The following is a 111,931-nucleotide window of genomic DNA, read 5'->3' as shown; positions in this document are numbered from 1 at the left end:
GGCGCAGGGCCGAGTGCCGGGACACGGTCAGGCAGGACTACCGGGCGGGCGGCGAGGAGAATCCGGACCTGGACTGCCGTGAGTACTCCGGGGTCTCCGTGTGCGGCAGGTTGCGGCTGAGCCCCGCCGAGCGGGCGTGCGTGCGGGACTCGGTCGCCAAGGGGTTGACCTACCGCCGCGCCGAGGTCGAGTGCTACGCGTTCACCTGACGGGCGGCCGGGCCCCGGTCAGGGCTTCCACTCCTCCTTCCAGCCGGGACGCAGGCGGTAGCCGTACGCCGTCTCGGTGAGCGCCTCGGTGAGCACCTCGTCGCGGATGGCGGCGACGGCCAGGGCGTGCGCCTCACCCGCGGTGAGGCTCTCGCCCTCGCGGATGCGGCCTTCGAGCCCGTCGAGGACGGCCCGGTTCCTGGTGAACATCTCGACGATCCTGATCTTCGCCTCGCTGTTCGAGCGGATGTGGTCGATGAACCCTCGGCCGCTTCCCGGGCCGAGGGTCCTCTCCCCGAGGGTGGCGACGAGGTCGGTCTCCGCGGCGAGGGCTTCGGCTCCGGCGACCTCGCGCCTGATGGTGTGGAACAGCCAGCCCGCGATCTCGGCGGTCACGTCATCTCCTTGGACATGCGCTGCCCCGGCGGCAGTCGCGATTATTTACGATCATTAATCGCAATTCCGGTCCTGTCGACAGGGGGCGGGTCGCCCACCGTCACGGCAGGACGGGCCCGGCGGGACGGGCCGATGGCCGGTCTTCGCCACCCGCCCGTCCGGACTCGCTCACGAGGCGGTAGCGTAACGACCAGATGTAGTGATTTTTCGGTGATTCGCCTGATGGTTGGGCATTTTGGGCTCGGGGGGAACTCCTCTGTCGTCCCACGCGTCATTCCGGTGTGAATCCCCCGACACCGAGAGGCATCGCCTGTGCGTAGCTCGTTCTTCGGAAACCTCGACCAGGGGCAGGTTCCCGGTCACTTCGCCCTGCAGAACGCCAAGATGCTGCGGGTGCACCTGAACGGGGAGGTTCTGGCCCGGCAGGGGTCGATGGTCGCCTTCCAGGGGCAGATGGACTTCGACTACGAGGGCGGCGGCGTGGGCCGCCTGCTGAAGAAGATGGTCACCGGGGAGGGCGCGCCCCTGATGCGCGTGCGGGGCCAGGGCCTGCTCTTCCTGGCCGACAACGCCGACGACGTCCACCTGTTCTACCTGGAGAACGAGGCGATCACCGTCAACGGCAGGAACCTGCTGGCCTTCGATCCGCAGCTCACCTGGGACATCCAGCGGGTGCAGGGCGCGGGCATCGCCACCGGCGGTCTGTTCAACACCACCGTACAGGGCACCGGGTGGGTGGCCGTGACCGCGCACGGGGCTCCGGTCCTGCTCGACGCCTCCCGTATGCCCACCTACGCCGACAGCCAGTCCGCGGTGTGCTGGAGCACGGGTCTGCGCGTCGGCGTCAACCGCACCTTCAAGGCCTCGGCGCTCATCGGGCGCGGCAGCGGCGAGGCGGTCCAGCTCGCCTTCCAGGGGCAGGGGTTCGTCCTGGTCCAGGCGAGCGAGGGCCCGATCGTCCCGCAGAACGGCGGCTGACACCCCGGCGGGCGATCCCGGCCGGGGTCACCGGGGCGGCGCGGGACGGGCGGCGCGCCGGAAGAAGGCCGCGATCGCGTAGGGGTCGACCGGGTCGGTGAGCAGGGCGAGCATCTCCTCCCGGCGTGCCGGGTCCACCTTGAAGGGATGGCCGAACACGTGCGGCCCGGTCCCGTCGTCCAGCAGCCTGGTCAGCATCAGGTCGCCCGGACGCGCCTGGGAGGGCAGCAGCTCGTCGGCCAGCGTGACCGGCCGCCCGGCCTCGTCCGCCGCGTCGCGCAGGGTGATCCGGTCGTCGTGGACGCCCAGCACCTCCCACAGGCGCAGCGGCGTCCCGCGCCACGAATCGAGCAGCCGGACCTCGTCCTCGCGCAGCCACTCGCCCCGCGCGTCGAGGAACTCGCCGACGACGTCGTTCTCGAACAGCGCCAGGTCGGCCAGGGCGGGCTCGGCGACCCGGACGCTCAACCCGACCAGGTCGTCGATCAGGCGGCGCCTGGCCGGGCGGTCTCCGTAGGCCAGCAGGCCGCGGAACAGGTGCGCGGCCCGCGCGGGAAGCGGATCGCCCGGGTCGGTACGGCACGCGGCGTACTCGGCCGCGTCCCGCTCGGCGGGAGCCAGCCCCGGCGACAGCGCCAGCACCTCGGCGATGATCCCGGACGCCTCGAACGAGCGGCCCTCACCCTCGGCCGACCTGGCGGCCAGCAGCAGCGCCGCGGGGTCGGTGCGCGGCAGGGCCTCGACGAGCCGCGCCGGCAGCGGCTCCCGTTCGACCTCGTCGGCGATCCTGGTGAGCACCGCCGCCGAGCGGCCCAGGTAGGTCAGCGCCCGCGACAGGTCGGCGCCCTCCCCGTAGGTGCGCAGCGCGCTGCGCACCAGGGCCAGCCTGACGACGTCGAGCGGGGCGAGGTCGGCGACGGAGTCAGGCTCCCACGGCGCGCCCACGATGCCGACCCGGCCGCCCCGGACCTCCAGCGAGGCGCCGTTCAGCAGCGGGGCGAGCGGCGGCAGCGGATCGGCGAACGTCTCGGGGTCCTTGGCCAGCAGACCGAGGACCGCGACGTCGATCGAGACCCCGGGGCTCGGCTCAAGTCCCTCGGCGAAGGCGCGCAGCGCCTCGAAGGCCCGCTGGGCGAACTCCTCGGTGACCCGGACCGCCCGCTCGGCGGAGAACCCGGCCAGCGTCGTGGTGGACAGCTCGAACCCGCCCCCGCGCAGGCGCAGCGCGACCACCTCCTCCGGCCGCACCGCCGAGAGCCAGCCCTCAGGCCCGGTGAGGTACGGCTCGCCGGCCTCGACCACGGTGCGCACCGTGCCGCCCCCCGCGAGCGGCAGCCCGTCGCCGTCGGCGAGACGGGCCCACAGCCGCAGGTCGTCCACGGCCCGCAGCGTGCCGTCCGTCAGCTCGGCCCTGGTGGCCAGGTGCGTCAGCACCGCGCCCTCGCTCAGCGTAAGAAGCTCACTCACCCGTCCATTGTTCTCGACGTTCCCGCTCCGCCGCACCGGGCCCCGGCCGGGGCCGGAACGTCAGGACGCCGCCGTCCCTTCGGAAAGGGGCGGCGGCGTTCGGGGACGGGGGGTCGGGACCCGGCCGTTCTGGCCGGGCGGGTGGTGAACGCGGGGGGTACGGGTTCTCCGCGGGCTCCGCGCCGGATGTCTCATCGTCGCGTCACGGAGAGGTGCCGAAACGCGGGTTGTCGGCGAGCCACGCGGCGTAGCGGACGCTCTGCCGTACCGCGTCGGCGTGGGCCGCCTTGGCGTGCTCGACGATCGAGGCGGCGGCTCGCGCACCCGGGCCTTCCGGATGCCAGCCGAGCAGTTGCCGCCACCGCAGCGGCGCGTCCACGAGCGGTACCAGCGCCACTCCCGGTGTCGGCTGGAAGGTCGCCTGGCACAGCACGACCGCGCGGCCGACCTTGGCCAGGTGCATGCATGTCGCCACGTCCGTCTCGTAGATGGTCTGCGGCGTGAAGCCCGCGCGGGCGCACGCCGTGGCGAAGCAGTCCCCGAAGCAACTGTCACCCGGGGTGACCGCCCAGCTCTCGCCTGCCAGTTCGGCCAGTGTCACCTCCTTCCGATCCACGAGGGGATGGTCCTCGTTGAGCAGGACGAAGACCGGGTCCATGCCCACGGTCAGCCACACCACCGGTCCCTCGACCGGCGGGGCGCTCTCCCCGCAGGCGCCGATGAGCGCGAAGTCGATCCGGCCGAGCATCACCATCGTGGTCAGCTCCCTGGCCGACCACGACGTGTACGTGCTGACCGGTGTCGACGGCCACGCCCTGGCGAGCCGGTCGACCAGCCCGCCGAGAATGGGACCGTTGGTGGCTCCCAGCCGGTAACGGGGGATGTCACCGGTGGCGTTGGCGAAGCGGACCGCCTCCTCCTGGAGTTCCCTGGCGGCTGGCAACAAGACCATCGCCCTGGACAACACCAGTTCCCCGAGAGGTGTGGGCCGCGCACCGTTGTGGTCGCGTTCGAAAAGAGCTCCCCCGAGCACTCGCTCAATCCGTTTGAGCTGCGCGGTCAGCGCGGGCTGTGCCAGCCCGAGATGGCTGGCAGCTTTGGTGACGCTCCCGGCCTCTGCGACCGCGCGCACGATCCTGAGGTGTCGGAGCTCGAGATCCATACCGGGAAGGTAAGGCTAAGACGTTATGGCCGCAATGCAAACCGTGTCACGAAATCTGACTCAATTTCGTGAAAGCGCTCCAATGGGAAGGGAACAAGGAATGCCGAGAGGTGCGGCGCAGGCGGGACGGGGCAGGTGGAGGCCCGTGACAACGGGAGTCGATCCACGCGGTCCCACCGGGGAAGACCTGCTCCGAGGGCCCTGTCATCCGCACGTTACTCGCAATGGGACGTTTATGCACGCATCGGGCGAAGTGTCGATAGATCACACCAGAGAAACACGAACATGAATATCTCCGTCGTCATACGGACCGGGGCGTAGGCCGTACACGACGCCGCGGGTCCCGGCCAGGGCGCCTGGAAGGCCCGCAGGGGGCCCACAGGGGGCCACAGGGGGCCGTGGAAAGGCTTTCGGGGATCACCCGGAGTAACCCGCCCGAAAGGGGTGAGACAAGGTCCTGGGGCCGTAAGCCGATCCGGGAAGGAGAGCGGAGCATGAGCGAGGAACGACAGGCGGACGTCCAGGCGCTGTCCACGACCGACACCCGCGTCTACGAGGCGGTGGCCGTGCTCGCGGTCGACACCAGGACCGCGAGCGTCGAGGAGATCGTCCACGCCACCGGCCTGCCGGAGCAGGCCGTACGGCACAGCGTCGAGACCCTCACCAAGGCGGGCTGGCTGACGGCCGACGGCGGGTCCTACGCCATCGGCCGTCACGACTGGAGCGTCGAGCGCTGACCTCCCCGACGGGTCCGTGCCCGCCGGGCCGTACGGTCAGGACCGCCAGACCTTGGCCACGACCTCGGCGACGTCGGGGGCCTGGGCGAGGCCCGCGGCGAAGGCCGGCCGCCACAGGGTGGGGTTGAGGATGTCGATCCCGAAGACGGAGATCGCCGCCTGGTCGGGCGCCACGTGGGCGACCGCCGCGTCCCCGAGCGTGGTGACCTCCGCCTCGAAGCGCTCCCTGGTCTCCAGATGCGCCAGCGGCTCGACGACGACCACCGCGGAGCTGCCCGCGGCCAGGTCGGCGTTGGTCACCGAGCGGACTCCGCCGTCCATGTAGTGGCGCCCGCCGATCTCCACGGGCGGGAACACGCACGGCACGGCGCAGCTCGACGCGACGGCCGAGGACAGCGGGACACCCGAGTGACGGTCCCAGACCACGAACCCGCCGGTCGCGGTGTCGACCGCGGTGACCAGCAGCCGGCGCTCCGGCCACTCCTGCACGGGCAGCCGCCTGCCGATCTCCTCGGTCCTGGCCCCGGTGTCCCCGGTGCCGAGGGCGAGCGCGCCGACCCGCCGCCTGGCCTCCTCCGGGTCGAGGGAGGAATCGTGGAGCAGGCCGAAGACGGTCATCACCGCCTCGGGGTCGACCTGCGGGGACGCGGCGGGCTCGGCCTCCGCCTGCGCGACGACCGCCTCCTCCAGGTCGACCCCGGTGGTCATGAGGGTCCCCACGACCGACCCGGCGGACGTGCCGATCACGAGATCGGCCTCACCCAGGTCAAGGCCCGCCCGCCGCAGGCCGGTCAGGATGCCCGCCTCCCACGCGATTCCCGCGATTCCTCCGCCGCCAAGCACCAGTGCTCTCGTCATGTCCCCATTGTCGCGGTCGCGGGGAGTGTCCGCCCGAGTCGCGCATCCCCGACCGGTTCGAGCCCCCGGGAGGACGATCCACGCCGGATGGGGAAAGGTCGTGATTCCAGCGCGCAACCTCAATCAAGGTGAAGGTCGCGTTAGAGTGGAATGTGTCCGCGAACATGGAGCTCACCGTCGGCCAGCTCGCCTCGCGCAGCGGGGTCGCCGTCTCCGCCCTTCACTTCTACGAGGCCAGAGGCCTGATCAGCAGCCGCCGTACGGCCGGCAACCAGCGCCGTTTCAGCCGTGACACGCTGCGCAGGATCGCTTTCATCCGGGTCTCGCAGCGGGTCGGCATCCCGCTGAGGACGATCCAGGACGCGTTGTCGGCCCTGCCGGACGAGCGCACCCCGACCCGCGACGACTGGGCCAGGCTCTCGGCGGCCTGGCAGAGCGAGCTGGACGACCGCATCAGGCAGCTGCAGTTGCTCAGGGACGGCCTGACCGACTGCATCGGCTGCGGCTGCCTGTCCCTCGACCGCTGCGCGCTGATCAACCCCGACGACAAGGCGGCGGCCGGCGGCCCCGGCTCACGGCTGATGCTGCGCCCACGGGAGTGCCCGGTGGACTGCGACCCGCCGAAGGCCGGGGCCGCCTGAGGGCCGTCCTCAGAGGCCGTGCGCGCTCAGCCAGAGCCGGTTGGCGCGCTGGTCGGCCATGGCGCGTCCGACGTCCTGGCCGGGGCCGGGCGCGTCCTGCTCGACGACCAGCCAGCCCTCGTAGTCGCGCAGCTCGCGCAGGACACCCGCGAGGTCGACCTCGCCCGCCCCGAGCGGGGGGAAGGCGTCGCCCGCGATGACCGCGGCCAGGTCGCCGCCTGCGGCCCGCGCCCGGTCGCGGGCCCGCCTGCTGGCGTCCTTCAGGTGGACCTGCCTGATCCGGTCGCCCCACAGCCGCAGCGCGGTCACGGGGTCACCTCCGGCGAGCCAGAAGTGGCCGGTGTCCAGGCAGATCGAGACGTCGGTGAGATCGAGCAGCCTCTCGACCTCCTCGGGGGTCTCCACGAGAGTGCCCAGGTGGTGGTGGAAGACGGGTTCGAGACCGCGGTCCCGGCAGCGGTCGGCGGCCTCCTGCACCCGTGAGGCGAAGTCGGCCCACGCCTCGCCGGGCAGGCCGGGGGCGACACCCTGGGCGAACCGCCTGCGGTGCGGCGGACAGGCCAGGGTCAGGCGGGGGGCGAAGCGCGGGTCGGCCACCGGAACGCTCGCGAAGATCGCCAGCGCCGTGTACAGCCCGGCCAGTCCGGCGGCGAAGGCGTCCTCGTCGTCGTAACGCAGGTCCACCTGGCCGCCCGCCAGGCCCATCCCGGTCCTGGCCAGCCGGTCGAGCAGTCCGCCGCCGGTGCCCAGGTAGCCGATCGGCCCCGAGTCGATTCCCTCGTAACCGGCCTCAGCCAGCCCGTCGAGCAGGAGGTCGGGGCTCGGTGTACCGCCCCCTGCCCGGTTGATCCCGAAGTTGACGGGCGCGTTCGCGACCTTGATCGACATGGCCTATGTCGTGCAGGTCAGCCAGCGGAGGGGGTTGTCATGGGTGATCATGCGGATGGCGCCCTCACCGATGCCCGCCTCGCGGAGCCTGGGCAGGAGGGTGCGGAACAGGTGGCTGTAGCCGGCGCCGCCGTACCGCTCGATCTCGGAGACCCTGGACAGGCCGCTGCTGAGCAGCAGCCTGGAGGCGTAGCCGTCCTCGATGAGGTCGAGGGCGTCCCGCAGCCGGTCGCCGCCCATGGAGGTGAGACAGACGTAACCGCCCGACTCGACGACCTTGTGCGCGGTCATGGGGTCGGTGCCCGCGTCGGCGACGCTGATCCGGTGTGCGGGGACCCCCTCGGACAGGAGGATCTCCAGCAGGGGCAGGCCACCGCGTTCGGAGACGGCGAGGGGCAGGCCGGAGACCAGGGAGGCCCTGGCGGCGGCGACCGCGAACCGCTCCTCGGCGGGGGTCGGCTCCTCGTCCCAGGAGCCGATCTCGCCGATCACCCCGGGACGGGAACTGGTCCCGTCGAGGCCGTTGTCGATCTCGTCCATCAGGTGGGCGGTGAGCGTGTCCACGTCGGCGGTCAACGCCCACGGCGGGCTGAACGGCCCGGCGAAGAAGCCGGTTCCGGCGATCACGGACACCCGGCTGCACGCCGAGATCCTGGACAGGGTCGCGGCGTCGCGACCGGTTCCGATGGAACTGAGCTCGACCACCAGGCCGAGCCCGTCGGACCTGCGCAGTTCGCGCAGCTCCACGGAGGCCGCGTCCTCCTCGTCCAGCCAGCGGTGCGGGTCGGACGGGACACCCGCCGCCCAACGCAGGTCGGCACGAAGGCGCTCGCGGGGCAGGACCGAACCGGTGATGGCGGACACGGCGCAGGGGCCGCTCACGGTCCTCACACTGACGGTCTTGACAAGGGGAGCCTCAGACATGGACGGACATTAACCCACTTTTGGGGCTAAAATCACCCAATTCACCAGGGTTTTTACCTTTGACTTGTCGGGGCTGTTTGGAGGTCTCGTCATCCCCAAGGGCGCGTAACGCCCGGTCGCGGCCGGAAAACGTCGGTCACCCCGGCTAGGGTCCCTCCCATGATCGCGACCTCACCGGAAACCCCGCTCTCCGCCGTCGGCCGGATGGTCCTGCCCGTCGGCGACCTCGACGTGGCGCTCTCCTTCTACCGCGACGTCCTCGGCTTCGCCGTGCTCCACGACCGGACCGACGACGGCTACCGCTACCTGCACGTCGGGCTGCCGGGGCAGGAGCCGGTCGGGGTGTGGCTCATGCCCGCCGCCGGCCGGGAGCGGGCACCCGGCGGCAGGCCGTCGCTCGTGCTCTACACCACCGACCTCGGCCGCCTCACCCGGCGCCTGGGTGAGTACGGCGTGCGGGTGTGGAACGAGCGGGAGGACGCCGAGAGTCGTTCGCTGCACCTGGCCGATCCTGACGGCAACACGCTGATCGTCGCCGAGCTCAAGGGCTGAGGATTGACCGCGATCCACTCGAAGGCGCCTATTCTTTGACGAAACCAACGTCCAGGGGATCGAGTGGCCACTTCCAACGGGATGCATGACGAACGTGACGCCTCCGGGCGTCCGTCCGAGACCGGAGACGCCGACGTCCTGAAGGACGAGGCGGCCCGGCGTTCGGGCATTCACGGCTGGCTCGACGGTGTCAGGTCCACCAGAACCGGCCGCCTCACCCTCAAGATCGTCATCGGGGTCATCGGATCGGTGCTGGTCGTCGCCGGCCTCATCATGGTGCCCTTCCCCGGGCCCGGCTGGCTGGTCGTCTTCGCGGGCCTGGCCGTGCTGGCGACGGAGTTCCACTGGGCGCACCGCCTGCTGCAGTTCGGCAGGCGGACGCTGGCCGCCTGGACCGCCTGGCTCGGGCGCCAGGGCTGGACGGTCAAGATCCTGGTGGTCCTGGCCGCCGCCGCGACCGCGACGGTGATCGTCTACTACGGTCTGAGGCTCAGCCTCCACATCGACCTGATCGCCGAGGCGCGCGCCTTCCTGAGCCGCTGACCTCCGGTCGCGCTCGCGGTACACGCCCGGCCGGACGGGGATGGCGACGATCAGCCCCGCCCGGCCCGCGTGTCTCCGATTTCTCCCGTTCCCCATTGGAATCACCCCCAACCATCCCCTTCTCGGTCCTCTTTGGGCGAATCCCAGCAGTCCGTTCCCGAAGGCCGCCCTTGTCAGGGAAACCGATTCGGTATAGATCACAAACTATGAGTAGCTCCCGCCCTAGGCTGCGCCCGTGCCTGTGACTCCTGGAATCAACAAAACGCTCGGTGGCGCTGTCATCGCGGCCTGCCTGACCGTGCTCGCCCCGTCCGCGGCCCACGCCGCCCTGCCGGCGGACGTCACCCTGCCCGACACCGGGGTGACCGTCAGGGAGAGCTCCGCGGACCCGCTAACGGTTTCCTCCTACACCCTCGGCAATCTCGCCTACCTGCGCAGAGGTGAGGCGTTCGCCAAGCAGAAGGGGTACCAGGAGATCACGGTGGCGCCGGGCGGGACCAAGGCGCTCGCGGTGCCCAGCTCCTACAGCTCGGGGCACGACTCGGTGCTGCTGGCCGACCTGGTCTCGGAGAAGGCCGTCAAGATCCAGACGGTGCAGAAGCCGTTCGTCGCCCACTTCGCCCACTGGTCCCGCGACGGCCGCAAGGTGGTCCTGACCGTCCAGCGCAAGGCGGCCGGAGGCTGGACGACGACCGGGTTCGTGATCGTCGACGTGGCCGCGAAGACCGCCCGCACCGTGACCGTCTCCGGGGTCGACCCCGCCGCCACGTTCCGCTGGACCCCGGACAACGCCCAGCTGGTCGCCGCCCACCAGGGTGGCGTCCGCTTCTACGGCCAGGACGGCACGGCCAGGCGCACCCTGGCCAAGACCGGCGCCCCGGGCGGAGGAGAGGACGTCTTCTCCCCCTCAGGCAAGGGGCTGATGACCTGGTGCCCGGCGAGCTACGCCGAGGACGTCTGCGTCTGGGACCGCAGCTCGGGCAAGATCGCGGTCAAGGTGAAGGGCGTCAAGCCGAAGGCCCTGCTCGGCTGGTGGGACGAGCGCAGCTTCGTGGCCGTCCTGCCCGGCTCCGGCGTCTACAAGGTCGTGGTCGTGGACGTCAAGGGCAAGGGCCTGCGGGTCCTGGCCGACGTCTCGGCGCGCGACTGGAACAGGAAGATCTATCTGAGCTACACCCGTAGCTGACCGCTCCGCCGGGCGCCGCCTCGCGGTGCCCGGCCGTACGGGACCGTCCCGGGACGCATGGGCGCCGTCCGGCGAGTCCTGGAGGCGCGGCGCGCCTGATGGCTCAGAGGTACAGGCCGGTGCCGTTGTCGGTCTGCGGAGTGGCGATGGCGTGCAGGTCACGCTCGCGCATGACGAGATAGAGCTGCCCGTGCACCTCGACCTCGTACTGCTCCTCGGGGTTGAACAGGACCTTGTCGCCGACCTTGACGGAACGGGCGTTCGCCCCCGCGCCGCAGACCTCACCCCAGACCAGCCGGTTGGCCATCTTCACCGTCGCGGGAATGACGATGCCCGCGGTGCTGCGGCGCTCCTCTGACTCCTGCTCGATCTTGACCATGACACGGTCGTGGAGCATCTGAATCTCGAATTTCGGGTCACCCACAGTAGAAGCTTATGGGAACGGCGCCCCCGGGCCACCGGTGATCCGGCGGACCCGTCAGGCGCAGGGCCCAGGCGAGCCTTGAAGTTCCCCGAGGGGCCGAAAGTAGGATTTTCCGCTATGACGTCCTCTGAGCTCGTGAACGACTTCGTCGCCTGGCACCTGGAGAGCAACCCCGTCCAGGCCACCCTGCTGGGGGCCGAGGGCTACGACCGGACCCTCGGCGACCTCTCCGAGGCGGGCTTCCTGGCCAGGGAGGGCGAGTCCCGGCGCTGGCTCGAACGCCTCGCCGGCGCCCCCCAGGGGGAGGGGTTCGAGGAGGAGATCGACCGCGAACTCGTCGTCTCGACGCTGCGGGGCGCCCTGGCGTACGAGGACTGGCCGACCTGGCGGCGTGACCCCGCGGTCTACGTGGGCACGGTCTTCGGCTCGATGTTCAGCCCGTTCCTGCAGCGCCTGGCGCCCGAGGCCGAGCTGGTCGAGGCGGCGGTGGCCCGGCTGGCCGAGGTCCCCGGCGTCCTGGCCGCCTGCCGGGCCAACCTCGACCCGGCGCTGGCCTCCGAGCTGCTGGTCAGGCGGGGGCTCGGTCAGGCGCGCACCGCGCGTAACTTCCTCACCGTGACGGTCCCCGGCCTGGTCGTGGACGAACGGCTGCGCGCCCGCCTGGCCGAGGCGGCGGAGCCCGCCGCCGCGGCCTTCGACGACCTGGTCGTCTTCCTTGAGGACTTCCGGGCGGGCGGCACCTGGCGGATGGGGGAGGAGCTGTACTCCAGGCTGCTGCACGAGCGGGAGACACTGGGGTACGGCGCGGCCGAACTGCTCAAGCGCGGCCAGGAGGCCTACGAGGAACTGGACGCGCAGATGCGGGAGGTCGCGCTTCGGCTGCCCGGCGGCACCGAAGACTGGCACGCGGCCGTCACCGCGCTCCAGGACGACCACGCGCCGACCCTTGAGGACATGCGGGCCGAGTACGAGGCCGAGACCGAGCGGGCCAGGCGGTTCGTGCGCGAACGCGGCCTGGTGACGTTCGCGGAGGGGGAGGAGTGCCGCGTCGTGCCCTCTCCGGAGTTCCAGCGGCCCATCCTCGCCGTCGCCTCCTATCTGCAGCCCCCGCCGCTGTCCACCTCCCGGATCGGGCACTTCTTCGTGCCCTTCACCCCCGACTCCTTCACCGGGGAGCAGGTCCGCCAGCGGCTGCGCACGAACGCCAGGGCGCAGATGCCCTCCATCGCCGTCCACGAGGCCTACCCCGGTCACCACTGGCACCTGTCCTGGGTGGCGGGCAGCCCCCGCCGGGTCCGCAAGCTGTTCCGCACGCCGTACTTCGTCGAGGGCTGGGGCCTGTACGTGGAGAAGGTCATGCGGGAGCAGGGCTACTTCACCACGGCGGCCCAGGAGCTCGCCCATCTGGACTTCCGGCTCTTCAGGGCGGCCCGCATCATCGTGGACACCTCGCTGCACTGCGGTGACATGACCGTCGAGGAGGCCGAGGAGTTCATGACGACGAGGTCCACGCTCACCCCGGGGACCGCCAAGGGCGAGGTGGACCGCTACTGCGCCTGGCCCACCCAGGCGCCGTCCTACCTGACGGGCGCCCTGGAGATCGACCGCATCCGGGACGACTACCTGGCCGCGGGACGGGGTGACCTGCGCGCCTTCCACGACAGGCTGGCGGGTTCCGGCGGCCTCCCCCTCGGCCTGGCCCGCAGGGTCGCCCTGGAGGGGTAGGACGTCGGCCGGGTCCTCGGCGAGGCAGGGGATCCGGCCGACGTGGGTGTCAGGCGGGCAGGCCGGACTCGATGGGCAGGCCCGCCTCGGCCCAGTCCTGGATGCCCTCGCGGTACTTGCGGACGTGGGTGTAGCCGAGCGCGGTCAGTCGCCTGGCCACCGCCTCGCTGTTGCCGCAGGAGGGGTTGGAGCAGTAGGTGACGATGGCGGCGTCCTTGTCGGGGAGCAGCCCGGCGGCGCGCTCGGCGACCTCGCTCTCGACCAGGGCGATCGCCCCCGGCAGGTGCTGCTGCGCGTAGTACTCGCCGCCGAGGGTGTCCAGGACGATTACGGAGCCCGCCTCGATCGCGGTCCTCAGCTCGTCGCGGGTGATCAACTGGGTCATGACCGGCCTCCCGAAGGATAAATGGACTATAGTCCGTTTGTGTGAACGGGAGAGAACTTAACGGACCGCAGTCCGCTTCGTCAACCGAGCCGCTGCGCGTGCTGATGGGCGAGCCGCCAAGGGAACGCGCCGACGCCGCGCGCAACCGTACGAAGGTGCTGGCCGCCGCGGCGCGGCTGTTCCGCGAACGAGGTGTGGACGGCGTCTCGATGGACGCGGTCGCGGCCGAGGCGGGCGTGGGCAAGGGGACGCTGTTCCGCAGGTTCGGCGACAGGTCGGGCCTGGCCGTCGCGCTCCTCGACGAACGGGAACGCGAACTGCAGGAGGCGATCCTGGCCGGTCCCGCACCCCTCGGGCCCGGCGCGCAGGCCGCCGAACGGCTGGCCGCGTTCGTCGAGGCCTACCTCGACTATCTGCTGGCCCACCTCGACCTGGTCAGGATGTCGGAGACCGCGAGTCCCGGCGCCCGCTACCGCATCGGCGCCTACCGGTTCTGGCACCGGCACGTGGCGATCCTGCTCGCCGAGGCCCGTCCCGGCTGCGACGCCGACCCCCTGGCCCACGCCCTGCTCGCGCCGCTGGCCGCCGAGCACATGACGGCCCTGGTCGCCGAGTACGGCCCGGCGCGCGCCAGAAAGGCCGTGCGCGCGCTCGTCACGGGGTGAGAATCGTGCAGCCGAACGTGCAGGCGAACGTGCAGATGCCCGATTCGCCCTGGACTGTCAGAGAAGCGGTGTCAGACGTAGGTGCCGCGGACCTCGACGATGTCGGCGAGCGGGAACTCCAGATAGTCGCCGGCCTCCTCGCACCAGGCGTCCAGTGTCCCGCCGCGCAGCTCACCGTGGCTGATGGTCGCGGTCAGTCCGTCGGCCAGCGTGATCGCGGCCCGCACGCCCCGGTCGACCACGAAACCGAGCAGCGACTGCTGGGCGGTGGGCAGGCGGGAGGCCATGCGGCCGATCACCGCCCACGTCCTGCCGTTGCCCCGGGCGCCGTCCCCGGTGGCCAGCAGCCGTCTGGCGTGCTCACCCGGGTCCGGCGGGGTGTCGAGGACCGGGTAGGGCGGTTGCTCGAACTCGGCCACCCGCCCCCCGGGCAGCAGGATCAGCCGCCCACCCTGGGGCTCCTCGATCCGGGCACGGCGGACGGTGATCTCCCCGGTGTCCTCGACCGGGACCGGGGCGTAACCGTTCTCCCGCAGCGCGGCCAGGGTCTTGGCCGCGGGCACGGAGCTGGCGAGCACGGTCGGCGCGAGCAGCCTGAGCCCCAGCCTGCCCAGCCGCCGGTGACCGGCGATCTCGGCCAGCAGCACCGGGTCGGAGGCCTGGACGATGCAGGCGACCGTGGTCACGGTGACCTCGCCGTGCCGCCTGGCGATGTCGCGCACGAGATAGTCGAGCGGCTGCGGCACCGTGCCGACCTCGGCGAGATCGGCCAGCAGGTCGTCGGCGGAACATCCGGCGTCCATCGCCCGCCGTATGCTCGCCGGGCTGAAGCGCCACACGGAGGCGGCGCCCCTGGACTCGCGGTCGGCGGTCCGGTCGAGCAGTTCGGCCAGTTCGGCGGAGGGGGGACCCGTCACCACGGCGGTCAGGTCGGCGCCGAACAGCGCGCTGCGCCGTACGCTGGCCAGGGCCCTGATCGAGCACTCGACCAGGAGCGGGTCGTTCTCGACGAGCGGCACCGAGTCGTCGTTCTCGTCACCGGCCGTCTGCAACGCGGCCAGCGCGCGCCCCAGGTCGGTGATCGTGTCGTAGGCGACCAGGCCGAGCATCCTGGCCTCCTCAAGCGCGGCGGGGGCGCACTCGCCCAGCAGCGGGCGTTCCAGCAGCGGGGCGTGCCAGTGGGCCGCCTCGACGAGCCCGGCCTGGTCGGCGCACGCCGTACTGGCGGGCAGGCGGGCCAGCACGCCCAGCACCGCCCGTCTGGCGCGGGCGACCATGATCCCCGCGGGGTCGTCGCCGAGCACCGTGCCGTATCTGCCGTCGATCCGGCGCAGCGACGAGCGTTCCATGCGCCACCAGGCGGCGAGCAGTACCCGGAGCCTGGCCGCCGCGTCGTCCAGCCGCCAGCGGTCGAACTTCTCAGTCGGCACCAGGCCGCCCGCCGTGTCGTCCCAGGCCAGCAGCCGGGCGACCGCGCAGATCTCCAGCAGCAGCCGGGTCTCGTCCTCGTCGCAGCCGATGTCCTTGGCCAGCCTGCGCACCTCGCGCACGCCGACCCCGCCCGCCTTCAGCAGCGGCAACGGGATCTTCGCGGTGTTCTCCAGCATCGCGGCGCAGCGTTCGACCACGTGGGGCGCCGCCAGGGTCATCAGGTGGTCGACGGCCTCGGGGTCGACGGGGACGGTCGCCAGGTCGGGCGGGACGGGGGTGAACGGGGGGTGGTAGTCGGCCCCGCGCAGCGCGAGCGCCACCTCTCTGGGCATCTCGGCGGTGTTCCAGCTCGGCCGGAAGAGCAGGCCGTGGTCGCCCGCCCACTTCTCCGGGGAGCCGGGGACCACGAACCGGCCGCCGTCGACGCCACGGGACGGGCCGTCCCAGGCGAACTCGTCGAGCAGTCTCCTGGCTCCCTCGGGAGCCCGTTCCAGCAGGGCGGCGAGGCGGCCCGGGTCGGAGAGCACCTCGATGATCTTGATGACCGTCTGGCGCTTCTGGCCGTTGGGCAGGCCGAGGGCCCTGGCCAGCGCGCGCAGGGCGTCGGCGCTGACGGTCCACGAGTTCAGGTAGTGGGCCAGCGATTCGCCGAGGCCGCACGGGGCCGTCCAGCAGCGGGCCAGGCCCCCGGCGAGCCGGATGCGTCCCTCGTCGTCGGGCCAGGCCAGGGCGTGGTCGGACAGCAGGTCGATCCAGGGGGCGGTCTCGGCCTCCGAGACGCCCATGAACCCGGCCAGTGTCTCAAGGTCGACGCGGTCGCCCAGGGCCAGGGCCGCCTGCGCGACCTCGAAGGAGGGCAGTGGAAGAGCGCGCATGACCGCGGAGATCGCGGATCCGTTGCCCAGCCGCTGCGCCAGGGTGTCAAGGCGCCGCGGCCACGGTGCGGCGATGGCGTCCGGCCGGTTGGCCAGGATTCGGGTGAGCCGTTCTTCGTCGAGGGTCTTCAACCAGCCGAGCAGGTGATCGTCCATCTCGCAGCTCTCTGCAGGAATCTCACACGGGGACTCTCCGTGAGCCATGAACATCCACGGTAATGCAGAGGGCGTCGCCAGGGGACGCACCGCGCAGAATGCGACAGGTTCACAGGATGTTCACCGTGTCACCGCCAGGTCAGCACATGGTCACCGCCAGGTCACCGTCGGGCCGGCGGTGGATCGGCGGTGGATCGGCGACGGGCGGGAGGCCGGGATCGGCACGGGTTTGGCCGGTCCCGGGGCCGCTCGCGGGGGTGCGTCACGGGCCCGGGACCGGCCGGCGCCAATGAGGGAAGAGGCGGCGCCGTCCGGGATGGTCTTGGCGGGGGTACGACGGGGGCGTCAGCCGAGGACGGCCCAGACGATCTTGCCGTAGGGGGCCAGGGGAGCCCAGCCCCAGCGCACGCTCAGCGACTCGACGATGTGCAGTCCGAGCCCGCCGATGTCCAGGGGTGACGGATCGCGCAGCGCGGGAAAACCCGATCCCGGGTCGTTGAGCGCGCAGGTGACCAGACCTCCCCGGCGTAGCAACGAGAGCCTGATGGGTTCCTTGGCGCGTGACTCGGCCAGGCGCAGGCCGTGTCTGAAGGCGTTGGTGGCCAGCTCGGAGACGATGAGCTCCATGTTCTCGACCAGGTCGGTGAGCTTCCAGCCGGTGAGTGTCCCCGTGGCGAAGCTGCGGGCGGAGTGCACCGACTCCGCCTGCGGGGGAAGCACGAAGGTGGCGCTCGCCATGGCCGCTGATCCGGAGAGGAGATCGCGTGCCGTATCGGGCCACCAGCCGACGGGGGGCCACCAGTCGAGCGCCGTCCAGGAGGTCCGGGAGAGCGCGGTGTGGGCGGACTGCACAGCGATCATCATGGTGCAAACTCCCGTGCAGGTGCAAGAGCGAATGCACGTGCATAAGGTGCGTGCAACCGCTACGGTTACCCATGAAATCGGCAATCGGACAGAAAGGGGATCTTGTCCGCGGCTGGGAAATCTTGGGCCGCGAAGTGACAGACTGTCGATCAGGAAAGCGAGCGAGGAGCAACCACGTGTCCATGGACCCGCCCGGTACCGGTTCCACCGTTCGGCGCATCATGCTCGGCGCAAGCCTGCGTCGCCTGCGTGAGGAGAAGGGGCTTCCCCGTGAGGTGGCCGGATTCCACATCCGGGCCTCGGAGTCCAAGATCAGCCGGATGGAACTGGGTCGCGTCGGTTTCAAGACACGAGACGTGGAAGACCTGCTCACCCTGTACGGCGTGCTCGACGACGCAGAACGGCGCGGCCTGCTGGAGATGGTCCGCGAGGCGAACACCCCCGGCTGGTGGCACAAGTACGGCGATCTCCTGCCGAACTGGTTCACCACCTACGTGGGGCTGGAGGAGGCGGCGAACGTGATCCGCACCTACGAGGTGCAGTTCGTTCCCGGCCTGCTGCAGACGGCGGCCTACGCGCGCACCGTGATCCGGTTGGGCTACCCGGACGTGCCGGAGGCGGAGATCGAGCGTCGTGTGCATATGCGCATGCAGCGTCAGGAGCGCCTGACGAAGAAGGACGGCCCCCGCCTGTGGGCCGTCATCGACGAGGCGGCCCTGAAGCGCCCTATCGGAGGACGGGAGATCATGCGCGAACAGCTCCAGCACCTGCTGGAGGTGGCCGCGCTGACCAACATCACCATCCAGGTGATGCCCTTCCGCTTCGGCATGCACGCGGCCGAGGGTGGTGCGTTCAGCATCTTGCGGTTTCCCGAGTCCGACCTGTCGGACGTCGTTTATGTCGAGCAGCTCTGGGGTGCCCTCTACCTGGACAAACGTGAGGACATTGATCCATACCTCACGGCCATGGAGCAGCTGTGCGTGGAAAGCACCACGCCTGGGGGCACCGCCGAGATCCTCGGCGACCTTCTCAGAGAGATCTAAATGAACCACACCTACAACGGCATGCCCGCCACGGACCTGGCCGGGGCGAGTTGGCGTAAGAGTCGTCACAGCAACTCGACGGGCAACTGCGTCGAGCTGGCGGAACTGCCCGACGGCAGTATCGCGGTCCGGAACTCCCGCTTTCCCGGGGGTCCGGCACTGATTTACACCCGCGACGAGATCCGTGCGCTGGTGCTCGGGGTGAAAGACGGGGAGTTCGACAGCCTTACGGTGTAACGCCGTTTTCACATCGGGGCGAGTGGTTAACCTCGCCGTGTCGATGACGTAACCCGGGGAGCGGGTCGGCGGGGAAGAGTGTGAGCCAACAGCGAATGGGGGCTCAAGCCATGCTCGACCGGATGACCCTGTATCCCGTGGCCGACGACGTGCTGTTCGCACCAGGCGGTCGCGTCGTGATCCGCACATATGGTGTCGCCTCGCAGGCCACAGGCGACGGTGCGACCACTCCGGTGTCCTACCGCACATGGGTCACCGGAGTACGCGACCAGCCCTGCCACTGGAGATGGAGGCACTGCGAGGAGGCCCGCGCGGGCCACCAGGAAGTGCTGATGTGGTTGACGGGCCGCGGACCGCGGCCCGGCTCTCAGACGGGGGCGTTCCAGGTGAGCGCCACCGGTTCGCCGTGTTCGAAGCCCAGCCGGGAGTAGGTCCCGGTGTCCAGGCGGAACAGGCGGCCGTCCCGCGCGGGAAGTCCCAGCCAGCGGGCGCACAGCACCCGCAGCAGGTGACCGTGCGCCACCACGGCGACCGTGCCGTCCGCGGCGCGGGCCCGGGAGATCACCCGGTCGGCGCGCTCCGCGACCTCCTGTGCGCTCTCACCGGGATGCTCGGCGTCCCCGGGGACGACCCCGTCGCGCCACAGGTACCAGCCGGGGCGCGTGCGCCGGATGTCCACGGTCGTGATGCCCTCGTAGCCGCCGTAGTCCCACTCCCACAGGTCCGGGTCGACCTCGTAATCCGTCAGTCCGGCCAGCTCCGCCGTACGGCGGGCCCGCGACGCGGGGCTGACCAGGGTCAGCCCGAAGGACCCGCCCCCGACCAGCGGCGCGAGCGCCCGCGCCTGCTCCTCACCTCTGGGGGTCAGCGGCAGGTCGGTACGTCCCGTGTGACGCCCGTCCCTGCTCCACTCGGTCTCACCGTGCCGCAGCAGAATCATCTCGTCCATATGTGATCCATCATGCCGGTACGGCCTCCTGGTTCTGGTGGGGTGGGTCCCTGATGAGCGCGCGACCGGCGGAAGGGGTCGTGAGAAGCTGGGGCCGTGACGATATCTGTGGGTTTGGTGGGCGCGGGGCCGTGGGCGGAGATGGTGCACGCACCGGTTCTCGCGGCCGGACCGGACACGCGCCTGGTCGGTGTGTGGGCGCGGCGCCCCGAGGCCGCGGCCCGGTTCGGGGTCCCGGTCTACGAGCGGATCGAGGAACTGTTCGACAACTGCGAGGCGGTCGCCTTCTCCGTGCCGCCCGCCGTACAGGCCGAGCTGGGGGTGCTCGCCGCGCGGGCGGGCAAGGCGCTGCTGCTGGAGAAGCCACTCGCCGCCGACCTCGACGGGGCCAGACGGCTCGCCGAGGCGGTCGCCGAGGCAGGCGTGCCCTCCCAGATGGTCCTGACCTGGCGTTACTCCGCGGCGACCAGGGCCTTCCTGGCCAGGGTCTCGGCCATCGAGCCCTTCGGCGGCAACGCGGTCAGTGTCTCCGGCTCCATGCTGGGCGGCGACTTCGCCACCCCCTGGCGACTCGAACGAGGCGCGATCCTCGACATCGGCCCGCACATGATCGACATGTTGGACGCCGCGCTCGGCCGGATCACCGGCGTGCGCGCCCACGGCAACCCGCGCGGCTGGGTCGGCCTGCTGCTCGAACACGAGACGGGCGCGGTCAGCGAGGCGTCGCTGTGCATGAGCGTCCCCGGCGAGACGCCGCCCTCCAGGGTCGACGTGTACGGCAGGCTCGGCAGCGAGCACCTCGACGGGAACCGCCTCGGCTCCGACTCGTTCGCCGTCATGCTCTCCGAGTTCGCCGAGACCGTCGCCCGCGGCGGCGGCCATCCCCTTGACGCGGCACACGGCCTACGCCTCCAGGAGGTGATCGCCGAGGCCGAACGGGAGCTGGAGGACCAGGCTTGACTGTGTCTCTTTGCTCCGCCTGGCGGCGTCGCGGGCTTGGGCGCTTCGGGTCGGTGTCTTCCCTCGTCACTGCGTCGCTTCGCTCCTGCGTTCCTCAGTCCAGACACCGACGCGCCCAAGCCGGCACTCCTCACACACGGCACCGGGTTCGCGGAAGTTGGGAGGGCGGGCTTGACGGAGGAGAGGATCGGGGGGATTGATAGCGTTGGTTTGTTGCACAGCGTGTAGCGAAGTCCGGTGTGAGCCCGGCGCTGTCCCGCAACTGTCATGGTCAGGGGAGCGTTCTCCCTGATCGAGCCAGGTCGCCTTCCGCTGTGCCGACGCTGTCTGCCCTCGTGGAAAGGGTGACCCCGTCCCTTCACGGGTCTCTCCTGTTCCGATGACCGAAAGGATCCCCCCGAGTGAGGCCCGTACGTATCGCCCTCGTCGGCGCGCTGTCCGGTGTGCTTGCCCTGTCCGGATGCGCCGGGAACACCGAAGGCGCCGGAAACACCGGGAGCACGGCCGACCCGTCCGCGACGACGGCGCAGTCCCCGCAGGGGGCGGCCTTCCCCGTCACCGTCCAGGCGGGCAACGGCCCGGTCGTCGTCCAGAAGCGTCCGGAGCGCATCGTCTCGCTGTCGCCGACCGCGACCGAGAACCTCTTCGCCGTCGGCGCCGGCCCCCAGGTCGTCGCGGTGGACGACCAGTCGAACCACCCCGCGCAGGCGCCGAAGACCACCCTGTCCGGGTTCAAGCCGAACGTCGAGGCGATCGTCGCCAAGAAGCCCGACCTGGTCGTGCTCGCCAACGACATCGACGGCGTCGTCGGCAAGCTGGGCGCGCTCGGCGTCCCCGTGCTGGTCGAGCCCGCGGCGGCCAAACTCGACGACGCCTACGACCAGATCACCGACCTGGGCCTGGCCACCGGCAACGTGGACCGGGCCGAGGAGGTCGCCGACGGCATGAGGAAGCAGATCGAGGCCCTCGCCGCCGAAGCTCCCAAGGACAAGAAACTGACCTACTACCACGAACTGGACAGCACGCCGTACTCGGCGACCTCGACCACCTTCATCGGCCAGATCTACGGGCTGTTCGGGCTGACCAACATCGCGGACAAGGCCCCCGACGCGGCGGGCGGCTACCCCAAGCTCTCCGCCGAGTTCGTCGTCAAGGCCGACCCGGACATCGTCTTCCTCGCCGACACCAAGTGCTGTGGCCAGTCGCGGGAGACCCTCGCCAAGCGTCCCGGCTGGTCCGGGCTCTCGGCGATCAAGAAGGACCGGGTCGTCGCCCTCGACGACGACCTCGCCTCCCGCTGGGGTCCCCGCGTCGTCGACCTCGTCAAGCAGGTCGGCGAGGCCGTCCGGAAGACCGCGACCAGTTAGGTGACCGATCTCTCCCGTCCCTCAACGGGCTCGTCCTCGCCCGAGGTGGCCCCCGGCCTTCTCCGGACGGCGGGCAGGCGGCTTCCCCGCCGGACCGCGGGACCGCGCCCGTTCGTCACACTGGCGGCCTGCCTGCTGCTGCTGGCGAGCATGCTCGCCGCCCTGCTGGTCGGCGCGGCGGACATCGCGCCGCGCGGCGCCGCGCTGCAGTTGCTCGACTGGCTGCCGTTCGTCTCCGCCGACTCCGGGCTCGCGCCGGTCGAGCGGGCGTTGCTGCTGGAACTCAGGCTGCCCAGGGTCCTGCTCGCCGCGATCGTCGGCGGACTGCTGGCCTGTGCGGGCGCCGGGTACCAGGGCGTGTTCCGCAATCCGCTGGCCGACCCCTACCTGCTGGGGGCCGCCGCCGGGGCGGGCCTGACGACGACGGCGGTGATCGTGTTCACGACCGGCGAGGGGGACACGCTCCTGGTGCCCGGCGCGGCGTTCGCCGGGGCGATCGGCGGTGTCCTGCTCGCCTACGCGCTGGGCAACGTCGCGGGGAGGGGCGGCGGCACCGCGACGCTGGTCCTGGCCGGGGTCGCCGTGACCTCCTTCCTCACCGCGGTCCAGACGTTCCTCCAGCAGCTCGACGTGGAGGAGCTCCAGCGCGTCTACGGCTGGATCCTCGGCAACGTCGGCGGCGGCTGGGAGCAGGTCAGGCTGATCCTGCCGTACGCGGCGGTCTCCGTCGTGGTCATGCTGCTGTACGGCAGGCTGCTCGACGTACTGTCGGTCGGCGACGACGAGGCGGCCAGCCTCGGCGTGAACGTCGCCAGGGTCAGGCTCGTGGTGCTGCTGGCCGCCTCGCTGGCCACCGCCTCCGCCGTGGCGGTCAGCGGGCTCATCGGCTTCGTCGGCATCGTCGTCCCACATGTGGTCCGTCGCCTGGCCGGGGGGTCCTACCGGGTGGTGCTGCCGTTGTCCCTGGTCGGCGGGGCCGTCTTCCTGGTCCTGGCCGACCTGGCCGCCAGGACCGTGATCGCCCCGGCCGAGCTGCCCATCGGGGTGGTCACCGCCTTCGCGGGGGCGCCGTTCTTCGTGGCCGTGCTCCGCCTCACCCGGCGGGTGGAGACATGAGCCGCGTCGAGGCCAGGGGGCTCGGCGTCGTCCTCGGCGGGCGGGCCGTGCTGTCCGGTGTGGACCTGCGGGCGGGCGCGGGGGAGTGGCTCGCCGTCATCGGGGCCAACGGCGCGGGCAAGTCCACCCTGCTCAGGGCGTTGGCCGGGCTGCTTCCCCACTCGGGTGAGGTGCTCGTGGACGGCGCGCCGGTGCGCGGGCTCAAGCCGAGGGAACGGGCGCGACTGCTGGCCTACGCCCCGCAGACCCCGGCGCTCCCCGGGGACATGACGGTCTTCGACTACGCGATGCTCGGCCGCACGCCGTACATCCCGCACCTGGGCAGGGAGAGCCGGGAGGACCGGGAGGTGACCGCCTCGGTGCTCGACCGGCTCGACCTGTCCCCGCTGGCCGCCCGCGCGCTCGGCCACCTGTCGGGCGGGGAGCGCCAGCGGGTCGTGCTCGCCAGGGCGCTGACCCAGCGGGCGTCGGTGCTGCTGCTCGACGAGCCGACCACGGCCCTGGACCTGGGACACCAGCAGCAGGTCCTCGAACTCCTCGACCGGCTCAGGCTGGCCGACGGCCTGACCGTGGTCACGACGCTGCACGACCTGAGCGTCGCCGGGCAGTACGCCGACACGATGACGCTGGTCGCCGGCGGTGGGGCCGCAGCGGCGGGCACTCCCGCGCACGTCCTCACCGAGGAGCTGATCGGTGAGCACTTCGACGCCCGGGTCCGTGTGGTGGCCGACGCGGGCGGCAGACCACAGGTCCACCTGGAGCGCCCGTGAGACTCGGACTGAGCCGTCGTGAGGAGGACGGGGCCAGGCTGGCCTCGCTGCTGTGGGAGTGCGGCCCCGGCTGGCGGGCGATCTCCTCGGCGATGCTGGGCGGCGGCATCGGGCCGGTCGGGTGGGTGCTCAACGCCCAGGTGGCCGGGGGCTACTCGCGGATGGACCCGGTGGCGCACCTGCTGGAGATGGCCCCGCCGGGGCCCGGGGTCGGCATGCTGACCGCGGCGGCCGTGGACCGGTTCACCACGGCCGCAGACGGGGGAGTCGAGGTCGCGGCGACCGTCGGCCTGCGCGTGCCGACCTGGGCGGCGGCCCCCGAGGGAACCCCCGACCCCGAGCTGGCGCCGATGTACCTGCCGGGGACGATCAACATCGTCGTCGCCGTCCCGGTGGCGATGACCGACGCCGCCCTGGTCAACACCGTCATGACGGTCACCGAGGCCAAGTCCCAGGCGCTGGCCGAGGAGGGCTTCCCGGGTACGGGCACCGCCTCGGACGCGGTCTGCGTCGCCGTACGGGAAGAGGGGCGGGCCGAGCTGTTCGGCGGCCCGCGCTCGACCTGGGGCGCCCGCGTCGCCCGCGCGGTGCACGCCGCCGTACGGCAGGGCGCCCGTGACTGGATGGGCAGGAACGGCCAGGCGGCTCGGGAACCATCTTCAGGACTGTCCGAAATGTAGGGATTGGTAGTTGATCTAGGCGTTGTTTTCGGGGGTCTGGCGGGATGTGTCCTGGTCGAACGGTGATTGTTTGTCTACTGAATACTTATCCGGGTGATGTTCTATTGACTTCTGCACTACGGTTGCCACGCTTGTCCTAATCCCCCCTATGGAGTGGCTATGCGGCGATTCGTCTTGGCTCTCGCGCTCCTCGGCGTCGTCGTCCCCGTGGCCGCCGCGACGGTCCCCGCGTTCGCGCACGAACATCCGAGTGGCATCACCGACCTGGTGACCCCGGCGGTCGTCAGGGTCGAGGCCAAGGCGCGTGTCGACATCACCCTGCTCGACCACATCGGCGAACTGGTCCACGTCGAACGCTCCTACGACGTGCCGATCGGTGAGGGCACCGGCACCGTGGTCAACCCCGAGGGCGCCGTCGTCACCCTCACCAGGGTGGTCAGGACGGACAAGGACGTGGCGGTCCACGCCGCCAACAAGATCTTCGCCGAGCACCACAAGGTCAAGATCCCTGACGACTTCAAGCGGCACACCCTGAAGGACAAACTGCTCAACCACCACCTGCAGGAGTGCTACCCGCCGAAGCTGCCGACGGCCACCTGCATCGTCGACGTCACCACCGAGATCCGTGTCTTCCCCAACATCTCCCGGCCGGACGACGAGGGCTTCAAGGCCGAGATCACCCGTGTGGGGGACAAGCCGGACAGTCCCGCCGTGCTCGTGCCGGTCGGACGCGCGGACGCCAGCGCGGGCCTGCCGACGGCGCCGTTGGCGGCCCAGGTGCCGGACAAGGACTCCTGGCCGGTCGCGGTCGCCGGATTCACCGGACGGCCCGCGGCGGGCCTGCCGGAGACCGTGGACATCGCCCACCTGAGCGCCGGAGGCGCGGGCGAGGGCGGCAGAGGGTTCCGGGACCCGGAGAACAAGGTGGACGAGCCACGCAAACTGGGGGCGCTCGTCGACCGGGGCCTGCGCGGCGGCCCGGTGATCGAGGACAAGAAGGGGGAGGTCGTCGGCCTGCTCGTCGGAGGAGGCGAGGACGGCCGCATGATCGGGGTCCGGGAGGTCACCAAGGCCCTGGCCGAGGCCAGGGTCATTCCCAGGAGAGGGCCGATCGACGCGGCCTTCGAGCAGGCGCTGACCCGCTTCCACACCCACTACTACGGTGACGCGGTCCCCGCCTTCCAGCGTGTCCTCGACCTCTACCCGGGGCACGTCCTGGCGGCGGCGCACCTGAAGACGTCCCAGCAGAAACGCGGGACCGCCGAGGACGAGGGGGCCAGACGGGCCGCGGCCGCCGCCGGTGACAGCGCCGCCGGACCTCCCCTGTGGCCCTTCCTCGTCGCGGGAGGCGTGCTGGTGCTGGCCGTGCTGGCCGGGGCCTTCCTGCTGTGGCGCCGGAGGGGGAACGAAGAGGAGGAGGCCGAGGAGGACCCGGTACGGAACACGCCACCGTCTCCCGGACCTCGGCCGGTACCCCGCCCTGAGCCTCGCCCCGGGGCACAGGCGGACAGGCGCGGGGCGCCGGACGAGACGGCCGACGCCACCGTCGTGGTCGGCCGTTCCTTCCCCGCGCTGCCCAGGACGACCACCGCGCCGGGCACTCCCGTGCTGGTCGCGCGGGACCCGGGCGGCGGGCCCGGCACCAGGGAGACCGAGACCAGGCCGGACGCCGTCACCGTCAAACAGAAGTACTGCACCGCCTGCGGGATGCGGCTGGGGCCCGCGCACCGCTTCTGTGGCTACTGCGGCCACCCCACGGAGGCGTGATGGCCCAGAACGACAGAGCCCTGATCGGCCAGGAGGTGGCCGGATACCGTGTCGAGGACCTGATCGGCAAGGGCGGCATGGCGGTGGTCTACCTCGCCATCGACTCCCGGCTGAACCGCAAGGTGGCGCTGAAGGTCCTCAACCCGCTGCTGGGCGAGGACGAGCGCTTCCGCCAGCGCTTCGTGCTGGAGTCGCGGACGGTCGCGAGCATCGACCACCCCAACATCATCCCGGTCTACGAGGCCGACGCGGCCGAGGACGGCACGCTCTACATCGCGATGCGCTACGTGGACGGCCCCGACCTGCGGCGCCTGTTCTACGACCGGGGGCTGATGCCGGTCGGCCAGGCCAACAGGATCTTCGCCCAGGTGGCGGCGGCGCTGGACACCGCGCACGCGCACGACCTCATCCACCGCGACGTCAAACCGGCCAACATCCTGATCGCGGGCCACACCGAGGGCGACCACGCCTACCTCACCGACTTCGGCATCACCAAGCACCTCACCTCGCTCTCCGGGCTGACCCAGACCGACCAGTTCATCGGCACGCCCCGCTACATGTCCCCCGAGCAGATCAACAAGGAGCGCGTCGACGGACGCTGCGACCAGTACGGCCTGGCGTGCGTGGTCTACGAGGCGCTGGCCGGGCGGCTGCCGTTCCGGCGGGACAACGAGATCGCGCTGCTGTGGGCGCACCTGGCCGAGACGCCGACCCCGCTCAGCTCGCTGCGGCCCGAGCTGCCGATGGAGGTGGACGGCGTCATGGCGCGGGCGCTGGCCAAGTCACCCGAGCAGCGCTACGACACCTGCACGCAGTTCGTCACCGAGCTGCGGGACGCGATCAGCGGCCAGTCCTACCGGCTCGCGGAGGCGGCCCCCCAGGACCTTCAGGCCTCCCGGACCTCCCAGGCCGAGCCGGAGGCACCCACGAGGAGGCCCGCGCCGGAAGCCTCGCGGAAGGCCTCCCCGCGCAAACGCGGGAAGGGGCGGGGGATCGTCGTCGGCGCGGGCGTCGCCGTGGCGGCCGTCGTCGCGCTGGTCGCGGTGCTCGCCACGGTCCTGAGGGGCGGTGGCGAGTGGACGCCGTACGCGGGATCGTCCGCGGTGCCGGTCGCCTTCGAGCATCCGCCGAGCTGGTCCCCCCGCGAGCACGCCGACGTGTTCGTGGTCGCCTCCCCGAAGGCCGGGGAGTTCGACGCGCTGTTCGGCACGCCGGTCACCGCCGACTGGGCGGCGGTCAACGAGATCATCAAGGCCTCCCCGGCGGAGGCGACCGGGATCTACGCGCAGACCCTCGACACCCTCGACCCGCGGAGCAGGGCCCAGCAGCTCCAGGAGACCCTGCAGTCCTCGCTGCCGGGCACGGTCAACGTCTCCTCCGAGGTCGTCCAGGTGCTGGTGGGCGGCAAGCCGGCCGTACGGCTCGAAGGCTCGATCACCGACCCGCAGCGCGGTGGCAGACTGGACTTCACCGGATGGGCCGTGGAACGACCGGGCAAACCCGCCCTCATGATTTACTTCTGCGCGCCGGGCACCTGTGACAGCTCGCTGGCCAATCGGTTCGTGCGGAGCGTGTCCTTCGGGACCTCCTGACTTGTGGCCCACTTGTAAGCCACTTGCCTGGGCGTTTTGTCCTGTATGCACGGAGGGCGGAAGGGATTAGTCTCCCCGCATGGCGGTTCCCTCTCCCCTCCTGCGACGCTCCGGCGCCGCTTTCCTCGCCCGGCACCTCCGCACGGTGCCCAGGGCTGATCTGCTGATCGGCCTGGCCGTCATCGCACTCGGCACGCTGGAGGCCTTCACCGTCGCCGCCGACCACGGCGCGGCGGAGACCCCCGAACTGTGGTGGATCGGTCAGGCGCTCGTCACCGGGGTACTGGTGTGGTTCCGGCGCAAGGCGCCGGTCGCGGTCTTCATCCTGATGATCCTCGCCCAGTACGCCTGGCACCGGCAGGGCTACGAAGGCTGCCAGACCTGGCAGCTGGCCTCCCTGCTGATCGTCTTCCACACGGTCGCCGCCGAGCTGCCCGTCAAGCCGGGCCTGGCCTGGGCCGTGACCGGCATCCTGGTCTTCGACTCCGGTGCCGTCGACCACCGCCTGCTGCCCTTCGACGAGGTCATCTTCCTCACCGTCATCTTCGGCGCCGCCTACCTCACCGGCCTGGCCGTGCGCGCCTACGCCACCAGGGCGCACCGCCTGGCCGCCCACGCCGTACAACTGGAACGTGACAGGGAACGCCAGGCCGCCGAGGCCGTCGCCCAGGAACGCACCCGCATCGCCCGCGAGCTGCACGACGTGGTCGCCCACAGCGTCAGCATGATGGTCATGCAGGCCGGGGTGATGCGCCGGATGGGAAGCCCGCACGAGGACATGCTGCTCGGTATCGAGCGGATGGGCCGGGAGGCGGTGGACGAACTGCGCGTCATGCTCGGCGCGCTGCGCATGCCGCTCGACGAGGCCATCCCGCAGCCGGGACTCGACCTGCTGGCCGGCACGGTCACCTCGCTGGCCTCCTCCGGGCTGCGGATCAGCCTCGACGTGGTCGGCGATCCGGTACGGCTGCCCCCCGGCCTCGACCTGTCGGCCTACCGCATCGCGCAGGAGGCCCTGACCAACGCGGTCAAGCACGGCGGCGAGTCCGAGATCACGATCACCATCACCTACCACGGTGACCACATCGAACTTGAGGTCCTGGACGGCGGCGGCGGAGCCCCGTCCGAGCTGTCGACGGGCAACGGCCTCGTCGGCATGCGCGAGCGCGCCGCGCTCTTCGGCGGCCGCTTCGAAGCGGGCCCCCGCCCGGAGGGCGGTTTCCGTGTCCACGCATCCCTGCCTATCTCCCACCAGGAGGTGTTCGCCGATGAACGGATCAACTGAGACGAGCATTCGTGTCGTGATCGCCGACGACCAGGCCATGGTCCGCGCCGGGCTGAAGCTCGTCGTGGAGAGCGAGGCGGGCATGGAGGTCGTCGGGGAGGCGGCGGACGGGCTCGAAGCCGTCTCCGTCGCCCGCCGTACCCGGCCTGACATCGTGCTGATGGACATCTCCATGCCGCGCATGGACGGCCTCACCGCGGCCAGGCAGCTCCTCGGCCAGCCCGCCCCGCCGAAGGTGGTGATGCTGACCACCTTCGACACCGACGAGAACCTCTACGCCGCGCTGCGCGCCGGGACCAGCGGGTTCCTGCTGAAGGTCTCGCCCCCCGAGCAGCTCGTCGAGGCCATCCGGGTCGTCGTCGGCGGTGACGCGCTGCTCGATCCGGCGGTCACCACCCGGGTCATCGCCTCCTTCGCGGGCCGCCACGACCCGGCGCCCCCGCCGCAGCTGGCCGAGCTGACCCCGCGCGAACTTGAGGTGCTGCGCTTCCTGGCCAGAGGCATGACCAACGCCGAGATCGCCGGGGAGCTCTTCGTCGGTGAGGCCACGGTCAAGACGCACGTCGCGCGGGTGCTCATGAAGCTTCATCTGCGGGATCGGGCTCAGGCCGTGGTGTTCGCGTACGAGTCGGGCGTGGTACGGCCGGGCGCGTCCGTGGGGTAGTGGGAGACCCACTCCGTGCGGCTCATCCTGAGCATCTTGACGCCGAGCGAGCCGATCGCGACCGCGCTGGCGCCCCACAGCGCGACCGAGGCGGGGCCGTACGGAACGACCAGGGAGGTGCCGTAACCGATCGCGACGACGAGCGGCACCCACCAGTGTGCGAACCCGGCCCGCCACACGCCGGCGAGCAGGACCGGCATGCCGAAGATGGCGAAGAAGAGCCAGGGCATCTGGAAGCCGAAGACGACGCCGGGCAGGTTCAGCATCTCGTCGAGGATCTTGGCGGCCTGCTCGGGGGTGTTGCGCTGCCCCAGCCACCACTCCACCGGATCGATCATGAGCATGCCCGACAGGTTGATGTAGCCGAGCGCGGTGAGTGGGCCCACGATGTGGCCGAAGACCACGGCCCTGCGGCGCATCACATGCAGCAGGGCGATGGCGGCCAGGGCCATGAGCAGGTAGGACCAGTGGTACAGAGCCGACTGGGCCTGGGCCAGGGCCGGGTTGTCGCCGTAGCTGACGGCCTCCCGGTCGTCGCCCCAGGTGCCGGGGTCGATGATGACGGCGATCGTCTGCAGGAGGGGTGCGACGATCAGCAGTGTGCCGGACGCGATACGCCTGAAGTCGGCTGAGTCCTTGAACATCGGGAATTCCTTGCTGTGCCTTGCTGTGCGGAACCAATGCAAGGAAGGTAGGCCCGTCCCCGGCGCCGGGTCGTCCGCCGGGGGAGGGACCCACTCTCCACCCGGCGGCGTATCATCCCGCGACGCCGTTCCTCAGAAACAGGTCGGAGCGCTGCCCGGCAGACAGGGGCCCTGGTCCCGCCTCCGTCGCTCACCTGTCCGGAACGTGCCCGGATGACATATCCCGCGTTGCCCGAGCCGGTGTTGCCGGCCGGAGGGAGCGGAGGAAGGGCCGGGGCGCCGCTCCTGGCCTCGTTCACGACGTGCATGCCACCCCGGAGGGGGCGAGGCCGTTCATCAGGGTGGCTATCAGGGCGTCGGCCGTGGCGGGGGGAACGTCGGCGGGGACGGGGGCACCGCGCAGGAGGCGGGGAAGGACCAGTTCGTGGCAGACGCCGACGAGTAGCGTGGCGGCGGCCTCGGGGTCGGCCGAGGGGGTCAGGCGGCCGAGGTCGCGTTCCGCGCGCAGATAGCCGGCGAGCATCGCCTGCAGCCCCCTGCCCTCGCCGAGGGGGTTGGGCAGCGCGTCGAAGCGGGCGAGCACCTCGGGCTGGGGGAGCAGGCCCGCGAAGGCGGGCAGGAAGGCCCTGTGCAGGGCGAGACCGTAGGTGAGGCAGGCGCGCAGGTTGCCGGCGACGGTGCCCTCACCCGGCCTGGCGGGCAGCGGGCCGAGGTCGCGCTCGACCGAGCGGACGTGGGCGTGCAGCGCCAGCGCCAGCAACTCCTCCTTGCCCTCGAAGTGGTTGTAGAGCACGCCGTCCGCGACCCGTGCCGCACGGGCGATGTCGCGGACGGTGAGTCCGGTGGTGCCGCGTTCGGCGATGAGCCGTCCAGCGGTGGCGACGAGGTGTTCGCGCAGGCTCAGGCCGTCGGTGCCGTCACGCAGGGCGGCCGCTTTTCTTGGTGACATCACCCCGCATCCTAGTGAGCCGGGTGGGTCACGGCCGGGTGGCGGTGATCAGCCAGGCGGCGCCGCGCAGTCGTACGGCACCGGCCCGTTCGAAGGGGCGCATCGCCTCGGTGAGGGCGTCGAGGGCGTGGGAGGCCGACTCCTGATCGACCTGGCCGAGCATGAAACGGACGGGACCCCAGGCTCCCAGGAAGGTCGCCGCGTCCTCGGTGTCCGCCCCCCATGTCTGGGGAGCGTCCACGGGGGTCGCGGCCACGTTCTCGAAGCCCGCGGCGGTGAGCACCTCGTGGACGCGGACGGGGTCGGCCAGTGACTCGGGGCCGGGCCCGCCGGGTTCTGTCGTGGCGGGGCGACGCGGCAGGTGCGGGGTCATCGCGGCGAGGACGCGGCCCAGGTCCTGGTCGTCCAGGTTCCGCAGCGACAGCATGGCCAGGCGCCCGCCGGGGCGCAGCGCGCGGCCGATGTTGGCGAACGCGGCGACAGGGTCGGCGAAGAACATGATCCCGAACCGGCTCGTCGCCACGTCGAACCGGCCGGAGGGCAGCGGGTGGACCTGGGCGTCGCCCCGCTCGAAGGTCACGTTGGCGACGCCCTCGGCGTCCGCGCTCGCGCGGGCTCGCGCGAGCATGGGGGCCGACAGGTCGAGGCCGGTCGCGTGGCCGTGCCGGGCCAGCCGGGCGGCCAGCCTGGTCACCCGCCCGTTGCCGCAGCCGACGTCCAGCACCGTGTCCCGCTCCCCGACGGCCGCCGCCGCGAGCAGAGGTTCGTTGAAGGCGTCGTTCACGGCGTCGTAGCGGTCCTGGTGGTCGGCCCAGTGGTTGCCCTCGTAGCCGTTCCAGGCCTCGGACTGGCGGACGTTGACGACGGAGCCCATGCTTCCTCCCGAACTGATATGAACGAATGTTCATGAACGTGTGTTCATGATGGGGCGCGGAGCGGGAGGGTGTCAACCGCACGTGCCCCGGGCTCTTCGCCGATTAGGTCTTACTGGAAAGCTTCTTTGCTTTTACTCTCGATGCGTGGATCTCCAGGTTCGTCATCTGAGGGTGCTGTGTGCGATCGCGGACAGCGGGAGCATCTCCAGGGCGGCCGTGACCCTGAAGATGTCCCAGCCCGCGCTCACCGCTCAGCTGCGCCGTATCGAGCAGATGTTCGGCGACCCCCTGTTCGACAGGGGCCCCGAGGGCGCCCGCCCGACCATGCTCGGCGAGTGGCTGCTCGTCCGCTCCCGCTCCCTGGTCTCGGCCGTCGACGAGTTGGAGCGGACGGCCAGGCGTTACGCGCCCCCGCAGGTGGAGACGGCGCCGATCCGGGTCGGCTGCGCCCCGACCCGGCTGCGGATCTACCTGGCCAAGACCCTCCGCAGGCTGCTGCCCGGCGCGGAGATCAGGCTGCTCACCGAGCAGACGATCGACACGTTGCCCGGCCTGCTCGAATCGGAGCGGATCGAGCTGGCGACCCTCGACGACTATCCGGACCACCGGCTCTGCGCGCCGCCCGGCGCGGTGTACACCGCCATCGCGGTGGAGCCGCTCTTCGTCGGCCTGCCCGCGGGCCACCCGCTGGCCGGGCACGAGGAGGTCGAGCTGCGCGACCTCGCCGAGGAGGACTGGGCGCTGCCGACCCCGCTTGAGTCGGGGCCCAGGGAGTACTTCTGGAACACCTGCGCCGCGCACGGCTTCGCCCCGCGCGTGGCCTACGGCGTCAACCTGGAGGTCGGGGTCGACCTGGTCGCGGAGGGGCGCTGCGTCAGCCTGTTCCAGGCGACCGTCCCGGCCAGGGAGGGCATCGCGATCCGCCCGCTGGCCGGCTCGCCCCTGCGCTTCCGGCACCTCATCGGATGGACCGCTCCCGGGCCGATCACCGCGCACGCCGACGCTCTGGTGCGGGCGCTGACCACCACCTACTGGACGGAGTCGCAACGGGCTCCCGCCTACCGGAACTGGCTGGAAAGGCACGGGCCGCTGAAGCGGTTGTGAGCCGTAATCTCGCGGCGTGATGACCAGGAACTCGCACTGCTCCTTCTGCGGCAGTGCATACGCCCTCGACCAGGCGTGGCCGCGCACCTGCTCCTTCTGCGGCAACACCGCCTACCTCAACCCGCTGCCGGTCGCCGTGATGCTGCTGCCCGTCGACGACGGTGTGCTGGTGATCCGCCGCGGCGTCGAACCGCACCGGGGCGGCCTCGCCCTGCCGGGCGGCTTCGTCGACGTGGGGGAGTCCTGGCAGCAGGCGGCGGTCAGGGAGCTCCGCGAGGAGACGGGGGTCGTCGTCGGCGCGGACGACGTCCGGCTCCTCGACGTGCTCAGCGCCCCCGACGGCACCGTGCTGATCTTCGCCATGGGGCCGGAGACCTCCTCCGCCGCGCTCCCGCCGGTCGTGCCGACCGATGAGACGACGGAGTGGCTGACGATCGACGGGCCACGCGAGCTGGCCTTCCCGCTGCACACCAGAGTCGTGGCGGACTACTTCGCCGTTAGGTGACCTCCCGGGGCGGGCCCGCCCCGGCGGGCCCGCCCCCCATCCCGTACGGCCACGCGTATTGGTCCGTCCGAAACCTCCTCCCCGGGGGTCTCGCCGTGCCCTTGCCCGGGTGATCCACACCGCTCCTGCCGTAAGAGGTGTGTCAATATTCGGGCATCTTGTGTATATTTTCCGTCGTTGGCTCACATCTGAGGGAGGATTTATCGTGCGAGCGTTCCCACGGGTGCTCTTCGACGAGGCACACAACGAGTCATGGACCATCCGCAGGGACGTGGCCGAAACGATGAATCCGGGGCATCCCGACGACAACAGCTACGCCCGCGCCGCCGAGACGCTGCGCCGCCTCGGGCACACCGTGGCCGCGCACACCGGCGGACCGATCACCCCGGCCCTCCTCGCCGGGCAGGACGTCCTCGTGATCGCCCACCCCTCCGCCGACCGCTGGGAGCGCACCACGGGCCTGGGCAGCCCCGTCCTGCCGGTCGAGGAACTCGACGCGATCGAGGACCACGTCACGGCCGGAGGCGGCCTGGTCGTGCTCGCCGAGTGCGAGCAGGAGAAGTACGGCAGCAACCTCGCCGAACTGCTCGGCCGCTTCGGCGTCACCGTCGAGCACACCACCGTCCAGGACCCCGGGAACTCCCACAACGGCGTGGCCTCCTGGGTCCTCGGTGTCCCCGGCGACCCCTCGCAGCGGGAGGACCCGCTGGCCGGGGCGCGCAGGGCGTGCTTCTACCGGGCGGGTGTCCTGACCGGCCCCGAGCACGCGAACGTGCTGTTCCGGACCTCGCGGACCGCCGACCCCGCCGACGCGCCCCTGGCGCTGGCCGTACGGCACGGCGAGGGCAGGGTCGTGGTCGTCGCCGACTCCGACCTGTTCGGTGACGACTCGATCGGCGACTACGACCACGCCGTGCTCTGGGGCAACCTCGTCACCTGGGCCGCCCGGGTGCCCGTCCCCGCCGGGCGCCGGGAGATCCAGGAGGTCCAGGAAGTCTCCGTGGTCCGCGAGTCCTTCCAGGGACTCAAGGCGGCCGTCGAGGCGCTCCAGCCGCTGCAGGCCAAGGACGGCTCCGTCGAGGGCGACCGGGACAGGGCGGTCGAGCTGATCGCCGAGATCGTCGAACACGTCGCACGGCTCGCCCCGTGCTTCCCCCACGACGAGGCCTACCTCACCGCGGTGGTCGCCGACCTGCGCAAGTGGGTCGAGCAGGGCCTGGGCGTCCCCGACTTCCTGGACTCCCTCGACGCCTTCCACCCCGACACCCAGCGGATCGACGGCCTCGAACACCTGGTCGTCTTCCCGATGTACACCCAGAACGGAAGCGTCCGCCGCCACCTGGAGGCCGTGCTGATCCGCACGGTCTGGCCCGAGTGGCTGGCGAACCTGGAGAACGAGCGCTACGACAACCCGCTCTTCGTGCCGATCGCCTTCGAGGACTTCACCTCCGGCTACGACACCAACTCCGCCGTCCTGTTCCCCGAGACCGTCGCGGTGCGCCAGACCCCGGCCCGTTTCACCTGGGGCGGCATCTTCTGCGACCGGGAGGCCGCCCGCTTCCGCGCGGTCAGCGGGGCCGCCGCCGAGACGCTCAAACTCGCGCTGCCGCCGGACGCGGCGCGGCTGGTCGCCTCGCAGGAACTGGCCCAGGACACCTTCGTGCTCTGGGACCTGATCCACGACCGCACGCACAGCCACGGCGACCTGCCGTTCGACCCGTTCATGATCAAGCAGCGCATGCCGTACTGGCTCTACTCCCTTGAGGAGCTGCGCTGCGACCTGACCGCGTTCGGCGAGGCCGTGAAGCTGGAGCGGGAGGGCGTCCCGCACGCCCGCTACGTCCAGATCGCCATCCTGTTCGACCGGCTGTTCCGCTTCCCGATCACCGGTGACCGGGTCCGCAACTACGACGGTCTCGGCGGGCAGCTGCTCTTCGCCTACCTGCACCGCAACGACATCGTCAGGTGGACGGACAACCGGCTCAGCGTCGCCTGGGACCGGGTCGCCGACGGCGTCGCCGACCTGCGGGGCGAGGTGGAGAAGCTCTACCGGGACGGAATCGACCGTTCCAAGCTCGCCCACTGGCTGGCCGCCCACCAGCTCGTCGCCGCCTACGTGGAGCCGCACCCGGCCTCCGTCTGGCACCGGGGGGTGGACGCGCTGCCGGTCGAGGGCTTCCCCAAGGCCGTGGTGGACGCGGTGCTGCCCGACGAGTTCCCCCTGAGCATGTTCTACGAGGCCCTGCGCCGTAAGCTCGGCGATGTCGTCGAGTCCACGAGGGGAATCCGGGCATGATCATTCTGGTGACGGGCGCGGCCGGGCCCGCGGGCAGGGCGGTCGTACGCCGCTTCACGGACAAGGGACACACCGTCATCGGTGTCGACAGGTCAGGCGCGGAGGGCACCCTCCCGGTCGACCTGCTCGACGCCGAGGCGGTCAGGCGGCTGGCCGCCGACGTCCAGGCCGAGCACGGCCGGCTGGACGGCGTCGTGCACCTGGTCGGCGGCTGGCGCGGCTCGAAGACCTTCGCCGAGACCAGGCTTGAGGACTGGGACCTGCTGCACGACCTGCTGGTCCGCACCCTGCAGCACGTCACCCTCGCCTTCGAGCCGCTGCTGAGGGCGAGCGGACGGGGCAGGTTCGCCATCGTCTCCGCGCTGGCCGCCGAACGGCCGACCCAGGGCAACGCCGCCTACGGCGCCGCCAAGGCCGCGGCCGAGGCCTGGACCCTGGCCTTCGCCGACGCCCTTGAGGGCTCGGGCTCGACGGCGAACGTCCTGGTCGTCAAGGCCCTGGTGAATCAGGCCATGCGGGAGGCCGCCCCCGAGCGGACCTTCCCCGGGTTCACCGACGTCGACGACCTCGCCGAGGCGATCGACGGCCTGTGGGACACCGACAGGAACGGCGAAAGGATCGTCCTGGCCCCGTGAGGCGGGACGGCGAGAACGACGCGGGCGGCCGGACACCGAAAGGCGGCCGCCCGACCAAGGGGAAGAAGTGACAGACGCCATCCGCAGACACGACCCGCTGGTCAAGGGATTCGCCAGCGACAACTACGCCGGAGTGCACCCGGAGATCCTCCAGGCCCTCGCCCTGGCCAATGAGGGGCACCAGATCTCCTACGGCGAGGACGTCTACACCGAGGCCCTCCAGGAGGTCTTCCGCGGCCACTTCGGCCCCCTGGCGCAGGCGTGGCCGGTCTTCAACGGCACCGGGGCCAACGTGGTCGCGCTGCGCGCGATGACCGCCCCCTGGGAGGCGGTCGTCTGCGCGGAGTCCGCGCACATCCACACCGACGAGGGCGGCGCCCCGGAACGGTCGGCCGGCCTCAAGCTGCTCACCGTCGCCACCCCGGACGGCAAGCTCACCCCCGAGCTGGTCGACACCCAGGCCTGGGGTTTCGGCGACGAGCACCGCGCCCAGCCCAGGGTCGTCTCGATCACCCAGGCGACGGAGCTGGGCACCCTCTACACCCCCGACGAGGTCAGGGCGATCTGCGAGCACGCCCACCAGCTCGGCATGCTCGTCCACCTCGACGGCGCCCGCGCGGCCAACGCGGCCGCCGCGCTCGGGGTGCCGCTGCGCGCCTTCACCACGGACGCCGGGGTGGACGTGCTGTCCTTCGGCGGCACCAAGGCCGGACTGATGTTCGGCGAGGCGATCGTGGTCCTCAACCCCGACGCCGTCAGGGGGCTGCGCTACCTGCGCAAGAGCGCGATGCAGCTCGCCTCCAAGATGAGATTCGTCTCGGTGCAGTTCGAGGCGCTGCTCGCCGGTGACCTGTGGCTGCGCAACGCGCGCAACGCCAACGCCATGGCCCGCAGACTGGCCGACGCCGTACGGGAGATCCCCGGGGTCGAGGTGCCCAGGCCCGTGCAGGCCAACGCCGTCTTCGCGGTCCTGCCCGCTGAGGTGACGCAGCGGCTGCAGAAGCGCTTCCGCTTCTACACCTGGAACGAGGCCGCCGGGGAGGTCCGCTGGATGACCGCCTTCGACACCACGGAGGCGGATGTGGACGCCTTCGCCGCCGCCGTGGCCGAGGAGATGCGCGCGCAGGTGTGAGGACACGCGGCCCGGTCCCGTACGGCTGACGCCGGGGGGAGAGCCGCGCGGGGACGGGTCAGGACTTCCTGCCCGTCTCCTTCTCGTATGCGGTCAGCTGCTGTTCCAGAGCCTTCATGAGTTCGAACACCTGGCTCGGGGGGATGCGGATCCGGCTGACGATCCTGGTCGGCACACTGACGAAGTGCTGGCCCGACGAGGGGTCGTTGGCGAGCTGGGGCGGCCTGGTGATCACCGCGAAGTCCAGGACGAAGCCATCCTCGGTGTGCCACACCGATGCGAAGTTGGCGTACTGCCCGGCCTCGACCTCGGCGGAGATGCTCACCTCCAGGCGGTTCTCCGGTTCGTCGTTCACCATTTCTGTTCTATCTCCTCCGGCCAGGTTGCTCAATGCTGCCCTGGCCGGGGGAACGGGCGGCGCAGGGGCGCGCCGACCTCGTCGAGGCGGACGCCGTACAGGGGGTGGGCCCGGGAACGACCGGGGAGAGCTAGAGGATCGAGGGCAGTGGCCTGGCCCCGCGCTGGGCCAGCATGTCGGTCATCAGCTTGATCTCTCCCGTCTGGCCCGCGACGATGTGCCGCGCCAGGGTGGCCACCTCGTCGCGGTCCGACAGTTTCAGCAGCCCCTCGCTCATCTGCACGCCGCCCTCGTGGTGGCGGATCATGAGCTGAAGGAAGAGGATCTCCTGCTCCTTGCCCGTGGCCTCGCGGAGCCTCTTGAGCTCCTCCTGGCTGGCCATACCGGGCATCGCACCCGGGGCCGCCGCCGTTACGCCGTGGCCGTGACCGGACATCCAGGCCATCGGCGGGCGCTCGGTCGACTGGTTGAGCCCCCACTGCTGGAGCCAGCCGCCGAACATCCCGCGCTGGGCGGTCTGCGTGACGATGATGTCGTAGGTGAGCACCCGCAGGGGATCGTTCGTCGTGTCGTCCCGCATGATGAAGGCCATCTCGACGGCCTGCGAGTGGTGCGTGGCCATGTCACGGGCATAGCCGGCTTCGGCAGAGGAGTCGGTGGGGGACTGCCTACCCCCCAGGAACAGCACGGAGCCGACGAGCGCGAAAACGATGACTATCGCAAGGATCGTCCACGGTCGACGTGATCTGGGGCGTTCTACGGGGGTCTCCATCGCCTAGTCAGCCTACCGGTTACCAGCTGTGGGGAGGGAGTGCGGTACTTATTCCCGCTATACGTAGGTAGCGCATAAGGTGACTCGGACATGGTTTGCCCCCTGGAGGATTGATGATCAAGGAAGAGGCACGGTCGAGACGTGAGCGTCTCAACCAGATGCGTGAACAGCAGAAGCGCCGTGAGCGCCGTGCCGGGATCATCATGTGGGGGGCCGGAGGCCTGGTCGTCCTGCTGCTCGTCGGAGTGGTCGGCTTCTACCTCGTCAACGAGCGGGCGCAGACCTCACTGGATTCGGTGACAAGCGCCAAATACGCGGGCGGATCGCACAAGGAAACCAAGATCAAATATGCGGAGAACCCCCCGATGGGCGGGGAGCACAACTCCGTATGGCAGCGCTGTGGCATCTACGACGAGCCCGTGAACAACGAGAACGCCGTGCACTCCCTGGAGCACGGCGCCGTGTGGATCACCTATCGGCCCGACCTTCCCAAGGACCAGGTCGAGACGTTGAAGAAGGCCGCATCGAGCGACTACATGCTTCTCAGCCCCTACCCGGGTCTCCCCAAGCCCGTCGTGCTGAGCTCCTGGAACAAGCAGCTGCAGCTCGACAGCGCGGACGATCCGCGACTGGCCAAGTTCGTCGCGAAGTACAAGAACAGTCCTGAGACCCCCGAGCTCGGCGCCTCCTGCGAGGGTCCGAACAGCGTCGACAAGCCCGCGTCGCAGAACCCCATTCCCGACGCCACGCCCGCTCCCTCCTCAAGCGCCTCCTGACGACAGGGAGGGCGGCGACCTCGCCGCCCTCCCGCCACGCGGGCGCCGGGGGTCACGAGCGGTCTCTCAGGGGGCGCAGGACCACTCCCACCACGGCGTCGGCGGGTACGTAACCGTACTGTCGCGAGTCTCCGCTGCCGTCGGGATTGTCTCCCAGGAGCACCAGACTGGCCGGGGGGACCACCGCCCCGGCCCCTTCGAAGGGAAAGGGCACCGGATCTCCGGGGATCGCCGCGACCCGTTTGATGACCCGCCGGGCGCGCAGTGCCTCCCGGGGACCCAGCTCTCCGGGAACGGGCCGTATCCACTCAGGCAGGTCGACGACGGCCACCTCACCCGCCCGGATCCGGCCTCCCCGGCGGCGCCGTACCAGTAGCCGGTCGCCGTGACGGTAGGTGGGCGTCATGCTGGGGCCCCGCACCGTGACCACCAGGTATCCCCGGCGCAGCCGGTTCAGCCAGCCCGCGAGGCAGGCCAGCGCGACAAGGGCCAGCGCGGTCTGGATCATGTGAGCGTCGTCTCGTAGCCGCGGGCCTGCAGGGAGAAGAGCCGGGAGTAGACGCCGCCCTCGGCGACGAGCCGGGCGTGGTCGCCGCACTCGATGATCTCCCCGTCGGAGAGGACCGCGATCTGGTCCGCGTCGCGGACCGTGTTGAGGCGATGGGAGATCAGCAGGCTGGTACGGCCGCCGCGGTGCTCGCGGAGCCGGGCGTGAACCTCGGCCTCGGCCTCCGCGTCGAGACCGGAGCTGGGCTCGTCGAGGACGAGCATGTCCCGGTCGTCCCGAAGCAGCGCCCTCGCCAGCGCCAGCCGCTGCCCCTGCCCGCCGGACAGCAGCATGCCCATCTCGGGGTGCTCCTCGTCGATCCCTGCCAGGAACATCCGGGTCAGCATGGTGTCGTAGCCGTTCGGCAGCGCGGCCAGCACCTCGTGCACCCCGGCGCGCCGCGCGGCGGCCTCGATCCGATCTCGGTCCTCCAGCCGGGCGAGGTCACCGAGGCCGATGTTCTCCGCCGCGGAGAGCTCGTACTCCACGTAGTCCTGGAACACCGTGCCGATCCGTTCCCGCAGCTGGGCGGGGTCGGTGTCCCGCAGGTCGACTCCGTCCCAGCGGACCTGGCCGCGGGTGGGGTCGTAGAGCCTGCAGAGCAGCTTCACCAGTGTGCTCTTGCCCGCGCCGTTCAGCCCGACCAGCGCGGTGGCCCGGCCCGCGGGAATGGTGAGGTTCACACCACGCAGCACCCACGGCTGGTCGGGACCGTAGCGGAACCAGACGTCCCGGAACTCGACCCCTCCCGTCAGCGCCGGTACCGGGCGGGGAGAGGCCGGGACCGGCAGGTCGGGTTCGACCGTGGTCGCCACGTGGTAGTGGTCCAGCATGAGCAGCGCCTGGTAGGAGGCTCCCAGCTGACTGATGATCGCGGACAGGGAGCTCTGGACCCCGGCGACCGCGGCCACGAGCACCGTCACGTCACCCACGGTGAGTCGTCCGGCCCGGGAGGCCAGGACGGCCCAGATCAGCCCGCCGCCCGCGACTCCGGCCCCCAGGAGGGCCAGGAGGATCTGCACTCCCAGCTCGCGCCGGTCCAGGGCGCGGTTGACGGCGTTGGTCGAGCGCAGCTCGGAGAGCATCCGGTTCCTGAAGAAGTCCCCCAGCCCGAAGAGACGGACCTCCTTGGCCTCCCGCGGGGAGCTGAGCAGGTTCGCGTAGAAGTACTGCCGCCGCTCGGCGTAGCCGGTCCGCCACATCGCCCCCACCCGGCGCCGGCCCAGCAGGACCTCCGCCCGCGTGGTGGGGATCGCGGTGACCGAGACGGCCAGCACCAGCCAGGGGTTGATCAACAGCAGGGTGACCAGGAAACCGGTCAGGGTCAGCAGACTCCTTCCGATGCCGGTGGCGCTGTTCAGCAGGTGCACGGGGCCGGTGCTGCCCGCCTGCTGCGCCAGGCTGATCCGATTGTGGAAGTCCGGGTTCTCCAGGGTCGCCAGCCCCCGCAACCGGTCGTTCATCGCGGTGTAGAGCCGGTCGACCGCGACCGTCCGCACCCGCCTCCCCACCTCGGCCTCGGTGTACTGGGACAGCCGTGGCACGACCACGGCGCAGACCCCCGCGAGAGCGAGCGCCACGGAGGCCCAGACCAGGGCCGTTCCGGAGACGCCGCCGACCAGGCCGTCCAACGTCAGCCGGGTGAGCCAGGCGACCACCACCGGCGCGAGCCCCGCGGCGGCCGAGAGCAGCACCAGCACGCCCAGCACCCCCGGAGCGGCCGCCAGCGTCAGCCGCGCCGCCATGAGGGTGTGGCCGAACGCCGCTCTGGGGGTGAGCCCGGCCGTCGCTCCGGCCTGCCTCACATCTCCGCCGGTACGGCCACGGCACCTCGCCCGGTGTGGGTCACCGCGCCGTCCGCGCCGAGACGGCACATGGCGGGGTAGGCGGAGGTCTTGAAGGCGGCGGCCAGCGGCCCGCGATCCCGTTCGATGACGACCATGACGTTCTCCCGGAGCTGCGACACCATGTCGGCGGCGACCTCGTCCGTCGGCGTCACGATCACGGCCAGCGCCTGCCGACGGCCCTCGGGCAGCGCCCGCGCCGCCGCGGCGAACCTGGGAAGCCACTCGTGGCACGCGTCGCAGGTCGGGGAGAAGAACCCCACCAGCCCACCGGCCAGCTGTGCCCCGGTGACCGCCTCGGCGTCCACGGTGCGGGCGGTGAAGGGACCGGGGCGGGTCCCGGGACCGGTGATCGGCTCGATCATGGACTTCGGGTGGGTCAGGCCGTCGAGACGTTCTGTGTGGTCCCGTAGCCGGCGGATCACGCCCAGCGTGAGGACCAGATTCAAGACGGTGACGACGACACAGAGAATCACGGCTGCGGCAACAAACATGTCCACTGCTTTCTTCACTTCGATTTGTTCGGGTGGTACGGAGACGGGGCGAACAGGGCGACCAGATCGTCCAGGCGGATCACCAGGGACGCGACGGTGAGGGCGGCGATCACCGTGACCACGGCGAGGGCCGGCTCCGTCGGCCCGGCGGGGGAGAGCAGGGCCGTCAGCAGGCCGGCCACCGCCACCACGATCAGGACGAGGTTGCGCGCCAGGTGCACCGGTCCCAGCGGTGTGCCTCCGGCCCCGAAACAGCGGCACGGGGCGCGTTCACCCCGGCGCAGTGCCGCGGCGATCGCGATCGTGAACCCGGTGGTCGTCACGGTGGCGAGGGCGAATCCCGCCGCGGCGGTTGCGGGAAGGAGGGTCAGGACGACGACGGCCAGTTCGGCGGCGAACACTCCGAGGGCGACCGGCCGCCGCCACCTGCCCACGCGGGGAGGCAACAGCAGGCCGGTCGATCTCGTGAATTCGGCAAACGCCTTACCGGGCCGTTTGCTGATCGCCGCTACGGCGAAAGTGCTCGCCACGAGCACCTGGCAGCCCAGGGTGACGAGTGCCATTGGTCGTTTAGGCGGGGACTAGGAGCAGACGCTGCACGTGATACGGCGGGCGCTGTCCTCGCAGAGGCACAGCTTGGTCAGGCCACCTCCGCAGGGAATCTCGTAGAGACACGGCCCCGTGTAGGGGTAGGAACCACAGGGGCAGCTCGCGGCCGCGCTCGACGCGGGCACGAACCGGCTCAGCAGCCGGTCCCCCAGAATTCCCAATTTGTTAAGCATGTCGCAGACCCTTCCTCCGGCCGCCGGTTCCGCGCGTGAGAGATTAATATGCGGCCGGAGTGGTCTCCGGGGCGGCACGTTGTTCACGCTAACCGCCGCTTATCGGCAAAACAATAGATTCTTGCCGAAGAATGGCAATTGCAATTCCGGGAGGCCGGTTATTCATTGATTTGGAAGGATTTGGTTTCGAATTCCCGACTCTCGTGTCGGGTAACCTGGGCGGACGTGAGCCCCGGGGCCGCCGGGGGCCCGCAGGAGGCCTTCGTCCGGCCTGGCGGGGGGTCGTGAGCTGCGAACATTCGCTCGCCTCCCGGGGTGTCCCGCGTGGCGACCGTGGCCTTTCCGTGGCCTTTCCGTGTCATGACGGGCTCCCGCCCTCCCCGGGGTGCGACCCGCCCGTCCGAACCGGTCGCGTTTTTCCAGCTTTTCGGCCCGCCGGTTCGGGCTGTTCCGCCCTTTTGGGGCATCACTTCATGCTGTTTTCTCTGCCCGTTTGACGGATGGGCGGAGTGTCACCGGCCGTGCCATTTCTGTGACGTTTCTGTGAATAGCTTGGAAAGCATTTCCGTATGGAAATCATTACTTTATGTGAGCGCATTGTCCGATGAATGGGCGGGTCGGTCAAGCATTTGTGCAATGTGAAATGGTTCACAGATTGACCGCTTTGGGAGGGGGTAACGCGGTGCCGGTTTCCGGGACGGCGGGGCTGACAGGGCGCCGAACAGCCCCGCACGGCGTGCCGGGGGTGGTCCTGAACCGCCGGACTATCGGAGTACCCGCTCCAGCGGAACCGCCTCCAGGCCGTGGGCCTCGGCCACCGGCTGGTTGGTCAGGTGCCCCTCGTGTGTGTTGAGGCCGGGAGCCAGCACGGGGTCCTCGCGCAGCGCCTGGCGCCAGCCGAGGTCGGCGATGGCCAGGACGTAGGGCAGGGTCACGTTGGTCAGCGCGTAGGTCGAGGTGTGCGGGACGGCGCCCGGCATGTTGGCCACGCAGTAGAAGATCGAGTCGTGCACCCGGTAGGTCGGGTCGGCGTGGGTCGTCGGCCGGGAGTCCTCGAAGCAGCCGCCCTGGTCGATGGCGATGTCCACCAGGACCGAGCCCGGCCTCATCCGTGAGACCAGTTCGTTGCTGACCAGTTTCGGGGCCTTGGCGCCCGGCACCAGCACCGCGCCGATGACCAGGTCGGCGTTGAGGACCGCGCGCTCGACCTCGAAGCTGTTGGAGGCGACCGTCTGGCAGTGGCCCTGGTAGATGACGTCGGCCTGGCGGAGCCTGTCGATGTTCTTGTCCAGCAGGACCACCTCGGCCTGCATGCCGAGCGCGATCACCGCGGCGTTCATGCCGGAGACCCCGGCACCGATCACGACCACGCTCGCGGCGTGCACACCGGAGACGCCGCCCATCAGCACCCCGCGGCCGCCCTCGGGCCGCATCAGGTGGTAGGCCCCGACCTGGGGGGCGAGGCGCCCGGCGACCTCGGACATCGGGGCGAGCAGCGGCAGGGAGCCGTTGGCGTTCTGCACGGTCTCGTAGGCGATGCCGGTGACCCCGGACTCCAGCATGGCCCGGGTGCAGGCCTCGGAGGCGGCCAGGTGCAGGTAGGTGAAGAGCACCTGCCCCTTGCTCATCCGGTGGTACTCCTCGGCGACGGGCTCCTTGACCTTCAGGACGAGGTCCCCCTCGGCCCACACGTCGTCGGCCGAGTCGATGATGACGGCGCCGACGCTCTGGAAGTCGGAGTCGGGAATCGACGACCCCGCTCCGGCGTCCTTCTCGATGAACACCTGATGACCATGCCGGACCAGCTCCTGGGCGCCGGCTGGGGTCAGGGCCACACGGTACTCGTGGTTCTTGACCTCGCGGGGAACAGCGATCTTCACGGCTCCTCCAGATTCGTGCACCTATGTCACCTTCACTCTGCGTTCCCGAGAAAGAGGGCACTACGCGCAAGGTGCAATGAATCGCTCATCGTTGATAACACGCTGTCAAACTGCGGAAGTCGTCATCTTTCTGGATGCCCGATTGACCGTCCGATTACCGGGGATTTTGAGTGATCGGTAGGCTCGTTCGCGAGGGACGCGACGATACGGGGACGAAGACGATGGAGATGCGCACCGGTCCTGGCGGCACGGACGACCCGCCGGTGCCGCAGGGGCCTCCACCCGCCCGTCACGGCCATCATCAGGGCCGTCACCAGGGCGTCCGGCCTGACCCGACGGGACCGGGGCGCGGGAGCGGGGACAGGTCCGGCCCGCCGGGCGGCCGAGGCCGTCCCACGCCCCCCGGAGGGCCCCGCGACCCACGGGACCCCCGCGACCCCCGAGCGGCCGGATACGCCCCGCAGCCGCCCCGCGCCACCAGGATCACCACGATCGCCCTGGTCGTCGCCCTGGTCATCGTCGTGCTGACCGCGGGCGTGCTCGGTACCCTCGCGGTGCTGATGACCCGCAACCCCGACCTGCCGCTGGGCGCGACGCCGCCCCGGCGGCTGGCCGTACCCATCCACTTCGCGCCGGTGACGGGCGCCCAGCAGGGGCCGTGCACCGACCCCGACGCCAGGCCCGACGACCTCGGGCAGGTCTGCTACACACTGGCCGCCGGGGTCAGCGTGGACGCGGTGCGCAGGATCGAGGCGGTCCAGGACCGGGGCGGCTCCTACTCGGTGAAGATCGTGTTCGCGCCCACCTTCCGCGACCAGATCAACGACCTGACCCAGGAGACGGTCACGCAGCAGATGGCGATCGTCGTCGGGGAACGGGTGGTCGCGGCCCCCAGGGTCGCCCAGGTGATCACCGAGGACAGTCTGAGCATCGCGGGCTCCTTCACCAAGGAGCAGGCCGACGCCATGGTCGCCCGGCTGCTCGGTGCCGCGAACGCGCAGCCCTCGGCGTCCCCGGGAACCACGACGCCTCCCACGACGGCGCCCATCACCCCACCGGCCACGAACGCGCCCACCGGTCAGGCACCACAGACCCCGGCCGCCACCACGGGAACCACCACCGGGCCCACCACGGGAACCACCACCGGGCCCACCACGGGAACCACCACCGGGCCCACGACGGGAGCCGCCGCGCCCGCCGCCGGGGCGCGGGGGACCGATCCTCGCTATCCGGACTGCGCGAGCGTGGCCAGGGCGGGACGCGGCCCCTACTTCAAGGAGACCCACAAGGAGTACCACTGGTACCCCGACAAGGACGGCGACGGCGTGGCCTGTGAGGAGGGATACCTCCAGGCCCGCTAGAGCAATCCCTGGACGGCCTCTATCGCGAAGTAGAGGGCGAAGACCAGGGTGACCGCCCACAGCAGCCACGGAATCCGCCCGGCCCGCCCGACGGCCGCCTGGACGACCGTGTAGGAGATCACCCCGGCGCCCACGCCGTTGGTGATGCTGTAGGTGAAGGGCATCAGCGCGATCGTCAGGAACGCCGGTACGGCCAGCGTCAGGTCCTCCCAGGGGATGTTCCTGGCCTGGGTCATCATCAGCGCGCCGACGAGCACCAGCGCCGGGGCCGCCGCCGCGGCGGGCACGACGGAGGCGATCGGGGTGAAGAACAGGCTCAGCGTGAACAGGGCGCCGGTCACCAGCGCCGCCAGGCCGGTCTTCGCGCCCTCGCCGACCCCGGCCGCCGACTCGACGAACACCGTGTTGGCCGAGGCGCTGGACAGGCCGCCGACGGCCCCGGCCACGCCGTCCACGGTCAGGATCGCGCCGAGGCGGGGCACCCGGCCCTGCTCGTCGACCAGTCCCGCCTCGTCGCTCACCCCGATGATCGTGCCCATCGCGTCGAAGAACCCGGACAGGACCAGCGTGAACAGCACGACCGTCGCGGTCACCGGCCCCGCCTGGGAGAAGCCACCGAAGAGGTCGAACTGCCCGACCAGTCCGAAGTCCGGCGCCGCGACCACGCCCTCGGGCACCCGGGGCACCACGACGCCCCAGCTCGCCGGGTCGATCCTGGCGACGGAGTTGACGACGATCGCCAGCACGGCGGTGATCGCGATGCCGATCAGGATGGCGCCCCTGGTCCTGCGCACGTAGAGCACGATCATCAGCAGCAGGCCGAAGCAGAAGACCGTGACCGGCCAGCCCGTCAGGTGTCCCGTCCTGCCCAGCTGCACCGGCGTTCCCGTGCCGCGTGCCACGAACCCGGCGTCGACCAGCCCGATCAGCGCGATGAACATTCCGATGCCCACGCTGATCGCGTGCTTCAGGGCCAGCGGGATGGAGTTCATGATGAGCCTGCGCAACCCGGAGACCGCGAGGAGCACGATGACCAGGCCCTCCAGCACGACCAGACCCATCGCCTGGGCCCAGGTCATGTGCGGGGCGGCCTGGTAGGCGACGACGGCGTTCAGCCCGAGCCCGGCCGCCAGGCCGAAGGGGGCGTTGCCGACCACTCCCATCAGCAGCGTGCTCACCGCCGCCGCGAGGACCGTCGAGGTGGTCAGCTGCGTGATCGTCAGCTTCGCGCCGGTGACGTCCGTCGCCCCGCCCAGGATGATCGGGTTGAGCAGGATGATGTAGGCCATGGCCATGAAGGTGGTGATCCCACCCCTGACCTCGCGGCCGACCGTCGAACCACGCGCCGACAGTTCGAAGAACCGGTCCATGAGCCTCCCATCGCCCTGAAGGACGATCGGGTTCCTACCCCCGTGGTTCCGGCGCGATGTCAGGGGCCACGGCCTGGACCGTTCCATTCCATCGCGGAGCGGTACGGTCCGGGCGGGAAGCGGGGATGGACGGAAGGTGACGTGCGGAGATGATTCGCCCTGTGCAGGGGGGTTCGGGTGGGTTAGGATCGGCGCACCGATTCCAGGCGCTGGAGCGTTCCTTCGCCGTGCGACATCCGACGGGGCCTCGGCCGGGCGTTCCTCTTCCGGGAACCGGAACGGCCCGCCGCCGTATCCGCCGGATCGCGATGCTCACCGGTCGGGATCTCTCCACGGTGACGGGCCGTGCCGGTCTGGTACCGGCTTTACAGGCGGGCTGACCCGCTGCTAGTCGGGATAGCTCCAGCTCGTCTTGTTCTCCTGGTTGAGCTGCAAAGAATACTGACTGGTGCTCTGCGAGGGGGAAGACGAATCAGCACTTGCAGTCGTAGCATTGCTCATGGCTGCAAATGTGGCCGTAAATAGGACGGCGAGGGCAGACAAAGCGAGGCGTCGGCGCACGGGGGAGGCTCCTGTCGTGGGTTCTGCTGCTCGAACGATATCTTTCAAGGGGTAACGTGGCTGGTCAAGACTTGGTGGGGCAACGCATCAAGACCGTCCGACGTCAACGTGGTCTTTCCCAGGCGCAACTCGCCCATCCGGAACTATCCGACAGTTATGTGTCGCTGATCGAGAGCGGCAAGCGTACGCCCACTCCGGCGGTCCTTGAGCTGCTGGCCGAGAAGCTCGACTGCTCCCTCACCTACCTGATCAACGGCGTGACCGCCGAGCAGATGCAGGAGATCGAGCTGGGACTCGGCTACGCCCGGCTGGCCATGGAGAACGGCGAGGTCGGCGAGGCGCGCACGCGTTACGCCGAGCTCCTCGCCGACAGCGGCCTGGCGGGCCTGCCCCAGCACAGACAGGACGCCGAGTACGGCCTGGCCCTGGCCACGGAGGCCTGCGGCGACCTCGACGGCGCGATCGCCCTGCTCAACGGCCTGCGCGAGAACGACCCCGCCACGATGAGCCCCGAACGCCACATCGCCGTGGCCGTCGCCCTGTCGCGCTGCTACCGCGAGCAGGGAGACCTGGCCCAGGCGGTGAACGTCGTCGAGGAGATCCTCGGCGGCGCGGTCAGGCCCGCCTGGACCGACGGCCTGATGAGACTGGGCGGCCAGCTGCTGGCCGCCTACGTCGAGCGGGGCGACCTGCTGCGGGCCAGGCAGTTCTCCGCCGAGGTGCTCGCCGCGGCCGAGGTCCTCGGCACCCCGCAGGCGCTCACCCTGGCGCACTGGGGCGCGGCCATCGTCGCGGTCGAGAGCGGGCGCGGCGACGAGGCCGTCACCCACGTCGAGCGCGCCCTGGCCATCCAGTCCGAGTACGGCGACCCCCGCAGACTGGCCCGTCTCCGCAACGACTACGCCCAGGTCATGCTGACCGTACGGCCCATGCAGGCGGGCGCCTGGCGTGAGCTGCTGGCCAAGGTCGAGAAGGAGCTCTCGGAGAGCTCGGCCAACCCCATGGACAAGATGCGCTGCGCGATGAACCTCGCCCGCGCCGAGCTGCTGCTCGCCAACCCCCAGCGGGCCGGAGAGCACATCAAGGCCGTCTGCGACATGCTCGACGGGATGCCCAGGCCGCTGCAGATGGAGGCACGCCTGCTGCACGGCCAGACCTCCGCCGAGCTGGACGGTCAGCAGCGGGCCCTGCACGAGCTGCAGGCCGCGGCCGAGGCGCTCGACAAGCTGCCCGCGACCCGCTACACCGCCCACGCCTGGCTGACGGCGGCGCGGGTCCTGGAGCGCATCGACGAGCCCGTCCGCAGCGTGGACGCCTACAAGAGGGCGCTGGCCTGCGTGGGGCTGTAGGAACCGCTCCGTTCCGCCGGGCTCACGGGTTCGGCGGAGCGGAATGGAAAAGGTGACATCCGAAAGGCCATGCCCGGGGATTGCCGGGCATGGCCTCGGACGTTTTACGGACGGCCGCAGAGGCGGGTCGCCGGCGCGTGCAGACACGGAGGTAGGGACCGCATGAGGGCGTCGGTAGCCTTGGGGGTGCCATGAAGACTTCCCCTGCCGCGGCAGCCCTCACGCTCCTGGCCGCTCTCCTCCTCGGTACGGCTCTCGCCTCACCCGCCCTGGCGCACGACTCGCTGAAGAGCAGCGACCCCGCCAAGGGCGCCACGGTGGACGGCCTGGACCGGGTGGAGCTGACCTTCACCTCCAAGGTCAACTTCCCGATCGTCGTGGTGCACGCCAAGGAAGGCGCCGCCTACCAGGAGGGCAAGCCCGTCATCGACGGGCCGGTCGTCACCCAGCGGCTCAAGCCGGGCCTGCCGCCCGGGGAGTACGTCATCGCCTACCAGGTGGTCTCCTCGGACGGGCACCCGATCGACGGGGAGATCCCCTTCACGCTGAGCGGCTCCGGTGATCCGTCGCCCTCGCGGAGCGCCCCGGCCGCCGACCCCGGCACCGAGCCGAGTGCCGCGCCGGCCGCCGAGGCCGCTCCTTCGTCACAGGAGGCCGCCCCCGTCGCCCAGGCGGCGCAGGAGCCTTCGAGGGGCATCCCCGGCTGGGTGTGGATCGTCGTCGGCGGTCTCGTCGGAATCGGCATCGGGCTGATGTTCAGCCTGCGCGGGAAGAGGCGGTCATGAGCAGGCGGGAGCGGGCCGTGCCCGCCGTGGAGGAGACGGCGGACAACGGGAAGGTCGTCAGGATCGCCCTCGCGAGCGCGGCTGTCGCCGTCGTCGCACTGGTGATCGCCATGATCGCCGGAGGCGCCGCGACCCCGCGCGTCATCCCCGGTCTGCCGGACGAGGGCGCGTTCACCCGCTGGGGCCTGCCGCTGTCGAAGATGCTGATGGACGTGTCGGGGGTGCTCACCGTCGGCGTGCTGCTGGCCGCGACGGTCTTCCTGCCCAGCGACAAGGGACTGCTCGGCAAGCCGGCCCTCGCCTACGTCAAGGGCGCCTCGTGGCTCGCGCTCGCCTGGGCGGCCTCGGCCGCCGCGACGATGATCTTCAGCCTGTCCGAGGCGCTCAGGGTCCCCGTCGCCGACGTGCTCGGCGGCGACGAGCTGACCAGCTACGCCAGCCAGATCTCCCAGGGCATCGCGCTCACCCTCGTGGTGCTGTTCTCGATAGCGATCGCGTTGTTCGCCCGGGGGACGATCACCGTGGGGGCCTGCGGAGGGCTGCTGGTGCTGGCCATGGCCACGCTGCTGCCCCCGGCGCTGACCGGGCACTCCTCCTCGGCCCCCAACCACGACCTCGCGACCACCGGGGTGGCCGCGCACCTGCTCGCCCTGGCCCTGTGGGTCGGCGGCCTGGCGGTGCTGTGCTTGCACGCGCTGCGGCGGCAGCCGCTCCTGGAGACCGCGGCCACGCGCTTCTCCACGCTGGCACTGTGGTGCTTCGTCGCCGTCGGCCTGTCCGGCCTGTTCAGCACAGTGGCCAGGCTCACCTCGGTCGAGGAGCTGTTCACCTCCGCCTACGGCCTGATGCTGCTGGCCAAGACCGCGGCGTTCGCGGTGCTCGGCGTGTTCGGCTGGTGGCACAGGAAGCACACGCTGCCGCAGCTCTCCGCGGGGACGCCCAGGGTGTTCGCCCGGTTCGCCTCCGTCGAACTGCTCATCATGTTCGCGACCGTCGGCGTGGCCGTCGTGCTCGCCCGCACCGCCCCGCCCGAGGAGGTCCTGCGGACCGACCCGGTCGTCGACCTGCTCGGCTACCCCCTGCCGCCGGAGATCTCGGTGGCGAACCTGGCGTCGCTGTGGTGGTTCGACCTGTTCACCGGCACCATGATCGCCCTGCTCGGCGGCTTCTACCTGGCCGGGGTCGTACGGCTGTCCAGGCGCGGCGACCACTGGCCCGCGGGCCGTACGGCCGCCTGGTTCGTCGGCCTGCTGATCCTGGTCCTGGCCACCCAGACCGGGGTCGCCCGCTACGCCAAGGTGCTGTTCAGCGCGCACATGGCCGAGCACATGACGCTGGCCATGCTGGTGCCGATCTTCCTCGTCCTCGGGGCTCCCGTCACGCTGGCGCTGCGTGCCCTCAAGCCCGCCGCCCGCAGGGGCGACCGGGGTCCCCGCGAGTGGCTGACCACGATCCTGCACAGTAGGTTCGTCCGGTTCGTCACCCATCCGGCGATCGCCACCGCGATCTTCGTGGTCTCGACCTACGCGCTGTACTTCACCCCGCTGTTCACCGCCGCGATGGAGGAGCACCTCGGCCACATGGCCATGACGGCGCACTTCCTGCTGAGCGGCTGCCTGTTCTTCTGGGTGATCATCGGGGTCGATCCCTCACCCCACACGCTGCCCCACGTGGCCCGGCTGATCGTCCTGTTCGTCACGATGCCGTTCCACGCGTTCTTCGGTATCGCGCTGATGAGCATGGGGACGGTCATCGCCGCCGAGTGGTACGACCAGCTCGGCCGTACGTGGGGCGCCTCCTCGGTGGCCGACCAGCAGACCGGCGGCGCCATCGCCTGGGGCTTCGGGGAGATCCCGACGCTGATCGTGCTGATCGCGCTGGCCTTCCAGTGGTGGCGCGACGACGACCGCAAGGCCCGCAGAGCCGACCGCAGGGCCGACGCGGCCGCGGCCCGCACCGGGGGCACCGGCGACGCGCAGCTCGACGCCTACAACGACTATCTGGCCAAGCTCAACCAGCGCGACAGCTCCCAGTGAACCGCGGCCGTCTCCACGGCCCGCTCCGCGATATGCCTCACGGCGGCCGAGTCCGGTCGCCCGGACGTCAGGTGATCCTGTCCACCAAGGCCATTGGCGGCTCCGGCAAGTAACCTGGAGAAAACGGGGATCAGCACCACCGCGACGGCACACCGATCGCCACGCGCCGTACCCGGACACATACGGGGGTCCACGTGTCCGACAGGGAGGCCGGTGACCGCCGTACGCGGCGGAAGGGGTGAGCAGTGGCCAAGGAACTGAGCATGCACGCGGACCGAACCCTTGCCCGGGCCCTTGAGGAACACCTGACCGGGTGGGCGCGCGACAACGACGTCACCGTCGAGATCTGGGCGCTGCCCGCCCGCGACGTGCCGGCCGAGGTCACCGGCGCCCTCCTGGCCACCCTTGAGGAGGCGTTGTCCAACGTCCTGCGGCACAGCGGGGCCGATGTCGTCTCCGTCGCGGTGACCCTGGGACAGTCGGGCCTGCGCATGACGGTCAGCGACAACGGGGCCGGAGTGTACGGCTCCGCCGTCGGCAGGGGGGTCGCCGCCATGCGCGGGCACTTCGCCGGCGTCGGCGGGACGCTCAGCGTCAAGGGCGTCCCGGGCGGGGGAACCACCGTCACCGGGACCGTTCCCATCGGACGCCTGGGACGCTGAGCGGGCCGCCCGGGAGACGCCGGGCGCGGCCGTCAGGGAAGCGTGAGGATCTCGTGGCCGCTCTCGGTGACCAGGATGGTGTGCTCGAACTGGGCGGTCCGCTTACGGTCCCGGGTCACCGCGGTCCACCCGTCGGGCCAGATCTCGTAGTCGATCGTGCCGAGCGTCAGCATGGGCTCGATGGTGAACGTCATGCCGGGTTCGAGGGTGACCGCCAGCGACGGGTCGTCGTAGTGCGGGACGATCAGCCCGGAGTGGAAGGTCGTGCCGATGCCGTGCCCGGTGAAGTCGCGCACCACGCCGTAGCCGAACCGCTTGGCGTAGGCCTCGATCACACGGCCCGCCACGTTGAGCTGGCGTCCGGGGGCGACGGCCTTGATGGCCCGGTTGGTCGCCTCGCGGGTGCGCTCGACCAGCAGCCGGGACTCCTCGTCGACCTCGCCGACCAGGAAGGTCGCGTCGGTGTCGCCGTGCACGCCGCCGATGAACGCGGTGATGTCGACGTTGACGATGTCGCCGTCGCGCAGCACGGTGTCGTCGGGGATGCCGTGGCAGATCACCTCGTTGATCGAGGTGCACAGCGACTTGGGGTAGCCGCGGTAGCCGAGAGTGCTGGGGTAGGCGCCGTGGTCGCAGAGGAACTCGTGGCCGATCCGGTCGAGCTCGTCGGTCGTGACGCCGGGCGCCACATGCCTGCCGACCTCTTCGAGCGCCTGGGCGGCCAGCTTGCCCGCGACCCGCATCCGCTCGATGATCTCGGGGGTCTTGACGTCGGGCTCCCCGGTCTTGGGGGATTTCTTCCCTACGTACTCCGGCCGTTCGATGTGGGCGGGAACCTTTCGGGTGGGCGAGATCCGCCCGGGCTGGAGCAGTGTCGTCATGGTCCCCCAGTCTAGTTGCGGTTCTCACTGGGCAGGATTGATCGTATGAGCGATCGATGGTGGTTCTGTCTCACGCACATGGCGGTCGAGCCCGACGAGGGTTGCCCGAACAAGGACCGCATGGGTCCCTACGAGACCCGGGAGGCCGCGGCCAACGCCCTGAAGACCGCGGCCGAGCGCAACGAGTCCTGGCGCGCGCAGGACAAGGCCTGGGACGACGACTGAGCGGACGCTACCGCTCCTCGACGACGGCGTAGGCGCGGACCGGGAAGGTGCCCAGGCCCACGACCATCGGGGGAGCGGCGTGGAGGCGGAACCCGGTGTCGGGAAGCGCGGACAGGCCGGTCATGTGCTCGACGATCGGGATGCCCGCGCCGAGCAGAAGCGTGTGAGCCGGGCGCTCGCCCCTCGGCGGGGTGTCGTCGATGTTCAGCGAGTCGATCCCGACGAGGGCCGCCCCCTGCTCCTGCAGCCACCGCGCCGCCTCCGGTTCGAGGTAGGGGTGGCCGTGGAAGTAGGCCTCGGTGCCGAAGTGCCGGTCCCAGCCGGTGTGGACGAGCACGGCCCTGCCGCGCACCTCAAGACCGGTGAACCGGTCGGCTCCGACGGACCGTTCCCCCTCGGCCCTGACGACCAGTCCGGGAAGGTCGGCGACCGCCTCCAGCGGCACCCCCGACAGGTCGGGGCCGTCCGGGTAACGGTGGTGGGGGGTGTCGAGGTAGGTGCCGGTGTTGGCGGCCAGCTCGACGGTGCCGATGTGGAACTCGGTGCCCGGGGCGTAGACCTCGCGTGAGGCCTCCCTGCTCAGGTGCACACCGAGCCGGGGTCCGGGGACGCCCGGGTAGGTGAGCATGCCGTCGGTGATGCGGTGGCTCAGCTCGATCAGCCGTGTCATGGGAGACCCATCGTCTTTCTGTCGTTCCGGGCGTTTCTGAGCACGGCGGTCAGCCCGATCGCGGCCCAGACGACGTTGAGGATCGCCGAGGGCCACGCGGAGTGCCAGGCCGCGTTGACCATCAGGGCGGCCGATCCGGCGAGGTTGATCACCTGGTACGGCAGGCCGTCCCCGGCCATCCGGGACGAGGACACCATGGCGTAGCCGTACAGCATGACGGCGGCGCCGGACCAGCCGAGGACGTCGACGAGGAGGGGCACCGGATCACGCCCCGGTGGGGAGGGTGCTCATGCCTCCATGGTCCCGGCCTCCCTTGTTGAAGCGCAAATAAAGTCTTCTAAACAGGAGCGTAAGCTGAGCTGCATGGAAATCGATCCGCGGCGGCTGCTGGTGCTCCACGAGGTGGCGGTCCGCGGCGGCGTCATGCGGGCGGCCGAGGCACTGCACCTGACCGCCTCCGCGGTCTCCCAGCAACTCGCCCAGCTCGAACGGGAGGTCGGTCTCGCGCTCATCGACCGTTCGCAGCGCCGGGTCGCCCTCACCCCGGCGGGCCGGGTGCTGGCCGGATACGCCGGGCGGATCGAGGAGGAGCTCAGCGAGGCCAGGCGGGAGCTGACCCGCTTCACCGAACTGCTGGCCGGTCCCGTCTCGATCGCCGCCTTCCCCACGGTCATCCGGCACCTGGTGCTGCCCGCCCTGGTCACCCTCGCCGAGCGCCACCCCCAGGTCGCCCCCCGCGTCCACGAGCTGTACGGCGCGCCCGCCCTGCGGGAGCTCAGGCTCGGCGGGATCGACCTGGCCATCACCGAGCAGGACGCCGACGAGCCCGTCCCCACGCACTCCGCGCTCGTCTCGCACCCGCTCTACGTGGACGAGTACCGCATCGTGGCGCCTCCCGGCTGGGCGGAGATCCCCCGTGCCGTCACGGACCTGGGCGGGATGCCGTGGATCGCCGGACCGGCCGACCAGGCCTGCGGGCAGGCGCTCGAACGGCTGGCGGCCCTGCACGGGTTCACCCCGCGCAGGGCACACGTCATCGAGGAGTTCCCGCCCACCCTCTCCATGGTCGCGGCGGGGCACGGGGTGGCGATCGTCCCCTCGCTGGCCCTGCTGGAGGTCCCCGCGGGGGAGGTCGTGGTGACCGGCATCTCCAACGTGGGAGCCCGCAGTCTCAGCGTCGTGACCCGGATCAGCCGCGCCCGCTCGGGAGAGCCGGGACCGGTGCAGGCGGTGGTCATCGCCGCGCTCAGGGAGGCGGCGCAGGCTCTCGGCGCCCGGGTCGGCAAGCGCTACGGGACGCCGCGACGACGGCGCTTCACCTGGGGCACGGACGGTGGACAGGCAGAGGCGGTCAGTAGGAGGGGACCCGGGGGCCGCTGACCCGTTCGAGCAACCTGGCCAGCCTGTCGCGCAGGCCGGGCCGTCTCCCGGTCTCACCCGCGGCGAGGCTGATGAGGTGCTGGGCGCCGTCGAAGGAGAGCGGTGCCCGCTCGGTGACGGCCAGCGCGTCGTGGGCGAGGCCCTCAAGCTCGGGGTCGCCGCCGTCGAGCGCCAGGACGGTCGCCCCGACACGCCGGGCGTCGCTGACCCGTTCGAGCAGGGGCACCGGGGCCCGCTCCTCGGCCACGACGAACAGCGTCTCGCCCCGCCTCGCCCGCTCGATCCGGTCGAGCCCCACACGCAGGTGCTCGGGGGCGTCGGGGGCGGGGGCCCAGCGCACCAGGGTCGGAGCGAGCTGGGGAAGCCCGGCGAGCCTGGCCTCGTCACCCAGGTGCGCGGCCAGGTGCCAGGGCTCCTCGCCGGGCGTGCCGACGACCAGCAGTCCGCCGGGTGAGCGCGTCGCGCGCAGCGTGAGACCGAACTCGCGGGTGCGCTCGACCCAGCCGGAGGAGGAAAGGATCTCACGTAGGATTTCCGCTGACCGAGAGTCCATCCCTCCATGGTGCCCCCCGTCGCCCCGGTACGGCCCGAGGAACACGACCCTGGCATGATCTGGACAGACAACGCCGGGCAGGGCTGCCGTGAGGGCAGACAGTGAGCGGGGAGCGACCAGTGAGCACCGATCTTCCAGACGTGAGCGGCATCTCCATCGGAATCCTTGGCGGCACCGGTGACCAGGGCAAGGGACTGGCCAGGCGGTTCGCCCTGGCGGGCAATCCGGTGCTGATCGGCTCGCGCAGCGCCGACCGCGCCCAGGAGGCCGCGGCGGGTCTCGGCGGCCAGGTGAGCGGCGCGGACAACGCGACCGTGGCGGCCCAGGCCGACGTGGTGATCGTGGCCATCCCCTGGGACGGCCACCGTTCCACCCTTGAGTCCCTGCGCGCCGAGCTGGCGGGGAAGATCGTCGTCGACTGCGTCAACCCGCTCGGCTTCGACAAGCAGGGGGCCTACGCGCTGCCCGTGGAGGAGGGCAGCGCCGCCCAGCAGGCCGCCGCCGTGCTCCCCGACAGCCGGGTCGTCGCCGCCTTCCACCACGTCTCCGCCGTCCTGCTGCTCGACCCGGAGGTCGAGGAGATCGACCTGGACGTGCTCGTCCTGGGTGACGACCGCGAGGCGACCGACACCGTGCAGGCGTTGGCCTCCCGGATCAACGGTGTGCGCGGCGTGTACGGCGGCCGCCTGCGCAACGCGCACCAGATCGAGGCGCTGACCGCCAACCTCATCTCGATCAACCGCCGCTACAAGGCCCACGCCGGGTTGCGCGTCACCGACGTCTGAGTCTCGTCACCGGCCGGGTCCTGTCGCGCGGGGCGCCCCCGGGCGACCGCGGAGATCCACACGAACAGGCTTCAGATCCAGCCGACGTCCTGGGCGATCCTGATGGCCTCGACCTTGTTCCTGGCGCCGGTCTTGGCGATCGCCCCGGTCAGATAGTTGCGGACCGTCCCCGCCGACAGGTGCAGCCTCGCGGCGATCTCCTCGGCGGGGGCGCCGAGCGCGGCCTCCCTCAGCACGGTCGTCTCCCGCGGGGTCAGCGGGCTGGCGCCGTAGGCGAGGGCGGTGGCGACCAGTTCGGGGTCGAGTACCCGCAGGCCCTGGGCGGTCCGGCGGATCGCGTCCGCCAGCCGGTCGCCGGGGGCGTCCTTGACCAGGAACGCCTCGATGCCCTCGGCCAGCGCCCTGCGCACCTGCCCCGGCTGACCCATCGCGGTGAGCACGAGCACCCGGCAGCCGGGCAGCCGTTCCCGCAACTCGACGGAGGCGGTGATGCCGTCGACGACGGGAAGCTCGATGTCCAGCACCGCGACGTCAGGACGGGTCCGCAGCGCGGCGGGCATGATCTCGTCGCCCCCGGTGACCTCGGCGACCACCTCGATGTCCGGTTCGAGCCGCAGCAGCGCGACCAGCGCCGCCCTGATCATGTGCATGTCCTCGGCCAGCAGCACCCTGATCACGCGGGCACCTCCATCGCGAGCCGGAACCCGCCGCCCTCGGTCCGGCCTGCGCTGACCGAGCCGCCGAGTCCCTCCGCCCGCTCCCGCAGGCCGGTCAGCCCGTTGCCGCGCCCGGCCCCTCTGCGGGCGCGGTCGTTGACCAGTTCAAGGCGCACCGCGCCCTCGTCCGCCGAGGTGCTGATCGAGCAGGTCGTGGCCTGGCTGTGCCGTACGACGTTGGTGACCCCCTCGCGCACGGCCCAGGCGAGGGCCTCGTCCACCGGGCGGGGGACCGCCAGTTCGGCCAGGTCGGTCCGGCAGCTCACGCCGGAGGCCTCAAGCAGCGCGACCGCCCGGTGGACCTCCTGCGCCAGTGACATCTCCCGGTATCCCCTGGCCACCTGCCGCACCTCCTGCGCGGCGTCCCTGGCCACGGCCGCCAGCTCGGCCAGCTCCGTCTTGGCCGCCCCGGGGTCGGCGTCCACGAGCCGGTGGGCGAGGTCGCCCTTGAGGGCGATGGCGGTCAGGCTGCTGCCCAGGCCGTCGTGCAGGTCACGGGAGATCCGCAGCCGTTCCCGCAGCACCGCGGCCTCGGCCAGCTCCGTCCTGGCCTTGGCGAGCTGCTCGCTGACGACGGCCAGCCGCACCGCCCCGTAGGTCACCCCGCTCGTCACGACGACGGTGACCAGGTTGTACAGGGCGAGCGGCACGCTGCCGCCGGAGACGACGAACCCCATCCCCAGGTCGATCACCCCGATCACGGCCATCACGGGGATCGCCGCTCCGAGCCGCAGTCTGAGGAGCACCGCGGAGGCCAGGATCGTCTGCATGCTCGACGCCCAGTTGTAGCCGAGGAAGGGCGAGAGCGAGAACAGCACCGGGATCGTCCCGTAGGTGACGGCGATCTCGACGATCAGGGCGACCGGCACGCCGCGCGGCTCCCGCCCCCGCAGTGCCCGCCGTACCACCAGGTGATGCGGAACCAGGAAGGCGAGGGCGGCCACCGTCAGGATCACGGCCTCCAGGGGGGTCGTGACCAGAGAGAAGATGACCAGGGTGAAGCCGACGGCGATGACGTAGACGGTGCCCACGGCCACGTGCTGAGGGGTGATCCGCATGTCAGGAACCTACCAACCTACGATTTCCTGCTCTCCCAGCGGAACCTGCGGACGATGACGAGCGCCCCGATCGCCGCCCAGACCGCCAGCTTCAGCGTCGGTACGGCGGCCGCCCGCAGGTCGCCGCCCAGGCTGCCGTGCGCCGCGTAGGCGGTGCGGGCCATGTCCACGATGGCGTCGGTCGGCAACAGGCCGAGGACCGTGCCCACCCAGCCGGGCAGCACCTGCATGATGGGGCCGAAGCCGCCCGCGCCGAGTCCCGCCAGCAGGAAGAACGGCATCGCCATCGGGGCGGCCAGCTCGCTGCGCGGCACGGCCACGGTGAAGGCCGCGCCCAGCAGGCACAGCACGAGGGCGCCCGCGACCACGGCGAACAGGTACAGCAGCGGATCACGCGGCACCGGCAGGCTCGTCAGCCCGTACAGCGCGACCGAGACCAGCACGGTCAGCGCCGTGCTCTGCAGGACGAGGTTGGCGATCTCCCCGCCGAGGATGTCCCGGTCGCTGAGGCCGGTGGCCCGCAGGCGCTTGAGCAGGAGCTGGTCGCGCCGGACGCACAGGGTGACCGTGGTCTGCTGGAACGTCGAGATGACGAGGACCGTGGTCAGCATCCCCAGGTGCATGTTGACCAGGAGCTCCTGGCTGCCGGCCCCCAGCCGGTCCATCAGCAGCGGCATCCCGGTGCCGAGCAGGAGGAACAACGCCACGGACGTGCTCAGCGCCGTACGGTCCCGCCAGAACAGGCGGCCGTTGAAGCGGGTGACGACCGCCAGGTCGCGTGCGGACACGGTCACACCACCTCCTTCTTCTTCGTCTCGTCGGTCTTCTCGCCGGTCGCGAGGTCGAGGAACAGGTCTTCGAGCGTCGCCGTACGGACCTCAAAGCCGCGCAGGCGCAGGCCGTGACCGGCCGCCCAGTTCAGCAGGGTGTGGGCGGTGAGGTCGGGGTCGGGGACGCGGTAGACGGCGAGGTCGCCCTCCGCCGTCGCGCCGGGGACGGGCAGGTCCTCCAGGCGGGTCGAGGGGGGCAGCTCGAAGGCGACCCGGCCCGTCTGGGCGGCCAGGGTCTCGGCCATCCCGCCGCCCGCGACGACCGTCCCACGGTCCATGATCACCATGCTGGAGGCCAGGCGCTGCGCCTCCTCCAGGTAGTGCGTGGTGAGCAGGATGGTCGTGCCCTGCCCGGCCAGCTCCAGGATGATCTCCCAGGTGTCGCGGCGGGCCCTCGGGTCCATCCCGGTGGTCGGCTCGTCGAGGAAGAGCACGTCCGGCCTGCTCAGAATGGCCAGAGCGAGGTCGAGACGGCGCTTCTCCCCGCCGGAGAGCTGGCGCACCCTGGTGCCCGCCTTCGCGTCGAGCCCCGCCAGCCCGAGCGCCTCGTCCCTGGGCCTCGGGGCGGCCACGAAGTCCCGCCAGGCGTCCACCGTCTGCGCCACGGTCAGGTCGGGGAAGAACCCCGCCTCCTGGAGCATGATGCCGCTGCTGCGGCGCATCTTGACCCGGTCCTTGACCGGGTCGAGGCCGAGCACCCGGACCGTGCCCTCGTCGGCCTCCTGGAACCCGGCCAGCACCTCGACCGTGGTGGTCTTCCCGGCGCCGTTGCGCCCGAGCAGGGCGAAGATCTCTCCCTGCGCCACCTCGAACGAGACGTCCCTGACGGCCGTGAAGTCCCCGTAGCTCTTCCTGAGCCCGTCCACCTGAATCGCTGTCACAGCTCAAAGCATGCGGTTCCGGCTGCCGCCGCGGCAGTGAGGAATTCACATGTCTGGCGCATCAGGGCAAAGTCCTCGGACCCTCCTCGACTAGGTCCACGGCGTGGTGGACATCCTTGACACATGACTGAACTTCGCCCGGAGACGCGCACCGTCCACCTGCCCAGGCCGTCGCTGAACGGCAGCCGCCCCATCGCCGTGCCGATCTACCAGACCTCGGGCTTCTCCTTCGAGGACCCGGCCGTGTTCTCCGACGGGATGAACCGTCCCGACGGGGCCTTCGTGTACGGCAGGCTGTCCAACCCGACCGTCCGCTCCCTTGAGGAGGCCGTCGCCGGGCTGGAAGGCGGCGTCGGGGCGGTCGCGACCGCCTCGGGCATGGGGGCGATCAACTCGGTGCTGCTCGGGCTGCTCAAGCCCGGCGACCACCTGATCGCGCAGAAGCCCCTGTACGGCGGCACCGCGGCGATGCTCAACGACCTGGCCTCGCGCTTCGGCATCGAGGTCTCCTACGTCTCGGAGGACGACCCACAGGCGTTGCGCGCCGCCGTACGGCCGGAGAGCAGGCTGGTCTATCTGGAGACCATCGCCAACCCGGTGACCCAGGTGGCCGACCTGCCGGGGATGTGCGCCGCCGCCCGTGAGGCGGGGCTGGTCTCCGTGGTGGACAACACCTTCGCCTCACCGGTGCTGTGCCGTCCGATCGAGCACGGGGCCGACATCGTGGTCCACTCGACGACCAAGTACCTGAGCGGGCACACCGACGTGCTCGGCGGCGTCGCGGTCTTCGCCTCGGAGGAGCTGTACCGCAGGGTGTGGCACTTCGCGGTCGAACTGGGCGCAACCGCCGACCCGTTCGCCGCCTGGCTCACCCTGCGCGGCATGCAGACGCTGCCGCTGCGCATGGAACGCCACTGCGCCAACACCCGGGAGCTGGCCCTGCGCCTGGACAACCACCCCGCGGTCGTCGCGGTGCACTGGCCCGGCCTGCCCTCCCACCCCTCGCACGCCCTGGCCAGGAAGCTGCTGCCCGACTTCGGCGGGGTCTTCTCCTTCGACCTCGTCGGCGGGCGGGCGGCGGGTGAGAAGTTCATGAGCTCGGTACGGCTGGCGCTGCTGGCCCCGTCACTCGGCGGCGTCGAGACTCTCGTCCTGCACCCGGCGACCACCTCGCACCGGTCGCTGACGCCGGAGGAACTGGCCCGGCACGGGATCGGCGAGGGCACGGTCCGGGTCGCGGTCGGCATCGAGCACATCGAAGACCTGTGGGACGACTTCTCCCAGGCGCTCTCATGACAATCCGCTGAGGGGTGTACGGCCCGGCGAACACCGGGCCGTACACAGTGGTTCAGCGGTGGGTCAGCGGTAGCTGTGCTCGACGGTGGGGAAGGCGCCGCCGGTCACCTCGTCGGCGAAGGCGCGTACCGCCCGGTCCATCTCGCCCGCGAGGTCGGCGTACCGCTTGACGAACTTCGGCGGGTTGGGGGTCAGCCCCATCAGGTCCTGCCAGACGAGGACCTGGGCGTCGGTCGCGGGACCGGCGCCGATGCCGACCGTCGGGATCGACAGGGAGGCGGTGACCCGCTCGGCGAGGTCGCCGGGGACGCACTCCAGGACCACGGCGAAGGCCCCGGCGTACTCCAGGTCCTTGGCGTCGGCCATCAGCTCGTCACCCGACTGGCCGCGCCCCTGCACCCGGTAGCCGCCGAAGGCGTTGACCGACTGCGGGGTCAGGCCCAGGTGGGCCATCACCGGGATGCCCGCCGAGACCAGGGTCTCGACCTGGGGGAGGACCCGGCGCCCGCCTTCGAGCTTGATCGCGTGGGCGCCGGCCTCCTTCATGAAGCGGGCGGCCGTCTCCAGCGCCTGCTGGGGAGAGGCCTGGTAGGAGCCGAACGGCAGGTCGGCGACCACCATCGCGCGGGAGGAGCCGCGCACCACGGCCGAGGTGAGCGGGAGGAGCTCGTCGACCGAGACCGGCAACGTGGAGTCGTGGCCGTAGACGACCATGGCGGCCGAGTCGCCGACGAGCAGCACCGGGATGCCTGCCTCGTCGAAGACCCTCGCCGTCATGGCGTCGTAGGCGGTGACCATCGGCCACCTCTCGCCCCGTTCCTTGGCCGCGGCGATGTCGCGGACGGTGACCCTTCGCCCGGCCTTGCCGCCGTAGAGGGCGGTCGGCTGGCCGGCCGTGGAGGGCGCGGAGGAGGGCATGGACGAAGACACAGAAGAGGGCATGGAAAGCCTCCAGTGAAGTCTCGAGGCGTCCCTGTGACGTCCCCGGACTGCTTCCGATGATTGCACGCGGACGTCTTGATAAACACCCCCGGCCCCGACCGTAATCCGGTGCGGAGCGTGTCAGTGCCATACGACACAATACGTGGGGAGGTAAGCAATCAAATGGCATTGGAGCCTTACCGTCGTCTGCTGTCCGTTCCCGGTGTGCGGTCGTTGTTGCTGGTGGGGATGGTCGCCCGGATTCCGGCGACCGCGACCGGGATCACCCTGACCCTGCACGTGCTCAACGAACTCGGCCTCGATTTCATCCAGGCGGGGCTGACCGCGACGGCGAGTGCGATCGGCACGGCCGTCGGCTCGCCGCTCGCGGGGCGGTTCGTCGACCGCAGGGGGCTGCGGCCCGTGGTCCTGGTGACCTCGCTGGCGCAGCTGGCGTTCTGGGCGACGGCCTGGGCGCTGCCGTTCCCCGCGCTGCTGGCCGCGACGGCGCTGGCCGGGCTGCTCAGCCTGCCGCTGTTCAGCGTGATCAGGCAGTGCATCGCGGCGATGGTCCCGCTTGAGCAGCGCAGGCTCGGCTTCTCCCTCGACTCGATGATCATCGAGGTTTCCTACATGACGGGCCCCGCGCTCGGCGTCCTCGGCGTCACTCTGGTCGGCGGCACGTGGACGATGTGCGTGGTCGGGGTCGGCCTTGTCGGGGCAGGCGCGACGCTGTTCGTGCTGAACCCGCCCGTCCGCTCGGCGGAGGAGGCGCGGGAGATCGCGAAGACCGGGGAGCGGGTGTCCAAGCGCGTCTGGCTGACCCCGGCCTTCATGGGCCTGCTCGGCACCGTGTGCGCCGCGACCTTCGTGCTCACCACGACCGAGCTCTCGCTGGTCGCGGTCATGGAACGGTCGGGCGACATCGCCTGGGCGGGCCTGGCGATCGGTGTCTGGTGCGCTTACTCGTTGCTCGGTGGCTTCGTGTACGGTGGCCTGCCGCGGGGTTTCTCCCCGCTGCTGCTGATCGGCGCCATGGGCGCGCTCACCATCCCCGTCGGGCTGGTCGGCGACGACTGGCGCTGGCTGATGGTGGCGCTCGTCCCGGCCGGGGTGCTGTGCGCGCCGGGATTGTCGGCCACGGTCGATACCTTGAGCCGCTGGGTTCCCGCGGGGGCGCGCGGTGAGGCGATGGGCCTGCACGGTACGGCACTGCTGATCGGCGGCGCCGTGTCGGCGCCGATGGGCGGGGCGCTCATCGACTCCTGGGGGCCGGGCTGGGCCTTCGCCGTGGCAGGCCTCGTGGGGGTGGCGATGGTGCTGCTCGCCCTGCCGTTCTGGCGACGAACCGGTGTCCAGGTTGAGGAATCTGTGCCGGTTTCCGCGTGAATCTGCCGGAAATATCCGGCAAATACGAAACGCAACGGTTGCGTATCGTATGATCTACCGATACGGTACTGTTTCGAAACTTTTGTGTATCGAAACGGGGCATCCATGGAACACCAAACCGGCCACCCGAGACGGTGGCAGATCCTGGGGGTGCTGGTCTTCAGCCTCCTGGCGGTCGTGCTGGACAACACGATCCTCAACGTCGCGCTGAAGACGATCGCCGACCCTCAGGAGGGTCTGGGGGCCACGCAGAGCCAGCTTGAGTGGGCGATCAACTCCTACACGCTCGTCTTCGCCGGTCTGCTGTTCACCTTCGGTGTGATCGGCGACCGTACCGGCCGTAAGCGCATGCTGTTCATCGGCATGGTGCTCTTCGGCCTGGCGTCGCTGGCCAGCGCCTACGCCCAGGACCCGACCCAGCTGATCGTCGCGCGCGCCTTCATGGGCGTCGGGGGCGCCGCGATCATGCCGGCCACTCTCGCGATCATCTCCAACGTCTTCCCCCCGCAGGAACGCGGCAAGGCGATCGGCGTCTGGGCGGGAGGCGTCGGCATCGCCGTGGCGATCGGCCCGATCACCGGCGGTCTGCTCATCGAGCACTTCTGGTGGGGTTCGGTCTTCCTGGTCAACCTGCCGATCGTGCTGGTCAGCATGGTGCTCATCGCCCTCGTCGTGCCCGAGTCGCGTGACCCCAAGCCCTCCAGGCTCGACCCGGTCGGCGTGCTGCTGTCCATCATCGGCCTCGTGGCGATCACCTACGGCATCATCAGGGGTGGTGAGCTGGCCACGGTCGCCAGCGCCGAGGTGCTGGTCCCGACGATCCTCGGTGTGGCCGTGCTCGCGGCCTTCGTCTGGTACGAGCGCCGCATCGACCACCCGGCCTTCGACGTCCGCTATTTCTCCAACGTCCGTTTCTCCACCGCGGTCGGCATGATCGGCATCGTGTTCTTCGCGATGATGGGCGCGATGTTCTTCCTGATCTTCTACCTGCAGATCGTCCTCGGCTTCACCCCGATGGAGTCGGGCGCGCTGATGATCCCGTTCGCCGCGGCGCAGATCATCTTCGCCCCGCTCAGCCAGCAGATGGTCAGGCGCTTCGGCAGCAAGGTGAGCGCGACCGTGAGCATGGTCGTGGTGGCCGCGGCCCTCGGTTCGTACGCGCTGATGGACCAGAACACCCCCGTCCTGCTGATCGAGATCGTCTTCTTCGTCCAGGGCGCGGCGATGGCCAACATCATGCCGCCCGCGACCACCACGATCATGGAGGCGCTGCCCAGGGAGAAGGCGGGCGTCGGCTCGGCCATGAGCAACACCATCCGCCAGGTCGCGGGCGCGCTCGGCGTCGCCCTGCTCGGCTCGCTGCTCTCGGCGACCTACCGCGACGAGATCGCCCCCAGCCTGACCGGTCTGCCCGCCGAGCTCCAGCACGTGGCGGGTGAGTCCCTGACGGCCACGATCGGCGCGGCCAAGGCCCTCGGTGAGCGCGGTGCCGCGCTGATAGAGCCCGCCAAGCACGCCTTCCTCGACGGCATGCACGTCACCTCGCTGGTCTCCGCCGCCATCGCGCTCCTCGGCGCTCTGGTGGTGCTCAGGTGGCTGCCGGGAAAGAACGCCCCGGTGACGGTCGCGGAACAGCACGATCTCGATAAGGAACCGGCCGGCGTGTAGGTAATGTGGACATACGATGACCACGACGGATGAGACTCAGGCGGCCCGTCCCGCGGGCCGCCCCCGCAGCGCCAGGGCAGAGAAGGCGATCATTGAGGCGACCCTCGATCTGATCAGCGAGAGCAGCGGCCTCGGTGAGCTGTCGATCGAGGCGATCGCCGCCCGCGCGGGCGTCGGCAAGACGACGATCTACCGCCGATGGTCCAACAAGGAAGATCTGCTCGTCGACGCCCTCGCCGCCCTCAAGGCGCCACTGCCCGCGCTGGCGGGCAGGTCGCTGCGCGAGGACCTGGTCGCCTGCGCCGAGGTCTTCCTGCAGGAGGCGCGCAACGCGCGGTCGCGGTGCGTGATGAACATCGCGATGAACGAGACCGAACGGCATCCCCGCCTCGTGCAGCGCATCCACCAGGCGACCATCGCGCCGCGCAGGGCCGTGCTGACCGCGCTGCTGCAGCGTGGCATCGCGACCGGCGAGCTGAGGGCCGACCTCGACGTGCCGGTCTCCATCGCCTCGCTGATCGGGACCGTGGTCTGGTACGTCAGGGGCTTCGGCCCCGATCAGGAGGATCTTCCCGAGGGGACCGCCGAGCGGGTCATCGACCATCTGCTCGTCGGCATGTCCCCTCGCTGATCCCCGCCTCACCCCCAGGCCTCACCCGGCGGGCAGGGCGCCGATCCGTGCCCGCAGCCACGGGCGCACCAGGGGCAGGACCGTGGAAGGCTGCATGGCCCCCATGTGGTCGAGCCCGTCCAGGACCGTCACATCCCAGCCGAGGGCCTCGATCTCGGCCCGCCGCCCGGCGACCGCGCTCGCGATGCCCACACGCACCCCGCCCCAGCGCTCGCCGTACTCGATGTCGTCGGCCGATCCGACGAAACAGAGCCTGGGGCAGGTGATCCGGGGCTGGGCGGCCAGGTCGTCGAACCCCCGCAGTTCCTCGTACAGCGTGACGAACTGCCTGGTCTGGTCCGGCGACAACGTCACCTCGACCGACGACCAGTCGTCCTTCTCCGGCGGCCCGGAGGGCTTCTCGGCGGCCTCTCCGGTGGCTTTTTCCACGGCTTTTTTCGAGGCTCCGGCGAGCGCCATCTCGTGGGTCGCCGTGGTCACCCGCAGCATCTCCGCGTACGGCCCGCCGAGTGGCGGGAAACCACCCATGACCAGGGCGGACAGCCGGTCGGTCCTGAGCGCGAGCTGGAGTCCGCTCAACGCGAGCCAGGAGTAGCCGTAGTAGGCGAAGCGGTCGGCCCCCGCGGCGTCGGCGACGGCGAGCAGGTCGCGGGCGATGTTGGCGGGGGTCAGGGTGCCGGGCTTGGGGTTGGCCAGGACATGGTTCTCGTAGTCGAAGGCGACCACCGTGAAGGCGTCGCGCAGGCCCTCGATGAGGGAGCGGCCGAGTGCGGGGTCCGTGCCCCAGGCGCGCATCGCCTCGGCCTGGGGCCCCTCGGCGGGGAGGGGGTTGACGGGCAGCAGCAGGACGGGTCCCTCGCCGTGGACCTCCACCTCGATGGGACTCGCGTCGTGCAGGGTCACCGTGGGCATGGGCGTCTCTCCGGTTCTTGCAGCGGCGGCGGGAATTCCGTACGCCGTAAGGAGTTGATGGGCGCAAGAATAGCTTATGCCGTAAAGAGTTGCTGCCCGGGATGCGGAAACGAGTTCGCCGCCGCCCCGGGCCGGGACGACGGCGAACGACCCGCCTCACGTCACGAGGTGGTCAGCGGGGTCTCCTTCCGGTCCTCGGAGACCACGTGGGCGTCCGGGCCGGGGAACACCATGGTCTCGTGCTCGTCGTGCTCCCAGTGCACCATGTAGGGCGGGGAGCCGTCCTCGTGGACAAGCCCCACGACCACACCGATCCGCCGGGTCTCCCCGTGCCGGGTGCCCTCGACGACGAGCCTGTCACCTACCTTTGCCTTCATCTGATCTCCCCCTGTCTCCTGGATTCCGGCGGGCCGCCGAGCGCGGGCGGACGGGTGGAGGGGAGTCGACGGCGCCCGCTCGCCGCCCGCCGGACCACCGCGGCCGATCTCAGCCCCCTCCCCGGCCGCCGGTGACCCTCCCTGCGGTGATACCCACCCCGCAAAGCTCATGCACGGCCCACCGGAGTCGTTCAGGCAGGTCAGAGGGGAGTCTCGCGCCAGCGGTTGGTGATCGGCAGACGACGGTCGCGGCCGAAGTTCTTGGCCGTGATCTTGGGGCCCGGGGGATACTGGCGGCGCTTGTACTCGGCCAGGTCGACCAGGCGGATGATCCTGGCGACCAGAGCGGGGTCGTGACCGGCGGCGACCAGCTCGGCCGATCCCATGTCCTCCTCGACGTAGTCGTGCAGGAGGGGGTCGAGCACGTCGTACTCGGGCAGGGAGTCGGTGTCACGCTGGCCGGGGCGCAGCTCCGCGCTCGGCTCCTTCTCGATGGAGTTCTCCGGGATGGGCGGGCGCGCGAAGCCGTACAGGAACTCGCCCGACCTGCCCGCCTGGGCGTTCCGCCAGCGCGACAGCTCCCAGACCAGGGTCTTGAGCACGTCCTTGATGGGCGCGAAGCCACCGGCGGAGTCGCCGTAGAGGGTGGAGTATCCGACCGCGAGCTCGCTCTTGTTGCCGGTCGTCAGCACCAGGTGACCGTGCTGGTTGGACAGGCCCATCAGGATCATGCCGCGCACCCTGGCCTGGAGGTTTTCCGCGGCCAGCCCGGACAGCTCGATCTCCTTCTCGAAGGCGTCGACCACACCGGAGATCGGGACGACCCTGGAGTTGATGCCCTGCCGTTCGACCAGCTCCCTGGCGTCGCTCAGGGAGTGGTCCGAGGAGTAGCGGGAGGGCATCAGCACCGCGTGCACCCGCTCGGGGCCGATCGCGTCCGAGGCGATCGTCGCGGTCAGCGCCGAGTCGATCCCCCCGGACAGGCCGAGGATGACCGACTGGAAGCCGTTCTTGCGCACGTAGTCGCGCACCGCGAGAACCAGTGCCGAGTAGACCTCCGCGGTGTCCTCCATGGGCTCGGCGACCGAGGGCGCCAGCGGCTCGTACGGTTCGAGCGAGCGGGCGGACAGCTCGATCCGCTCGACCGTGATGACCGTCCCGTCGCCCGCCTCGGTCTCGAAGGTCCCCAGGCCGCCGAACCGCGCCTCGGGCAGGTCGAGATCGACGACCAGCAGCTCCTCGGCGAACTTCGCGCCCCGCGCGACCAGCTCACCCGAGGCCGAGACGACCAGCGAGTCACCGTCGAAGACCAGCTCGTCCTGGCCGCCGACCTGGTTGACGTAGAGGAGGGCGCAGCCCGCCTCCCTGGCCCGCCGCGCGACGAGCTCAAGCCGCACGTCGTCCTTCTCCCGCTCGTACGGCGAGGCGTTCGGCGTGATCAGCAGCCCGGCGCCCGCCTCGGCGACCACGGCGACCGGCCCGCCCTCCTGCCACAGGTCCTCACAGACGGCGATGGCCACGTCCACCCCGTGCAGCCGGAAGATCGGCAGCCGGTCACCGCGCACGAAGTAGCGGTACTCGTCGAAGACCCCGTAGTTGGGCAGGTGGTGCTTGGCGGTCCTGACCACGACCCGGCCCCGGTGGATGAGGGCCGCGGCGTCCAGCGGGGCCCCCTTCGGCAGGCCGAGCCTCGGGGAGAGGTTCGCCCGGTCCACGTAGCCGACCACGACCGGCATCTCGCCGAGCCCCTCCTCGGCCAGCCGCGTCGCGAGGGCCTCGACGGCGGCGAGCGAGGCGTCGACGAAGGACGCCCGCAGCACCAGGTCCTCGACCGGGTATCCGACCAGGGACATCTCGGTGAAGACCGTCAGATGCGCGCCACGCTCGGTGGCGCGCCTGGTCCACTCGACGATCCTGTCGGCGTTGGCCGCCAGGTCGCCGACCTCGGGGTTGGTCTGGGCAAGGGCGATGCGCAGTTGAGCCACGTGTCCCACCCTATTGGGGCCCCGCCCTCCGGCGCGGCGGGGGCCGTACGGGTGGGTCAGCCGATGACGCTGAGCAGGCCGAGGTTCTTGGCCTGCGGGATCTCTCCCACGCGCTGGCTCACCTTGTAGGTGTCGGGGTCGAGCACGACCCAGGTGTTGGCGCCCTTGCCCTTGACCCGGACCACGAGGGTGCCGTCGGTCAGGAACCTGGCGCCGATCAGCGTGCCCCGCACCGGGATGGGGATCTTCCTGCCGGTCCTGGTGTCGTAGAGCGACGGGGTGTAGGACAGCGGCCAGGAGCCGTCCCCGCCGGGGGCGTTCTTGCCGATCGTGTTCACCACGACCCGGTCGCCGTTGGGGGACAGACCGTCGACGTGGTTGGCGAGCCGGATCCCGGGGACCCTGGTCGAGACGTGCGAGACGGTGTTCAGCAGGTAGACGCCGTCGGTGTTCCCGGCGTATCCGGCGAGCGTCCTGCCGTCGGCCGACCAGGCCAGGTGGCACACGCCCGCGGTCTTGCCCGCGATCACCGGCCTGCCGCCGCCGGCGCCGACCAGCGCGACGGTCGCCTTGTCCGAACCGCCCTTGGTCACGTAGGCGATCCGCTTGCCGTCCGCGCTCCAGGCGGGGGTCAGGCACGGCCCCACGTAGGCGGCGTTCGTGGCGACCACCTTGTCGCCGGCCGCGCTCTTGACGTGCAGGCGCCCCTTGCCGTCGATCCAGGCGACCTTCCCGCCGCCGGGCGCCGCGGCGAACTGCCCGGCGAAGGAGGAGCCGCCGACGGCCAGCTTGCTCAGGCCCCCCTGCTGGGTGACCACCTCGACCCCCGCGCCCTTGTAGCCGAAGAAGACGGCCCCCGGAGTGGTGGCGGCCCGGGCGGGGGCGGGGACGGCGGCGACGGACACGACGGTGGACGCGGCGAGTACGGCGCCGACGGCCAGGGCCAGGTGCTTCACGCGAAACTCCTCGGATAATTTCAGCAACGCCATGTCAGACACGCGGGAGCACCGGAAAGTTCACACTCAGGCGGCGGAGATCGGCAGCACGGCCTCGACGACCGTACCGCCTCCCGGCGCGGCGCCGATCACGCACGTCCCGCCCAGCTCCGCGGCGCGCTCACGCATCGACAGCAGGCCGACGCCCGCACGGCGCCCCTCGGGCAGCCCGCCTCCGTCGTCCTGGACGCGGACGACCAGCGACTCGCCCCGGCGCAGCGAGACCACGGCGGAGCTGGCGCCCGCGTGCTTGCGGACGTTGGTGAGCCCCTCCTGCGCGATCCGGTAGGCGGCGACCTCGGTGGCCGCGGGCAGGTCGGACAGGTCGCCCTCGGTCTCCACGGCCACCTCGGGCCCGCCGTCGGCGGCCAGCGCCCGTACGGCCCCGGCCAGGCCGAGCTCGTCGAGGGTCGGCGGGCGCAGGCCGTAGACCAGCTCCCTGATCTCCTGACCGACCGTGTCCATGCCCTCGCGCAACTCGGCCAGGAGCCGGTCGGCCGAGGCCGGGGCGGAGCGCAGGCTGATCCTGGCCATGTTGATCGACATCGCCATGTCGGTCAGCGCGTGGCCGAGCCCGTCGTGCAGGTCCCGCCGCAGGCGCCTGCGCTCCTCCTCACGGGCGGTGAGGATGCGCTCGCGGGAGCGCCGCAGGTCGGCGGTCATCGTCACGGCGTGCACCACGTCCGCCACGTACGGCGTGACCACGGCGATCAGCCGGTCGTTGTGGGCCGCGGCGAACCTGCGGGGGCCGGGCGCGCCCAGCAGCAGCCGTCCGACGGGCTCGCCGTGCCAGACCAGCGGTACCACGCGGGGGGCGGGTCCCAGCAGGCCGATCTCGACCCTCCTGCTTCCCGGGGCCCGCGCCTCGACCGCCACACCGGTGACGCTCAGGCCGTCCTTGACGGCCGCGGCCACGGCGGCCAGCGCGTTGGCGGGCTCGGCCTGGCCGACCTCCCTGGTCAGCCGGGCGGCCAGGGCCGCCGGATCTCCGTGCGTGCCGTACATGAGACGGTCGGCCCAGCGCCTGAGCATCCCGCGCAGCGGGTGGAAGAACACCCCGGCGAGCAGGGCGGCGGCCAGGCCGCCGATCCGGTCGTAGCCGGACAGGGCGAACCCGGCGATGGCCCCGGCCCCGAAGTAGACCACGCTGACCGCGGCGATCAGCCCGGCGGCCACGAAGGCACGGCTGATCACGGTGTCGATGCCGTACAGGCGGTGGCGCAGCACGGAGAAGGTGATGGCGATCGGGATCAGCCCGGTCCACACGGTGGCCGTCAGGACCCAGTCCTTCCCGGCGAGCATGCAGACGATGTAGACGGCGAACGCGCCCAGCGGCCAGGCGATCTGGCGGCGCATCACCGGGTCGGCCCGGCGCAGGCGCAGCACCAGGGAGAGCATCGCCAGCACCGCCATGCCCATGATCATCCCCAGCATGACGTTCTGCAGCGCCGCGTTGTACGGCCTCAGCGCCTCGATCGCCAGCGGGTTGGGCAGCCGGGCGGGCAGCGGGTAGCCGTCCAGGGGCGGTGTGGGCCGTACGACCAGGCGGAACGCCTCGACGGCCATCACCACGCCCGTCAGGACCACGACAGGACGCCAGCGCCGGGAGGGCAGCCTGCCGTCGGGGGAGTAGAGCGGCAGCAGGACCGCCAGCGTCAGCCCGCCGACGGCCCAGCCGATCCCGGCGGCGTAGCGGTATGTCCCGGCCGCCATCAGGTCGCCCTGGGCCCCCGAGCGCAGCATCAGGGCGGTGCCCAGGACGTTGACGGCGCAGGCGATCCCGCCTACGCACATCAGCCACGCCGCGGGCGGGCGGGACCGGTGGGCCAGCAGGAAGGCGCCGACCAGCGGGAAGGTCAGGGCACACGACAGGTCGGGGGAGACGAGCAGCCCGACGCCCCACTCGGACGGCAGGTCCCAGGTGACCACCAGCGCGGCCACCGTCAGTGCGGACGCGGCGGCCGAGAGCGCGATGACCACCAGGCGCGGCCGGGAGATCGCCCGCCGCCCCCGCGCCGCCCGTCCGGGCACGTCCACGGCGGGGGCCGCTCCTGGGACGTCGGGGGGGCGGCCGGGAGGTGTCTCGACCGGCATCGTCACCTGCCCACGTCACCCGGGTTGACCAGGCCCGACTCGTATGCGGCGACGACGAGCTGGGCGCGGTCGAACAGTCCCAGGTGGTCGAGGAGCCTGGCCACCGACTGGGCGACCGACCGTTCCTGGACGGCCAGGGTCGCCGCGATCTGCCGGTTGGTGAGCCCCCTGGCGATCAGTTTCATCAGGTCGAGGTCGGCGTCACCGAGACCGGCGAGGCCGGGGGGAGCCGAGGGGTTGGCCCGCCCGGCGAAGCCCGCGATCAGGCGGGTCGTGACGGCGGGGTCGATCAGCGCGTCACCGGCCTGCGCGGCACGCATCGCGCTGATGAGCTGCTCCGGCGCGGAGGTCTTGAGCACGAACCCGCTCACCCCGGCCCGTAGCGCCGCGTAGAGGTTGTCGTCCGTGCCGAACGTGGTCATCATGATCACCTTCGGCGGGGCCTCGTCGGACAGGATGCGCCGCGCGGCGGTCAGGCCGTCGAGACGGGGCATCTGGATGTCCATCAGCACCAGGTCCGGGTGGGTCTCACGGACGACCGTGATGGCCTGTTCGCCGTTCTCCGCCTCACCGACGAGGTGGAAACCGGGCTCGCTGTCGAGCACGACGCGCAGACCCGTGCGGACCAGGGCCTGGTCGTCGGCCACGACCACGCGCAGCGTGGGGGCGGCGGGAAGGACGGGGGCGGCGGGCCGTACGGTGACGGTCTCCCTGACGGACGGCGCGTCCCCGTGCGGATCCAGGTGGGCGGCCTGCGAGAGCATGTCCGATTCGAGCCGTTGCAGGGTCGCGCCGAGATCGAGGCCGAGCTCCTCGCGGAGCGTCGTCCTGGCGCGCCGGAGCGCTCCCAGGGCGTCGCCCTGCCTGCCGCCCCGGTAGAGCGCGAGCGCCAGCAGCCGCCAGGCCTCCTCCCGCAGCGGGTGCGCCGAGACGTGCGCCTCCAGGTCGGCGACCAGCGCGCCGGAGCGGCCGAGCGCCAGCCCCGCGTCCGCGCGGCGTTCGAACGCGATCAGCCGCAGTTCCTCAAGGCGGCCCGCCTCGGTCATCGCCCAGGGCAGGTCGGAGAACTCGGCCAGCGCCGGTCCCCGCCACAGCGACAGGGCCTCTCCCAGCCGTTTCCACACCGTCGCGGGGTCGCCCTCGGTCTTGACGGCGTCCTCGAACATCCAGGCGTCCACCTGCTGGGCGTCGGCGCGCAGCGCGTACCCCGGCGGCGCCGAGACCAGCACCTCCGCCTCCTCCCTGGGGGCGCGGCCCGGTTCGAGGGCGCGCCGCAGCCGCGAGACGTATCCCTGTACGGTTGACAGGGCCTGAGTGGGGGGTTCGCCCGGCCAGAGCTCGTCGATGAGCATGCTTACGGGCACGGCGCGACCGCCCGCGACGAGGAGGCGGGCCAGTACGGCCATCTGGCGTTGGCCGCCTAGATCGATCACCGTGTCGCCGTGGCGAGCCTGGAACGGTCCGAGAGCACGAAATATCAGCATCGCAGGGTAAGCGTAGGGCTAGCAGGGCTAACGTCATACGGTAATACCCACCATCGTTCACATCCTGTGAGAAATCACCAAAGATCAGGTCTCCGCGTTCGCGTTCAACGGGAGCACCGCCTCGACCACCGTCCCGCCCTCCGGCGGTGAGGTGATCACGCAGGTGCCGCCGAGTTCGGCGGCCCTCTCCCGCATCGACGAGAGCCCGACCCCGGAGCGCCTGCTCGCGGGCAGGCCGATGCCGTCGTCGCTCACCCTGACGTTCAGGTGCTCTTGCCCGTCCCGGTCCGGTGCGACCCGTTCGAGGACGACCCGCACCACCTGGGCCCCGGCGTGCCTGGTGACGTTGGTGAGCGCCTCCTGGACGATCCGGTAGGCGGCGACCTCGACCGCGGCGGGCAGCCCGGCCGGTTCCCCGCTCACCTCGACCCCGGGGCCCGCCATCTGCCTGACGGCCCCGGCGAGCCCGAGGTCGTCCAGGGCGGGCGGGCGCAGGCCGTAGACCAGGTGCCTGATGTCGCTGGTCACCGCGTCCATGCCGGAGCGAAGGTCGCTGAGCACGCGTTCGGCGGCCTCGGGGGAGGTGCGCAGCGAATGCCTGGCCATGGTGATGGACATGGCCATCCCGCTGAGCGACTGGCCGAGCCCGTCGTGCAGGTCCCGCCGCAGGCGGCGGCGCTCCTCCTCCCGGGTGGCGACGATCCGCTCGCGGGAGCGCCGCAGCGCGCCGACCAGCCTGACCGCGTGGGCGGCGTCGGCCACGTACGGCGTGAGCGCGGCGATCACCCGTCCGTTGTGCGCGGCGGGCAGCCGCCTGGCCCCGGGCGGTCCGATCAGCAGGTCGCCGACGTGCCCGCCGTGCCAGACCAGCTCGACGTCGCGCACCACCTCCCGCAGCTCGCCGACCGTCACCTCCGCGGGCCCGCCGCCCGGGAAGCGCACCGCGACCCCGGTCACCGCCAGGCCCTCCCGGAGCACCTCCAGCGCGGCGACCAGCCCGCCGGCGGGATCGACACGCTGCAGGCGCCGCCGTAGCCCCTCGGCCAGCGCCACCGGGTCGCCCCTGCTGCCGTAGAGCAGGTTGTCCGCGCCGCGTTGCAGCAGACGGCGCAGCGGATGGAAGAACGCCCCGGCGCAGAGCGCGGCGAGCAGCCCGCCGACCGGGTAGACGTCTGACAGGAACAGGCTGGAGGCCGCGCCCGCCGCCATGTAGACGCCGCCGATCACACCGACCAGCCCCGCGCCGACCAGCGTCCGGGTGACCAGTGTGTCGATGCCGTAGAGCCGGTGGCGCAGCACGGAGAAGGTGATCGCGGCGGGGATGAGCAGGACCGTGAACGAGGTCAGCCACCACAGGGGGTTGCCGACCACCCAGGGGATGATCACGGTGGCCATCGCCAGCAGCGGCCACAGGATCTGCCTGCGCTCCTCCAGCCCCGCCCGCCGGAACCGTACGGCCAGCGAGACGAAGGCCAGGACCATCGCCACGTTGCCGAGGTACTCCATCAGCAGATGGGCCTGCCAGGGGAAGGTGGAACGGTCCCGTGTCTGAGGGATCAGGAACTCGGCGCGCAGCGTGTCGACGGTCAGCACGACGACGGTGAACCAGATCAGCGGCCGCCAGCGGCGGGAGGGCAGACGCCCGTCCGGGTACAGCAGCGGCAGCAGCACGCCCAGCTGCAGGATCGTGAGCTTCCCGCTCACACCGGCGACCGTCCAGATCTGCTCGGGAAGGCCGAGGTGCCCGACCGCGTTCAGCAGCGCGAGGTTCGTCGTCAGGCTGTTCAGCGCCGAGCACAGCCCGCCCAGGCACAGCAGCCAGCCGATCATCAGCCGGGGCCGCTGGAACACCAGCAGCGCCCCGAAGATCGGGAAGGCACTGCCCGTGACGTCCTCGGGCGCGAACGGCAGTGGCGTGTAGGAGGGCTGCGGCAGTTGCGCCGTCACCCAGATGTTGCCCCATTCCATGGCCACGGAGACGGCGGCGATCAGTACCGCCGAGATCCGCGCCCTGACGGGCGTCACCGTCGGGAAAACCCGGCTCAGCCCACGCATCGCCTCGGCCCTTCCATGTCGTGCTCAAAAGGACCTTAACCGGCACGAACCACAAAAGAATCAACCAATGATCAACGTGAGAACCTCCCCTTCACGCCCCGGCGCGCCGGGTGAGGGGAAGGCCGCCTTTCGCCACGCGGGTGCGGACGCGGGCGAGGGCGGCGCGAACCTCACGCCGTGACGTCGTATCTCTCTGACTCAAGGAGCCATTCGAGCTGGGCCCTGGGCGCGGTGAGGAAGGCGCAGGCGACCTTGCTGGCGTTCCTCGCCTCGACGGGTGTGAGCCCGAACTCGTCGAACAGTCCGGGCAGCCGGCGCGCGGCGGCCCGCAGGTCCTCGGAGCGCTCGGCGATCCGGTCGTTCACCCAGGCCACGGCCTCGGCGTCGGACAGGCCGAAGGCGTGCGCGGCGACCATCACGTAGTTGTGCACGTCACCGTTGGCCCGCTCCTTGTGGTGCGAGGCGACGTCGTTGCACCAGGCGGTGACGTCGTTGCAGGCGTCGACCAGCGTCCGCCAGGTCCGGCACTCCCGCAGCTCGGCCGGGACCTCGACCCCCAGGCACGGTTCGACCAGGTCGAACAGGTAGGGGCCGACCGTTCCCCTGCGCAGCACGGGGTACTCCGTGATCGAGGGCACCCGCCCCGCGCACCGGTTCTCCGCCTCGGTACGGCACGCCACTCCCTGGGCCGCCAGCCCGTGGGCGAAACGTTCCCGCCAGCGGCGGCTCATCCTGGGGGCGGTCGCCCCCCACAGGTCGCGGAAGGCCGCCTCGACCGGGGAGACCCCCTCGGGCCTCGGCGTCCTGACCGGGAGCGGGGACGGGATCCGCGTCATGACCGGTGCCGAAGGCCTCGGCCGTGCGGCGGTGAGCGACGCCGTCATGGCCGTTCTGGCCGCCTGCGTCTCACCGTGAACGGCCTCCGCGGTGTGGCGGACCAGACGGGAGAAGGTGGCCTCCACGATCCCAGCCGCCCGCCCGGCGGGTTTCTCGTCCCACTCGTCGTCGAAGTGGAACAGCCAGGTCAGCCATTTGGCGAACAGGAGTGTCGACTCGGTGCCGAACCCGGCGAAGGCGCGGCCCGCCATCCGGTCGAAGCGCGCGAGCACGGGAGTCTCAAGCCCGATCTCGCGGGTCCAGTCCGCCAGTGAGGCCGTGATCCGGTCGATCGAGGCGTGCATGCGGCACGGGGCGGCCATGACCGGAACCCGGTCGACGAGGGGCAGCAGCAGAGCCGCGGCGACCGAGGAGGCCCGTCCACCGGTCCTGGTCGCCGTGTCGATGACGGACACTACAGCGAACCGCCGGGCCGGGAGGGGAGCGTGTAGTAGGCCCTGGTCGCCTCGACCAGCTCGCCGACCGAGACCCCGCGCTCGTGCTCCAGCCGCTCGAAGGCGGTTTCCGCCTCACCGCACGGGGCGCCGAACGCGCTCAGCAGAAGCCGGAGCTCGGCTGCCTCGACGACACCGTCGCCGTCGGTGTCGCACATCTCCGCGACCGCCTCCGCGGCGGGGCGGAGCACCGCGTCGAATCGCGCGTCCTCGGAGAGGACCGAGGACATGCCGGTTCTGAACTCCTCCGGGGAGATGGCGCCGTCGCCGACCTCACCGGAGAGGGCTCGCCAGACCGACTCGAACCCGTCGACCAGTTTGCTGCCCGCGGCCGAGGTCGGCGACTCGCCGAAACCGACCAGGATCAGGGCACCCAGGCCGAGTAGGTCGTCACGCTCGACCCGCCCGTTGCCATCGGCGTCCAGTTGCCCGAAGGCATGATCCAACCTGCTCTTGAGAAGCTCTGTGCTCATCCTACACCTCCACGTTACTTGTGGGACACAGGCGGTTACTCTAGGTGACGATAGCGACGGGATTCCAGAAGTCCCTCCAGGTAAGCCCTTGGAATCGTCAAGAAGGCACAGGCCACCTGGATCACCTCACGGGAGGCGTCCAGGCCGAGGCCGTGGCGTCCGACGAGCGGGGGCAGGACGCGGGCGGCGGCCCACAACTCCTCCATGCGCTCGACCACGCGGTCGACCGCCCGGGCCTGGGCGCCCTGCGGGAAGGCCTCCGCCCGCGCGGCGGGAACCGGAGGAACGGGCGGGCAGGACGGGGCGGCCACGACCGGCAGGCGACCAGTCAGCAGGGCGTCACACCAGGTCACCACGTCACCGCCCGCCTCGGTCGCCGCGCGCCATCGGCGGCTCTCCTGGAGCGTGGCGGGCACCTCGACCCCGAGACACGGTTCGGCCAGGTCCAGCAGCTGCCGCCCGAACCCCGCCCCGGCCGGTACGGCGAGCCCCGAGACGAACCGCTCGCGCCACCTCCGGCTCATCCCGGGAGCGCAGGACCCCCACAGGTCGGCGAAGGCCCGTTCGACCGGAGCGTGCCCCGGCTCGCCGCCCCCGGCGACCGCGAGCACCCCGGGAAGAGCCGCGGGTTGGCGGCGCAGCCGGGTCAGCAGGGTCAGCCAGCGGGCGAACAGCGTGGCCGTGCCGGTGTCGTGCCGGGCGAACGCCCGCCCGGCCAGCCGGTGGACCTCCTCCGCGGGGTCGGCGTCCAGGCCGGTCCTGCGCGCCCAGTCGATGACCGCCGCCTCGATCCGGTGCGCGGACGGGTGCATGGGGCAGGGCGCGGACAGCGCCGCCAGCCGTTCTCTGAGCGGGACTCCGGGCGGGACCGCCCCCCGTGGCGCGTTGAGCCGGGTACGCATCGTTCTCCCCCAGAAGGACGTCGGCGGGACGTGGTGTGCGAGGGCAGGGCCGCCGGAGGGCGGAGCCGGGAGCCCGTCACGGCCCGGGGTGTCCCACCTCGCCGTGGCGCGGCCGCCGCGGGCCATCGGGACGACCGTTCGGATGATCGGCCGTACGGTGTCCCCGATCCCGGCCCGCCGGTGCGCGCGGGCCGGTGGCCCGCATTGTTTCGCCTGGTCACCACAGGTTCCAGCACCTCTCGCGCCGGGCGTGTCCCGCTCTCGCGGCGACCTTTCGCCGCCTCTGCGGGGCCGTACGGCGGGGGCGGGGACACGAAGGGACACAACGGGTGACACAGGAAGGGCGGGAAAGGGGCGAAACGGCGTCTCGCCGCCTTCTCCGTAACGTGTCCGAAACACTGAGCGGGCAGACTGGTAGAAGGCCAGGCGTGTGCCCGCAGACGTGCACCGTGTCGGCCTCGGCAGTGGAGGAGAGAGGCTTTGGACCGCCAGCAGGAGTTCGTTCTCCGTACCCTTGAGGAGCGCGACATCCGGTTCATCCGGTTGTGGTTCACCGACGTGCTCGGGTTCCTGAAGTCGGTCGCCATCGCCCCCGCCGAGCTTGAGGGGGCCTTCGCGGAGGGCATCGGCTTCGACGGCTCGGCGATCGAGGGCTTCGCCCGCGTCTACGAGTCGGACATGCTCGCCAAGCCCGACCCCTCGACCTTCCAGATCCTGCCCTGGCGCAGCGAGACACCCGGTGTGGCCAGGATGTTCTGCGACATCCTCATGCCGGACGGCTCACCGTCGCACGCCGACCCGCGCTGGGTGCTCAAGCGGACCCTGGCCAAGGCCTCCGACATGGGCTTCAGCTTCTACACCCACCCCGAGGTCGAGTTCTTCCTGCTGAAGGACAGGCCGGAGGCGGGCAGGCGGCCCGAGCCGATCGACGACGGCGGCTACTTCGACCACACCCCGCACAGCTCGGGACACGACTTCCGGCGCAGCGCGATCATGATGCTGGAGTCGATGGGCATCTCGGTCGAGTACAGCCACCACGAGGGCGCCCCCGGTCAGCAGGAGATCGACCTGCGCTACGCCGACGCGCTCACCACGGCCGACAACATCATGACCTTCCGGCTGGTCATGAAGGAGGTCGCGCTGGAGCAGGGCATCTGGGCGAGCTTCATGCCCAAGCCGTTCACCGAGCACCCCGGCTCCGGCATGCACACCCACATGTCGCTGTTCGAGGGAGACCGCAACGCCTTCTACGAGCCGGGGGCCGACTACCAGCTCTCCAAGGTCGGCCGGTCCTTCATCGGCGGGCTGCTCGCGCACGCCGCCGAGATCACCGCCGTCTGCAACCAGTGGGTCAACTCCTACAAGCGGCTGTGGGGCGGCGCCGAGGCCATCGCCGGGGCGGGCGGCGAGGCGCCGAGCTACATCTCCTGGGGGCACAACAACCGCTCCGCCCTGGTCAGGGTGCCGATGTACAAGCCCCACAAGAGCGGCTCGACCCGCATCGAGTTCCGCTCGCTCGACTCGGCCTGCAACCCCTACCTCGCCTTCGCGGTGATCCTCGCGGCGGGCCTGAAGGGCATCGAGCAGGGATACGAGATGCCTCCCGGCGCCGAGGACGACGTCTGGGCGCTGACCTCGGCCGAGCGCCGGGCGCTGGGCATCCAGCCGCTGCCGCAGTCGCTCGACGAGGCCATCGCCGTGATGGAGCGCAGCGAACTGGTCGCCGAGACCCTGGGCGAGCACGTCTTCGACTACTTCCTGCGCAACAAGCGCGCCGAGTGGAGCGAGTACCGCCGCCAGGTCACCGAGTTCGAACTCGGCCGCTACCTTCCGGTGCTGTGACGGTCTCCGGGGTGCGGCAGGGGGCCGTACCCCACCTGCCTCACGCGGGGGCGTCCCGAGCGCGGTAGGGTTCAAGCGCGCGGGCGGTTCCGGCGCCCGTACCCTGTGACCCCCGATCATGCGGGCTGCTTCGGCGTGCCCGCGACCGGCCGGTCCGCGGGGCGCGGGCCGGGCGAGGTTTCGCGGCGACGACCGGCGGGCCGTCCCCGGAAGACTCGTCGGCAAGGACGCGCCCCCCGCGGTTCCCCTCAGGACGGCGGGTGGCAAGGCGCCGTTGATCCGCTCGTCACCGTCACCTGGTTCGCCGGTCCCGTGGCGGCTCCGGTAAAATCAGTCGGTCCATTTATAGGGATTTTTCGAGGACAAATCGCCGTAAAGGGCGATTAGGAGGTGCCGTATGACAACGGCTGCCGAGCTGCAGACCGTGGTGACCGTCCCGGCGCGTTTCCGTGGGCCCGAGGGCTCAGCGAACGGCGGATGGATCGCGGGTACGGTCTCCCAGGCGTCGCACGGCGCCCGGCATGACTCGGCCGTCGAGGTCACACTGCATGCCCCCACACCGCTGGAGACCGAGCTCTCCCTGCGGCACCTGGCCAACAGCGCGACCCTCACCGACGGGGAGACCCTGCTCGTCGAGGCCATCCCGGTCGCCGAGCGGCTCAACGCCCCCGACTTCGTGCCCTTCAACGAGGCCGCCCGCGCTGAGAGCGGTTTCGCCGGGATCACCGGCCACCCCTTCCCCGGCTGCTTCGTCTGCGGCCTGCGCGACCCGGGGGACGGCCTGCGGATCTTCCCCGGCGCCGTGTCCGGCGGCGAGCTGGTCGCCGCGGGCTGGCGGGTGCCGATGACCGTCACCGACGAGGACGGCGTCGTCCCCGACGCGCTCGTCTGGGCCGCCCTCGACTGCGCTACCGGCTGGGCCCACTTCGGACCCGGTGAGTCGGCCCTGCTCGGCAGGCTGACCGCCAAGGTCGAGCGGCGCGTCTACCCCGGCGGCACCTACTCCGTCGTCGCCCGCGCCACGGGCCGCGAAGGCCGCAAGCTCTTCGGCGAGAGCGCCGTCTACGAGGTCGACGGCACCCTGGTCGCCGCCGCCAAGGCCGTCTGGATCACCTCCGCCTGAGGTCGTACGGGACCGGGGGCCGCACCCCCCGTATCCCATTGAAGACCGATATGGGGTCTGGTACGGCTTTCGCCGATAATTGCGGCATGAGAATCACCGTCGTCGAGAACGAAGCCGGAGCGGGCCTGGGCGCCTTCGCCGGATGGCTGGCCGACAGCGGCGCCGAGTGCGAGGTCGTCCGCCCCCACCTTGGAGAGCCGATCCCGCGGCGGGCGCGGGACGGCCTGATCGTGCTCGGCGGGACGGCGGCGGCCTGGGAGGACGAGCGCTTCCCCTGGCTGCCCGAGACCCGCGCCCTGATCAGGTCCTCCGTCGAGAACGGCGTGCCGACCCTGGGAGTCTGCCTGGGCGCCCAGCTGATGGCGCTCGCCTGCGGCGGCTCCGTCGAACGCGGTGAGCACGGCCTTGAGGTTGGCGTCACCGAGGTCGTCCCTCTCCCCGCCGCCGCCGACGATCCCCTGTTCACCGGGTTCGGCCCGGTGCCCGCCGTGCAGTACCACGGTGACGCGGTGACCCGGCTGCCCGAGGGAGCCGTGCCGCTCGCCGTCGGCGACCCCTACCCCAACCAGGCCTACCGCCTGGGCGAGAGGGCCTGGGGGGTGCAGTTCCACCCGGAGGCGGACGTCGAGGTCTTCACCGACTGGACCGGCCACTCCGCCGACCACCTGACCGGGCTCGGCCACTCGGTCGAGGAGCTCAACGCGGGGGTCAAGGCGGCCGAGGAGGACCTGACCCGGACCTGGCGGACCTTCGCCCGGCGTTTCGCGGCCGTCGTGGAGTCCGCCGGGGAAGGCACGGACGCCGCCGGCTGATCGGCGCGGCCGTACCGGGCGGGGATGACGGGGCGGTGATCGGGGAAGGCCACACCCGTGCCCGGTGACCGTGGACGAGGGAGGGTGAGCGCCGTGCCCCGGATGGAGACGACCGCGGGACGGATGGCCAGGCTCGGTTTCGCCGACGCGGCCAGGGCGGACCGGCTGTTCGGCGAACTGGGCACGCGGGCGGCGCGCGAGGCGGGCCTGCTCGACCCGCTGCTCGACTCCCTCGTGGCGACCGCCGACCCCGACCTGGCGCTGACCTCGCTCAACCGGCTGGCCGAACGGGACGAGGAGGCCGTCGAGGCGCTCACCGCCGATCCCGTCCTGCGGGCGCGCCTGCTGGGCGTCTTCGGGGTCAGCGCCGCGCTCGGCGACCACGTGGTCAGGCACCCGGAACACCGGCACCTGCTGGACGGCGCGCGGGACCTGAGGCGTCCCGCCGCCTCCGAACTCCGCGCCGGCCTGCTGCGGGCGGTCGGCGCCGACCCGGCGGACCCCGAACCCAGGGCGGCGGTCACCGGCACCGAGACCCTGGTCGCGCTGCGGGTCGCCTACCGGGCCCGCCTGCTGTGCCTGGCCGCCCGTGACGTCCTGGGCCAGGCCTCGCTCGCGGAGGTCGCCGCCGAGCTGTCCGACCTCGCGGGAGCCGCGCTTGAGGCGGCGCTGGCCGTGGCCCGGGCCGAACACGCCGACCCGGGAACCGTACGGCTCGCCGTCATCGGCATGGGCAAGTGCGGGGCGCGGGAGCTCAACTACATCAGCGACGTGGACGTCGTCTTCGTGGCCGAACCCCGCCAGGGCGCGGAGGAGACCGAGGCCATCCGGCTGGCCACCCGCCTGGCCCAGGGCATGATGCACGTCTGCTCGGCGGGCACCCCCGAGGGGGCGCTGTGGGAGGTGGACGCCGCGCTGCGTCCGGAGGGCAGGTCCGGGCCGCTGGTGCGCACCCTCGCCAGCCACCGCGCCTACTACCGCCGTTGGGCCAAGACGTGGGAGTTCCAGGCGCTGCTGAAGGCCCGCCCCGTCGCGGGAGACCTCGAACTGGGCGAGCAGTACGTCTCGATGACGAACGAGATGGTCTGGCAGGCGGCCACCAGGGACCGGTTCGTCGAGGACGTGCAGGCGATGCGCCGCAGGGTCGAGGCCCACGTGCGCGGTGACGAGGCGGATCGTCAGATCAAGCTCGGGCCCGGCGGGCTGCGCGACATCGAGTTCGCGGTGCAGCTGCTGCAGCTCGTCCACGGCCGCCTCGACCCGCTGCTGCGCCGCCGCGCCACGCTCCCCGCGCTGGCCGCGCTGTCCAGGGGAGGCTACGTCGGCAGGGACGACGCCAGGGCGCTGGCCGAGGCCTACACCTTCCTGCGCCGGGTCGAGCACCTGATCCAGCTCTACCGGCTGCGCCGTACCCACGTGGTGCCGGAGGGGGAGGGCGACCTGCGGCGGCTCGGGCGCGGGCTGGGCATGACCGTCGATCCGGTCGGGGAGTTCACCGTCCGGTGGCGGCGGCACGCGATGGAGGTCAGGCGCCTGCACGAGAAGCTGTTCTACCGGCCGTTGCTGCAGGCCGTGGCCCGGCTGCCAGAGTCGGAGGACCGGCTCTCGACCTCCGCGGCGCAGGCCCGTCTTGAGGCGCTCGGCTACGCGGACCCGGCCGGGGCGCTGCGCCACATCAGCGCGCTGACCAGCGGGGTCTCCCGGCGGGCCGCGATCCAGCGGACCCTGCTGCCGGTCATGCTCGGCTGGTTCGCCGACGCCCCCGACCCGGACGCGGGCCTGCTCGGCTTCCGCCAGGTCTCCGACAGGCTCGGCGCGACCCCGTGGTACCTGCGGCTGCTGCGCGACGAGACCGCCGTCGCCTCACGCCTGGCCAGGCTGCTGGGCACCAGCCGCTACGTGACGGGCCTGCTGTTGCACGCCCCGGAGGCGGTCGCGATGTTCGGCTCGGACGCCGACCTGGCCCCCCGGCCCCCGGAGGCGCTGCTGGCCGAGGCGCGGGCCACCGTCGGGCGCTACCCGGGTGAGGCGGAGAGCGCGGTCGCCGCCGCCCGCGGGCTGCGGCGCAGGGAACTCGTCCGTACGGCCGCCGCCGACCTGTCGGGGCTCCTCGACGTGGAGCGGGTGGGGCAGGCGTTGTCGGCGCTGAACGACGTGACCGTCCAGGCCGCGCTCGACGCCGCGATCGGCAAGGTCGAGATGGAGCGGCGAACCCCGCTCCCCACCAGGTTCGCGGTGATCGCGATGGGCCGTCTCGGCGGCCTCGAATGTTCCTACGGCAGCGACGCCGACGTGATGTTCGTGCACTCGCCCCTGGAGGGGGCGGCGGAGCGGGAGGCGACGGAGGCGGCCTTCGCGGTCGCCAACGAGCTGCGCCGCCTGTTGGCGCTGCCCGCCCCCGACCCGCCGCTGCTCATCGACCCCGACCTGCGTCCCGAGGGCCGTCAGGGGCCGCTGGTGCGCACACTGGCCTCCTACGCCGCCTACTACGGGCGCTGGTCGTCCCCCTGGGAGTCCCAGGCGCTGCTGCGCGCCCGCCTCTCCGCCGGGGACGCCGCGCTCGGCGCGGAGTTCCTCGCCCTGGCCGACCCGGTGCGCTATCCGGCCGGGGGCATCCCCGACGCGGCGGTGCTGCAGATCCGCAAACTGAAGGCCAGGATGGAGGCGGAACGGCTGCCCCGGGGAGCCGATCCCGCCCTGCACACCAAACTGGGCAGGGGAGGCCTGTCGGACGTCGAGTGGGTCGCGCAGCTGCTGCAGCTGCGCCACGCGGGGCCGCTGCCGTCGCTGCGGACCACCCGGACCCTGGAGACGCTGCGCGCCGCGCTCGCCGAAGGGCTGCTCTCCGAGGCGGACGAGGCCGCGCTCGCCGGGGCCTGGCGGCTCGCCTCCCGCGTCCGGGACGCGATCATGCTGGTCAGGGGCAGGGCCGCGGACTCCATCCCGGTCGACGTCCGTGAACGCGCCCTCATCTCCCGCACCCTCGGCTATCCGCCCGACGACAGCGGGGACCTCGTCGAGGACTACCGCCGGGTCACCCGCCGCGCCCGTCTGGTCATGGAACGCGTGTTCTACGGCGAGTGAGCGTTTTACCGGTTTCCGGTGATGTTGTTGCGCCTCCAGGGACGGACGTGTATCAACGGTGCGGGTGATCTACTGTGATATCGGTATACGTTGACCTGGCCATCGGCCTGGTGCTGGCCTTCCTGCTGCTGTCGCTCCTGGTGAGCGGTGTCAACGAGGCCATCGTGAGACTGCTCGGCATCCGCAGCAAGTTCCTGTGGGCCTATCTTCGTGACACGCTCGACGGCGGGCGGGGCAAGGGCGTCTCGTGGATTCCGTCGAAGGTCCTCGACGTCTTCGCGCGGCTCCCCTTCTCCAGGCACGATCCGAGGCCCGTGCACGATCCCGAGCCCGCGCCGCCGGTGGTGGAGCCCGTGCCGGTCGATCCCGAGGTGGTGCTCGCCACGGAGGCGCCCGCGCCCGCGGTCGACATGACCAAGCGGCTCTACGAACGCCTGCAGGAGATCGACCGTCCCGAGGGCGCCAGGACCAGCATCGCCGACATCCCGCCAGAGCGGTTCGCCTGGGCGCTGCTCGAACTGGTCGCCGCGGAGAAGGAGGGCGTCGAGGGGCTGATCGCCAAGCTGGAGGCCGTACGCAGCCCGCTCGCCGGACACCTGAGGGGTGTCTGGGAGGGTGCCCAGCGCGACATGGGCAGGTTCCGCAAGGGCGTGGAGGACTGGTTCGACGGGGAGATGCAGCGGCTGTCGCGGCTCTACCGTCGTTACGTCAAGTGGGTGGTCTTCACCCTGGCCGTGGCGCTGACCCTGCTGTTCAGCATGGACTCGCTGGAGTACGGCAAGACCCTGCTGCGGGACAACGCCTACCGGGCCGCGGTCGCGGCCATCGCGGGCGGCGGGGAGAGCACGGCCGAGCTGAAGGACTCCCTGAGGGACAGGTGCGCCGTCGCGGGGTCCGTCGAGCCGTACTCCTGTGTGACCGAGGTCTTCAGCTCTCCGGCGCTGGTCAAGATCTTCGACCACGCGGTGATGAGCGTGACGATCCCCGCGGGCGACTCCGGTCCCTCCTTCACCTTCGACGCCGGCGCCTGGTGGAGCCGTCTGACCACGATCGGCCACTGGCCCGGTTATCTGATCACGGTGTTCGCCCTGCTGTTCGGAGCCTCCTTCTGGTGGGACATCCTGCGCAGGCTCACCGGCATCCGCGGCAGCCGTTCGAGTTGATAAATGGAGGATGCCTCCGTATGGTTGGGTGAACCGGAGAGTGCCTCCGGTAAAAATCCTCCGGGGGAGCGCGACCCATGAGTGTGGATCTCGGGCGTATCGGCGTGTGGACCTTCGCCTTCGACGGCAGGCCCGCGACCGAGGTGCGGGAGGCCGCGGCCGAGCTGGACGAGCTGGGCTACGGCACGATCTGGTTCGGTGAGGCCTTCGGCAGGGAGGCGCTCACCCAGGCGGCGCTGCTGCTCGGGGCGACCGGGCGGCTGGCCGTCGCCACCGGCATCGCCAACGTCTTCCTCCGGGACCCGATCGCCATGGCCGCGGCGGAGCGCACCCTCGCCGAGGCCTTCCCGGGCCGCTTCCTGCTGGGCCTCGGCGGGCACCGCACCGTTGACCAGCCCGCCGGTCTCCTGCCGCACCACGGCCGTCCCGTGCCCACCATGCGGGCCTACCTGGACGCGATGGACCAGGTGCCCCTGCAGAGCCCGGCGCCGGCCGAGCCCTCGCCCCGCGCCCTGGCCGCCCTCGGCCCCGGGATGCTCAAACTCGCCGCCGAACGCACCCGAGGTGCCCACACCTACTTCGTGCCGGTCGAGCACACCGCCAGAGCCAGGCAGGTCATGGGGCCGGGAGCGCTGCTCGCGGTCGAGCAGACGGTCGTCCTCGACCGGCCCGAGCGCGCCCGCGAGATCGCCCGCGGCTTCGTCGCCGGGTACGGCCAGGCGCGCCACCAGGTCGAGAACCTCGAACGGCTCGGCTTCGGGGAGGACGACCTGGCCGGGGGCGGCAGTGACCGGCTGGTCGAGGCCCTGGTGGCGTGGGGGGACGCCGGGGACATCGCCGGACGGGTGCGTGAGCATCTCGACGCGGGCGCGGACCACGTCTGCGTCCAGGTCCTGTCGGCGGGGGAGGGCCTGCCCGTCCGGCAGTGGCGCGAGCTGGCCCCGGCCCTGCTGGAGCTTTGAGCTTGAGCGAGCATTTCTACATATAGCGGAAATATCCGGCGAAATCCTTGACGGTGGTGATCGGGTCGATCCTGATCCTCGTCCCGGTTCGCAGCGCGTTGATCATCTTGCCGTCGCCGACGTAGACGCCCACGTGGTGGGTCTTCACCCGGTCACCGAGCCTGCCGTAGAACACCAGGTCGCCGGGGCGCGCCGCGGAAGCGGGAATCCTGCTCAGCCGCCGGATGTGGTCGTCGGTGTTGCCGGGCCCGAGCACGTCCCCGCCGTAGGCGAGCGAGTAGACCCACCTGACGAGTCCCGAGCAGTCGAGCCCCCGCGTGGTCGTCGCCGGGCACGGCCTGATCGATCCCCGGTAGCCCGTACAGGTGCCGAAGGAGGGCCCGGGAACCTCGTCGTGACCGCCGCCCCAGGAGTACGGGATCCGCCCACCCCGCCAGCCGGGCTGTTCCTGCCCGGCCTTGATCGCGTAGGCGATGGTGGTCACCCGCTTCAACAGGGCGGGCAGAACCGGCACCGACCCCCCGCAGACCAGCAGGGTCCCCACGAGCACGATCGCGAGCATCGGCCATCGTGGAGAGGCCCTCCGGCGTTCCCGCCCATCGCGGTCGTCAGGCTGCTTCCGGGGCATTCCGTTACGGTACCGCCACTTCTGTCCGAGTGATCCACCCGTTGAAGCCGTTGGCGCGACGCGTATGTCGGGCCGCGCTCCTTTGGCAGTCGCACGAACCTGTCAGAAGGCGAGCTGGAGCACCGCGGAGCCGACCGTCGCCCCGACGGAGGCCAGCAGCAGCCAGAAGCCCCAGCGGATGAGCAGATACTTTCTCAGGACGATCACGCTGACCGCCCTGATCTGCTCGGCCAGTTCGATCAGGTCGCCGTCGGTACGGTCGCGCAACGCCTTGGCGATCTCCTCGGCGGAACGGTAGCGCCGGACGTCCCCGAAGTAGGTGATGCCGAGGGGTCGTCTGGTGATGCGCGGGTACACCGCTTTCGCCAGGCAGAACAGGGCGGCCAACGCGCACCCTGCCCCCGCCCACCACAGCCACTGCAGGGCCGTGTGCAGCCTCAGCGGTGACCAGTTCCCCGCGAGCAGGCCACCGGCGACCGCGCCGATGCCCACCCCCGCGACACCCAGCAGCACCTGTGCCTTGGCGTCGGCCCGGTTGAGCTCCTCACGGGCCTCGGCGAGCATCCGGCTGCCGTGCGCGCGCGCACGGGTCTCGGGATCGGACGGCACCGGCGTGGCCGTCCTGGTCATCCACCGGAACACCGTGTCCCCCTGATTGAGCGAACCCCGGCAACCGCCGCGAATACGGCGAAGCGCGCACGACAAGATCGCACTCTACGCGACACCCGGTGGCATGTGGCAGCGGAATCCGCGAGGCGTCGCGGGAACAGACGAACCGGGCGAGGCGGATGCCCTGGCCGGTGGAGAGCCGTGCGCATCAGGCTCGGACGGTCAGGCCGCCGCCCGGCAAGGGATCGGTTTCTCTCGACGCGACGACCTTCGGGAGCGGCGAAACGCCTCGGGCGAGCGGTTCGGTTCCGCCTGGATCCGACGGACTTTCACCTCGGGCGGACGTCGGTGAGAGTCGGTACCGCCCCAAGGTCGCGTCAAGCCCCAGGATGTCGAGCCATGGACCTGGTTCTCGGCATCGACGCGGGCGGCACGTCGTCCCGCTGTGCGGTTCGCACCCTCCATGGAGACCCCGTCGGCTACGGCCGCTCCGGGGGCGGCAACCCCACCGCGCACGGAGCGGCCGTAGCCCGCTCGAACCTCGCCTCGGCGGTGCGTCAGGCGCTGGGCGCCCATGATCCGGCGTCGGTGCGCGCGGCGGTCGCCGGTGTGGCCGGATCCTCCGCCTCTCCCGATGACCTGACCGAACTCTGGGCCGCGCTGGGACTCGGTGTCTCACCCCGCGTGGTGGGAGACGTCGAGATCGCCTTCAGCGCCGGAACCGCGGCCCCCTCGGGAACGGTGCTGATCTCAGGGACGGGGGCGATCGCCGCGCACCTCGCGGACCGGTCGGTCACGGCCGTCTCCGACGGCTACGGCTGGCTGCTCGGCGACACCGGCTCCGGGTTCTGGCTCGGCCGGCAGGCGGTCGGCAGCGTGCTCGACACCCTGCGCCACGGCGCGCCCCCGTACGGAACACTGGCGGAGGCCGTGGTCGAACGGCTGCTGGGAGCCGTGGGGACACCACCCGGCCCCGATCGGGTGAACGAGGTGATACGGGCGGTCCATGCCCGCGCGCCCCTGGCACTCGCCGAGCTGGCGCCACTCGTCACCGCCGCGGCCGAAGCCGGGGACACCACCGCCACGAACCTGATCACGCGGGCGGCCGTCCACCTGGTCGACACCGTCGCCAAGGTACGCGCGCCGGGGGACACCGGCCCGATCGTCCTGGCGGGCAGCGTGCTGACCGGAAACGGTCCGCTCGGCCACGCCGTACGGGACCGGCTGACCCGGCGCTGGAACGCCCCGGTGACGACGGCGGGCGACGCGGCGTGCGCCGCCGCGTGGCTGGCCGCCCGCGACCTGGTGCCCGACCCCGACGCCCTGCACGCCCGGATCATGCGGGCATGACACGTTCCTCCCCGCCGTGCGGGGAGGAACACCTGTGAAAGGCCGCCCGGCGACCTTAAACAGCAGCGTTTTCGCAGGTCATGGCCCTTATCTACACATCGTAGTAAAGCTCGAACTCGTGGGGGTGGGGACGCAGGCGGATGGGGTCGATCTCGTTCTCACGCTTGTAGGAGATCCAGGTCTCGATCAGGTCCGGGGTGAACACACCGCCTTCGAGAAGGTAGTCGTGGTCGGCCTCCAGCGCGTCGAGCACCTCACTGAGCGAACCGGGGACCTGCGGAATGCTGCGGGCCTCCTCCGGAGGAAGCTCGTAGAGGTCCTTGTCCACCGGCTCCACCGGCTCGATCTTGTTGCGGATGCCGTCGATCCCGGCCATGAGCTGCGCGGCGAAGGCGAAGTACGGGTTGCAGGACGGGTCGGGCACCCGGAACTCGATGCGCTTGGCCTTCGGGTTGGACCCCGTGATCGGGATGCGGATGCACGCCGAGCGGTTGCGCTGGGAGTAGACCAGGTTGACCGGAGCCTCGTAGCCGGGGACCAGACGGTGGTAGGAGTTCACCGTCGGGTTGGTGAAGGCCAGCAGCGACGGGGCGTGCCTGAGCAGGCCGCCGATGTAGTAACGGGCGGTGTCCGACAGGCCCGCGTAGCCGACCTCGTCGTAGAACAGCGGCGCGCCGTCCTTCCAGAGCGACTGGTGGCAGTGCATGCCGGAACCGTTGTCGCCGAAGATCGGCTTGGGCATGAAGGTGACGGTGTGGCCGTACTCGATGGCCGTGCTCTTGACGATGTACTTGTAGAGCATCATCGTGTCGGCGGCCTTGAGCAGCGTGTTGAACCGGAAGTCGATCTCGGCCTGCCCGGCGGTGCCGACCTCGTGGTGCTGCATCTCCACCGGGATGCCCGCCTCGATGAGGCGGCGCACCATCTCCGAACGCAGGTCGGTGAAGTGGTCCATCGGCGGGACCGGGAAGTAGCCGCCCTTGTAACGCGGCTTGTAGCCGAGGTTGCCGCCCTCCTGGGCCTTGCCGGTGTTCCAGGCGCCCTCGATGGAGTCGATGTGGTAGTAGCTGGCGTGCGCGCTGGTCTCGAAGCGGACGTCGTCGAAGATGTAGAACTCGGCCTCCGGGCCGAAGAAGACCGTGTCGGCGATGCCGGTCCCCTTGAGATACTCCTCCGCCTTGCGGGCGACGTTGCGCGGGTCGCGACTGTAGGCCTCACCCGTCAGCGGGTCGTGCACGAAGAAGTTGATGTTGAGCGTCTTGTGCCGGCGGAAGGGGTCGAGCACGGCCGTCGAGGGGTCGGGCAGCAACAGCATGTCCGACTCGTGGATGGCCTGGAAGCCGCGGATCGAGGAGCCGTCGAACATGAGGCCGTCGGTGAAGACGTTCGCCCCGAAGTTCTCCGTGGGGAATGTGAAGTGGTGAGTCGTCCCGGGCAGGTCCGTGAACCTGACATCGACGAACTGCACCCCCTCGTCCTTGATGAACTTGAGGACGTCGTCGGCGGAGTTGAACACGCGAACCTCCCAAGGGGGACGAGCTTTCAGCTCGAAAGTAGGCTTGAGCCGTTACCGCCCCGTGTCTCATTTGTTTCACCCGTGTTAAGGAGAATCGCCCCACGTTAGTCCTGGAATGCGGCCGTACCGGGCGGATGAACGCTTCCTTTGCCGGACTTTTCACGTGCGGGAGGCGAGCGTGCACTCCTCCTCGCGCGGTTCCCGGTCGAGCTCGTAGGGGTCGACCGGGGCGCCGGTGGCCTTGGAGAGCTCCTTGTCGGGGACGGAGTCCTCGTAGTACGGGTGGACGAAGCCGTCGTCGACGTCGCAGCGGGCACCAGTGACGGCCCCGTCGTTCCACTTGACGGGCCACACCACCAGCCGGCCGTTCTCCCGGTAGGCGATCACCTCGCCGACGCTGTGCACGATGATCCGCTCACCCTGCCCGGTCTCCCCCGGCCGTCGTACGGCGTAGACGAACAGGTAGTTCACGGTGATCTTCGCCCCGGTGCGGCCATCCTCATGGAACGAGGCGTACTTCGTCCGCCCGTTGACCTTGATCACGTCGGTGGCCAGTTCGGCGGCCTTGGGAGCCAGGCTGGTGACCCAGTATCTGGTGTTGAAGTGGCCCTTCTTCGGCTTCCTGTTGTCCAGGTCCTTCAGGAACCACTCGCGCTGCTCCGCAGGGAGGAGCCTCGCCAGCGCCGTCGGCCTGCCACCCGCGAGAGTCTTACGGTCGAGATGGGTCGCCGCGAGCATGTCCCGGGTGCTCTTCAAGGCGGTGGCGACGTCCTTGCGGCTCAGGCCGCCCGTCGCCCGGGCCTTCGGCGACGTCAGTCCCTTGACACCCTCGGCGTAGTCCTTGGCGGGAGACCCCTCGAACGGGGAGACCGGCTCGGGGGTGACGGGGACGGGCTCGGTCTCCTCGGGAACCGGGCCACCGTGGTTCTCCCGCGCCTGAAGGAAACGGGCGGAGAGGGCCTCGCCCACCGGGGCGACCCACCCGGGCCGGTAGACGGTGACCAGCCCGGCGGCCACGACGAGGACGAACGCCGCGAGTAAGGTGATCCGCCATCTGCGGCGACGCCTGTAACGCGGCAGGTGAGACCACGCCTTCTCCATCCTCCGCCGCTCCTTGCGCTCGATCTGCGAGGTCAAAGCCTCGAAGCGCCGGTTGATGTCGTCGTTGTCAGTCATTGGGGGTGCTCCGGGAGGGGAGGGCGAAAAAGATCATGACCATGATGTACCGATCGCATGGCCGATGCGGTCGTTTGGGGGAGTTCGAGGGCGACCACGGGGGCGGATACCGTTGAACCATGAACAGCAGGCAGCAGCCCCGTTGGACCCAGACCTGGCTCGGCGGCGTCAGATCCGCCGGAGTCGACCTGGGCTACCCGGGGGAAAGGCTCGGACTGCCCCAGGAGGGCAGCGGATCGGTCGCCGGATTCGGGCGCAGGATCGGCGCCCTGGTGATCGACTGGCTGATCTGCACCTGGGCCATCACCCAGGGACTCCTGCGGATCGACCCGACCCACCAGAGCTGGGTTCCGGTCGCGGTGCTCGCCGCCGAATACCTCCTGCTCGCGGGCACCATGGGCATGACCTTCGGCATGCGCCTGACCGGCATCAGGATCGCCGCGCTCAACGGCGGGCGCGCCCCGTTCCCCTCGATCCTCGTGCGAACCGTGCTGCTGTGCCTGGCCGTACCCGCCCTGATCTGGGACCGCGACCAGCGGGGCCTGCACGACCGCGCCGCCGCGACCGTGGTCGTCCGTATGTGAGTTACGGCCGCACGCAGGTGAAGATGGCCGTCCCCGGCAGCAGACGGCCACGCAGCGGGCTCCAGCCTCCCCACTCACGCTCGTGACCGACCGGCCACTCCGGCTCGGTCAGCCCGCGCAGCACCAGGCCGGAGGCGACGATGTGCCCCACCCAGTCGGCCATCGTACGGTGATGCTCGACGTAGGAGGCCTTCCCGTCCGCACCGACCTCCACGTACGGCGAGCGGTCGAAGTAGGACCGGTCGGAGGTCAGTCCGGCGGGGCCCGGATCGTCGGGGAAGGCCCAGCGGATCGGATGACTCACCGAGAAGACCAGGAGGCCCCCCGGACGCAGCACCCGGCGGACCTCGGACAGGACGGCACCGGGATCGGCCACGAACGGCAGGGCGCCGAAGGCCGAACAGGCGAGGTCGAACGACTCACCGGCGAACGGCAGCGCCTCGGCGTCGGCCTGGACGACCGGCAGCCCGGAACCACTGTCCAGATCGATCCGGTGAGAGTGCTGAAGCTGCCGGAACGACAGGTCGAAGGCGACGACCCGCGCCCCCTGCCCGGTCAGCCACCGCCCGCACTGGCCCGCGCCACAGCCGATCTCCAGCACGTCCCTGCCCGCGACGTCGCCCAGCAGCCGGGCGTCGGCCTCGTCCAGACCCTCCGGGCACCAGACGAACCCGCAGTCACGCAGGAAACCGCCGTGCTCGGCCTGGTACTCGTCCGCGGCGCCGTCCCACCAGCCGCGGTTGGCCCGCGAGGTTTCCTCGGCGCCCACCCGGCGCCGGTCGATCCCCGCCACGTCCATCAGCGCATCTTGGGGCGGGGCATCTTCGCACCGCGCGGCAGCGGGCCCTTGGGCATCGGCAGCGTCTGCGGCAGCGCCTTGAGCCTGTTGTTGACCTCGTAGACCGCGGGCTTCTTGAGGTTCCTCGGCAGCTTCATCAGGTGCCGCTGCAGCTTGGCGATGGGCACCTGACCCTCGCCGTCACCGGACTGGATGTCGTAGACGGGGACGTCCAGGGCGACACGCTGGACACGCTTCTTCTCCGCGACCAGCATCTTCTGCACCCGGGAACCCGGCCCCTCGGAGACGAGGATCACACCGGGAAAACCGACCACGCGGTGCACGATGTCCTGATCACGGTTGACCGCGACGGCGGGAGCGACCTCCCACGTGCCACGCATGCCCTGCAGGATCGCGGCGGCCGCGCCGGGCTGGCCGTGCAGCATGGAGTACTGCGCGCGCTGGGCGAGCTGGCCGAAGACCACCAGGCCGACGGTCAGCGACAGCATCAATCCGATGAAGATCAGATACCAGATCGAGCCCGTGACCAGGCCGATCACGACGCACAGCGCGAACGTGCCGAGCGCTGACGCGTAGACGATCGGCATACCCTTCGGGTTCGCCTGCTTGATGATCCCCGCGATCATACGGAGCTGCTTGATGCGCCCCGGGCGCTCTTGGTCTTCGGGCTTCTTCGCCATGACTTGAGGATACAAATTCCGGGGTCAAGAAATGAAAACGTGACCTGCCGTCCCACGGGAGTCCCGATGACCGGGAAGGATCACCGGCCCCCGCGGACGACGACGGTCAGGCGTACCTGCGGGCCTCGATGGCCTGCTGGTACAGACGGCCCGCCCGGTAGGAGGAGCGGACCAGCGGACCCGACATGACCCCGGCGAAGCCGATCTCCTCGGCCTCCTTCTGGAGCTCGACGAACTCCTGGGGCTTGACCCAGCGGTCCACCGGGTGGTGGCGGGGGGTCGGGCGGAGATACTGGGTGATGGTCAGCAGGTCACAACCGGCCTCGTGCAGGTCACGCATGGCCTGCACGACCTCCTCCCGCTCCTCGCCCATGCCGAGGATCAGGTTGGACTTGGTCACCAGACCGGCCTCACGACCCCTGGTGATCACTTCGAGGGAACGCTCGTAACGGAACGCGGGACGGATCCGCTTGAAGATCCGCGGCACGGTCTCGATGTTGTGCGCGAAGACCTCGGGCTTGGCGGAGAAGACCTCCTCAAGCTGCCCCCGGTCGCCGTTGAAGTCCGGCACCAGCAGCTCGACACCGCACCCCGGCAGCAGCGCGTGGATCTGCCGTGCGGTCTCGGCGTACAGCCAGGCACCGCCGTCCGGCAGGTCGTCACGGGCCACCCCGGTCACCGTGGCGTACCGCAGGCCCATCTGCTGAACCGACTCGGCCACCCTGCGAGGCTCGTCGGTGTCGTACTCGGCGGGTTTGCCGGTGTCGATCTGGCAGAAGTCACAGCGCCGGGTGCACTGGTCGCCACCGATCAGGAAGGTGGCCTCCCGGTCCTCCCAGCACTCGTAGATGTTGGGACAGCCTGCCTCCTCGCAAACCGTGTGCAGCCCCTCGCGTTTCACCAGTGACTTGAGCTCGGTGTATTCCGGCCCGGTCTTCAGCCGGGTCTTGATCCACGGGGGCTTACGCTCGATGGGGGTCTGGCTGTTGCGCACCTCCAGGCGGAGGAGCTTTCGGCCTTCAGGAGCAACGGTCACATCGTTCAGCTTATGTCCAGCGGGAAGGGAGCCGCGCGCGGGGTTGGGTCCCTGTCCCTTTGCTCCGCCTGGCGGCGTCGCGGGCTTGGGCGCCTTTGAGTCGGTGCTTTCCCTCGTCACTGCGTCGCTGCGCTCCTGCGTTCCTCGGTCCAAGCACCGACGCGCCCAAGCTGTGTCTTTTTGCGACGCCTGGCGGCGTCGCGGGCTTGGGCGCTTCGGGTCGGTGCTTTCCCTCGTCTCTTCGTCGCTGCGCTCCTGCGTTCCTCGGTCCAAGCACCGACGCGCCCAAGCCGGGCACTCTTCGCGCACGGCACCGGTAAGGCACAAGCCGATGCTTCTCGTGGAAAGCGGGAGGAGACGGTTCTCGTGCTTGGTGGGGAAGGCTCGGGCGAACCCCTGGGTGGGGCGTCGAGGGCTCCAGGGGATCAGCGGCGGAAGAGGTCTTCCTCCGGGAGGTCGAAGGCTTGGGCGTCCAGGGCTTCCACCAGGCGTTTCTCGGCGTACGGCGTGACCTCGTCGACCACGATCCTGCGGCCCGTCTCCGCTGACAGCGAGGAGACCCCGGCGTCGCTGATGCCGCACGGGACGATGCGGTTGTACCAGCTCGGGTCGTTGGAGCAGTTGAGCGCGAAGCCGTGCATCGTCACCCCCCGGGTGACGCGGATGCCGATCGCGCCGAGCTGGCGGTCGGGGAGGCCGTGGGAGGGGTCTCCGGCGACCCAGACGCCGCTGCGCCCCCCGACCCGCCCCGCCTGCACGCCGAAGTCGGCGCAGACCCGGATGAGGGTCTCCTCCAGCAGTCCCATGTATGCGGTGACGTCCAGCCGGTCACCGAGCTTGATGATCGGATAGCCGACGAGCTGGCCTGGACCGTGCCAGGTGATGCGGCCTCCCCGGTCGACGTCGATGACCGGGGTGCCGTCCGTCGGCCGCTCGTGCGCGGCGGTGCGCTTGCCGGCCGTGTAGACCGGAGCGTGTTCGAGGAGAAGACAGGTGTCGGGAATCTCGTCGGCCACGCGCCGGGCGTGAATGCGCCGCTGAAGATCCCAAGCCTGCTCATAGGGGAAGTCAACGCCAAGACGAACGATCGCCAGCTCAGTCACGCTTAAAGAGTAGTTGACCCGCTCATGCTCAAGTCGTGAGAAGCCGAGGCTCGATGCGGAACTCCTTGACCCCGCCCTGCCCGTCGTGCTCGATCCGGTAGGCGTAACCCTTCGGGTCGACGCTCACGGCCTGGATGAACTCGGTGCCGACGTAGTGCAGCGCCACCCCCTCGTCGGCGGCGTAACCACCGGGCAGCTCACCGGAGGCGACCGACTCGTGCAGCAGCGCACGACGCTGCGGCTCGGAGTTGTAGTGCACGCCGCACGAGTACGGCAGCAGCCCGAGGCCGTCGGCCCACACCCGCAGCTCGGGCCCGAAGGAGTCGGTGTTGCCGCCCACGTGCCAGCACAGCGCCCCCGCGCTCTGCCCGGCCAGCACCACACCCGCCCGCCACGCCTCCTCGAAGGCCTCGTCGAGGCCGTGCAGCCGCCACAGCGCCGCGAGGTTGGCAACGCTGCCGCCGCTGACGTAGATGACGTCCTGGCTCAGCATCCACTCGCGCGGATCGTCGACGTTGGGCATCGGGAAGACGGTCAGGTGGCTGATCTCGACGTCCCAGGCCCGGAACGCGCCGTACATGCTCAGCAACCACTGGGAGTCGTCACCCGTCGCGGTGGCGAGCAGACCGAGTCTTGGCCGGTCCTGGCCGGTCAGGTCGAGGGCGTACCGCAGCAGGGCGCTCGCCTCAATGACCCCTTGCCGTCGTGAGGCGCGGAAGGAACCGCCCCCGATGGCGAGGATGTGAGACTGCCCGGACCTGCCCATAGGTGATCTCCCAGCTGATGTGGTGGAAACAGGGACCCTAGAGTACGGCGGACAGTGCGTCGCCGAGACGGATATGCCGGAACGTGTGCCCCACCTCGGTCAGGCGCCGGGGGATCACCCGCTGCCCGGTGAGCACCCCCTCCTCGGCGAACCCGCCGACGACGGCACGCAGCGCGAACCCCGGTACGGCCAGCGGCATGGCGGGCCGCCGTACGGCCTGGGCGAGTGTCTTGGTGAACTCCGCGTTGGTGACCGGGTGCGGCGCGGTCAGGTTCACCGGCCCGGAGAGGCCGGGGTCGCGCATGACGCGCAGCACGGCCCCGACCCAGTCGTCGGCCGTGATCCACGACCAGTACTGGCGGCCGGACCCGAGGGGCGCGCCCAGCCCCATCTTGAAGATCGGCAGGATCCTGGGCAGCATGCCGCCCTCGCGGCTCAGCACCAGGCCGGTGCGCAGCAGCGCGACCCGGATACCCGCCTGCCGCGCGGGTTCGGTCTCCGCCTCCCAGGGCACGACCACCTCCCGGGCCAGGAACCCCTCACCGGGCGGGGAGGTCTCGTCGACCTCCCTGTCGCCGGTGTCGCCGTAGAAACCGATCGCGGAACCGGAGAGCAGCGCCTCGGGCCTGGCGTCCGCCCTGGTCAGCGCGTTGACCAGGGTTCTGGTGCCCTCGATGCGGCTGCGGGCGATCTCACGCTTGACGTCGGCGTTCCACCGCCGGTCGCCGATGCCCGCCCCGGCCAGGTGCACCACGGCCCGCGCCCCGTCGACGGCCGCCGGGTCCAGGATCCCCTCCGCCGGGTTCCAGAACGCCTCATCAGGCCCGTGAGGCTCACGCCGTACCAGTCGGACCACCCGCGCGCCCTCGGCCCGCAGGGCCTCGGTCAGGGCCGAGCCGAGCAGGCCGGAGGAGCCGGTCACGATGATCGTCATGTCGTTCAATCTAAACAACCTCCCCCGGGGTTTTCGGGAACCGGGCGGTCCGCGGACGCAGATGTCTCTCCGGGGGAGGAAAAAGGCCGGGCCGGCCCGCGAGAACGCGGACCGGCCCGGAAACGCGAGGTGGAGGCTAGACGTTGAGGCCCAGCTGGTTCTCGAAGCGGCCCTCCTCAAGACGACGCTTGATCGTCGTCAGGAAGCGGGCGGCGTCGGCGCCGTCGACCAGGCGGTGGTCGTAGCTGAGCGCGAGGTACACCATCGAGCGGACGGCGATGACCTCGCCCTCGGGGGTGTCCAGGACGACGGGCCGCTTGACGACCGCGCCGGTGCCCAGCATGCCGACCTGCGGCTGGTTGAGGATCGGCGTGTCGAACAGCGCGCCACGGCTGCCGGTGTTGGTCAGCGTGAACGTGCCGCCGCCGAGCTCGTCGGGGCTCACCTTGTTGGTGCGGGTGCGCTCGGCCAGGTCGGCGATCTTACGGGCGAGGCCGGCGATGTTGAGGTCGCCCGCGTCCTTGATCACCGGGACGATCAGGCCGCGCTCGGTGTCCGTCGCGAAGGCCAGGTGCTCGGCGTCGAAGTAGGTGACCTCGTTGGTCTCGCTGTTGATCGTGGCGTTGAGCTTGGGGTGCTGCTTGAGCGCCTCGATCGTGGCCAGCGCGAAGAACGGCATGAACGAGAGCTTGACGCCCTCGCGCCGCTGGAACTCCGCCTTCGCGCGGTCGCGCAGCTGGGCGACCTTGGTGACGTCGACCTCGACCACGGTGGTGAGCTGGGCCGAGACCTGCAGCGACTCGACCATGCGCTTGGCGATGGTCTGCCGCAGCCGCGACATCTTCTCGGTACGGCCACGCAGCGTGGTGTCCACCGCGACCGGCTCGGGGGCCGGGGCGGCGGCGGGCGCCTGAGCGGGGGCGGCGGCCTGCGGGGCGGGGGCGGGGGCCTGCGGGGCCGGAGCGGCCTGGGCCTGGGCCGCGGCGGCGCGCTCACGCTGGCTGCGGGCCGCCTCAAGCACGTCCTGCTTGCGGATGCGACCGCCGACACCGGTGCCGGTCAGCGTCTCCAGGTCGACGTTGTGCTCGCCGGCGAGCTTGCGGACCAGCGGGGTGACGTACGGGCTCTCACCGGAGACCGGCTCGGCGGCCGGGGCGGGAGCCTGCGGAGCCGGAGCGGCCTGCGGAGCAGGGGCAGGCGCGGGAGCCGGGGCCGGGGCGGGAGCCGGGGCCGCGACGGGCGCGGGCTGCGGGATCGAGGAGATCGGCTGAGCCGGGGCGGGCGCCGGAGCGGGCTCGGGGGCCGGGGCGGGCGCCTCGGTCTGCACGGCGCCCTCGGTGGCGTTCTCGTCGATGATCGCCAGCTCGGCGCCGACCTCGACGGTCTCGTCCTCGCCGACAACGATCTTGGTGAGGATGCCCGCGGCCGGGGAGGGGATCTCGGTGTCGACCTTGTCGGTCGAGACCTCCAGGAGCGGCTCGTCGGCCTCGACGCGCTCGCCCTCCTTCTTCAGCCAGCGGGTGACGGTGCCCTCGGTTACGCTCTCGCCGAGCTGGGGCATCTGTACGGACTTCGGCATGATGACTTCTCTCGTGTTCCGAGTGAGGGCTTCGAACTAGCTGTGAACGTGCAGAGGCTTGCCGGCCAGGGCCAGCATCGCCTCACCGACGGCTTCGGACTGGGTCGGATGCGCGTGGATGAGCTGCGCGACCTCGGCGGGCAGCGCCTCCCAGTTGTAGATCAGCTGACCCTCGGTCACGAGCTCGCCTATACGGCGGCCGACCATGTGCACGCCGAGAACGGGCCCGTCCTTCTCCGAGATGATCTTGACAGCGCCCTGCGTCTGCAGGATCTGGCTCTTGGGGTTGCCCGCGAGGTCGTAGGTGAACTCGACGATCTCGTGACCCCGCTCCCTGGCCTGGGCGGAGGTGATGCCGACCGAGGCGACCTCGGGGTCGGAGTAGGTGATCCTGGGGACACCGGCGTAGTCGATCGGCACCGGGTTGAGCCCGGCGATGTGCTCGGCGACCAGGATGCCCTCGGCGAAGCCCGCGTGGGCCAGCTGCAGGGTGGGGATCAGGTCTCCGACGGCGTAGACGCCGGGGACACTGGTCTGGCAGTACTCGTTCACCACGACGGTGCCCCGCTCGACGGCGACGCCCGCCTCCTCGAAGCCCATGCCCGTCACGACGGCGCCACGGCCGACGGCGACGAGCAGGAGCTCGGCCTCAAGGGTCTTGCCGTTGGCGAGGGTGACGACGACACCGGTGTCGGTGGTCTTGACACCTTCGAAGAAGACGCCGAGCTCCTGCTTGATGCCCCTGCGGCGGAAGGCGCGCTCCAGCAGCTTGGAGCTGGACTCCTCCTCAAGGGGAAGCAGGTGCGGCAGGCCCTCGACGATCGTCACCTCGGCGCCGAAGGAACGCCAGACGCTGGCGAACTCGACGCCGATGACGCCACCGCCAAGGACGATCACCGAGGCGGGCACCCGGTCGAGCTTGAGCGCGTGCTCGCTGGTGATGATCCGCTCACCGTCGATCTCAAGGCCGGGCAGCGACCTGGGCGCGGAGCCCGTCGCCAGCACGACGTTGCGGCCCTCGTAGACGTCGGAGCCGACGGCGATCCGGTTCGGGCCGACCAGGCGGCCCTCACCCTCGACGATCGTGATGCCCTTGCTCTTCAGCAGGCCCTGCACGCCCTTCCAGGCACGCGTGACGATCTTGTCCTTGAAGGCGTGGACCGCGGGCACGTCGATGCCCTCGAAGCGGGCCTTGACGCCGTAGGTCTCGCTCTCCCGCGTCTCGTCGGCCACCTCCGCCGAGTGCAGGAGGGCCTTGGTGGGGATGCAACCCCGGTGCAGGCACGTGCCGCCGATCTTGTCCTTCTCGATGAGGACGACCGTCTTGCCAAGCTCGGCCGCCCGCAGAGCGCAGGCGTACCCACCGCTACCGCCCCCCAGGACGACGATGTCGTACGGGCCGCTGCCATCAGCCACAGGAAAGCTCCTTGTCGGATCGAAATACCTTCTCGCGGTCGCGCCCGCTCCGTGTCCCGGGGGCCGCGGACACCCGTCGGTGTCCGCGGCCGTGTCCCGGGGCGCTCGGTTCGCCGCCGTGCCGCTGCCCGCCCCTGGCTCTGCCGCCCGTGGCCTGACCTCGGCAACCGCATCTTTTCATCTGTCTGTGCCGCTCGTGACCCGCACGGGTCAGCCCGCGTAACGCTCCGCGAGGCCGACGAGGGTGCGGGTGATCGCACCGGTGCCGCCCTTGGGGGTGTAGCCGTGCGCCTCGCCCTTGTTGAAGGCGGGGCCCGCCATGTCGATGTGGGCCCAGCGGACGCCGTCGGGCACGAACTCCCGCAGGAAGATCGCCGCGGTCAGCATGCCGCCCCAGCGCTCGGGGTGCAGGTTGGCGATGTCGGCCACGGGGGAGTCGAGACCCTTGCGGAGTTCCTCGGGCAGGGGCATGCCCCAGGCGCCCTCGCCCTGCTCGCCCGCGACCTCGACGACCTCCTCGCGCAGCGCGTCGTCGTTGGACATGACCCCGGAGGTGCGCCAGCCGAGCGCGACGAGCTGCGCGCCGGTGAGGGTGGCGACGTCCACGATCACGTCGGGGGAGTCCTGCGCGGCCCTGGCGATGCCGTCGATCAGCACCAGGCGGCCCTCGGCGTCGGTGTCGAGCACCTCGACGGTCTTGCCCGCGAAGCTGGTGAACACGTCGGAGGGGCGCTGGGCGGTGCCGCTGGGCATGTTCTCCGCCAGGCAGAGGTAGCCGACGGCGTTGACCTTGAGGCCCAGCTTGGCGATGGCGACGAGCGCGCCGAAGACCGCGCCCGCGCCGCCCATGTCTGACTTCATCCAGTCCATCGAGGCCGACGGCTTGAGCGACAGGCCGCCGGAGTCGAAGGTGATGCCCTTGCCGACGAACGCGACCGTCTTGGCGGCCTCGGGGTGGCTGTAGGCGAGGCGGACCAGGCGGGGCGGGTTGGCCGAGCCCTGGCCGACGGCCACGATGCCGCCGTAGCCGCCCTCCTTGAGGGCCTTCTCGTCCAGCACCTCGACCGAGAGGCCTGCCGCGGAGCCGGTCTGCTCGGCGATCTCGGCGAAGCGGGCGGGCCACAGGTCGGAGGGCGGGGTGTTGACCAGGTCGCGCACGAGAGAGACCGACTCCGAGACGGTGACGGCCCGCTCGACCGCCGCCTGGGCGTCCTCGGCGCCGCTCAGCACGGTCAGCTCCCCGACCGGGGCGGGCTGCTCGCCGTTGGTGCGGTACTTGGTGAAGGAGTAGGCGCCGAGCAGGCCGCCCAGCGCGAGAGCTCCGACCTGCCGGGCGTCCGCCGCGGGCAGGGCGAGCGCGACGCGGGCCGTGCCCGCCAGGGCGCGTACGGCCACGCCGGCCGTACGGCGCAGCGCCTCGGCGTCGTAGCCCGCACCGTCGGCGGGGGCGTCGCCGAGGCCGACGACCACCAGGAGCGGGGCGGCCAGCGCGCCGAAGGTCGGAACCTTGGCGACCTCGCCGGATCTGCCCTTGACGCCTATGGCGTCGAGTGTCGCGGCCAGCTTGCCGTTCAGCGCATCGTCCAGTCCCTCGGCGCCGGGGGCGAGACGGGGACCGTCCTCACCGGAGTGGACGCCGACGACCAGCGCATCGGTTTCGAACGAGACGACGTTGTCAGTTGAATTCACCCGCACAGTGGTCACGCGCCCGATGCTAGCCGTGCTTGCGCCGTACGCATAAACGAGGGTTCGTCCTATGAATTGACTGGACGGCGATGAAGCTACTCGAATTAGCACCATTCGGGCGATGGTGCTAGTGTCGCTATCACTATGTTGCTCTCTTTGGACCTCAACGATCCGCGGCCGCTGCACGACCAGGTCGCGGGGGCGGTCCGCCGCGCCATCGCGGATGGCTCCTACCGGCCGGGCGACCGGCTGCCGCCCGCCCGGGATCTGGCGGACGCGCTGGGCATCAACGCCAACACCGTGCTGCGCGCGCTGCGCGACCTGCGGGACGAGGGGCTGCTGGAGTTCCGCAGGGGCCGGGGGGTCAGCGTGCTCAGCAGGCCGGACGCCAGGGCCGTGCTGGCGGAGGCGGCGCGTGAACTGCTCGCCGAGGCCGACCGGTACGGCTACGGCCCCGAGGAAGTGATCCACATCATCAGGGAGCTGACATGACCCCTCGCGCCACGGCTCCCGACCCGCTCGTCTCTACGGAAGGAGGCGCGATGACCTCCAAGGGCCGCGCCGCCCTCGCCCTCGGCTGGGGCACCCTCGTCACCGCCGCCGTCGCCGGCGTCCCGCTCGCCCTGCGGGACCGTCTGCCCGACCCGCTCGCCACCCACTGGAGCGGCGCGGGCACCCCGGACGGGCACCTCTCCTTCACCGCCTCCCTGTGGGCGGGCCTGGCCCTGTGGGGGGTCGCCTGGGTCGTCCTGACCGCCCTCGCCCTGTGGGGGCCGGCGCTCGACACCCGCCTCGGGCGTGCGAGCTGGTCGGGCTTCCTGTTCGGCTGGGCCGTGCTGGCCATCGGCGTGCAGGTCTCGACCGTCGCCGCCAACCTCGACGTCGCCGACTGGCGCCAGGCCGGGTTGCCCCCCTGGCAGGTGGCCGTGGTCGTCTTCGCCGCGCTCGCGGCCGGCGTGCTGGCGGGGGCGCTGGGCAGGGGCGGTCCCGACCCGCGCCGTGACCCGGACGCCCTGCCGGCCGTGCGACTGCGTCCTGGGCGGCGCTCGGTCTGGGTGAGCCGCGCGAGCAACGGCTGGCTGGTCGGGCTTTCCCTGGTGGCCCTGGCCGGAGCCCTGGTCTGCGCGGGGCTCGCCGTGATCGGGCTGCTGTCCGGGCCCGGCCTGGTCGCCCTGGCCGGGCTGTCCCTGGCGGCGCTGCTCGGGCTGGCCACCTGCTCGACCCGTGTCCGGGTCGACGAGAACGGCCTGCGCGTCGGCCTCGGCCCGTTCGGCGGCCTCGCGCGCCGTACGCCCATCGACAGGATCGAGTCCGCCTGGGTCGAGACGCGCAGCCCGGCCGAGGTCGGCGGCTGGGGGATACGGGGCCTGCCCGGCACGGGCCGGGTCACGTTCATGCTGCGCGGCGGCGAGTGCCTGGTCATCCGGCGCGTCACCGGGGGCGAGTTCGCGGTCTCCGTCGACGACGCGAGCCACGGCGCCGCCCTGCTGAACGCCTACGTCGCCGAAGCCGCCCACTGACTCGCGGGACACGTCCGCGAACCCTCCAAGGAAGTGGTGTCATGCCCCGTCGTTCCACGGATCTGTGGTTGTTCCTGATCGTCACGTTCGGCCTGTCCTGGCTTTTCGCCCTGCCGGTCTGGCTGACCGGTTCCCCGCTCGGCTCCCCGTCGCTGGTGGCGACGGCCGCCGTGATGATGTTCACCCCCACGCTCGGCGTCCTGGCCGTCCGGATGTACGGCAGGCGCCGGGGCGAGCCGGGCACCACCTGGCGTGAGTGGGCCGGGCGCACCGGCCTGACGCTGGGGGAGCGGCGGGGTCGTACGGTGGCTCTCTTCGCGCTGGCCTGGTTCGGCGTGCCGCTGCTCGTGGTCGTGGCGATCGCGCTCAGCGCCGCCCTGGGGCTGTTCGGACTCGATCTCGACGGGTTCAGCCTGTTCAGGCAGGGCCTGGAGCAGGCTGCCCCGGGACGGCCCCTGCCGTCGTCGCCGGAGGCGCTGGTCGCCGTCCAGATCGCGCTCGCGGTCTTTCTCGCGCCGCTGGTCAACGTCATTCCGGCCTTCGGCGAGGAGTGGGGCTGGCGGGGGTGGCTGCTGCCGAGGCTGATGCCGCTGGGCACCTGGCGGGCGATCCTGGTCTCCGGGGTGATCTGGGGGGCCTGGCACGCCCCGCTCACCCTGCGCGGCTACAACTACCCGGAACTCGGCGCCTGGGCGGCCCCCTTCTTCGTGGTGTTCTGCGTCGCCTTCGGCGCCCTGCTCGGCTGGCTGCGCCTTCGCTCGGGCAGCGTCTGGCCCGCCGCCGTCGGCCACGGCGCCCTGAACGCCTCCGGAACCCTGATCCTGCTGGTCGCCGACGCGGCGCACCCGCCGAACCTGGTCGTCGCCGGGATCACCGGCCTGGTGGGTTCGGCGCTGGTGGCCGTGCTCTCGCTCCTGCTGTTCACCCGCGCCCCGGTGCGGCCCGCCGTACCGGCGCCGAACTGAGTCAGCCGCCCGTCGCGCACACCACGAGCGCCGCGGCGGTCGCGGTCTCGACGAGCGCGCCGAGCACGTCCCCGGTGACGCCGCCGAGCCGTCGTACGGCCCGCCGCCGCAGGGCCCAGGCCGCCAGCAGGCCCACCAGGACGGCGAGGACGGCCCGCGGACCGGCCAGGGCGGCTCCCAGGAGCGTCAGCGCCGTCACCGCGAGCGCGGGGCCGGGCCGTACGGTGCCGGCCACCAGGCTGCCGAGTCCGCCGGGGCGGGCGGCGGGCACCCCGGAACGGCAGGCCCAGGTGAGGGCGAGTCTGCCCGTGGCGCACGCGGTCACCAGCGCGGCGGGGCCCGTTCCCGAGGCCGTCACCTGCGCCAGGGCCGTCACCTGGATCAGCAGGGTGAGGACCAGCGTCACCACACCGAACGGCCCGATGTCGGATTTTTTCATGATGTCGAGCGCCTGTTCGGCGGGTTTGGCGCTGCCCAGCCCGTCGGCCAGGTCGGCCAGCCCGTCCAGGTGCAGGCCCCGGGTGAGCAGCGCCAGGGCCGCGACGGCCAGCGCCGAGGCGAGCGGGGGAGCCAGGCCGAGCCACACCGCCACGGCGAGCACGGCCGCGCAGGCACCGCCGAGCAGCGCCCCGGCGAAGGGGGCGACCGTCATCGCGACGCCCCCGGCCCGGCGGTCGACGACCCCGATCCCGGCGGGCAGGACGCTCAGCGTCCCGGCCGCCAGGCGCAGGCCGTCGGCGAACGTCGAGGGCCGCCCCTCCGGCGGCGGGTCACCGGGCACGGTCGTCGGTCCTCATCAGGCGGTCCTCATCAGACGGGCAGGGGCATCGGGCGGCCCGCGACGACCAGGGCGACGTCCTCGGACTCGGCGGCCAGCCGCCGGTTCAGCGCGCCGAGGGCGTCGCGGAACATCCGGCCGCTCGCCGTCGCGGGCACCACGCCGAGCCCGACCTCGTCGGAGACCGCGACCACCCGGCGGCGGACCCGCCGCCAGGCCTCGACCAGCTCGTCGAAGCGGGCCTCGACCGCGGGAAGGCCGTGATCACCGGACCAGGCCCCGCACTCGTCGAAGACCGCGGCGACCCAGGTCCCGAGCCCGTCGACGAGCAGCGGAACCGGTGAGTCACGCAGCAGCCCGGCCAGGTCGGTGCTCTCGACCGTCTCCCAGCGGGCGGGCCTGCGTTCCCGGTGCGCCCTGACCCGGCGGGCCCACTCGTCGTCCCCGTCGCCGCTCGGGCCGGTCGCCACGTAGCGGACCTCGGGTTCGGCCGCCAGCCTCAGCTCCGCCTCGGCCGACTTGCCCGAGCGGGACCCGCCGAGCAGCAGCGTCCGCCGGGGAGGCGCGCAGGGGGCGGGCGCGGGCTCGTCCAGGTCGAGGACCGTCCCGTCGGGTACGGTCCGCACGCCCCACAGCGCGGTCCGCCTGGCCAGCTCCGCCTCGGAGGGCACCCGGTGGTCCAGGTGCGCGGCGACCACGTGGGTCGCGCCGGTGACCAGGCCCCGGCGGCGCAGACCGCCGAGCAACTCGGGCCGGTCGAGCACGTCGACCAGCACCAGGTCGCACGCCCGCCCGGCGGGACCGTCCAAGGACCGGACGTGGGGCGGGACGGCGTACAGGACGCGGTGGCCGCCGGGGCAGGTGAGCAGCAGGCCGCCCGGGTCGGCGAAGACCCGGTGCCCCGCCGGGAGGGGGCCGCCGGACAGATCGTGCGGGAGCCGTACCGCTCCGTCGAGGAGGATCTCGGCGGGGCGCCGGTCGCCGGGGGAGAGGCGGGAGCACGAGGCGCATCCGCATCCGGGAACCGGCCATCCCTCGGCGCCCGCCGTACCGGAGAACAGGACCTTCACGGGCCCAGCGTACGGCCAACCCCCGGGGCGGCCTCGGGCGATGTAGGGTTCGCTGAGCCGCCGGAAAGACGTCGGGAAGACACCGGAAGGCACAGCCGGACCTCTGAGAAGGAGCGCGTGGCATGACGTGGCACTGGCGTTACGAAGACGCGAACGGCGGCGAGGTGACCGAGGGGGTCACGCCGTCCGACGCGTTCCCCAGCCAGGCGGACGCGGAGTCGTGGCTCGGCGAGAGCTGGCGTGAGCTGCTCGACGCGGGTGTCGAGAGCGTCACGCTCCTTGAGGACGGCCGGGTCGAGTACGCGAACATGTCGCTGCGCCCCGAGTGAGCCGTGCTCTCCCGTGGCTCCTGCCGGGGCCACGGGAGAGGGGTGAGCTAGGGGCGCTTCTGCGGGCTCACGGTCTTGGCCGGGTCGCGTTCGGCCACGGCGCCGATGATCTCGTCGATCCTGGCGAGCACGTCCTCACCCAGCTTGACCCCGGAGGCCCCGACGTTGTCGCGGACCTGCTCGGGCCTGGTCGCGCCGACGATCGCCGAGGACACGTTCGGGTTCTGCAGCACCCACGCGACCGCGAGCTGCGCCATGGTCAGGCCGAGGTCGGAGGCGATCGGCTTGAGCTGCTGGACCCGGGTGAGCAGGTCGTCGTCCATCATCCGGGAGATGAAGCCGCCTCCGGTGGGGTCGGTGGCCCTGGATCCGGCGGGCGGGGGCTGACCCGGGAGATACTTGCCGGTGAGCACGCCCTGGGCGATCGGGGACCAGACGACCTGGCCGAGGCCCTCCTTCTCGCACAGCGGCACGACCTCGGCCTCGATGACCCGCCACAACATCGAGTACTGCGGCTGGTTGGAGACCAGGCGGTCGAAGCCCATGTCGCCGGCGATCCGCAGCGCCGCGGCGATCTGGTCCGCGGTCCACTCGCTGACGCCGACGTAGAGGACCTTGCCCTGCCGTACGAGGTCGTCGAAGGTCTTGAGGGTCTCTTCGAGCGGAGTCTCGTAGTCGAACCGGTGGGCCTGGTAGAGGTCCACGTAGTCGGTCTGCAGGCGGCGCAGCGAGCCGTGGATCGACTCGGTGATGTGCTTGCGCGACAGGCCGCGGTCGTTGGGGCCGCTTCCGGTCGGCCAGTAGACCTTGGTGAAGATCTCCAGGGACTCGCGGCGCACACCCTTCAGCGCCCGGCCGAGCACCTCCTCTGCCTTGGTGCCCGCGTAGACGTCCGCGGTGTCGAAGGTGGTGATCCCCTCGTCGAGGGCCGCCCGCACGCACTCCTTGGCGGCGTCCTCCTCGACCTGGGAGCCATGGGTGATCCAGTTGCCGTAGCTGATCTCACTGACCTTGAGGCCGCTACGGCCGAGGTGACGGAATTCCATGCCCTGACCCTAGTAGGCGTCATAGAACAGAGGGATTCGGGATACTCTGCCCGGCGTGTCGCGGTTGATCACTTCTAGATGGGTACGGCTCGCACTGGTGGCCGCCGTGGTGACGGCGGTCGTCGTGGCGGTCCTGCGCCTGCGCCGTCCTCCGGCGGTCCGGCGTCAGGAGGGCCTTCCCGAACCGTCCCGCGCCGAGACCGCCGCGGCCCCCGGCGTGTGGGCGGCCCCACCGAGGGCGTGGCCTCCCGCCCCGATCCTCGGCACGCCGAACGCCGAGATCCTCAAGGGGTACGCGACCGTCACCAGGCCTCCCGCCTTCCTCACCCGGCAGGCCGTACCGCGCACGCCGCTCGACGGGGCCGCCAGGCGCATGCTGACCCGCTGGGCCGCGGCCGCGTGCGCGCTGGGCCTGCTGGCCGTGGGCGCCCAGGTCCTGGACGACGCGGTCTTCTCCGGCAGGAGGCACGCGGGGGAGCCGTGCGCGGGGGAGACGGTCTGCCAGAGGGCCGCGGCGCCGGTGACGGAGATCCTGGAGACGCCCGCGCCGGCCGTCCCGGACGCCGACTGCGACCCGGCGGCGCGTACCCCGCACCGCAGGCCGGTCAGCCCCAGGGTGACCAGGGCGGTCGACCGGCAGTGGAACAGGATAGAGAGGTGGCTGAGGGCCAACACCCCGCGGACCTACCGCGCGCTCAGCGCCCCCGCCAGGTCCGGGACCATCGCCGTCGCCGAGGCTCAGATGGGCCTGCGCCTGCCCGACGACCTGCGCGCCTCCCTGCTGCGGCACAACGGCGGGGCGCCTCTCCTGATGGGGGAGAGCCCGCTGGACGTCAGAGGGATCCGCGACACCTGGCGGACGCTGTGCGAGGTCGACGGCGTCGACGGATACACAGGTGAGGAGATCGGCGAGAGGTCGGAGTGGTGGGACGGGCGGATGATCCCGTTCACCGCGGACGGCACCGGTTGCCATCTGCTCATCGACTCGGTCGCGCGCGATGTGGGAGGAAAGTGCGAGGACGAGCCGATCGGCTTCACGCCGGGCGGGGTTCGCCTGAGGTCCTACTACGCGCTGCTGAAGGCGACCGCCGACGCGCTGGAGACCGGCGGGAGGATCGGTTACTGGAGGCCGAGGGCGGCCGGTGGCGCGCTGGACTGGGAGATCATCGACGCCGGAGCCGAGGCCGAGTACGCCGATCCGTGACATGCCGTGACATGCCACGGGCCCCGGTCCGTGTGGACGGGGCCCGTTCCGCGTTCTACTTCTTGGGCGGGACCGGCTTGCCGCCGGGCAGGAGGGTCGGCGGCGGGAAGCGCAGCTTGCGGATCTGCAGCGCGCGCATCGCGGCGTAGAAGCCGATGCCCTTGAGGTTGTCCGAGGGGAACTTCTCCTCGGCCAGCCGCTTGATCTTCCAGCCCACCCAGATCGAGGTCATCAGCACGCCGATCATCATGAGCGGCCAGCCGATCGTGATGACGGCGACGTAGATCTGGCCGCGGATCTGCTCGGGGAAGGGAACCCAGGTCACCAGCAGGATGAACAGGGAGAAGGGCAGGAAGTACTGACTGGGCAGGCGCCGGGAGTCGACCCAGTCCCGGGCGAACTTGCGGGCCGGGCCCCGGTCACGCGCGGGGAAGTATCGCTCGTCGCCACGCAGCATGCCCTCGCG

At 71.1% G+C, this 111,931-nt stretch carries 110 protein-coding genes and 1 riboswitch (2 of these 111 running past the window's edge); of the genes, 51 read left to right on the top strand and 59 right to left on the bottom strand.

Annotation, left to right across the window (positions count from 1 at the left end; genetic code table 11):
• Window positions 1-209, top strand: partial view of a hypothetical protein gene (locus ABZ470_RS07675; protein WP_352008724.1) — the 3' portion only. It extends 178 nt beyond the left edge of the window; the window shows 209 of its 387 coding nt (coding positions 179-387); the start codon falls outside the window, past its left edge; it ends in the stop codon at window positions 207-209.
• Window positions 210-227: 18 nt separating this feature from the next.
• On the opposite strand, the gene ABZ470_RS07670 is transcribed toward ABZ470_RS07675, so the two are convergent.
• On the bottom strand, window positions 228-605 hold the full coding sequence (locus ABZ470_RS07670; protein WP_352008725.1) for a hypothetical protein: 378 nt from the start codon (window positions 603-605) through the stop codon (window positions 228-230).
• A gap of 312 nt (window positions 606-917) precedes the next feature.
• On the opposite strand from ABZ470_RS07670, the gene ABZ470_RS07665 reads away from it, so the two are divergent.
• Entirely contained in the window at window positions 918-1,583 is a 666-nt protein-coding gene (locus ABZ470_RS07665; protein ID WP_352008726.1) for an AIM24 family protein, read from the top strand.
• Between the two features lie 27 nt (window positions 1,584-1,610).
• Here ABZ470_RS07665 and ABZ470_RS07660 read toward each other — a convergent pair whose 3' ends face one another.
• Window positions 1,611-3,050: a hypothetical protein gene (locus ABZ470_RS07660; protein ID WP_352008727.1), complete on the bottom strand. Its 1,440-nt coding sequence runs from the start codon at window positions 3,048-3,050 to the stop codon at window positions 1,611-1,613.
• 202 nt (window positions 3,051-3,252) lie between these two features.
• On the bottom strand, window positions 3,253-4,212 hold the full coding sequence (locus tag ABZ470_RS07655; RefSeq protein WP_352008728.1) for a LysR family transcriptional regulator: 960 nt from the start codon (window positions 4,210-4,212) through the stop codon (window positions 3,253-3,255).
• A gap of 494 nt (window positions 4,213-4,706) precedes the next feature.
• On the opposite strand from ABZ470_RS07655, the gene ABZ470_RS07650 reads away from it, so the two are divergent.
• Entirely contained in the window at window positions 4,707-4,949 is a 243-nt protein-coding gene (locus tag ABZ470_RS07650; RefSeq protein WP_362910660.1) for a hypothetical protein, read from the top strand.
• Window positions 4,950-4,985: 36 nt separating this feature from the next.
• Here ABZ470_RS07650 and ABZ470_RS07645 read toward each other — a convergent pair whose 3' ends face one another.
• Window positions 4,986-5,807 (bottom strand): patatin-like phospholipase family protein, encoded by an 822-nt coding sequence (locus ABZ470_RS07645; RefSeq protein ID WP_362910658.1) that lies wholly within the window; start codon window positions 5,805-5,807, stop codon window positions 4,986-4,988.
• Between the two features lie 164 nt (window positions 5,808-5,971).
• Here ABZ470_RS07645 and soxR point away from each other — a divergent pair, with 164 nt between their 5' ends.
• Window positions 5,972-6,448, top strand: coding sequence for a redox-sensitive transcriptional activator SoxR (gene soxR, locus ABZ470_RS07640; RefSeq protein WP_362910656.1), 477 nt, complete (start codon window positions 5,972-5,974; stop codon window positions 6,446-6,448).
• Window positions 6,449-6,457: 9 nt separating this feature from the next.
• Here the strand turns inward: soxR and ABZ470_RS07635 are convergent, their stop codons facing one another.
• Together ABZ470_RS07635 and ABZ470_RS07630 are read right to left on the bottom strand one after the other, a co-directional pair.
• A complete protein-coding gene (locus tag ABZ470_RS07635; RefSeq protein WP_352008731.1) occupies window positions 6,458-7,336 on the bottom strand; it encodes a sugar phosphate isomerase/epimerase in 879 nt (292 codons plus the stop codon).
• A gap of 3 nt (window positions 7,337-7,339) precedes the next feature.
• Complete coding sequence (locus ABZ470_RS07630) at window positions 7,340-8,260, bottom strand: aryldialkylphosphatase (protein ID WP_362910653.1); 921 nt, start codon at window positions 8,258-8,260, stop codon at window positions 7,340-7,342.
• A 159-nt stretch (window positions 8,261-8,419) separates the two neighbouring features.
• Between ABZ470_RS07630 and ABZ470_RS07625 the strand changes: the two genes are divergently transcribed.
• From ABZ470_RS07625 to ABZ470_RS07615, 3 genes are all read left to right on the top strand, one after another.
• Window positions 8,420-8,812: a VOC family protein gene (locus tag ABZ470_RS07625; protein ID WP_362910651.1), complete on the top strand. Its 393-nt coding sequence runs from the start codon at window positions 8,420-8,422 to the stop codon at window positions 8,810-8,812.
• 81 nt (window positions 8,813-8,893) lie between these two features.
• Window positions 8,894-9,355, top strand: a complete 462-nt coding sequence (locus ABZ470_RS07620) for a TIGR02611 family protein (RefSeq protein ID WP_362910649.1) — start codon at window positions 8,894-8,896, stop codon at window positions 9,353-9,355.
• A 235-nt stretch (window positions 9,356-9,590) separates the two neighbouring features.
• Window positions 9,591-10,541, top strand: coding sequence for a hypothetical protein (locus ABZ470_RS07615; protein WP_352008735.1), 951 nt, complete (start codon window positions 9,591-9,593; stop codon window positions 10,539-10,541).
• A 103-nt stretch (window positions 10,542-10,644) separates the two neighbouring features.
• Here the strand turns inward: ABZ470_RS07615 and ABZ470_RS07610 are convergent, their stop codons facing one another.
• The gene (locus ABZ470_RS07610) at window positions 10,645-10,965 is read right to left on the bottom strand and encodes a co-chaperone GroES (protein WP_352008736.1); all 321 of its coding nucleotides are present in this window, start codon (window positions 10,963-10,965) and stop codon (window positions 10,645-10,647) included.
• A 117-nt stretch (window positions 10,966-11,082) separates the two neighbouring features.
• On the opposite strand from ABZ470_RS07610, the gene ABZ470_RS07605 reads away from it, so the two are divergent.
• On the top strand, window positions 11,083-12,690 hold the full coding sequence (locus tag ABZ470_RS07605) for a DUF885 domain-containing protein (protein WP_362910647.1): 1,608 nt from the start codon (window positions 11,083-11,085) through the stop codon (window positions 12,688-12,690).
• A 49-nt stretch (window positions 12,691-12,739) separates the two neighbouring features.
• Here the strand turns inward: ABZ470_RS07605 and ABZ470_RS07600 are convergent, their stop codons facing one another.
• On the bottom strand, window positions 12,740-13,075 hold the full coding sequence (locus tag ABZ470_RS07600; protein ID WP_352008738.1) for a rhodanese-like domain-containing protein: 336 nt from the start codon (window positions 13,073-13,075) through the stop codon (window positions 12,740-12,742).
• Between the two features lie 104 nt (window positions 13,076-13,179).
• Between ABZ470_RS07600 and ABZ470_RS07595 the strand changes: the two genes are divergently transcribed.
• Window positions 13,180-13,740 (top strand): helix-turn-helix domain-containing protein, encoded by a 561-nt coding sequence (locus ABZ470_RS07595; RefSeq protein WP_362910644.1) that lies wholly within the window; start codon window positions 13,180-13,182, stop codon window positions 13,738-13,740.
• Between the two features lie 71 nt (window positions 13,741-13,811).
• Here the strand turns inward: ABZ470_RS07595 and ABZ470_RS07590 are convergent, their stop codons facing one another.
• Both ABZ470_RS07590 and ABZ470_RS07585 read right to left on the bottom strand, forming a co-directional pair.
• Entirely contained in the window at window positions 13,812-16,202 is a 2,391-nt protein-coding gene (locus ABZ470_RS07590; protein WP_362910642.1) for a helicase-associated domain-containing protein, read from the bottom strand.
• A 345-nt stretch (window positions 16,203-16,547) separates the two neighbouring features.
• Entirely contained in the window at window positions 16,548-17,066 is a 519-nt protein-coding gene (locus ABZ470_RS07585; protein ID WP_352008740.1) for an ATP-binding protein, read from the bottom strand.
• 221 nt (window positions 17,067-17,287) lie between these two features.
• On the opposite strand from ABZ470_RS07585, the gene ABZ470_RS07580 reads away from it, so the two are divergent.
• Window positions 17,288-18,109: a helix-turn-helix transcriptional regulator gene (locus ABZ470_RS07580; RefSeq protein WP_352009446.1), complete on the top strand. Its 822-nt coding sequence runs from the start codon at window positions 17,288-17,290 to the stop codon at window positions 18,107-18,109.
• On the top strand, window positions 18,110-18,346 hold the full coding sequence (locus tag ABZ470_RS07575; protein WP_184715044.1) for a DUF397 domain-containing protein: 237 nt from the start codon (window positions 18,110-18,112) through the stop codon (window positions 18,344-18,346).
• Between the two features lie 367 nt (window positions 18,347-18,713).
• On the opposite strand, the gene ABZ470_RS07570 is transcribed toward ABZ470_RS07575, so the two are convergent.
• Complete coding sequence (locus ABZ470_RS07570) at window positions 18,714-19,295, bottom strand: histidine phosphatase family protein (protein ID WP_362910640.1); 582 nt, start codon at window positions 19,293-19,295, stop codon at window positions 18,714-18,716.
• 96 nt (window positions 19,296-19,391) lie between these two features.
• Here ABZ470_RS07570 and ABZ470_RS07565 point away from each other — a divergent pair, with 96 nt between their 5' ends.
• The 9 genes from ABZ470_RS07565 to ABZ470_RS07525 all read left to right on the top strand — a co-directional run bounded on the left by ABZ470_RS07565 (window position 19,392) and on the right by ABZ470_RS07525 (window position 29,496).
• Entirely contained in the window at window positions 19,392-20,255 is an 864-nt protein-coding gene (locus tag ABZ470_RS07565) for a Gfo/Idh/MocA family oxidoreductase (RefSeq protein ID WP_352008742.1), read from the top strand.
• A 227-nt stretch (window positions 20,256-20,482) separates the two neighbouring features.
• Window positions 20,483-20,536, top strand: a riboswitch (cobalamin riboswitch).
• A gap of 120 nt (window positions 20,537-20,656) precedes the next feature.
• Window positions 20,657-21,622 (top strand): ABC transporter substrate-binding protein, encoded by a 966-nt coding sequence (locus ABZ470_RS07560; RefSeq protein ID WP_362910638.1) that lies wholly within the window; start codon window positions 20,657-20,659, stop codon window positions 21,620-21,622.
• Between the two features lie 120 nt (window positions 21,623-21,742).
• Window positions 21,743-22,738 (top strand): iron ABC transporter permease, encoded by a 996-nt coding sequence (locus ABZ470_RS07555; RefSeq protein WP_352009447.1) that lies wholly within the window; start codon window positions 21,743-21,745, stop codon window positions 22,736-22,738.
• On the top strand, window positions 22,735-23,508 hold the full coding sequence (locus ABZ470_RS07550) for an ABC transporter ATP-binding protein (protein ID WP_362775120.1): 774 nt from the start codon (window positions 22,735-22,737) through the stop codon (window positions 23,506-23,508). The genes ABZ470_RS07555 and ABZ470_RS07550 overlap by 4 nt, the downstream gene beginning before the upstream one ends.
• Window positions 23,505-24,188, top strand: a complete 684-nt coding sequence (locus tag ABZ470_RS07545; RefSeq protein WP_362910636.1) for an adenosylcobinamide amidohydrolase — start codon at window positions 23,505-23,507, stop codon at window positions 24,186-24,188. Before ABZ470_RS07550 ends, ABZ470_RS07545 begins: the two co-directional genes overlap by 4 nt.
• Before the next feature lie 159 nt (window positions 24,189-24,347).
• Window positions 24,348-25,955 carry a zinc ribbon domain-containing protein gene (locus ABZ470_RS07540; RefSeq protein ID WP_362910634.1) on the top strand — a complete coding sequence of 536 codons (1,608 nt, stop codon included), beginning with the start codon at window positions 24,348-24,350 and terminating at the stop codon, window positions 25,953-25,955.
• Window positions 25,955-27,547 (top strand): serine/threonine-protein kinase, encoded by a 1,593-nt coding sequence (locus ABZ470_RS07535; protein WP_362910632.1) that lies wholly within the window; start codon window positions 25,955-25,957, stop codon window positions 27,545-27,547. The genes ABZ470_RS07540 and ABZ470_RS07535 overlap by 1 nt, the downstream gene beginning before the upstream one ends.
• Window positions 27,548-27,626: 79 nt before the next feature.
• Window positions 27,627-28,832 (top strand): sensor histidine kinase, encoded by a 1,206-nt coding sequence (locus ABZ470_RS07530; protein ID WP_362910630.1) that lies wholly within the window; start codon window positions 27,627-27,629, stop codon window positions 28,830-28,832.
• A complete protein-coding gene (locus ABZ470_RS07525; RefSeq protein WP_352008749.1) occupies window positions 28,816-29,496 on the top strand; it encodes a response regulator transcription factor in 681 nt (226 codons plus the stop codon). Before ABZ470_RS07530 ends, ABZ470_RS07525 begins: the two co-directional genes overlap by 17 nt.
• On the opposite strand, the gene ABZ470_RS07520 is transcribed toward ABZ470_RS07525, so the two are convergent.
• The 3 genes from ABZ470_RS07520 to ABZ470_RS07510 form a co-directional block, all read right to left on the bottom strand.
• Complete coding sequence (locus tag ABZ470_RS07520) at window positions 29,436-30,140, bottom strand: hypothetical protein (protein WP_352008750.1); 705 nt, start codon at window positions 30,138-30,140, stop codon at window positions 29,436-29,438. The two genes, ABZ470_RS07525 and ABZ470_RS07520, sit on opposite strands and share 61 nt — an antisense overlap.
• Before the next feature lie 295 nt (window positions 30,141-30,435).
• The gene (locus ABZ470_RS07515; protein WP_352008751.1) at window positions 30,436-31,089 is read right to left on the bottom strand and encodes a TetR/AcrR family transcriptional regulator; all 654 of its coding nucleotides are present in this window, start codon (window positions 31,087-31,089) and stop codon (window positions 30,436-30,438) included.
• Window positions 31,090-31,117: 28 nt separating this feature from the next.
• Window positions 31,118-31,963, bottom strand: a complete 846-nt coding sequence (locus tag ABZ470_RS07510; RefSeq protein WP_362910627.1) for a methyltransferase domain-containing protein — start codon at window positions 31,961-31,963, stop codon at window positions 31,118-31,120.
• A gap of 145 nt (window positions 31,964-32,108) precedes the next feature.
• Between ABZ470_RS07510 and ABZ470_RS07505 the strand changes: the two genes are divergently transcribed.
• The 5 genes from ABZ470_RS07505 to ABZ470_RS07485 all read left to right on the top strand — a co-directional run bounded on the left by ABZ470_RS07505 (window position 32,109) and on the right by ABZ470_RS07485 (window position 37,636).
• A complete protein-coding gene (locus tag ABZ470_RS07505; RefSeq protein WP_362910625.1) occupies window positions 32,109-33,068 on the top strand; it encodes a LysR family transcriptional regulator in 960 nt (319 codons plus the stop codon).
• Window positions 33,069-33,087: 19 nt separating this feature from the next.
• Complete coding sequence (locus ABZ470_RS07500; protein WP_362910995.1) at window positions 33,088-33,573, top strand: NUDIX domain-containing protein; 486 nt, start codon at window positions 33,088-33,090, stop codon at window positions 33,571-33,573.
• 205 nt (window positions 33,574-33,778) lie between these two features.
• Window positions 33,779-35,869: a DUF6421 family protein gene (locus ABZ470_RS07495; RefSeq protein WP_362910623.1), complete on the top strand. Its 2,091-nt coding sequence runs from the start codon at window positions 33,779-33,781 to the stop codon at window positions 35,867-35,869.
• Window positions 35,866-36,504 (top strand): SDR family oxidoreductase, encoded by a 639-nt coding sequence (locus ABZ470_RS07490; RefSeq protein ID WP_352008755.1) that lies wholly within the window; start codon window positions 35,866-35,868, stop codon window positions 36,502-36,504. The genes ABZ470_RS07495 and ABZ470_RS07490 overlap by 4 nt, the downstream gene beginning before the upstream one ends.
• A 67-nt stretch (window positions 36,505-36,571) precedes the next feature.
• Window positions 36,572-37,636 carry a low specificity L-threonine aldolase gene (locus tag ABZ470_RS07485; protein WP_362910620.1) on the top strand — a complete coding sequence of 355 codons (1,065 nt, stop codon included), beginning with the start codon at window positions 36,572-36,574 and terminating at the stop codon, window positions 37,634-37,636.
• A gap of 58 nt (window positions 37,637-37,694) precedes the next feature.
• On the opposite strand, the gene ABZ470_RS07480 is transcribed toward ABZ470_RS07485, so the two are convergent.
• Both ABZ470_RS07480 and ABZ470_RS07475 read right to left on the bottom strand, forming a co-directional pair.
• Window positions 37,695-37,994: a DUF3467 domain-containing protein gene (locus tag ABZ470_RS07480; protein WP_352008757.1), complete on the bottom strand. Its 300-nt coding sequence runs from the start codon at window positions 37,992-37,994 to the stop codon at window positions 37,695-37,697.
• A 130-nt stretch (window positions 37,995-38,124) separates the two neighbouring features.
• A complete protein-coding gene (locus tag ABZ470_RS07475) occupies window positions 38,125-38,682 on the bottom strand; it encodes a DUF305 domain-containing protein (protein ID WP_352008758.1) in 558 nt (185 codons plus the stop codon).
• Window positions 38,683-38,879: 197 nt separating this feature from the next.
• Here ABZ470_RS07475 and ABZ470_RS07470 point away from each other — a divergent pair, with 197 nt between their 5' ends.
• Window positions 38,880-39,542 carry a DUF3105 domain-containing protein gene (locus ABZ470_RS07470; RefSeq protein WP_352008759.1) on the top strand — a complete coding sequence of 221 codons (663 nt, stop codon included), beginning with the start codon at window positions 38,880-38,882 and terminating at the stop codon, window positions 39,540-39,542.
• A 52-nt stretch (window positions 39,543-39,594) separates the two neighbouring features.
• Here ABZ470_RS07470 and ABZ470_RS07465 read toward each other — a convergent pair whose 3' ends face one another.
• The 6 genes from ABZ470_RS07465 to ald all read right to left on the bottom strand — a co-directional run bounded on the left by ABZ470_RS07465 (window position 39,595) and on the right by ald (window position 45,089).
• Window positions 39,595-40,050, bottom strand: coding sequence for a S26 family signal peptidase (locus ABZ470_RS07465; RefSeq protein WP_362910618.1), 456 nt, complete (start codon window positions 40,048-40,050; stop codon window positions 39,595-39,597).
• Entirely contained in the window at window positions 40,047-41,894 is a 1,848-nt protein-coding gene (locus tag ABZ470_RS07460; protein WP_362910616.1) for an ABC transporter ATP-binding protein, read from the bottom strand. The genes ABZ470_RS07465 and ABZ470_RS07460 overlap by 4 nt, the downstream gene beginning before the upstream one ends.
• Entirely contained in the window at window positions 41,891-42,382 is a 492-nt protein-coding gene (locus ABZ470_RS07455) for a hypothetical protein (protein WP_362910614.1), read from the bottom strand. The genes ABZ470_RS07460 and ABZ470_RS07455 overlap by 4 nt, the downstream gene beginning before the upstream one ends.
• A gap of 59 nt (window positions 42,383-42,441) precedes the next feature.
• Window positions 42,442-42,990 carry a MauE/DoxX family redox-associated membrane protein gene (locus ABZ470_RS07450; RefSeq protein ID WP_362910612.1) on the bottom strand — a complete coding sequence of 183 codons (549 nt, stop codon included), beginning with the start codon at window positions 42,988-42,990 and terminating at the stop codon, window positions 42,442-42,444.
• 18 nt (window positions 42,991-43,008) lie between these two features.
• Entirely contained in the window at window positions 43,009-43,209 is a 201-nt protein-coding gene (locus ABZ470_RS07445) for a hypothetical protein (protein WP_352008764.1), read from the bottom strand.
• Between the two features lie 764 nt (window positions 43,210-43,973).
• Window positions 43,974-45,089: an alanine dehydrogenase gene (gene ald / locus ABZ470_RS07440; protein ID WP_352008765.1), complete on the bottom strand. Its 1,116-nt coding sequence runs from the start codon at window positions 45,087-45,089 to the stop codon at window positions 43,974-43,976.
• A gap of 227 nt (window positions 45,090-45,316) precedes the next feature.
• Here ald and ABZ470_RS07435 point away from each other — a divergent pair, with 227 nt between their 5' ends.
• On the top strand, window positions 45,317-46,450 hold the full coding sequence (locus tag ABZ470_RS07435) for an excalibur calcium-binding domain-containing protein (protein WP_362910611.1): 1,134 nt from the start codon (window positions 45,317-45,319) through the stop codon (window positions 46,448-46,450).
• Here ABZ470_RS07435 and ABZ470_RS07430 read toward each other — a convergent pair.
• Entirely contained in the window at window positions 46,447-47,820 is a 1,374-nt protein-coding gene (locus tag ABZ470_RS07430; protein WP_352008767.1) for an NCS2 family permease, read from the bottom strand. The two genes, ABZ470_RS07435 and ABZ470_RS07430, sit on opposite strands and share 4 nt — an antisense overlap.
• A 617-nt stretch (window positions 47,821-48,437) precedes the next feature.
• Here ABZ470_RS07430 and ABZ470_RS07425 point away from each other — a divergent pair.
• The 4 genes from ABZ470_RS07425 (at window position 48,438) to ABZ470_RS07410 (ending at window position 53,213) form a co-directional block, all read left to right on the top strand.
• Complete coding sequence (locus ABZ470_RS07425; protein WP_362910609.1) at window positions 48,438-49,730, top strand: helix-turn-helix domain-containing protein; 1,293 nt, start codon at window positions 48,438-48,440, stop codon at window positions 49,728-49,730.
• 191 nt (window positions 49,731-49,921) lie between these two features.
• Window positions 49,922-50,515: a copper resistance CopC family protein gene (locus tag ABZ470_RS07420; RefSeq protein ID WP_362910607.1), complete on the top strand. Its 594-nt coding sequence runs from the start codon at window positions 49,922-49,924 to the stop codon at window positions 50,513-50,515.
• The gene (locus ABZ470_RS07415) at window positions 50,512-52,551 is read left to right on the top strand and encodes a cytochrome c oxidase assembly protein (RefSeq protein WP_362910605.1); all 2,040 of its coding nucleotides are present in this window, start codon (window positions 50,512-50,514) and stop codon (window positions 52,549-52,551) included. The genes ABZ470_RS07420 and ABZ470_RS07415 overlap by 4 nt, the downstream gene beginning before the upstream one ends.
• Window positions 52,552-52,814: 263 nt before the next feature.
• Window positions 52,815-53,213, top strand: a complete 399-nt coding sequence (locus tag ABZ470_RS07410) for an ATP-binding protein (RefSeq protein WP_362910603.1) — start codon at window positions 52,815-52,817, stop codon at window positions 53,211-53,213.
• Window positions 53,214-53,245: 32 nt separating this feature from the next.
• On the opposite strand, the gene map is transcribed toward ABZ470_RS07410, so the two are convergent.
• Window positions 53,246-54,094, bottom strand: a complete 849-nt coding sequence (gene map / locus ABZ470_RS07405; protein WP_352008772.1) for a type I methionyl aminopeptidase — start codon at window positions 54,092-54,094, stop codon at window positions 53,246-53,248.
• A gap of 45 nt (window positions 54,095-54,139) precedes the next feature.
• Here map and ABZ470_RS07400 point away from each other — a divergent pair, with 45 nt between their 5' ends.
• On the top strand, window positions 54,140-54,319 hold the full coding sequence (locus tag ABZ470_RS07400) for a hypothetical protein (RefSeq protein ID WP_352008773.1): 180 nt from the start codon (window positions 54,140-54,142) through the stop codon (window positions 54,317-54,319).
• 7 nt (window positions 54,320-54,326) lie between these two features.
• On the opposite strand, the gene ABZ470_RS07395 is transcribed toward ABZ470_RS07400, so the two are convergent.
• Both ABZ470_RS07395 and ABZ470_RS07390 read right to left on the bottom strand, forming a co-directional pair.
• Window positions 54,327-54,989, bottom strand: a complete 663-nt coding sequence (locus tag ABZ470_RS07395) for a cyclase family protein (RefSeq protein WP_362910601.1) — start codon at window positions 54,987-54,989, stop codon at window positions 54,327-54,329.
• Window positions 54,986-55,249 carry a hypothetical protein gene (locus ABZ470_RS07390; RefSeq protein WP_362910599.1) on the bottom strand — a complete coding sequence of 88 codons (264 nt, stop codon included), beginning with the start codon at window positions 55,247-55,249 and terminating at the stop codon, window positions 54,986-54,988. The genes ABZ470_RS07395 and ABZ470_RS07390 overlap by 4 nt, the downstream gene beginning before the upstream one ends.
• A 103-nt stretch (window positions 55,250-55,352) precedes the next feature.
• Here ABZ470_RS07390 and ABZ470_RS07385 point away from each other — a divergent pair, with 103 nt between their 5' ends.
• A complete protein-coding gene (locus tag ABZ470_RS07385) occupies window positions 55,353-56,369 on the top strand; it encodes a LysR family transcriptional regulator (protein ID WP_362910597.1) in 1,017 nt (338 codons plus the stop codon).
• On the opposite strand, the gene ABZ470_RS07380 is transcribed toward ABZ470_RS07385, so the two are convergent.
• Window positions 56,341-56,922, bottom strand: a complete 582-nt coding sequence (locus ABZ470_RS07380; RefSeq protein WP_362910595.1) for a hypothetical protein — start codon at window positions 56,920-56,922, stop codon at window positions 56,341-56,343. The genes ABZ470_RS07385 and ABZ470_RS07380 overlap by 29 nt on opposite strands.
• Before the next feature lie 119 nt (window positions 56,923-57,041).
• Here ABZ470_RS07380 and npdG point away from each other — a divergent pair, with 119 nt between their 5' ends.
• Window positions 57,042-57,707, top strand: coding sequence for an NADPH-dependent F420 reductase (gene npdG, locus ABZ470_RS07375; protein ID WP_362910593.1), 666 nt, complete (start codon window positions 57,042-57,044; stop codon window positions 57,705-57,707).
• A 71-nt stretch (window positions 57,708-57,778) separates the two neighbouring features.
• Here npdG and ABZ470_RS07370 read toward each other — a convergent pair whose 3' ends face one another.
• From ABZ470_RS07370 to ABZ470_RS07355, 4 genes are read right to left on the bottom strand one after another with little or no spacing between them, the layout of a single operon-like run.
• Window positions 57,779-58,384, bottom strand: coding sequence for a response regulator transcription factor (locus ABZ470_RS07370; RefSeq protein WP_362910591.1), 606 nt, complete (start codon window positions 58,382-58,384; stop codon window positions 57,779-57,781).
• Window positions 58,381-59,481 (bottom strand): sensor histidine kinase, encoded by a 1,101-nt coding sequence (locus ABZ470_RS07365; RefSeq protein ID WP_362910589.1) that lies wholly within the window; start codon window positions 59,479-59,481, stop codon window positions 58,381-58,383. Before ABZ470_RS07365 ends, ABZ470_RS07370 begins: the two co-directional genes overlap by 4 nt.
• 17 nt (window positions 59,482-59,498) lie before the next feature.
• Window positions 59,499-60,275, bottom strand: coding sequence for an ABC transporter permease (locus tag ABZ470_RS07360; RefSeq protein WP_362910587.1), 777 nt, complete (start codon window positions 60,273-60,275; stop codon window positions 59,499-59,501).
• On the bottom strand, window positions 60,272-61,192 hold the full coding sequence (locus tag ABZ470_RS07355; protein ID WP_362910585.1) for an ABC transporter ATP-binding protein: 921 nt from the start codon (window positions 61,190-61,192) through the stop codon (window positions 60,272-60,274). Before ABZ470_RS07355 ends, ABZ470_RS07360 begins: the two co-directional genes overlap by 4 nt.
• Window positions 61,193-61,315: 123 nt before the next feature.
• Here ABZ470_RS07355 and ABZ470_RS07350 point away from each other — a divergent pair, with 123 nt between their 5' ends.
• Window positions 61,316-62,488 carry an aminotransferase class I/II-fold pyridoxal phosphate-dependent enzyme gene (locus ABZ470_RS07350; protein WP_362910583.1) on the top strand — a complete coding sequence of 391 codons (1,173 nt, stop codon included), beginning with the start codon at window positions 61,316-61,318 and terminating at the stop codon, window positions 62,486-62,488.
• A 63-nt stretch (window positions 62,489-62,551) separates the two neighbouring features.
• On the opposite strand, the gene panB is transcribed toward ABZ470_RS07350, so the two are convergent.
• The gene (gene panB / locus ABZ470_RS07345; protein WP_362910994.1) at window positions 62,552-63,406 is read right to left on the bottom strand and encodes a 3-methyl-2-oxobutanoate hydroxymethyltransferase; all 855 of its coding nucleotides are present in this window, start codon (window positions 63,404-63,406) and stop codon (window positions 62,552-62,554) included.
• A 186-nt stretch (window positions 63,407-63,592) separates the two neighbouring features.
• On the opposite strand from panB, the gene ABZ470_RS07340 reads away from it, so the two are divergent.
• From ABZ470_RS07340 to ABZ470_RS07330, 3 genes are all read left to right on the top strand, one after another.
• A complete protein-coding gene (locus tag ABZ470_RS07340) occupies window positions 63,593-64,798 on the top strand; it encodes an MFS transporter (protein ID WP_362910581.1) in 1,206 nt (401 codons plus the stop codon).
• 105 nt (window positions 64,799-64,903) lie between these two features.
• Window positions 64,904-66,466: an MFS transporter gene (locus ABZ470_RS07335; RefSeq protein ID WP_362910579.1), complete on the top strand. Its 1,563-nt coding sequence runs from the start codon at window positions 64,904-64,906 to the stop codon at window positions 66,464-66,466.
• Between the two features lie 16 nt (window positions 66,467-66,482).
• A complete protein-coding gene (locus tag ABZ470_RS07330) occupies window positions 66,483-67,097 on the top strand; it encodes a TetR/AcrR family transcriptional regulator (protein WP_352008786.1) in 615 nt (204 codons plus the stop codon).
• A 21-nt stretch (window positions 67,098-67,118) separates the two neighbouring features.
• Here ABZ470_RS07330 and ABZ470_RS07325 read toward each other — a convergent pair whose 3' ends face one another.
• The 10 genes from ABZ470_RS07325 to ABZ470_RS07280 form a co-directional block, all read right to left on the bottom strand.
• On the bottom strand, window positions 67,119-68,009 hold the full coding sequence (locus tag ABZ470_RS07325) for an alpha/beta hydrolase (RefSeq protein WP_362910577.1): 891 nt from the start codon (window positions 68,007-68,009) through the stop codon (window positions 67,119-67,121).
• A 161-nt stretch (window positions 68,010-68,170) separates the two neighbouring features.
• A complete protein-coding gene (locus tag ABZ470_RS07320; RefSeq protein ID WP_352008788.1) occupies window positions 68,171-68,386 on the bottom strand; it encodes a DUF1918 domain-containing protein in 216 nt (71 codons plus the stop codon).
• Between the two features lie 200 nt (window positions 68,387-68,586).
• The gene (locus ABZ470_RS07315) at window positions 68,587-70,371 is read right to left on the bottom strand and encodes an NAD+ synthase (RefSeq protein ID WP_352008789.1); all 1,785 of its coding nucleotides are present in this window, start codon (window positions 70,369-70,371) and stop codon (window positions 68,587-68,589) included.
• Between the two features lie 56 nt (window positions 70,372-70,427).
• Window positions 70,428-71,327, bottom strand: coding sequence for a hypothetical protein (locus ABZ470_RS07310; protein ID WP_362910575.1), 900 nt, complete (start codon window positions 71,325-71,327; stop codon window positions 70,428-70,430).
• Between the two features lie 66 nt (window positions 71,328-71,393).
• Window positions 71,394-73,403 (bottom strand): sensor histidine kinase, encoded by a 2,010-nt coding sequence (locus ABZ470_RS07305; RefSeq protein ID WP_362910573.1) that lies wholly within the window; start codon window positions 73,401-73,403, stop codon window positions 71,394-71,396.
• A 59-nt stretch (window positions 73,404-73,462) separates the two neighbouring features.
• Window positions 73,463-74,893, bottom strand: a complete 1,431-nt coding sequence (locus ABZ470_RS07300) for a BTAD domain-containing putative transcriptional regulator (RefSeq protein WP_352008792.1) — start codon at window positions 74,891-74,893, stop codon at window positions 73,463-73,465.
• Between the two features lie 135 nt (window positions 74,894-75,028).
• On the bottom strand, window positions 75,029-76,999 hold the full coding sequence (locus ABZ470_RS07295) for a sensor histidine kinase (protein ID WP_362910571.1): 1,971 nt from the start codon (window positions 76,997-76,999) through the stop codon (window positions 75,029-75,031).
• Window positions 77,000-77,169: 170 nt separating this feature from the next.
• Window positions 77,170-78,291 (bottom strand): terpene synthase family protein, encoded by a 1,122-nt coding sequence (locus ABZ470_RS07290; protein ID WP_352008794.1) that lies wholly within the window; start codon window positions 78,289-78,291, stop codon window positions 77,170-77,172.
• Window positions 78,291-78,803, bottom strand: coding sequence for a hypothetical protein (locus ABZ470_RS07285; RefSeq protein ID WP_352008795.1), 513 nt, complete (start codon window positions 78,801-78,803; stop codon window positions 78,291-78,293). Before ABZ470_RS07285 ends, ABZ470_RS07290 begins: the two co-directional genes overlap by 1 nt.
• Before the next feature lie 35 nt (window positions 78,804-78,838).
• Window positions 78,839-79,705, bottom strand: a complete 867-nt coding sequence (locus ABZ470_RS07280) for a hypothetical protein (protein WP_362910568.1) — start codon at window positions 79,703-79,705, stop codon at window positions 78,839-78,841.
• A gap of 480 nt (window positions 79,706-80,185) precedes the next feature.
• Here ABZ470_RS07280 and glnA (ABZ470_RS07275) point away from each other — a divergent pair, with 480 nt between their 5' ends.
• The 6 genes from glnA (ABZ470_RS07275) to ABZ470_RS07250 all read left to right on the top strand — a co-directional run bounded on the left by glnA (ABZ470_RS07275) (window position 80,186) and on the right by ABZ470_RS07250 (window position 88,691).
• Complete coding sequence (gene glnA, locus ABZ470_RS07275) at window positions 80,186-81,547, top strand: type I glutamate--ammonia ligase (protein WP_352008797.1); 1,362 nt, start codon at window positions 80,186-80,188, stop codon at window positions 81,545-81,547.
• 397 nt (window positions 81,548-81,944) lie between these two features.
• A complete protein-coding gene (locus ABZ470_RS07270; RefSeq protein WP_352008798.1) occupies window positions 81,945-82,670 on the top strand; it encodes a hotdog fold domain-containing protein in 726 nt (241 codons plus the stop codon).
• 86 nt (window positions 82,671-82,756) lie between these two features.
• A complete protein-coding gene (locus tag ABZ470_RS07265) occupies window positions 82,757-83,482 on the top strand; it encodes a type 1 glutamine amidotransferase (RefSeq protein WP_362775222.1) in 726 nt (241 codons plus the stop codon).
• A gap of 102 nt (window positions 83,483-83,584) precedes the next feature.
• Window positions 83,585-86,566 (top strand): bifunctional [glutamine synthetase] adenylyltransferase/[glutamine synthetase]-adenylyl-L-tyrosine phosphorylase, encoded by a 2,982-nt coding sequence (locus ABZ470_RS07260; RefSeq protein WP_362910993.1) that lies wholly within the window; start codon window positions 83,585-83,587, stop codon window positions 86,564-86,566.
• A 74-nt stretch (window positions 86,567-86,640) separates the two neighbouring features.
• Window positions 86,641-87,729, top strand: a complete 1,089-nt coding sequence (locus ABZ470_RS07255) for a hypothetical protein (RefSeq protein ID WP_352008800.1) — start codon at window positions 86,641-86,643, stop codon at window positions 87,727-87,729.
• A 77-nt stretch (window positions 87,730-87,806) separates the two neighbouring features.
• Window positions 87,807-88,691 carry a TIGR03620 family F420-dependent LLM class oxidoreductase gene (locus ABZ470_RS07250; RefSeq protein ID WP_362910565.1) on the top strand — a complete coding sequence of 295 codons (885 nt, stop codon included), beginning with the start codon at window positions 87,807-87,809 and terminating at the stop codon, window positions 88,689-88,691.
• A 16-nt stretch (window positions 88,692-88,707) separates the two neighbouring features.
• On the opposite strand, the gene ABZ470_RS07245 is transcribed toward ABZ470_RS07250, so the two are convergent.
• Window positions 88,708-89,319, bottom strand: coding sequence for a C40 family peptidase (locus ABZ470_RS07245; RefSeq protein ID WP_362775231.1), 612 nt, complete (start codon window positions 89,317-89,319; stop codon window positions 88,708-88,710).
• A 102-nt stretch (window positions 89,320-89,421) separates the two neighbouring features.
• On the bottom strand, window positions 89,422-89,949 hold the full coding sequence (locus ABZ470_RS07240; protein WP_362775233.1) for a Pycsar system effector family protein: 528 nt from the start codon (window positions 89,947-89,949) through the stop codon (window positions 89,422-89,424).
• 378 nt (window positions 89,950-90,327) lie between these two features.
• On the opposite strand from ABZ470_RS07240, the gene ABZ470_RS07235 reads away from it, so the two are divergent.
• The gene (locus ABZ470_RS07235; protein WP_362910563.1) at window positions 90,328-91,278 is read left to right on the top strand and encodes a BadF/BadG/BcrA/BcrD ATPase family protein; all 951 of its coding nucleotides are present in this window, start codon (window positions 90,328-90,330) and stop codon (window positions 91,276-91,278) included.
• 91 nt (window positions 91,279-91,369) lie between these two features.
• On the opposite strand, the gene glnA (ABZ470_RS07230) is transcribed toward ABZ470_RS07235, so the two are convergent.
• Both glnA (ABZ470_RS07230) and ABZ470_RS07225 read right to left on the bottom strand, forming a co-directional pair.
• Entirely contained in the window at window positions 91,370-92,794 is a 1,425-nt protein-coding gene (glnA, locus tag ABZ470_RS07230) for a type I glutamate--ammonia ligase (protein WP_352008805.1), read from the bottom strand.
• 159 nt (window positions 92,795-92,953) lie between these two features.
• Complete coding sequence (locus ABZ470_RS07225; protein ID WP_362910561.1) at window positions 92,954-93,970, bottom strand: hypothetical protein; 1,017 nt, start codon at window positions 93,968-93,970, stop codon at window positions 92,954-92,956.
• 119 nt (window positions 93,971-94,089) lie between these two features.
• On the opposite strand from ABZ470_RS07225, the gene ABZ470_RS07220 reads away from it, so the two are divergent.
• A complete protein-coding gene (locus ABZ470_RS07220; protein WP_352008807.1) occupies window positions 94,090-94,554 on the top strand; it encodes an RDD family protein in 465 nt (154 codons plus the stop codon).
• A gap of 1 nt (window position 94,555) precedes the next feature.
• On the opposite strand, the gene ABZ470_RS07215 is transcribed toward ABZ470_RS07220, so the two are convergent.
• The 9 genes from ABZ470_RS07215 to ABZ470_RS07175 form a co-directional block, all read right to left on the bottom strand.
• The gene (locus ABZ470_RS07215; protein WP_352008808.1) at window positions 94,556-95,353 is read right to left on the bottom strand and encodes a class I SAM-dependent methyltransferase; all 798 of its coding nucleotides are present in this window, start codon (window positions 95,351-95,353) and stop codon (window positions 94,556-94,558) included.
• On the bottom strand, window positions 95,353-96,033 hold the full coding sequence (locus ABZ470_RS07210) for a DUF4191 domain-containing protein (RefSeq protein ID WP_352008809.1): 681 nt from the start codon (window positions 96,031-96,033) through the stop codon (window positions 95,353-95,355). Before ABZ470_RS07210 ends, ABZ470_RS07215 begins: the two co-directional genes overlap by 1 nt.
• Before the next feature lie 106 nt (window positions 96,034-96,139).
• Window positions 96,140-97,069 (bottom strand): lipoyl synthase, encoded by a 930-nt coding sequence (gene lipA / locus ABZ470_RS07205; RefSeq protein ID WP_352008810.1) that lies wholly within the window; start codon window positions 97,067-97,069, stop codon window positions 96,140-96,142.
• Between the two features lie 425 nt (window positions 97,070-97,494).
• Window positions 97,495-98,172 (bottom strand): lipoyl(octanoyl) transferase LipB, encoded by a 678-nt coding sequence (gene lipB / locus ABZ470_RS07200; RefSeq protein ID WP_362910559.1) that lies wholly within the window; start codon window positions 98,170-98,172, stop codon window positions 97,495-97,497.
• A gap of 28 nt (window positions 98,173-98,200) precedes the next feature.
• A complete protein-coding gene (locus tag ABZ470_RS07195; RefSeq protein ID WP_352008812.1) occupies window positions 98,201-98,938 on the bottom strand; it encodes a peptidase E in 738 nt (245 codons plus the stop codon).
• A gap of 37 nt (window positions 98,939-98,975) precedes the next feature.
• A complete protein-coding gene (locus tag ABZ470_RS07190; protein WP_362910557.1) occupies window positions 98,976-99,872 on the bottom strand; it encodes a TIGR01777 family oxidoreductase in 897 nt (298 codons plus the stop codon).
• Between the two features lie 136 nt (window positions 99,873-100,008).
• Window positions 100,009-101,451, bottom strand: a complete 1,443-nt coding sequence (gene sucB / locus ABZ470_RS07185; protein ID WP_362910555.1) for a 2-oxoglutarate dehydrogenase, E2 component, dihydrolipoamide succinyltransferase — start codon at window positions 101,449-101,451, stop codon at window positions 100,009-100,011.
• A 36-nt stretch (window positions 101,452-101,487) separates the two neighbouring features.
• Window positions 101,488-102,867 (bottom strand): dihydrolipoyl dehydrogenase, encoded by a 1,380-nt coding sequence (gene lpdA, locus ABZ470_RS07180; RefSeq protein WP_352008815.1) that lies wholly within the window; start codon window positions 102,865-102,867, stop codon window positions 101,488-101,490.
• Between the two features lie 210 nt (window positions 102,868-103,077).
• A complete protein-coding gene (locus ABZ470_RS07175; RefSeq protein WP_352008816.1) occupies window positions 103,078-104,571 on the bottom strand; it encodes a leucyl aminopeptidase in 1,494 nt (497 codons plus the stop codon).
• Between the two features lie 126 nt (window positions 104,572-104,697).
• Here ABZ470_RS07175 and ABZ470_RS07170 point away from each other — a divergent pair, with 126 nt between their 5' ends.
• Genes ABZ470_RS07170 through ABZ470_RS07160 form a run of 3 tightly spaced genes read left to right on the top strand, consistent with a single transcriptional unit; the run spans window position 104,698 to window position 107,038 of the window.
• Window positions 104,698-105,045 carry a GntR family transcriptional regulator gene (locus ABZ470_RS07170; protein WP_362775255.1) on the top strand — a complete coding sequence of 116 codons (348 nt, stop codon included), beginning with the start codon at window positions 104,698-104,700 and terminating at the stop codon, window positions 105,043-105,045.
• Window positions 105,046-105,095: 50 nt separating this feature from the next.
• A complete protein-coding gene (locus ABZ470_RS07165; protein WP_362910553.1) occupies window positions 105,096-106,073 on the top strand; it encodes a DUF1648 domain-containing protein in 978 nt (325 codons plus the stop codon).
• Window positions 106,074-106,114: 41 nt separating this feature from the next.
• Complete coding sequence (locus ABZ470_RS07160) at window positions 106,115-107,038, top strand: CPBP family intramembrane glutamic endopeptidase (RefSeq protein ID WP_362910551.1); 924 nt, start codon at window positions 106,115-106,117, stop codon at window positions 107,036-107,038.
• A gap of 1 nt (window position 107,039) precedes the next feature.
• On the opposite strand, the gene ABZ470_RS07155 is transcribed toward ABZ470_RS07160, so the two are convergent.
• Both ABZ470_RS07155 and ABZ470_RS07150 read right to left on the bottom strand, forming a co-directional pair.
• Entirely contained in the window at window positions 107,040-107,819 is a 780-nt protein-coding gene (locus tag ABZ470_RS07155; RefSeq protein WP_352008820.1) for an adenosylcobinamide-GDP ribazoletransferase, read from the bottom strand.
• A gap of 29 nt (window positions 107,820-107,848) precedes the next feature.
• Window positions 107,849-108,886, bottom strand: a complete 1,038-nt coding sequence (locus ABZ470_RS07150) for a bifunctional adenosylcobinamide kinase/adenosylcobinamide-phosphate guanylyltransferase (protein ID WP_362910548.1) — start codon at window positions 108,884-108,886, stop codon at window positions 107,849-107,851.
• A gap of 122 nt (window positions 108,887-109,008) precedes the next feature.
• Between ABZ470_RS07150 and ABZ470_RS07145 the strand changes: the two genes are divergently transcribed.
• Window positions 109,009-109,215, top strand: coding sequence for a hypothetical protein (locus tag ABZ470_RS07145; protein ID WP_352008822.1), 207 nt, complete (start codon window positions 109,009-109,011; stop codon window positions 109,213-109,215).
• A 47-nt stretch (window positions 109,216-109,262) separates the two neighbouring features.
• Here ABZ470_RS07145 and ABZ470_RS07140 read toward each other — a convergent pair whose 3' ends face one another.
• On the bottom strand, window positions 109,263-110,261 hold the full coding sequence (locus ABZ470_RS07140; protein ID WP_362910546.1) for an aldo/keto reductase family protein: 999 nt from the start codon (window positions 110,259-110,261) through the stop codon (window positions 109,263-109,265).
• Between the two features lie 55 nt (window positions 110,262-110,316).
• Here ABZ470_RS07140 and ABZ470_RS07135 point away from each other — a divergent pair, with 55 nt between their 5' ends.
• On the top strand, window positions 110,317-111,465 hold the full coding sequence (locus ABZ470_RS07135; RefSeq protein ID WP_362910544.1) for an SMI1/KNR4 family protein: 1,149 nt from the start codon (window positions 110,317-110,319) through the stop codon (window positions 111,463-111,465).
• Window positions 111,466-111,520: 55 nt separating this feature from the next.
• On the opposite strand, the gene ABZ470_RS07130 is transcribed toward ABZ470_RS07135, so the two are convergent.
• Window positions 111,521-111,931, bottom strand: the 3' portion of a protein-coding gene (locus ABZ470_RS07130; RefSeq protein WP_352008825.1) for a DUF3043 domain-containing protein. 198 nt of this gene lie beyond the right edge of the window; 411 of the gene's 609 nt are visible here — the last part of the coding sequence; its start codon lies beyond the right edge, outside the window; it ends in the stop codon at window positions 111,521-111,523.

This window comes from Streptosporangium sp. NPDC020072, from assembly GCF_040631445.1.
GTDB lineage: Bacteria > Actinomycetota > Actinomycetes > Streptosporangiales > Streptosporangiaceae > Streptosporangium.
Note: the sequence above shows the minus strand (reverse complement) of the source record. Positions and strands in the feature narration are given on the sequence as shown.

Coding starts and splice junctions, on each gene's coding strand:
- ABZ470_RS07655 (WP_352008728.1), bottom strand. CDS start 4,212: ATGGATCTCGAGCTCCGACACCTCAGGATCGTGCGCGCGGTCGCAGAG.
- ABZ470_RS07650 (WP_362910660.1), top strand. CDS start 4,707: ATGAGCGAGGAACGACAGGCGGACGTCCAGGCGCTGTCCACGACCGAC.
- ABZ470_RS07645 (WP_362910658.1), bottom strand. CDS start 5,807: ATGACGAGAGCACTGGTGCTTGGCGGCGGAGGAATCGCGGGAATCGCG.
- soxR (WP_362910656.1), top strand. CDS start 5,972: ATGGAGCTCACCGTCGGCCAGCTCGCCTCGCGCAGCGGGGTCGCCGTC.
- ABZ470_RS07635 (WP_352008731.1), bottom strand. CDS start 7,336: ATGTCGATCAAGGTCGCGAACGCGCCCGTCAACTTCGGGATCAACCGG.
- ABZ470_RS07630 (WP_362910653.1), bottom strand. CDS start 8,260: ATGTCTGAGGCTCCCCTTGTCAAGACCGTCAGTGTGAGGACCGTGAGC.
- ABZ470_RS07625 (WP_362910651.1), top strand. CDS start 8,420: ATGATCGCGACCTCACCGGAAACCCCGCTCTCCGCCGTCGGCCGGATG.
- ABZ470_RS07620 (WP_362910649.1), top strand. CDS start 8,894: ATGCATGACGAACGTGACGCCTCCGGGCGTCCGTCCGAGACCGGAGAC.
- ABZ470_RS07605 (WP_362910647.1), top strand. CDS start 11,083: ATGACGTCCTCTGAGCTCGTGAACGACTTCGTCGCCTGGCACCTGGAG.
- ABZ470_RS07600 (WP_352008738.1), bottom strand. CDS start 13,075: ATGACCCAGTTGATCACCCGCGACGAGCTGAGGACCGCGATCGAGGCG.
- ABZ470_RS07595 (WP_362910644.1), top strand. CDS start 13,180: ATGGGCGAGCCGCCAAGGGAACGCGCCGACGCCGCGCGCAACCGTACG.
- ABZ470_RS07590 (WP_362910642.1), bottom strand. CDS start 16,202: ATGGACGATCACCTGCTCGGCTGGTTGAAGACCCTCGACGAAGAACGG.
- ABZ470_RS07585 (WP_352008740.1), bottom strand. CDS start 17,066: ATGATGATCGCTGTGCAGTCCGCCCACACCGCGCTCTCCCGGACCTCC.
- ABZ470_RS07580 (WP_352009446.1), top strand. CDS start 17,288: ATGCTCGGCGCAAGCCTGCGTCGCCTGCGTGAGGAGAAGGGGCTTCCC.
- ABZ470_RS07575 (WP_184715044.1), top strand. CDS start 18,110: ATGAACCACACCTACAACGGCATGCCCGCCACGGACCTGGCCGGGGCG.
- ABZ470_RS07570 (WP_362910640.1), bottom strand. CDS start 19,295: ATGGACGAGATGATTCTGCTGCGGCACGGTGAGACCGAGTGGAGCAGG.
- ABZ470_RS07550 (WP_362775120.1), top strand. CDS start 22,735: ATGAGCCGCGTCGAGGCCAGGGGGCTCGGCGTCGTCCTCGGCGGGCGG.
- ABZ470_RS07540 (WP_362910634.1), top strand. CDS start 24,348: ATGCGGCGATTCGTCTTGGCTCTCGCGCTCCTCGGCGTCGTCGTCCCC.
- ABZ470_RS07535 (WP_362910632.1), top strand. CDS start 25,955: ATGGCCCAGAACGACAGAGCCCTGATCGGCCAGGAGGTGGCCGGATAC.
- ABZ470_RS07530 (WP_362910630.1), top strand. CDS start 27,627: ATGGCGGTTCCCTCTCCCCTCCTGCGACGCTCCGGCGCCGCTTTCCTC.
- ABZ470_RS07525 (WP_352008749.1), top strand. CDS start 28,816: ATGAACGGATCAACTGAGACGAGCATTCGTGTCGTGATCGCCGACGAC.
- ABZ470_RS07520 (WP_352008750.1), bottom strand. CDS start 30,140: ATGTTCAAGGACTCAGCCGACTTCAGGCGTATCGCGTCCGGCACACTG.
- ABZ470_RS07515 (WP_352008751.1), bottom strand. CDS start 31,089: ATGTCACCAAGAAAAGCGGCCGCCCTGCGTGACGGCACCGACGGCCTG.
- ABZ470_RS07510 (WP_362910627.1), bottom strand. CDS start 31,963: ATGGGCTCCGTCGTCAACGTCCGCCAGTCCGAGGCCTGGAACGGCTAC.
- ABZ470_RS07500 (WP_362910995.1), top strand. CDS start 33,088: ATGACCAGGAACTCGCACTGCTCCTTCTGCGGCAGTGCATACGCCCTC.
- ABZ470_RS07490 (WP_352008755.1), top strand. CDS start 35,866: ATGATCATTCTGGTGACGGGCGCGGCCGGGCCCGCGGGCAGGGCGGTC.
- ABZ470_RS07480 (WP_352008757.1), bottom strand. CDS start 37,994: ATGGTGAACGACGAACCGGAGAACCGCCTGGAGGTGAGCATCTCCGCC.
- ABZ470_RS07470 (WP_352008759.1), top strand. CDS start 38,880: ATGATCAAGGAAGAGGCACGGTCGAGACGTGAGCGTCTCAACCAGATG.
- ABZ470_RS07465 (WP_362910618.1), bottom strand. CDS start 40,050: ATGATCCAGACCGCGCTGGCCCTTGTCGCGCTGGCCTGCCTCGCGGGC.
- ABZ470_RS07450 (WP_362910612.1), bottom strand. CDS start 42,990: ATGGCACTCGTCACCCTGGGCTGCCAGGTGCTCGTGGCGAGCACTTTC.
- ABZ470_RS07445 (WP_352008764.1), bottom strand. CDS start 43,209: ATGCTTAACAAATTGGGAATTCTGGGGGACCGGCTGCTGAGCCGGTTC.
- ABZ470_RS07435 (WP_362910611.1), top strand. CDS start 45,317: ATGCGCACCGGTCCTGGCGGCACGGACGACCCGCCGGTGCCGCAGGGG.
- ABZ470_RS07430 (WP_352008767.1), bottom strand. CDS start 47,820: ATGGACCGGTTCTTCGAACTGTCGGCGCGTGGTTCGACGGTCGGCCGC.
- ABZ470_RS07420 (WP_362910607.1), top strand. CDS start 49,922: ATGAAGACTTCCCCTGCCGCGGCAGCCCTCACGCTCCTGGCCGCTCTC.
- ABZ470_RS07415 (WP_362910605.1), top strand. CDS start 50,512: ATGAGCAGGCGGGAGCGGGCCGTGCCCGCCGTGGAGGAGACGGCGGAC.
- ABZ470_RS07410 (WP_362910603.1), top strand. CDS start 52,815: ATGCACGCGGACCGAACCCTTGCCCGGGCCCTTGAGGAACACCTGACC.
- map (WP_352008772.1), bottom strand. CDS start 54,094: ATGACGACACTGCTCCAGCCCGGGCGGATCTCGCCCACCCGAAAGGTT.
- ABZ470_RS07400 (WP_352008773.1), top strand. CDS start 54,140: ATGAGCGATCGATGGTGGTTCTGTCTCACGCACATGGCGGTCGAGCCC.
- ABZ470_RS07395 (WP_362910601.1), bottom strand. CDS start 54,989: ATGACACGGCTGATCGAGCTGAGCCACCGCATCACCGACGGCATGCTC.
- ABZ470_RS07385 (WP_362910597.1), top strand. CDS start 55,353: ATGGAAATCGATCCGCGGCGGCTGCTGGTGCTCCACGAGGTGGCGGTC.
- ABZ470_RS07380 (WP_362910595.1), bottom strand. CDS start 56,922: ATGGACTCTCGGTCAGCGGAAATCCTACGTGAGATCCTTTCCTCCTCC.
- ABZ470_RS07365 (WP_362910589.1), bottom strand. CDS start 59,481: ATGCGGATCACCCCTCAGCACGTGGCCGTGGGCACCGTCTACGTCATC.
- ABZ470_RS07350 (WP_362910583.1), top strand. CDS start 61,316: ATGACTGAACTTCGCCCGGAGACGCGCACCGTCCACCTGCCCAGGCCG.
- panB (WP_362910994.1), bottom strand. CDS start 63,406: ATGCCCTCCTCCGCGCCCTCCACGGCCGGCCAGCCGACCGCCCTCTAC.
- ABZ470_RS07340 (WP_362910581.1), top strand. CDS start 63,593: ATGGCATTGGAGCCTTACCGTCGTCTGCTGTCCGTTCCCGGTGTGCGG.
- ABZ470_RS07335 (WP_362910579.1), top strand. CDS start 64,904: ATGGAACACCAAACCGGCCACCCGAGACGGTGGCAGATCCTGGGGGTG.
- ABZ470_RS07330 (WP_352008786.1), top strand. CDS start 66,483: ATGACCACGACGGATGAGACTCAGGCGGCCCGTCCCGCGGGCCGCCCC.
- ABZ470_RS07325 (WP_362910577.1), bottom strand. CDS start 68,009: ATGCCCACGGTGACCCTGCACGACGCGAGTCCCATCGAGGTGGAGGTC.
- ABZ470_RS07320 (WP_352008788.1), bottom strand. CDS start 68,386: ATGAAGGCAAAGGTAGGTGACAGGCTCGTCGTCGAGGGCACCCGGCAC.
- ABZ470_RS07295 (WP_362910571.1), bottom strand. CDS start 76,999: ATGCGTGGGCTGAGCCGGGTTTTCCCGACGGTGACGCCCGTCAGGGCG.
- ABZ470_RS07285 (WP_352008795.1), bottom strand. CDS start 78,803: ATGAGCACAGAGCTTCTCAAGAGCAGGTTGGATCATGCCTTCGGGCAA.
- ABZ470_RS07280 (WP_362910568.1), bottom strand. CDS start 79,705: ATGCGTACCCGGCTCAACGCGCCACGGGGGGCGGTCCCGCCCGGAGTC.
- ABZ470_RS07270 (WP_352008798.1), top strand. CDS start 81,945: ATGACAACGGCTGCCGAGCTGCAGACCGTGGTGACCGTCCCGGCGCGT.
- ABZ470_RS07265 (WP_362775222.1), top strand. CDS start 82,757: ATGAGAATCACCGTCGTCGAGAACGAAGCCGGAGCGGGCCTGGGCGCC.
- ABZ470_RS07260 (WP_362910993.1), top strand. CDS start 83,585: ATGGAGACGACCGCGGGACGGATGGCCAGGCTCGGTTTCGCCGACGCG.
- ABZ470_RS07250 (WP_362910565.1), top strand. CDS start 87,807: ATGAGTGTGGATCTCGGGCGTATCGGCGTGTGGACCTTCGCCTTCGAC.
- ABZ470_RS07245 (WP_362775231.1), bottom strand. CDS start 89,319: ATGCCCCGGAAGCAGCCTGACGACCGCGATGGGCGGGAACGCCGGAGG.
- ABZ470_RS07240 (WP_362775233.1), bottom strand. CDS start 89,949: ATGACCAGGACGGCCACGCCGGTGCCGTCCGATCCCGAGACCCGTGCG.
- ABZ470_RS07235 (WP_362910563.1), top strand. CDS start 90,328: ATGGACCTGGTTCTCGGCATCGACGCGGGCGGCACGTCGTCCCGCTGT.
- ABZ470_RS07225 (WP_362910561.1), bottom strand. CDS start 93,970: ATGACTGACAACGACGACATCAACCGGCGCTTCGAGGCTTTGACCTCG.
- ABZ470_RS07220 (WP_352008807.1), top strand. CDS start 94,090: ATGAACAGCAGGCAGCAGCCCCGTTGGACCCAGACCTGGCTCGGCGGC.
- ABZ470_RS07215 (WP_352008808.1), bottom strand. CDS start 95,353: ATGGACGTGGCGGGGATCGACCGGCGCCGGGTGGGCGCCGAGGAAACC.
- ABZ470_RS07210 (WP_352008809.1), bottom strand. CDS start 96,033: ATGGCGAAGAAGCCCGAAGACCAAGAGCGCCCGGGGCGCATCAAGCAG.
- ABZ470_RS07195 (WP_352008812.1), bottom strand. CDS start 98,938: ATGGGCAGGTCCGGGCAGTCTCACATCCTCGCCATCGGGGGCGGTTCC.
- ABZ470_RS07190 (WP_362910557.1), bottom strand. CDS start 99,872: ATGACGATCATCGTGACCGGCTCCTCCGGCCTGCTCGGCTCGGCCCTG.
- sucB (WP_362910555.1), bottom strand. CDS start 101,451: ATGCCGAAGTCCGTACAGATGCCCCAGCTCGGCGAGAGCGTAACCGAG.
- ABZ470_RS07170 (WP_362775255.1), top strand. CDS start 104,698: ATGTTGCTCTCTTTGGACCTCAACGATCCGCGGCCGCTGCACGACCAG.
- ABZ470_RS07165 (WP_362910553.1), top strand. CDS start 105,096: ATGACCTCCAAGGGCCGCGCCGCCCTCGCCCTCGGCTGGGGCACCCTC.
- ABZ470_RS07160 (WP_362910551.1), top strand. CDS start 106,115: ATGCCCCGTCGTTCCACGGATCTGTGGTTGTTCCTGATCGTCACGTTC.
- ABZ470_RS07145 (WP_352008822.1), top strand. CDS start 109,009: ATGACGTGGCACTGGCGTTACGAAGACGCGAACGGCGGCGAGGTGACC.
- ABZ470_RS07140 (WP_362910546.1), bottom strand. CDS start 110,261: ATGGAATTCCGTCACCTCGGCCGTAGCGGCCTCAAGGTCAGTGAGATC.